Below are 112,491 nucleotides of genomic sequence, written 5' to 3'. Positions count from 1 at the left end.
CTGGTACTAATTACGCAGCTTGGTTCAATAGCGGATTAATCCCATTTGAAGGTATTGAAGCAACGAAGAACTATATGGAATTTGATGTTGATGTATTAGAAACAGAACTATATGGAATTAATAAATATGAGCGTCAATTGATAGAACTAGTTCGAACAATTGATTTTGAGGACGTGCTGGATGCTACGACTGGCTTATTTGATGAAGCTAAGAAGGCGAAAGAAAAATCCCAGACATGCCGTTCTGTTCGCCCAGATCAAAGCGAAGGTTTTCTAGTGAGAGCAAATAGACTGGGGAAGTTAGCAGAATTATTAGGGCTAGCAAACGACGATTATCGTGACCATATTTATCCCGATGAAATGATCTAGTTGACTACAATACAGTCCTGGAGGGGATTAGAAGTGAATGAAGGGAAAATGAAAGAAGAAATGCAGAAGATCAGGACAATACCTGAAACTATTGGAAAGGAGATTTCAAGATTGGAAAGTGAAGTTACAGATTGGGTAAGCGGAAAGGTGAGTATCAAACAAGTGCGTTTGAACAGTGGTTTCACATTGGATGTCGTCTCAGAAGCAACTGGTATCTCAACTAAAAAACTTGAATGGTACGAGGAAAACCCGGGTGATATCGCCTTTGATGAGGCAATAATGTTATGTAAACTCTATGGTGTCACAATCGATGATGTTCAATTTCGAGCCGATTCCGTGCAAGACAAAGGATGCCGAAAGGTATATCCAGCGGCTAGAAGACTTCTATGGGCTACTGAAATAAAAACAAAAATGTCCGGTATCATTTTGTCTATCACTGATGATATCAATTACTCAGATCGTCACATAATAGATGAACTTCTAGATATCCTAGCTGAAATTGAGAATGAGGAAAATATAATCATGCATGAGATATCTTCTGGTCTTAAATTTGTAAAAAGCAAAAATCACCTTAACCTGTCTTTGGCGGGACGTTAAGGCGATCCAATAATCACAGGGGATTCCCTTGGCGACATTATTACATAACATCACAAGAACCGTCAAGGGGGACCCGAAAGGAGAGTCCCTAATGACAACATCAACCCGTATGTCCGAAAATGAACTTATCTCAAAAAAAAATGAAGCGCTTTATGTTACGCTCATTGAGAATTATGGGTTAAGCTTCGTGCTCCCGTTTCTCAAAGTGATTGATTCAGTCAGTTACCTAACCTTGAATGACAAAATAGAAGCTTCCAAAATCTACTTAAGCAATGTGGGCCGGATCGTTGAAAAATATTTTGTTCACTGTAATGGTCAGAACGTTAAAGTTGTTAGCGGATTTAACGATGACATGGGATTTTTTATTGAATTAAAGTGCTGGGAATGTGATGGCTTTGAATTTCACGGCACAAAGAGCCTTGGGCTAAAGGACGGTAAGCCGGTTAACAGGATCAGACAGAATTGGCATCCAGGCTTGAAACGAAAGGTGGTGCCTCATAATGATGAATCGGGATCAATTGCTTAAGTCGCATGGACTTGACATCATGATTCATAATGGTCGGTGTCCTGATTCGGATTACAACGGCAAATACCATCATTTCAAACTGAATTGGAAGCCGTTCATTTCCGATCGGGACGTGATGACAAACTTGATATTTGATGCACTGGATTGTGTTGGTATAGAAGAGCGCAGAGATTTCTTTGTACAGATGGCATGGCGCATCATAGACGGCGGAGATGCCTTGGAACGGCTGCTATCTGCGGCTTTTGGACAGCAAGAAATAGCAAAATGTTAATAAGCGGGTGGTGACATGGAAGGGTGGATCAGCCTTCACCGTAAGCTAATGGAGAGCGACATATGGGAGAAGCCGCCACTTTATATGAAAGTGTGGGTGTATCTCCTGCTCTCTGCTCAGCACAAACAATATAAAGGATTGAAGCCTGGGCAGGTCTTGACTTCAATTCCAGAGATCATAGAAGGGGTCTCGTGGATGGTAGGAGCAAGGCGGGAAAGGCCTACGAAAGACCAAGTTTTTCAGGTCTTAGAATTTTTACGCGGTAAAGCAATGAAATCGAAACGAAGCCCTGACGAAAGCAACGACACTACAGCGATGATCACGACAACGAAAGCAACGCACAAAATGCTTGTAACCATATGTAATTACGGGCTTTATCAGGATAGGAATAAGTACGAGAGCAACGACGAAAGCAACGATGATGCACCTGCGAACCCACCGCGAAAGCAACGAGCACCCGACAATATAAACAATAATGATAATAATGACAATAACACTGATATAAAAACTTCTTCTCGCAAACGCAAAACCCGCGTTTACGAAACGGATGACCGTTATTATCAAATGGCCTTATACCTTTATGGAAAGATTATGCAGCATGCGGCAGCCAATAAGGTTGAACACCTTGTCCGGGATGCTGATATGCAGAAGTGGGCGGATGAATTTAGAAAAATCATAGAGATCAACAAGCGGGATCCTAAAGAGCTTCAAGCAATTATCGATTGGTCTACATCCCATCATTTTTGGAGCAGTAATATTTTGAGTCCTAAAAAGTTGAGAGAAAAGTATCAAGAGCTCGGCATCAAGATGGCATCGGAACGGAAGGGACCGCAAAGCAGTGGAAACCGTCAAGAAAGGAATAAGGAATATCTAAATAAACGCATGGGGGAGATAGACCGTGAACAACAAGGAGCTGTTACATCTCCTTTCGGTAGTCGTCACAGCTTACCCGATAGTTCAAGTTTCTGAGGAAATGGAAACGCTATGGGGCAAGATGCTGGAGGATGTTAGTTATGATCGGGCCGCGCAAAACTTGGCCCAGCATATAAAAAAATCGAGTTACCCACCGGCCATATCCGATATCAGGGGAAACATCTCCCCCTTATCTGTGGAGAATCTACGGATGCAGACACAGGAACGGTTTCGTCTCATGGATAGCTGGGAGAGAAACGCATGCCCGCGGCCAAGGCTAACGGAGGGCAAGCAGCATGATTGATTTCAGCATGGAAGCGGAGCAGGCGGTATTAGGAAGCATACTCCTTGATCAGAGCCAAGAGACTGCGGCTAGAGCAGTAGAGCGATTGGAACCCGAATACTGGTCAGAAGCACACCGCCCTGTGTTTGAAGCGATGTGCGAATTGCAAAGGGAAGGAACCTCAATTGACATCGTGACGTTATCGCATCGACTGGAAGAGCGTGGGATTTCGGGGCCGACTGGTGGCATTGATTACCTGGGGGACTTAGTTGAGCATGTACCATCAGCCGCAAACGCAGGCTATTACATGAATATCATTGAGGTAACCGGATTCAGGCGGAAGGCACTTGATTCACTGAAAGAGCAAAGACGGTTGATAGAAGAAGAGTCGGATCCCCGAAAGGTCGCCGCACTTTTCCAAGCGGCAGCCGATGAATTGGGGAGCAAGGTCCGGTCAGATAAGAAACTAACTCGTATACACGAGGTTATGAGGGACCACGAGGACGAATTAGAGGCACGTAGCCATTCCCAAGGCATAACAGGTGTGCCGACATGCGGAGCGGACTTAAACAAGCTCACAGGTGGCCGTCAGAAGGGGGATTTGATCATCGTAGCGGCTAGGCCGAGCATGGGAAAGACGGCATTCATGTTAAATGGGTCCGTAGCTGCTGCAAATGCTGGGTTTGCTACCGCTATTTTCAGCCTCGAAATGCCAGCAAAGAAGCTTGGTGAACGAATCATAGCCAACATCGGACTTTTAGACAGCACCCTTTTACGTACAGGGGATCTTGGGCCGGATGATTGGCCGAAATACACAGCAGCCCGCTCCAAACTGGACAAGATGCCGATTTACATTGACGACACGGCCGGGATCACAATTCAGGAAATTGCATCTAAGGTCAAGCAATTAAAGAAGATCCATCAAGATTTACATGTTCAGATTGATTATCTACAACTGATCAATTCCGGGAAGAAATTTCAGAGCCGGGAGCAAGAGGTATCTTACATCAGCAAAACGTTGAAGCAGATTGCGAGGGACAATGATTGCCCAATTGAGTGTTTATCTCAGCTTAGCCGCGGGGTGGAGCAGCGCCAAGACAAACGTCCGATGATGTCCGATCTGCGGGAATCCGGGTCCATTGAACAGGACGCTGACGAGATTGATTTCCTATACCGAGACGATTATTACAACGCTGAAACGGAGAAAAAGGACATCGTTGAAATCATCGTAGCCAAAGGGAGAAATACAGGGACTGGATATACTGAAATGATTTATCTAAAGAACTTTAGCCGTTTTTGTGACATCCAACGGATTCATTATTGAATGAGGTGATAGCATGGATGCTTCTTTTTCCCATAGTGAGGATTCGGAAGAAGATGTACGCCTTATAATCAGGTATCACAAAATCTTTCTTAGGCAACTGGACGGGGCTTATAAAGATGGCCAACTTGATGAACTGACATTTCAGAGATTAAAGAGTGTGAAATGCACCGCCCAAACTAAACAAGGAATATATGATCATTTTGACCGGCTCTTTAGGGAGCTGGTCGAACACTACCAAGAACGACTAAGGAAACGAATATATAAAGGCGCTCAAATGCTGGATTCAATGTGTAAGGATCATCCGAAGTACAAACAATACATGGCCTTATATGATCAACTCTGTGAAAATCTTGGGTCATCCCTCAATCTTGATGAGTGAGATTAGATATAGATAAAAGGGCAGAAGGGACAATAGAGGATGGATAATCCACAATCACTGGATATTAATAAATTGCTTGAGACTCTGGATCATATTGGACAAAGCGCCAACAGCATTGAGATGCAAGAGTTAGCTAAGGCCTTAGCATATTCGATTAGAGCAGGTGAATTTAGAGCGAGGGAGTGAATGCATTGGAAGATCTGTTAGAGCTTTACAAAGAGGCAAGAGCGAAGCTAATGAGAGCTAAAGGGCAGCCTATGGATGAAGAAGACACGAAGCTTATTAACAGTATGCTATCCGATGTGCAATTCGTAATCGACTGGATCCAAAAAGGCCATAATCCGGGACCAAGGAGGGGCATACACCGCAGATCAGGCAGACAACGAACAATTACAGTAGATCCGCTACATATGCAGTCATACGCACAGCCTGCTGCCTATGGAAGCCCGACGACCTTATCGGACCATGAACGGTTCCAGATTGATGATGCACTGTCTACACTAAGCGAGAGAGAGAAAAAAGCATATATACTACGGTTTGGATTATGCTTCAGCTTACGTCAGGTAGCCTTAGAGATGGGGATTACGAAAAGCGCGGTGCAGACGATGTTGGAGCGAGCAGAGAAGAAGATAGCAGACAATAAAGCAAACAGCCTATTCCTTGTGGGATAGGCTGTTTTGTTTACAAAGTCCCTAAATCAACGACAACGTTTGTATTAACTTCAACTGCCTTGAAATGTGTGTCATAAATATGTAAAACAAATTTTAATTTTTTAGGCATCTTATACACAGAATTAGTTTCGGCTTCTCTAATTATACTTCCAATGTTATTTCTCATATGTAATTCAAATAATGATAGGTTATTCATATAATAATGCGAATTTCTTGTTGCTTCAGTGCTTGTTCTGGCTGTTGTCAATCCCATTCCAGGGGGCATGTAAACCACGCCAGGCTCAACTTCGATAAAAGCATTGCCGCCATTTTTTCGTATATTGTGTATGTCTTCATTCGTAAGTGAATGAGACAAGCTGTCTATTTTCAAACGCCTCATTATATCTGGCCAATTTCTATGCATGATTTTTAACAGCTCTTGATCTGAAAAAGATTTATGATCAAGAATTTGAATTAGGTAAGCATTTTCTTGATTAAATTTCACGAACAAGACATCTTTTGTTCTGTCAACAAACTTTTTGGAACTGTCTGTGTATTTTTTGCTTAGATGAAGATGATGTATCCCCCAGTCATTTAATAAAAGATCATTATATTTAACATCCTTAATGAGTTTGCTGAGATGTGGATTTATATCAAAACCTCTCTCAATTTTGTTGATAATTTCACGAAGGGCGTACTTATATTTTTTTGGACAATTAAATTCTTTAGAAACATGTACCTTTCGTTTCGTGATATCAACCACTCTTCTTCTCCAATTGAAGTAAATTATACTTACATCACTTGGTGATAGATTCGGATTAATAGTATAGCCATACTCATTCAACAAAGATATTAGGTGATTCTTCCAGTCTTCTTTGAATTTCATTTCAATATCATATAATAAAGGGCTCACTGATTAACCTCTTTCAATTATATTTAAAAAATTTAACCTAACATACGAGAGCTTTTTCACAGTGCTAACTTCCTTTGTTGTTTGTTTGTACTTATTTCAATTGCCTTTTCAATATTTACTCTGTGGACTCCTAACATATTTAGAATGTGGGAATTAAAACTAGAAATGATATAACTAGAAATTAATATTACTAAAATAATTACTGCCATTACTTGAATCATTATAGATTTGTTATCAGGATTTAAAATAGCGAGAAGAGATACCATAATTGCTATAATAGGTAAAAATGTTGGACTGAGTAACTGATTTAATATACCATTTTTTAAAATCATCTCTGCTTTTTGAACTTCTATATGTTTGAAAATTAAGGTATCTTCAGGTAAGTCTAAATAGTAATTAAGTAATTCTTTATTTCTGTTTTTTTTAATAGAAGTCCAATTTTTAAAGTCATTGTCAAAAAAAGATAGTTTTTTCTCTTCTCTCCGTTTACCGAAAAATGCATATAAAGAAACAATGATCATAACACAAATGAGAATCAAAAAGTTAATCATAACAAAACCTTCTTTCAGATAAGTTTGATAGTATATTCATCGGATGACATTAGTTATATTAATAGGTTCGATTCCTGCCAAGGCCCTATAAACGAACGAAGGAACTTCAAAATGAAGCCGATTGAATATGATCCATTAACCGGCAGCCGGAGAAATGTAAAGGATGCGTGTGGGGCCGCCGCTGACTATACAAAATATCTCGACGAGAAGCATCCTGCACTTTTGGAGGATGGCTGTAATGAGGAATTAGCATCCTTAGGGATGCTTATTTTATTTAGAGAGATGAAAAATGGCCGCTGGTAACTCAGCGGTTTATTTGTAATACTTACCACCATTCAATGGATATACATAAAGGTATAATTAGTTGAGAGGTGGTTTTGTGTTTATATCTCCTATGTTACTTGAAACGGCACATAGCCCTTTCAGTCATTCAAACTATATATTTGAACCTAAGATAGACGGTCACAGGCTAATATTTTCACAACAAGGTGGCAAGATCAGATTATATACACGACATGAGACGGATTGTACACGGCAGTATCCCGAACTACTGGATCAATTTGATGATGACATCATACTTGATGGTGAAGTAGCCTGTACGGATCCAGAGACCGGCAGTATTGATTTTGAAATGGTCATGAATCGGTTCCAGGCGAAGAAGTCCGATAAGATACAGAGATTAATCACTACTCAGCCTGTTACATTTGTTGTGTTTGATATTTTGCAGTATAAAGGTAAAGACCTACGAAAGATACCACTTATACAGCGTAAAGAGATTCTGAGCGGTATACAAATGCCAAATAAGCACTTTGGGGTGATACCGTTCGTTGAAGCTGCTGGAGAGGCGTTATTCAGTCAAATGGAAGCACAGGAGCTTGAAGGTATGGTTGGGAAAAAGCAGAACAGCATTTATGAAAGTCGCCGGTCTGCTTCATGGCAGAAGGTAATCAACTGGACCTATGCAGAGGTGTTTATAACCGGATACCGTAAAAACGAGTTCGGATGGCTTACATCAGTCATAACAGAGACTGGAAAGTTAAGGGCTACTGGCATAATCGAACTTGGAGTACCACCAAAGGCCAAGCAAGCCCTATACGGCGTCAGCAAATCCATTGTTATAGGTGAGGATAAGAATTTTGTATACCTAGAACCCAAGATACGAGCAAAGGTAAAAACGCGGAATTGGACCAGGAATGGAATGTTGCGGTCTCCTGCATTTGTAGAATTTAATCTATCATCATAATAAAATTGAGCCTATTCTTTTGGGGATAGGCTTTTCTTTATAACGGTTTAAATTAATATAGTTGGGCAATGATTGGACTGAAATGGTTAAATAGGAGGATATATGAAGAGCGGAAAACTGAACGGGAAAGAAGATACTATTGCCGTAGTTTATAAGTTTGGAAATACCATAGTAAAGATTAACACTACCTATGTTTGCAAAACACCAGAAGAGCGTGAAAAAGTGGACCGTGATATTGCTATGGCTGGCTGGGCTATAATTAATGAAATAATTGCGCGTGGGGAAGATGTTTAGAGTAACGAAATTTGTAGTACGCCAGCCACCTATATGTATACGGGTGAAGGGATATTGAGATAACTATACGGCACGGTCTCGGTATCCCGATTTATTTACAAGACTTACCGCCTCACATAGATCATACCAATAGGTATAATCGACATGTTGCGGTCGCCAGCTTTCGTTGAGTTTGTTGTTTGATTGGTAAATGGAGGAATTTCCCTTTGAATGTCGAAATTTGCATTGGGGGGAGACGCGATTGAGATATAAACATTTGCCACTCGAGGAAACGAGAATGGTAGGAGTACTTGTTGTCGTTTATGTCATAGTATTGGCACTTTGCTTTTTTATACCTGAGAAGTTGTTTGAAACCAACGAAAAACTAGCAAATTCCATATTGGCTCTATTACTTATCTATATTCCATTCACTGTAATGATTATATATGGACTTTACGAATTTTTTATTGAGTGATAATTAATAAAGAATAAAGTACCCACTTGTAATAAATTCTGAGGGGGGGATGCGATTTGAGTATATTAGAGGAACTAAGAGTAAAGTTGGCTAGAGAAAAGTCTTTTCTTGGGGTCTCAACAACGCAACGGAGTGGCACAGATAAGGATTTTGTTGAGTTGTTCGAAAGAGATCTGAAAAGATTAAAGGTTGGAGAAAGAGAAACTGTAATTGCTGAAATGAAGGACGGAAAAGAATACTATATACTACCGACCTATAATGACATAGATGAAATATTTCAGAGTCGCCAATAGGCGGCTTTTTTGTTGTGATTTGATGTGGTTGTAGAAAAGGCCATTAGAAAGGGTTGGTAAATAGTTTGAAAAAACTACTCATTTTCCCTTAAATCGACAAAGATTGTTCATTAAAAAACGTGTTAATTTGTTGAATTTTACCATGTAAGGGTTTAGACTTGTAAAAAAGGAGATGATTAGATGAAAAAAACTATTCTAACTATTTCAGCCGCTCTACTCTTAACTACAGGTGTAGGAGTTGCAAGTGCAGCCCCTATTAAAAGCCCAACTACACCAACTACTACTGCTGATTTTTCGACACAAGCTTCATGGACAGTTACATTAAAAGTAGGGGAAACTTATCAGTTGCCTTATGGTAAGAATTATATGTATTCTGCATTCCCGAGTAACGTTGTTAACGTTTATTTTAAAGTAAGTAGTACAGGCCTCGTAACAGCATTAAAGGCGCCATTTGGTTTAAGACCAGGAGAAGCAGTGGGCGCCGTTGGAGTTTGGGTAAATGGGGGTTCAGACATTGGCGAGTTCCCTATAGTAATAACGGATTGAATTAGGCATTGAATTAATGTCATTAAGTCGCTGATAACTCGGCGGCTTTTTTAAATTGATCATAAAACTAAAAATTTCGAAAATTGTTATCAAGATTATTCATTTCAGATTATGGAGATATTGGGGAAAAGGAGGCGAAATTTATGAACATATGCACAAAAGATCTTAGCCAGGAACTCTCTGAGCGCGAGGGGGTTGAGACGATCTTGATTGAACCATACCAGGAGTTTAAAATCACAGTGGACCAGCAAGAGAAAATATTCACTGGACCGGCTGTGATTTTAATCAATCAAGATTAGAGTTTGCGGTAGGGATATCTGTCTTTGATATAGGTAGCCAAGTAGCTGCCATGGGAAGCCGCAGACATCAGCCCGTTATATTCGCTTTGCGGAACGCCCGAGTAGGCGTATGTGGTTCCACTGTTGAATCTAACATAGAGTGCTGATAAGTTTGCGTCATAAGCAATAGAGTCAATGTTTGATGAGCTAACTGATCGCCAGTTCATGTTAAAGCACCTCCTTTCGAACTACTACTTTCGACATAGAAAGAGGGAAATCCTTCCTATATGTCGAAGTATGCTGTCGAGGGGAGGTGGAATGTATGTTCAGGGTTAAGACATTTGAAAGTACCGATCTTGCAAAACTAGAACAATACGTCAACGATTTCTTAGCTGAATTTGATAGTGGTAATAATGCAAACATCGGGGTATCGTACGTTGCAGTTCCTTTAGCTATCAACACCCATACAGAATACGGCGTGTACTCTGAGGTTAATTATACCGCGATGGTATCTTACACCAATAAAGATTAAATTATCAAAATCAAGCATCCTAACGGGTGCTTTTTTATTTGGTAAGAAAGGAAGGTGGGTGATATGCCATGAGTCTTCCAGAGAAACAAAAAAGATTTGCTGATTATTACGTTGAACTGGGTGACGGTACAGAAGCATATATAAAAGCTGGCTACAAAGTTAAAAGCAGAAACGTCGCGAAAGTAAATGCTAGTAGACTGCTAACAAATGCTAACGTAAAGAAATACATTGATGGTCTGATATCCGAAAAAGACAGTGAGCGCATAGCCAAACAGGATGAAGTGTTGGAATTCCTGACCGATGTCATGCGCGGCCAAGTCAAAGAACAGTTCCCGCTAGGATTGGGGATGGGCGAACAACAACTCGTTAAAAAGGAACTTGATGGCAAAGACCGCATCAAAGCAGCTGAGTTGCTTGGCAAACGATATGCCATGTGGACAGACAAGCAGCAGCTAGATGGTGTTGTAGGTGTTCAGATCGTGGATGATATTGGTGGTGACCCGGATGGAGAAGGTTAGGCTTTCTGATAAGGTTACACCACATTTTCACTCATTCTGGAAAGCATCTAATTCACATAAGTACCTTCGCCATGTATGCAAGGGTGGTCGTGGATCCGGGAAGTCGTCTAATATCGCCCTAAAGATCATCAAAGACATGATGAAATACCCTGTAACTGCCCTGTGTATCCGTAAAGTAGCCCGGACACTGGAAGAATCGGTCTTTGAGCAGCTTAAAGAAGCTATTGAGATTCTTGGGGTATCCCAATATTGGCGCATCATGAAATCGCCGTTGCAGTTGATCTACCTCCCACGAGGAAACAAGATTATATTTCGAGGCGCTGACGATCCGCTTAAGATCAAATCCATCAAAGTTTCTAAGTTCCCTATCGCCATTATGTGGATTGAAGAATTGGCCGAATTCAAAACCGAAGATGAAGTCACGACCATTGAAAACTCTGTATTACGTGCAGAGCTGCCGGATGGTCTTTTTTATGCGTTCTATTACTCTTACAATCCACCGAAGCGTAAACAATCATGGGTTAACAAGAAATACGAATCACAGTTTATACCGCCTAATACGTATATTCATCATTCAACATACCGGGAGAATCCTTATATCTCTAAAGCATTCATTGAAGAGGCTGAGGAAGTAAAGCGGAAGAATGAACAGAAGTTTGAATGGGAATATGAGGGAAAAGCAATTGGTAGTGGTGTTGTTCCGTTTGATAATCTTGAGTTTCGAAGAATTACAGACGATGAAGTTAAATCATTTGATAACATCCGGCAAGGCAATGACTGGGGTTATGGGAATGATCCTTTGGCGTTTGTTAGATGGCATTACGATAAAACACGCCGCATTATTTATGCCCTTGATGAGATATACGGCGTTAAGATATCCAACCGGGAGTTAGCCGGGATAATGAAAGACAAAGGATACCATACACTTTCAACAACATCCGATAGCGCGGAGCCGAAGTCTATTGACGAAATGAAGCAAGAACACGGTGTGAGGATGAAAGGGGCTAAGAAAGGCCCAGGGAGCGTTGAGTACGGTGAAAAGTGGCTTGATGACCTAGAAGCCATTGTTATTGATCCGATTCGAACGCCTAACACTGCCCGGGAGTTTGAAAATATTGATTACCAGACAGACGCAGATGGTAATCCGCGTTCCGAACTGGAAGATAAGGACAACCACACAATCGATGCTACACGTTATGCCTTTGAAGATGACATGAAGAAATCTAGCGTATGGTTCCCAGGAGGGAAGTGAATAAATGAGTGGAACATGGATCGACTTAAATCTAATGAATGATCAGCAAGACGAGATTGAAACAATATTACGTACCGGTGCAATGTCGGCTATGGACTTAGAGCAAATTGTTTATTCTCGTGTCGCACAGTGGAGGACATCTGATGAATACAAGGCAATTATTGATGGGGAGCAGTATTACAAGAATAAACCAGATATCGTAAAGCGTAAACGCCTTGCAGTTGGAGAATCTGGGGCACTTGAACCAGTGAATAATCTTGCCAATAACAAATTGGTTAATGGGTTTACAAGGAAGCTAGTGGACCAGAAGGTAGGTTATTTGCTCTCTAAGCCAATGAGTGTACAGACGGAAAACGAGGATTACCAAGACAGGCTTAACAAGATATTCGACAAGAAGTTCATGCGACAGATTCAAACACTTGGAAAGAACGCAATAAATGGAGGTTTAGCTTGGCTACATCCTTACTATGATGATCAAGGGAATTTGACCTTTATGATCATTCCAACAATACAATGCATTCCGTTCTGGCAGGATACAGCCCATACGGAGTTGTCTGCTATGATCAGGTTTTATCAGGTGGAAGTGTATGAAGGTACCAAACAAGTGCAATACACGAAGTACGAATGGTGGGATGAAAACGGGGTCAGGATGTTCGTTGACTCTGGCAATGGCATCGTCCCTGATGTTGAGGCTGGAGTGGTTAGGCCGCATATCGTTGTTAAGAAGAGTGGTGGATTGGAGCAAGGATACAATTGGGAAAAGGTCCCGTTCATCGCGTTCAAATACAATGACGATGAGTTGCCGCTTCTCAGCCAAATCAAATCATTGGTTGATGATTATGACAAACAAAAATCAGACAACTCCAACAACCTAGAGGACTTGCCTAACAGTATCTACAAGGTTACGAATTATGGAGACGTAGACGGGGCGAGTTTCCGAAAAAACATTGCTCTTTACAGGGTGGTGTTTGTGGGAAGTGACGGGGATGTGGATACCGTAAACATCGAGATTAATACCGAAGCCTACAAAAACCATCAAGAGCAAAACCGCAAGGACATATACGAGTTTGGACGTGGCGTGGATACACAGGCAGATAACTTTGGTAGCGCGTCAGGAGTGGCCCTGAAGTTCTTGTATGCTGATCTCGATATGGACTGCAACATCATTGAGACAGAGTTTCAGGCAGCTTTAGAGCAGTTGATGTGGTTTATTAATACCGATCTTAAGAACAAAAATGAAGGTGATTTCTTTAACGAGGAAGTCACTTTTATTTTTAACCGGGATATCATCATCAACGAGACAGAAGCTATAAAGAACGCAAAGGATAGTGTTGGTATCATATCTAACGAGACCATCCGTAATAACCATCCATGGGTTACTAACTCAAGCGAAGAAGAAAAGCGCCTAAGGGACGAGAAAGAAGAAGAAATGAATGAACTGGACCCATACAAGGATCTCAATCCCGAAGGACAGCAAAAAGAAGGCAAAGAGGATGAGTCCAAATGAAGTCCCAAGAGTATTGGGCTAAACGGTCAGAACAAATAGCCCTAACGCAGCACGCGAAGGCTGACAAGTACGCTGAAAAGCGCTTGAAGGGTGAATATGATCGGGCCACGGCTGCTCTTGAAAAAGAAATCGATTCTTTTTATTCCCGGTTCGCCATTAACAACGACATAACCTACAGCGATGCTCAAAGGCTACTTGACGGTAATGAGTTAAAGGATTTCAAGATGGGCGTTGAAAAGTTTATTGAGTTAGCAAAAGACAATCCTGATGGTCGATGGACCCGCATCCTAAACAACGCATCCTACAAGGTGCGTATTTCGCGTTTACAGGCGCTCAAGATTCAAATGGAGGCTGTGGTTCAAAATCTGAGCATGACCGAAAACAAGGCGTTCTCAGAGCTTCTAAGAGACATCTACTCTGACAACTATTACAGAACCATATTCGAATTGCAGAAGGGGATGGGATTAGGTGCTTCCTTTTCGAAGATTGACCTTAAAACATTGGAAACAGTGCTAAAGCGACCGTGGGAAGGCGCTAACTTCTCACAGCGCATATGGGGAGATAATCAAAAACTCACCCAACAACTTGTAACTGAGTTTAGCCAAGCTCTCATAAGGGGAGAAGGTGCACGAAACTCTGCAAAAATACTTTCTAAGAGGATGGGCGTAGGTTATCGCTCTGCTGTAAGGTTGATCCGAACAGAATCGAGCTTCATCCAAAACGAAGCTTCTTATGAAGGATACAAGCAGAGTGGTGTTGTTAAGAAATACGAAATTCTTGCTACGTTGGACGGGAAAACGAGTAGAACATGTCGGTTCATGGATGGTCAAATATTTACCTTAGCCGAAAAACAAGTCGGCATAACCTGGCCCCCGTTTCATTCAAATTGCCGAACGACTACCGTCCCATATTTTGATGATGAAATTAACCCGGGTGAACGGGTTGCGACTGGTGCAGACGGTAAGACCTACACAATCCCAGGAGATATGAATTATCAGCAATGGTACGACAAATACGTAAATGGTGGTGAGTGAAATGTCGGTAGAAATCAAAATGAACAACGGTGATGAATTCGTTGTGAAAACAAGCTTGGATGAAATAAGAAAAAACTTATTCGATGCCGTGGGAAAACCTATGAAGGTTATGGACCTAGGGGATAAACTTGTTTTTTGCGACAATATTTCTACTATAGAGGAGTTGAGTGGATATGTCAGTCAAAAACTATGAGAAACGTATTCCAGTACAGGCTATCCAGTTTCAGGGGATAGAGTCGACGCACATGCAAGAGGTAATAGACTTTGTGGGCATGCCGGTGTCGGTGGACTTTGCGGCAGGTGGCATACGACTAAGAGTTATTCGGGGTGCATATGACGTGATTGTCGCTTATGTAGGGGATTACATCATCAAAGAAGCTAATGGAAACCTAAAACGGGCCAGTAAGGAAGATTTTGAAGCTGAATATACAGAGGTTGTCTAACTGGGCTGTGAATGAGACTTTCGCAGCCCTTTTATTATGCCCTCTTTAAAGGTTCGTGGGTTAAACGAACGTATTCCTTAGCGTGGAGGGTTACACGCCAAAAAAACTAATAAGGAGCAGATGATATATGAGTTTGAAAGAACTGTTAGGTGAAGAGTTGTTCAACCAAGTCAGTGCAAAGATTGGAGATCAAAAGATTGCGATCGTTTCTGATGGTAATTGGTTCCCTAAATCGAAATTTGACGAGGTTAACGAAGCCCGCAAGCAGGCAGATGCTGCACTTGCCGAGCGTGACAAGCAACTCGGAGACTTAAAGAAGGCCGCAGAAGGGAACGAAGAACTGCAAGCTACAATCAAGACGTTACAAGACGAGAACAAGGCCGCAGCCGAGAAGTACCAACAGGAAGCTCAAGAACTGCAACTCAAAACAGCGCTTAAGCTCAAACTTGGTGGAAAGGTACATGAAACTGCTCTCGAAGATGTATTGAGCCAATTTGACACATCAAGAATCGTCCTGGATGAACACGGCAACATCAAAGAAGGATATGACGGCCAAGAGAAATCCTTGCGAGAGAGCAAGGGTTTTTATTTTGTCCCTGAAGGTCAAGGTGGAGCAACGTTCACAGGGTTCAAGCCGTTTGAAGGTTCTAACCCAGCAGGTGGCGGAAATGACAACAACTTTGGGAAACAGTTGGCTGCAAACAACAAGCAGAACAATGAGAGTTCAGCAAAAGCACAGGAATTGTACTTTAAATAACGGAGGTAGACGAAATGAGTAAATTTGTTCAAACGACATACAGCACACCAAAGCAAATTCTTAAATTTCCGGATCATTATGTTGCTCTTGCGGTAACTGTAGACAATACCGGAGTAACACCGGATGCAAACGGCAAAAAAATTGTACCAGCTGGCACTATATTGGGTGGTGGATTTATTGCAGACGATACAAAAAAAGCTGTTGCTGCTAATGATGCAACATCGGAAGGTGTGTTGTTTAACGACACTGACGTTACGTATGGACCGGCCCCGGGAGCAGCTGTTATTCATGGGTTTATTGACCTGAATAAAATCCCAGCAGCACCGACAACTGATGCAGCAACTGCCCTCAAGCAAATCACATTCATTAAATAAAGGAGCGAATATATAATGCCTACTATTTTTGATCTTATCAATGCAAAAAATATCGCCACATACTACGAGGAAAACGGATCTAACCGTATTCCATACCTCGGTGAGACGCTTTTCCCGGCCCGTAAACAACTAGGACTAGACTTAAGTTGGATTAAAGGATTCAACGGCCTCCCAGTGTCCCTGAAACCATCTGAATTCGATGCTAAAGCGACACTCCGGGACCGTATCGGAATGAATAAAATTGAAACGGAAATGCCATTCTTCCGTGAAGCTATGAGAATCGGCGAGAAAGAGCGTCAAGAGATTCTTCGCCTCATGAGTTCGACCAATTCTCAGTACCTTATGCCGGTCATCAATCGAATCTATGATGATGCAACAAACCTTGTTAATGGCGCTCGCGTAATCTCCGAACGAATGATTATGCAACTTCTGGCTACTGGTAAAATTGAGATCGTGGCAAACCGGATGCCGTATCAGTATGACTACCAGATGCCAACCGGACACCAAGAAACATTGACGGGTACTGCGCAATGGAGCGATCCAGACTCTAATCCTGTAGAAGACATCCACACATGGCAAGACACGGTTGAGGATAACACAGGAGTACGCCCTACACGCGCCGTTTGCACACGTAAGACATGGAACTACTTGCTTCAAAACAAAACTATCCGACTGGACATGAACCCAGCTGGAGGACAGAATATCATCCTCACTGATTCCATGTTGCAGCAATACCTCATGAGCAAGCTTGGTATCACAGTAGCTGTCTATAACAAAAAGTTTGCTCTTGAAGTGGGCGGCGCAGCTCAACTGTTCTATCCGGACGACTACTTTACGTTGATTCCTGACGGTAACCTTGGCAATACGTGGTACGGCACGACTCCAGAAGAAGCCGACCTTATGAGCGGTGGAACTGCTGCCGAGGTGCAGATTGTGGATACCGGCGTTGCGATCACAACAATTAAAGAACCACACCCTGTCAATATTGAAACGATCGTTTCTGAAATTGTGCTTCCGAGTTTCGAGACGATCGATAATATCTTCATAGCGAAGGTTGCAGGGAACTAATAGGGAGGACTTCAGTCCTCTCTTAATTCATTTGGAGGTGTGCTGGAATGTCTGAAGAACAGAAACAAGGGCGAAAAGCCAAGGCGAATAAGTTTACGCTGTTGAAAAACGTCAAGCATAACAACACTCGGCATAGAGCTGGTGAAGAAATAGAATTGAATGAGCAAGAACAAGGTCAATTTCGGAAACTAGGTCTCATTAAAGGTGAGTGATCATTATGGATAAAGTAGTTTTGCAATATTATGACCGAGAACAAGGAAAAGCGATAACAGTTACACCCGAAACTCCGTTGCCCATGGGTGGCGGCACTCCAACTCCGGGAAGCATCACAACGAACATGTTGGCGGATGGGTCCGTGACTGATGAAAAACTTGCCACTCCAAAAATAAACATGCCAGCAAGTGTGATCCCGGCAATGGTTATCGGGACAACCTTGGAGAGCACAGAAATGGGGATCGTAGCTTATTCGCAGGACCCTAAACCTGACTCTTTGGCTATGTATTCTTTTACCGGGACATTAACATCTAATGCGCCCACACAAGCTAACGAAGTCACAACAAAGCAATACGTTGATGGCAAAACTCTCAGCACTATGTCTACGAGCGAGGCTCAAACAGGGACGGCTACAACGGCGAGGGCTATTACCGCTGCTGTCTTGGCTGCAGGTGCTAAATCAGCGTTGTCCAAAAAGACTGAGATTGCTGCATTAACACCAATCGCGGATCCATCGACAGCAACAGCCGAACAGGTTGCCGCCTTACTAAATAGCATTATCGCGGCGTTGAAAGCGTAGGTGATTGGATGACACTCCAGGAGCAAGAGGCCGAAGTCCTCAACATTATCAAAAGTCGCTGGGAAATCATGGACGATACCAAGGACAAATTTATTTATTCTTATATACAAGAGATTGGTCGGCGTATCTTGCATTATTGCCAACGCAAAGACATACCGGAGGATCTTAATTGGGTCTGGGCAAGTATGGTGATGGATGCATTGAAGGTGGAAATGCCTAAGCAATTCGGCGGTGGAGACAGTGCAGCAGGTTTTAACATCAAAATAGGCGACACATCCATTGCACCAGCATCCAGCAGCAAGACAGGGCTAACGTCTACCAGTAAATCTGTCATTGATCAAGTTGTACTTAATTATTTGGTGGACTTGCGACGGTGGCGGAAAATGAGGTGGTAGAGATGGACTTTACTGAATACAGAGAAGCATTGACAGTCTGGTACACCGACCGGACAACTGTATATCGGTACGAAAAAGTGAAGGACCCGGTGACTAAGGAAACGAAGCTTGTGCAGGTTGCTTTTGTTACGGATCAACCATGCCGCATCTCACAAAAATCAATGGCTATCGGTCAAAATAACCAGTCAGACGCTCAGAACGATATCCAGTATGAAACCAAACTGTTCATAGCCCCTGAATTGGAAATTAAACAGGGAGATATGATGGAGGTCACCCGGGGTAAGATAACCGCTGCTGGATGGGAGCCAATTGCCCCTACAAGAAAATACACCGCAGGAGAGCCTTTTATATACCCTACACATCAAGAAATATCCTTACAGCGTAAGGAGTGGGCCTGATGGCTAGACGAGGAAGTTTCGACTATTCTCAATTCAAAAGAATGGCCTTGAACGCTAAAAGAGCATTGGACAGTGGGGTAATTGATAAGTTTGCCGAGGAATTTTTGCTTGAGATGGCCTACAGAGGGTTGCGCAAAATCAAAAAGCGGACACCAGTTGGCGAGAATACTGTGTCTCCAGGTAACCTTCGCCGCAATTGGAAAGTTGGCAGTGTGGTAAAGCAAGGGCATTCCTATGAGATCGAAATATACAACGACACGGCTTATGCGATGTACGTTGAATACGGTCATAGGACAGGCAAAGACCTAACCAAATGGGTTGAAGGAAAATTCATGATGACCATATCCATTAACGAATTAGAAAAGGAATGGCCGAAGTATCTGGAAAAGAAGCAACTTGAATTGTTAAATCAGATATTTAACTAAGGTGGTGTATATGGAACCAGTTACATTTAATACGGTCCGCTATGCTGTGCATGAAGCCTTGGACACCGCCTTTCCGGACATTGAAATAATGGGTGAAGAGATAAAGCAGGGTTTGAAACCACCCTGTTTTTTTGTGCGCTTTTTGGAACCGGAACACACCCAAGAGTTAGGCCGTAGATACATGCGATATCACCCTATGGTTGTCCGGTACTATGACCCAGACCGTTCCAATGCGGAAATGTACGACATGGGGGAGAAGCTGACCAGCGCATTAGATTGGATTACCGTTTCTGGTGGTTTAGTTCGTGGTATCGGGATGCGATTTGAAATCGTGGACGAGGTATTACATTTCTTTGTGGAATATAACTTCCACGTTTGGGAGAAAGCGCCGGTTGAACCGAAAATGCAGGATCTTGATATACAGGAGGGATTAGATGAGTAACAAAAATCCGAAAGAAGATGCTGAGGTAGTGACTAGCTACACCAAAGAGCAGTTTTTACAATCCAAACAGTTCACAGGTATAGACAAGGATATCATTGCCATCAAGCTTGAAGACGGTAAAAAATATTCGGTCACTGAAGTAAAAAAGGTTATCGAAACATTTAAGAACAAGGGAGTGAATTAAAAATGGCCGGTGGAACATGGACAACGCAAAACAAAGACTTACCTGGTGTATATATTAACTTCACTGCTGAAGCAAGGCCATCTGGTACGCTTGGTGATCGTGGAATAGCTGCCTTCCCAGCTCCGTTGCCATGGGGTGCGAACTTAATCACGTTGGAAGCCGAGACGTATATGACAGATTCGCTTAAACAACTAGGGTTTTATTCTACAGACCCAAGAATTCGTCATATCACAGCTGCTATGACACATGCAAGCAAGGTTTTGATCTATCGCCTTGGAGCGAATGGAGCCGCTAAAGCAACGGGTACTATCGGCGGTCTGACAGCTACAGCAAAATATGGCGGTCTACGTGGTGATGACATTCAAATTGTCATTCAATCCAGCATTGATGATCCTGATCAGTACACAGTCCAAACATTGCTTGATGGAGAAATTGTTGATTCCCAAGAAGCCGCTACTGTTGATCAGCTAGTTTCTAATGATTTTGTGAACTTTAAAGGTACAGGAGTGCTTTCTGACACGGCTGGTACACCATTGACTGGAGGAACAGAAGGCACAGGGGGTACAGGAGATTGGACGAAAGCACTCTCTATCTTTGAATCTGAGGAATTCAATGTCCTTGGTATTCCCGTGGATGATGACTCTATTAAGCAACTCGCTGTGGCCTACACAAAGCGTCTCAGAGAGGACGAGGGCAAGAAGTTCGTTACAGTACTCTACAACTACCCACAGGCCGACTATGAAGGTGTGATTAGCCTTAAAAACAGCGTGGTGACGTCCGAAGGGTTGACGGTTGATCCAATCTATCTCTTGTGGGAAATCGCAGCTATGGAGGCAGGGGCAAACATAAATGAGTCTTTGACTTATGGGACGATCCCGAATGCGGTTGATGTATCCCCGAAATACACAAATAGTGAACTGATCAAGGCGATTCAAAACGGTGAATTGGTGCTTACTGCTACGAATGGACAAGTGCAAATCGTCCAAGACATTAACACATTGAAAACACTGTCTGTTAACCGTAGCAGGGCATACAAAAAGAACCGTGTTGTTCGTACGTTGGATGCAATTGCTAATGACATTAAGCGGACATTTGAAACGAACTACATCGGCAAAGTGAACAACGACGCGGATGGAAGAAACCTGATGAAAGCTGAAATCATCTCTTACTTGGATACGCTGCAAGGACTAGGGGCCATTCAAAACTTCGACCCTCAAACAGATATTGAGGTGCTGCCAGGCAATGATGTTGAATCCGTTCTGGTTAACCTTGCCGTTCAAGTGGTCGATAGCGTTGAGAAAATTTATTTAAGTGTCACAGTGAAGTGACGCTGATTGGAGTGGGCCAAATGAGGAGTGACGCTGTTGACTTAACTGGAATGTCGTTTGGTAGATGGGAGGTGGTTTCGTACTACGGCAAAAACAATCACAACCAAAACATGTGGATGTGTATTTGTCGTTGCGGAACAATCAAAGCTATCAGAGGAGCCGGAAAGATAGAATCAAAGTCGTGCGGTTGCCTCCAACGAGAAAAAGCAGCGGACACCTTTCGAAAAGTAAATAAATCACATGGAGACTGCAAAACTAGGCTGCATTCAATCTGGGCTGCTATGAAAAGAAGGTGCAACAACCCCAATACTCCTGAGTTTAAGAATTACGGAGGCAGAGGAGTGAAGGTTTGCTCAGAATGGAATGACTACAGTGGATTCAAAAAATGGGCTGTGTCTTCGGGTTACAGTGATGATCTAACAATAGAACGTATAGATGTAAATGGTGATTATGAACCGTCCAATTGCGAATGGGTAACAATCCAACAACAGCAACAAAACAGACGCAATAACATTAAGGTCGATTATAACGGCGAAACAATGACAATTGCGGAATTATCGCGTAGGACGGGAATTAAGGATAAAACATTGTATTCTCGTTATAAGAAAGGTGCAAGAACTATAAATCAACTTACTCAAGGAGCCCTAGCAGGCTCCTTTTTAGCTTACTAAGGAGGGGTTAGTATATGGCATTCTTTAACGTCAAAGATGCTATCAGCGGTAAAGAAGCGAAAGCTTACGCTACCATTGATGGCAAAGTAGAGGAATTGTTTTACGCGAAGAGTTTGGAAGCAACCATTGAGAAAAACAAAGTGGATGTACCTACGCTCGGACGAACCAATACACCACAACGACCAGCCGGTTGGTCGGGTTCTGGATCGCTGACGACATATTATGTATCGTCTAAATTTCGGCAGCTTATGAGGAATTACATCAAGACAGGTCAGGATTTTTGGTTTGATTTACAAGTTGTGAATGAGCAGCCAGGAAGCGCTGCTGGTCGTCAAACCGTGGTTCTTAAAGATTGTAATATCGACAGTGTAATTGCTGCTCAGTTTGACGCTACCAGCGATGACATGCTTGAAGAAGAAATTCCATTCACATTCGGAGACTATGAACTTCTCGACCAATTTAATCAAATTCAACCAACAAACTAAGGGGGATAATATACTATGAGTACATTGCAAGAGTTTTTGAACAGTAACCCAATTGATAACCTAGAGGAAGAGGTGGTCATTTCTGACCGCTTTAAGGACAAAGACGGAAACCTTATGAAGTTTAAGATCCGTGTCATGACCAGTCGGGAGTTGGGTGAATATCGGAAAAAGGCTATCAAGGTCGGTAAAAAAGGTAAGAACTACGAAGTTGACAGCCAAGTGTTGACTAATTCAATCGTCGTTAACCATACGGTTGTACCGGATTTCCGGGATGCGGAGTCTATCAAAAAAATGGGCGTTATGACACCGGAAGACTACTTGCATCGTGTGCTACTCCCAGGTGAAGTTGATGATCTAGCCTTGAAAATCCAAGAACTATCCGGCTTTAACAAGGATTTTGAAGAACTCGTAGACGAGGCAAAAAACTAATTGAGGAGGGCGATAGTGATGCAAATTATGCTTACTACGCCCTCCATAAACTTAATATGATGCCGTGGGATTTTGTTGAATTGGATGAGAGAAGAAAAGCGACCATAATTGCTATGATTGATGTCCGAGTCACGGCAGAGAAAAAAGAAGCGTCCAAGTTAAACAAGAAACGTCCATCCTAAGTAACCTTGTGTTATACTATGGGAAATAATTCCTGGGTATATAGGGGGATTCAGAGTGGGATTTTTTATAGTTTTGGCGATGATAATCGGATTAATCTTTTCTACAATGGGGTTTATTGTTAATGAAAAATTCGCGCTTGCGATCATCGTTGATGTAGCAATTTTGATTATTGGGTTTGTTATTCTCAACACTCGCTCTAATAAAAAACTCAAAGCAAAGGCGATGGGTGAAGATGGTCTGGACTATGTAAAAACAGAACATATTGAAGGTTTGCCTGTAGCGAAAAACGCAGTGTGTACCGTAGTGAGATACAAGGAAAAAATCCAAATAAATGCGCTGGGTAATACAAAGTTCGACATTCCAATTGACAGGATCAATGCACTTGAGCTAAAGAACGAACAAGAATTCATTGACTTAGATCGAAGTGTTGTTGGAAGAGCTGTTATTGGAACACTTCTCGTTCCCGGATTAGGAACTATTATAGGTGGTTTATCGGGGATGAAAAGCAAAAAAAAGAAACCCGGAAGAAGTTTTTATTTGATCATTAACTATTTGGATAAGGACGGACAACTGAAGGGGATAACACTTCAGAATGATTTCGATTTATCAGGAATCCAAAGATTTGTCCAAAGTTTCCAAAGGGATATTTTTGGAGTTTCTAATGAAGGCGCAATAACATTATAAACTGGATTCAAAGAACGCTTCCTCGATTTTATTGAGGGGCGTTTTTTTGTTTCACTTTTTTAGGTGGTGAGCAATTGGCAACCATAACTTCGAACATGAGAATCATGGATCAAATGACGCCTGTTCTGAAACTGGTGGTATCCTCGCTTAACCAAACAGTATCAGCAATGGGTGATATTGAACGGTCTATGGATAGATCCTTTGATCCAAGATCGATACAGGCCGCAAGGTCAAATGTGCAGCAATTGGAAGCAGCACTAAACCAGATGACAGATGAAATTGATCAGTCAAGAAGAAGACAGGATCGTTTTAATGACTCCTTGAGAGAAGGTAAGAGAGATGCTGGTTCCCTTCTAAGAACAATGATGGGATTTGCGGCGGCTTATGTCGGCATTAGATCTGTCTTCGGCTTACTTTCGAACGGATTCGATATATTTAAGGAATACGAATACTCAATGTCCCGTGTTAAAGCTTTGTCAGGAGCGACAGAAGAGGAGTTTAAACGATTAAGTGATACAGCTAAGGCTCTTGGGGAAGCGACATCATTCTCAGCAGCTCAAGCCGCAGACGGTATGGGCTTTTTGGCGATGGCTGGTTATAAAACCAATGACATTATTGCTGCTATGCCTGGTTTGTTATCGGCCGCTGCAGCTGGGCAGACCGAACTAGGGCAAACCGCGGACATCGTTTCAAATATCTTGTCAGGATTCGGATTACAAGCTTCTGAAACAGCAAGAGTGGCAGACGTACTAACACAAGCATTCACATCATCAAACACAGACCTGGCTATGATAGGTGAGACGATGAAATACGTAGCACCTAACGCTCGAGCAGCAGGACTATCGCTCGAAGAGACAGCTGCCGCCGCAGGTATCCTAGGCAACTCCGGTATTCAGGCATCCATGGCAGGTACATCGCTTCGCGCCTCTATATCCAGGATGTCTGCTCCAGTGGGCAAAGGAAAAAAATTAATGGAATCGTTGGGAATAGAGGTCGTCAAAACAGACGGTACCCTTAAAAACCTGGCTGATATTATTGACGAGGTTAAAAAAGGTACTGATGGATTAGGTGAAGCTCAAAAACTAGCAGCGGTAAAAATGCTTGTCGGCGAAGAAGCTGCATCTGGTTTCTTGACGCTTATGGCAGCTGGTTCAGATACGCTAAGAGAATTTACCGCAGAACTTGAAAACAGCGCAGGTAGAGCTGATGAAATTGCCGGTATAATGCTTGATAATACTCAAGGAAAATTGCTCCTGTTCCAATCGAAGGTTGAAAGTGCATGGATTAACTTCTATGAAAACCTCGGCAATGGCAGCGGCGAAGTGTCACAAGCTTTTGATAATGTACTCAACGGGATGTATGCGGCTTTGGAAGGGATGCTTCCTGTGTTCGAACGTATTATTGTTGCTGCTGGGAATGTTGTCAACTTCTTTACAGAAAATTGGCCTTGGATTGCCCCGATTATTTGGGGTGTTGTATCAGCCCTTGGAGCTGTGGCTCTATACACAAAATTAGCAGCGGTGGCACAGGCAATATATAACGCGGCATTGGCGGCTAACCCATATATATTGGTGGCTATGTTGATCATTGGTGTTGTGGTTGCGTTGATTCGCTTGTGGCAGACAAACGACGCATTCGCAGCCGGATTTATGAGAGCGTGGAACAGCATTCTAAACTTCTTCGATCAAATCCCTATTTTTTTTATGTGGGTGGGTAACGGAATAGCTAGTGCATTTGAGTGGGCAAAGGTAGAGTCGCTTAAAATCGTTGATTCTTTAGCAAACGGAGTTATTGATCGTATTAACTGGTTAATCAACAAGTTGAAAAACATTGTCCCTGGATTAACTTTTGATACGCTCGAACATGTTAATTTCGCTGGATCAGCCGCTATCGAAGCCGAGGCAGCCAAACAAGCAAGAGACGCGAAACTAGCAGGTATGCAGGCAGACGCAGTCGCTAAAGCAGCTGAGCGAGAGGAAAAAGTGCAATCATTCCTCAAGGATCGAGCAGCAGACCGCGCCGCTGATGATGCCGAAAAATCACTTGGCGCAGCTGGGCTGTCTAATTTAGAGGGCTCTGGTATCGGATCAGGAGTTGGTGACATTGGAGAAGGAACAGGCGTAACGAAAGACCTTGACGACTTTTTGAAAAAAGGGAAGCTTAAAAAGGTTGATAAGGTAGGCAAAATTGATAGTAAAGTGGATATCTCCTCGGAGGATTTGAAGCAAATGCGTGAACTCGCTGAGATGAAGAGCGTTCAAAACTTTGTAACTCTAACACCTACAGTTTCAGTCCAAACCGGCGACATCAACAACGGTTATGACGTGGATACCATTGTATCTCGTATCACTGACAATCTCGAAACACAGATCGCATCTTCAGCTAAGGGGGTTTATAGGGCATGAGTAAATACGAAATATGGTTATCATTCAATAACCAGAAGGAAGGATTTCAGATCCCTATAAATCCCGAGTCGATAAGTGTTTCTGATGGCAACAAAGGGAACACCTACGACATTGTATCTGCTGGTGAAATCAATGTTATACAAAATCGATCGTTATCTGAATACAGCTTTGAGGGGATTTTCCCCGGCCAGAAATATCCCTTTACTGTTGCCTCTATCCTTCTGGATCCAAAGGCGTATGTTGAACACATCCTAAAATGGATGGACTCAAAACGACCGATCCGGTTTGTCTATACTAGCCCAACCTTTGAAATCAACACACCAGCAAGCATTGAGTCATTTGAATGGTCAGAGGTTGCTGGTTCACCGGGAGATATTGAGTATTCTATCACGCTTAAGAAGTATGTCTTTTACTCGGCACAAAAAGTAAAGGTGCAGCAGAAAGCCGGGGGATCTGCAAAGGCAACTAAATCAAAAGAGAAACGACCAAACGACAAACAACCCCCTAAGACATACAAGATTGTGTTGGGAGACAGCCTTTGGAAAATCGCAAAGAAAACTCTTGGTGATGGCGACCGATGGCCTGAGATTCAAAAATTGAACAACATGAAGGATTCAGACTTGAAAAAGCTACAAGTCGGGAAAACATTGAAGATTCCACAAGGTGGGAAAGCCAATGCTTGAAGTATTATTGGATAACAGGGAAGGTACTCTGTGGGACCTCTCAAAGATCGTATCTGATATAAGTTGGAAGACTGAGCGAATCGGAAAGCCCGGCAGTCTGGACTTGACCTTTATCAAAGGTGGCATCTACCAAGATAAGAAATTTACAATAAATCCAGGGGATGTTATCAGCGTAAAGTATGATAACATCCCTGTTTTCTTAGGCTATGTTTTTACCATTGACACTGGCAAAGACGAGGCGGTAAAGATCAAAGCTTATGATCAAATCAGGTATTTGCTCAACGTAGATACTTATGTATTAAAAAATATCACCGTACCTGAAATTATCCGTCGTATAGCTAAAGACTTCAAATTGAAAGTCGGCACATTGGCCGAAACGAACTATAAGATACCGAAGCTGATGGAGGACAGCCAGCCATTACTTGATATCATCGACAAGGCCATTACATTGACCTTTAGTAATACGGGCCGTGACTATGTTTTATATGATAATTTCGGGGAATTGACGCTCCAATATGTAAATGAAACGTTAACTGATTTTTGGATAGGCGATCAGAGCTTGATGTATGACTTCTCCTATTCCCGGGATATTGACAGCGATACGTACAACGTTATTAAGCTGTACAAGGACAACAAGAAGTCGGGCAAGAGAGAAATTCACATCGCCAAAGACAGCGTGAACATATCGAAATGGGGTATGTTGCAGCTTTATCAGTCGGTAGATGAAGATATGAACAAGGCCCAAATAAGTAAACTTCTTATGCGGCTTGCCCAGATTAAAAACAGGGAAGGTCGATCCCTAAAAATTGATGCGCTCGGAGACATCCGGGTACGTGCTGGAATCTATCTCAGGGTGCTTATCGATGAACTGGGAATAAATCAACCTTTCTTGATTGATGAATGTACACATAAGTTCTCTGGTGGTGCGCACACAATGAGTTTGAATTTGAGGGTGGTATAATGTTGGATCAAATTAAATTGGCTGCCTTAGCTGCGATAGACGCATCCAATCCGGTATCGGTCATGACGGGAACAGTCACCAATCTTAGTCCGCTAGAAGTAAACGTTGATCAACGGTTTACTATCGACGCGGATTTTTTGATTGTCCCGGAATCGTTGCAACGATATGAAGTTGACCTGAAACACAAGCATGCTTATACAGGTGGCAACACAGAGGATGCATTAGACAAAATTGTAATCCGGAAAGGTCTTGAACTGAATGATATAGTCCTACTGCTACGTGTCCAGGGCGGTCAACAGTTTGTGATCTTGGATAAGGTGGTGGGTGCATGATCCCGACAGGTGGGCAAATCAGTCAGGATATAACGGAAGAACAAGAAACATCACGCACCTGGAAGCTTGATTTCGAAAAGGGCCGTGTTATAGGGATGGTCGATGAACTTGAGGCCGTTAAACAGGCTGTGTTTAAGATCGTGAAGACAGAGCGGTTTCAGTACCTTGTTTATTCGTTCGATTACGGCATGGAAATGCAGAACATGCTTGGTAAAAGTCCTTTATATGTTCAGACAGAGTTGCGCCGCCGTATCCAAGAAGCACTGATACAAGATGACCGTATCCAAAGCATTGAGGGTTTAACCATGGACATCAACGGTGACGAGCTTACAGCCCGTTTTACGGTGGTTACAAACTATGGTTCTTTCGAGTCGGAGGTGAACACTATTGTATGAGAATCAAACGTATGATGAAATCCTTAATCGAATGCTAGACAGAGTCTCTTCTGATGTTGATCGCAGGCCTGGTTCAGTCATCTATGACGCTCTTGCACCGGCTGCAGCTGAACTAACTCAGATGTACATGGAACTGAGAATTGGCAACGATCTATATTTTGCTGATACAGCGACAGGGGATGAATTATCTCGGCGTACCGCTGAATTTGGTGTCAATCGGGAACCTGCAACTAAAGCAATTCGGGAAGGCAAGTTTTACGATAATTCCAATCAGTTAATGGATATCCCGATCGGGAGTCGATTTTCGATAGAGGACCTTGACTATGTGGCCACCTCTAAAATCAGTACCGGAGTATTTAAAATGGAGTGCGAAACTCCCGGAACTATCGGGAACCAGCAGTTTGGGATAATGCTTCCAATAGATTTTATAAACGGACTATCGCGGGCGGTGTTGGAGGGTATTGTTGTTCCCGGTGAGGACGAAGAAACAGACGATGCCCTAAGAGAACGTTATTACCAAGTAGTGAACGAACCAGCATTTGGGGGGAACATTTCGGATTACAAACGAAAAATAAACTCCATAGATGGCGTGGGCGCCACAAAGGTGATACCGGTTTGGCAAGGTGGTGGAACGGTAAAATGTATCATCATCGGAGCAGATTGGAATCCTCCTTCTACTGCTTTGGTTAATCTTGTGCAGACTCAAGTAGACCCAACAGAAAACAGCGGTAAGGGCTATGGCACAGCTCCTATAGGCCACAAAGTAACGATTACAGGGGTAACAGATCTATCTATCAATGTGATGACCACAGTCACCCTAGAAGTTGGTGTAACATCCGGACAAGTTCAGGGACCAATTGAGGATGTCATTAACACCTATCTGTTAAGTTTACGCAAAACATGGGCGACACAAGATCAGATCATTGTAAGGGTAGCACAAATCGAGGCGGCGATATTAACCGTTCCGGGAGTGATCGACATCAATAACACAACCTTAAACGGATCACCGGCTAATATCACGCTAGGAGACGAGGAAATTCCGGCATTAGGGACGGTGGTCGTAAATGTCTAAACGCATCCTACCGTATTTACCAGTGTATTACGGTGAAATCGTTGACTTTGTGGAGTTAGCAAACACTGAAGATATTGAGTTGGATAACATGGATACTGCCATAGAACAATTGTTTGATGATCAGTTTGTCATGACATCAAGCTTACAGGCAATTAAACGCCGGGAAAAGATGCTTGGCATTCAAGCAGATCCCACAAGAGAATCCCTTGAGTTCCGCAAACAACGTATCTTAAACCGGTACCAGACCAAGCCGCCGTTTACTATTCGATGGCTTCAGGAACAACTTGACCGGCTGGTAGGACAGGGAATGACGATTGTATCAGTGGATGTAGAAAACTTCATCTTGTATGTCACCACAAACATTGAAAATGCCAACGTGTTTAAAGAGGTACAACACACGGTTCAGACCGTCAAACCGGCTAACTTAGTCTATCAACAAAACACATCGCTGAATGATGTTATCGGCCTTATAGAGCATATATCCAAACAAGATATCACATGGAACTATAAACTTGATGGTTCTTGGAAACTCGGAGAAAAACCATTCTCTACTTTGGGCCCGGAGGTGAAAATTAAATGATCGAAACTCAGTTTTTACATGATGTTGCGGAGTATGTAGATTCACGGATTGCAAAAGTAGTCCTGAACAACTCATATGAAATAACTAGCTTCCAGGTCAAGGCCGTTACTGATTCGACCGTAGCGCTTAACTATGTTGTCCCGGCAGCAGACATCTCACTTATTACCCAGATTGATTTAAAGGACCAATCAAACAACATTATTTCATCGGATCCAGTTCATGTGCCGGTTCCATCGGATACATTAATGCTCCAAACAATCGAAGTCAAGGAGGTTACTTCATAATGGCTAAAACGAACTGGCAAATGGGCGATACTGTCAAACCAGCAGATATGAATGACATCGGACAAGAAATAAACGATTTGAGAAATGACGTGGATAACATTCACATTCCCCCTGCCTCTTTGACTGAGGCGGGGGTTGTAAAACTTAATAATGCGATTAATAGCACCTCAGATGTAGATGCGGCTACTCCTTCCGCAGTAAAACAGGCTTATGATAAGGCGAACGCAGCGGAGACTAATGCAAAGAGTTATACCGATAATAAACCGTGGCAAAAACGAAAATTGACTGATGAGAGTGGTATTTCGATCAATGTCAGTAATGGGAACGCCAATAATTTAGTCGCTGCAGGGTTTTATGTAGGTGAGAACATCGCAAACGCTCCTGTATCTGGTGCCGGACAATGGTACTACATTAATGTTATTGCAATGGCATCTGGTGTATGGGTGAAACAAGAAGCCATGAACCTATTCACTAATACGTATCAAATGAGAACCGGATCGGATGCTGGGGGAGGCGTGATAAGTTGGGGGCCGTGGACACAGGACCTTTTTACATCTGTCGCTAACGGGAAACAGGCGATCGCTACCGCCATTAGCGGCAAGGGAGTACCAGCATCAGGTAGCGACGAGTTTGCGGTTTTAGCGAGTAAGATATCGCAGATTTCTACGGGAATGAAGTTTGCTAATGGCGGTTTAGGGAACTCATACTACGGAACTATATCAAACTTACCATTCACACCGAAGGCATTGTTTATCGGTGTTTATGCTTCAAAGACGGGTCTTAGTGCCTCCGGCTATGCAGGTGCGATTTTGCAAGGTTCAACCATAGTTTTAAATGGCGGTATATCTGCGTCAGACAGCAACAGTATAGATGTTAAGTTGACTAATTTAAATTTTGGAAGCAATTTTGTTAGTTTTGAACTGACGGATCAATTTGCTCAAGCACGTTCTTATATTGTTTTTGGGGAGTAGAACAATCTTTATGCCTCTCGTTAGTGGAGGGGCTATTTTTATGCTAAGAGAGATGGGGGAAGGGTATGGACAGTGGTGTACAGTCCGAAATGCTGCAAAGAATCACCAGAGTAGAAACGAAGGTGGACAACATGGATGAAAAATTAGATAGAGCGATCAATGCTAATGAGACAGCAGTTGAAGCGTTACACGAGGCAAAATCAGCACATGCAAGATTGGACAAAATTGAAGATACCCAAAAATGGCTCTGGCGTACAATCGCCGGGGCTTTTGTTTTGGCGATAGCTGCTTTTATTATTTCTGGTGGCCTTAAATAAAATTGGAAGGGTGATTGTATATGGAATGGAACATGATTTTTGAATTGATCGATCCGCGGTTACTTATTGTTGTGGCTGCATGTTGGGTTATTGGCGGCGTGCTTAAGAAAACCCCGAAGGTACCGGATTGGAGCATCGTATACATTGTTCTTATCGTTGCAGTGTGGCTGACGATCGGACTGCTCGGGTGGTCCGTTGAATCGCTGATCCAGGGAATACTCACCGGGGCGTTTGCTGTGTACGGGCATCAGGCTGTGAAACAAGCCAAGAAAATAGGTGATACTCAATGAGCCGTAAATTATCGGATGCTGGTATTAGTCTTATCAAGTCTTTTGAGGGCTGTCGATTAGCGGCGTATAAGCCAGTGCCAACAGAAAAATATTGGACGATTGGCTGGGGGCATCACGGGGCTGATGTAAAGCAGGGAATGATCATAACACAAGCACAGGCTGATGCTATGTTAGTTAAGGATCTCGCCAAGTACGAGGCATATGTCAATGACCGAGCATATGTGCCGATAACGGACAAACTGAACCAAAACCAATTTGATGCGCTAGTGTCATTTTGCTACAATTGCGGCCCCGGAAACCTTAAAAAGCTATGCACCGGCCGGACAATAGAACAGATCGCCCAAAACATCACAGCCTATAATAAGGCCGGTGGGAAGGTGTTAGCAGGCCTAGTACGCCGCCGGGAAGCCGAGTTAGCTTTATTTAACAAGGAGAATGCTAAGAAGGAAAGCGCAGTGGAAAAGGTAAGTGTCATTGTGAACGGGAAAAAGATCAAAGATGGCAAGCTGGAGAACGGAGTAACATATGTACCTCTCCGGGCAGTAGGCGAGGCCTTGGGGGCAACAACAGGCTGGGATAATAAGACCAAGACAGCCACGCTCGACACGAAGGTATAAATCACCGTTAATCGGCTATACTCATATTGAGTGATGTATCCCCAAAACACATTCACTCTCCCTCTATATATGTCACGTTGGATATAAGAGCAAAGACCCTACCAGCACTTAGCCGGTAGGGTCTTTTTGCTAAATAAGATTAAATTGTCTTTCTAAATTCAAATGTATACTTGGAATTTGGGTCAAAATCGTTTGGTCCAACAGGCATTACTCTATAATAAACCTTTTCACCAGCCCTAGCAGACCCGCTATGATATTCTTGTAATCCAGATCCGTTTTGGTTTATATATTGGATTGAAATTATGTTGTCAGAATAATCAGTTCTTACGTATTGGAGTTGTAAATCTAAACCAAACGGGGGAGACAACAATACATAATAATTTTGATCAAATGATCCACTTGTATTATCAAAAACATACCAATCTTCGTCAGTTAAACTTTCTAGTGGTACCCAAGATTGATAACCAGTTCCAGTTAAGACTTCGGCTGTTCGCATTGAATCTCCAAAACCGTACTGTGCAAACGCCGAACTTGCTCCCAGGGCCATTAAACAAGCAGTTAATGCGATTGATGCTGATAATTTCTTTAATCTTTTCATATTTCAAGCCTCCCAATTATAAAAGAATATGATATGGATATTAGCGTGTGTGAAATATCAAGATGTAAAAGAATATCAGTTATCGGTTGGCCAACCTTGATTTAACCTTAGCACACACCGAACATCCGAGTATATAGTAATTCTGGATTATATTAGGATAATTTGCATAATGATGGATATCGCAATTTGTTGGTTTGTGGATTTATATGTCGAAGGAAATATAATTTTATAAAAATAACCCCAATCCGCTAAGTGCGGGTTGGGGTCCATTGTGTTTCCCTGCTGCAATAGTATTAATCTTCGAAAAGCTCATTCATTAGCCCTTCGATTTCTATTCTTCGTTTTTTTGTCTCCTCTTTATCGATTGTAAATTGGTTGCCTTCGATTTTAATCACATCCCCAACCTCTGCATCTTTCGGTAGGAGATGCTTTGGATAATCCAGTGTATGACCATCCTCTACCTCAATAACTGCTATATCGCTCTCAAATCGGTCAATTATTCCTTTTATCAAACTAATCACCTCATTGTTTCAAATTTGATTTTTGAACCATCGCTTACAGCGGTGATCGTACCCTGAGTATCAGTCCTGTATACAGTTACCTTAGATTTTTTCAATCGATTAATAATGGCTGACTTTGGATGACCATATTTATTATCTTTACCCGCACTGATCACCGCATAAGTTGGCTTGACAGCATTAAGGAATTCCTGTGATGTTGATGTGTCAGATCCGTGATGTCCTACCTTCAGTACATCGACTTTCAATATTTCGGGGCTCTTCAACATGTCGGCTTCGCTGCGGGCTTCGGCATCCCCTGTGAATAGGAATGAAGTATCTTTATATGTAACCTTTAGAACTGCGCTCCACGCGTTCAGATCCTTGCCGTATTCGCCAACAGGGGCGATAAACTTAGCGTTCACACCATCCAGAGGAATTTCTAACCCCGTTTTCGTAGCCTTTATCTTTAATCCGCGGTTTTTTACTGCAAGCAAGAAATCTTTGTATGTATTTGTTGTGTGGCTCACTCTGGGTGCGTAAACGCTCTTGGTTGGTATTGCATCGATTACCGTGTCCAGGCCCCCGATGTGGTCGGCGTCCGGGTGAGTGGCAATGATTGCATCAAGGCTTTTTACGCCGAGCTGCTTGAGATAATCAACCACATCGTCGCCCTTGTGGTTGTCTCCGCCGTCAATCAATATATGCTGTCCTTTAGGCGTTCTGATTAATGTTGAGTCACCTTGGCCGACATCGAGGTAATAGACTCGCAAATTGCCTGATACCTGATTCTTCGGTAATGATTGATTTGCTGCCGTTGTTGTCGCTATACTTGGGGAGCAGCCAACTAGTACGAATAAAATAAGTGCTAATGTTATGTATAGTTTTTTCATGATACCCTCCTTATGTATACATTTTAGCACATAAAAATAAATACAAAGAACCTACCGGCTAAGTGCTGGCAGGGTCATTTTGCATTAACTCGATTAATCGACTCACATGTACTTTCAACTCTTTGCTCCAGTAGTGAGGTATTTATTTAAACAACTTCTTTATCAGTTTGAAAATATCAAATGTAGTTTTGTTATACACTTTATTATAAGCATATTTTTTGGGGTTTCTGAGCCATCCATAGCCCCGAGGCATCTTTATCCCAGCCCGATGGACTATTTGTCTCTTTATGCTTGTGCGAGCTGCTACACGCTTCTTTAAGCTTGGTTTCCGCATTCCGAATTTCATTATAATCACCCCGGACCATTATATTTACAACGTATCCCAAATGCACACTGTAAGCAAGTGTTATATCGCTTTTGTTCTCACCTCTTCAACACCCTGAACAGTGCGACCACAGACAAGACTAGAGCGGCAATGCTGATAATTAACGTTATTGTTTCCACGTTCATTCCTCCTGGCCTGATTGTATATTTAAACTCGATTATGTTAAGATTGGGAGGAGGGAGCCCTAACTCCCTCCGAGGAACCTATTTTCGTTTGCCGTGCGGGCGACGTTTTTTGGTTCCTTTTTTGTTTTCCTCACGTGTTTTTCTAAGTAAAAGCGTTGCGGTAAGTAGCTGGATGATTGCCGTGAGGAGTGTTACCCAATCTTTCATTCTCTTGTTCACCTCCTTGATTCCATTTTACAGCATTTTAAATGCCTTGTAAACAGTTTTTTTGCATGTTGAAGAAATATTTTAAATGCTGTAAAATGACATAGAAGGGTTGGTGATATGCATGGCTGGAAGACCAACGAAAGCTGATAAAAAGATTAGAGAGGCTATATATTTTGAGCCGGAACTATTAGAGTGGTTGCGAGAACTAGCTGAGTCTAATGACCGGACCGTTAGTGTAGAAGTGAATCGAATGTTGAAAAAGATAAAAGCGGAAGAAGAATGACCTCGCTGGCCCTAAGCTGGTGGGGTTATTTTTTGTTCGCATATTGTTCTATAAAGTGCTTGTGTAACTCATTGGCCTATGATATATTACCATACACATCTTAGACATTACCTAAATATTTACAATAGATTGGGGGATGTTGAATGAAGTTGAGGTTGGTGAAGCAAGGGGATTTCTTGGGTATTAAGTGCGATTTTTATGAAGACAAGATCGGCGAAGTCTATATGACTCGAAAACAGATTGGAGAAGCGTTGCAATATGCAGATCCACAGAAGGCAATCGACAACATTCATGATCGTAATAAGTCTAGACTTGACCAATTTTCAGTACCCCTCAAGTTGAGGGCAACTGACGGTAAAGACTATCTTACAGACCTTTACAAGACAAAGGGAATCTATGAAGTGATTAGATTCAGTCGACAGCCAATTGCTAATGACTTCTATGATTGGGTTTACGATGTTATTGATGCCATCCGAACAGGACGAATTAGCCAAGAAGTCCTTAGAAAGGCGGGTATTGGCATTCGTCACACCCTTACTGACTCCATCCGAGACAACGTTGAAGACAGCCCTAATAAAAAATTCGTATATAAACACTTCACGGATTTGGTTTACAAAGTAACACTCGGTTTCAGCGCTAAGGAGCTCAGAATGCAGCGTGGACTTGGCAAAGAGGATGAACTTCGTGATTATTTAACGGTTGAAGAACTGAAGCTTGTTCAGAAGAAAGAAGAACAAGTACGCACCTTGCTTGAGCTGGGTATGGGATATCATGAAGTGAAAGAAGTGTTCGGTAGAACCAGCAGTAGCCGTGCTCTGCCTCGTAAGCGTCAACGTAAAGCTGTTGAAGAAGCTAATTGATATGATGAGACCCTACTGGCTATGTGCTGGTGGGGTCTTCCTGTTCACGTTTCTTAAGCCACTCAAACAACAAACGAGCTTGTTCAGGTGTATAATACATTTTGAATTGCTGTGGATTTATCCGTATCGCATGATTTAGAAAATCGTTTAATCGTTCTTCCGTAACATAAAAACAGAATTCACCAAATGCATTGTTTGTGGTGAATTGTATCCCCTTCATATCGCCCATTGATTTATATCTCATGAGACGGCCCCTGTGAATTATCCTTGTATTTGCTTATATCTAACCCTAGATATTTACGCATCAATACAGAGGCTTCAGCCGTAATAAACTCCCAGCGCAGTTCCATTTCTGATCTATAACCTCGACACATAAACTTTGCGTGTATTTGAACTATCGAAGCAAAAACAGGCCGCACACGAAATGACATCATGTACAGCCTACAGTATCTTTCTATTCATTTCACTCCTCTATTTCTAAATCCATTTCCAATTGTCCTTCTTGTTCTGGAAAAGCTGCTGAAAAGTTTCTCTTAAACTCATCCCAATTTCTTGATGCTCTCATGATTGCTATAAGTTGTAATAAATGGTCTCTTAGATCCGCCTGACCAATTTCACTTGACAAGTGTTGGAAGTGTGCGCCTTCTCTTCTCCAAGTGGATTTATTTTTTACGGGGTTAAGAGTACGTAGTTCTTCCAATACATTGGCTGGTAACTTTTTGTAAACTAGTTCGTTTGTTAGCCACCCAACAAATTTTGGGCGTTTTACACTTAGTGGACTATATTCCCATCCTCTTAATCTAAATAATTGTTTGTAATATTCATCGGGAAACATTTTTGCCCATTTCAAACGCTCTTCAGACAAATATAGTGCTAAGAATTTTTGCAACTCATCCTTGTCCCTAACTCGTTCATAACCAGTTGCTTCATCGACTAGAGCAATTATACCAACTTTAGCAAAGCCACGAATCAGAATTTCACAAGTCTCTGCTATGTGAAGTTGTTGTTTTTGCAAAGCTCCAGCTTTTCTAGCTGCTAGAACTGCGTCACAAATATCAGTTAATAATTGAGCTTCATAACCATAAGACAAACTCCCTCTTGTAGTTCTGAACTTTATTGGATTAGTGCTCGCAGCGAGTAATTCCTTTGAAATAAAGGGCTCTAGCCCTTTGCCTGTTACAAAAGATAGCAGTCGATCGCCGCCAGCTCTACCTTTACCTCCGCGTTTCATGCCTAAAGATTTAACAAGACCCGTTTGGCTTAATACCCTCCGCCCATCTTCCAAAACGTAACAAGGTATTTCTGCATCACCAATCTTTAATGGATGATCCGGAGAACCGAATCGGGCTTTAATTATTGGTTCTGTTATAACCGCTGTCATAAAACTCACCTAATTGTTTCCTCATCGGTTGAGGTAGTTGCTAATAATATCCTGATAGGTATATTCTACTATATTCGACTCTATCTAAGCAGAGAATTTTTATTTACTGAATTTATAATTCTTCACCCTTCGCTATTTTAAAGGAAGACCAATAATTCTCATTACATGATTTATTTCATTTAACGGTATAGAAATGACCTCGTTTTCTGTATATATTTTCACTCTCTCTGGTTCAACAGAATGTCTAGGTAGTCCAACTGTTATTTTCCCATCTTTAGTACGGACACTTACTTGCTGTTGTTTTTCTATTGCAGTCTTCAGTTCTTTTAGCATGTATTTCTCCTCCTTTAGATTTATCTATTAATTGTTTCGGTCTAACTTCGCGATATAGTAATCCGATAGCATAGGTAAAAGGACCCTGCAGCTTAATTGCATGCAGGGTCCTTTTTTTATTTCAACTCATTTTATTAGTTCCGTCAAGACTGGCGTCCGCAACATCCCCGATTTGTACCAGTTTCTAAATTTAACCCGCCCTCGGATTATCGGATTCAAATAGACAATTTTTTTATCCTCGCCTGTTACAAGGGCTCGACTCTACGGATAAAACTCTTTCTTGGATGCCTGTGTTGCATACTCCACAATTCCGGCGGGACGGAGCCGACCAGACTCATCAGGGACAGCGGCAAGCCATCCGAATTCCTCCTTGCGATACCATGTGATGAATACGTCAGTATACGACCAATTTATGACCTTCTACCAGGCTGGCGATCGGCGGCTTACATATAGACTATTCTTTCGCTTGCCAACATCCCTTCAAGTTTACGACGGTGATCCTTCTTAGCCATGAAACGAGTCATGACTTCCTCAAAGTCTACACCGTCCGGGGGGCCGGTACATGCCACTTCGCGTCCATGAGGATATCGTCGTCAAACGGCGTAAGCAACTCGGGGTATTGCTGAGTACATCCGTTTCGTGACGGGTATAAAGTCGGATCCGGCCATTTGTCTGGGAAAACAGGAGTCGGTTCCCGTCTATTTTAGGCTCAAATATATAGTTTGAATGATTGAATGAAGCTGTAGCAACATCGGATCAATAAACATAAAAACACCTCTGTTTCGATTATATTATCTTTGTACAGTTAAATGAGGTGGTAAATTATGTGCAAAAAAAATTTCGCCTACTAATCAATTCAAATTGAGGGTAGAACAGAATTAAAAATCTGGCAGCTGAAAATGTAAAACTTTGTATTTTAATATCCAGATAAAAATAAAAATGAGATTATATTGATATTTTTGATATATTTGCAAACATATGTTTAGACATAAGTGATAACTTCATATATTTTGAACTGTATAAAGTGATTTGAGAGGGGTTTATCAATGTTAAAAAAGGTAACGGGTTTTATTCTTTCTATCTTTCTTCTAAGTACTGTATTATTTCCTGCGATGACAGAAGCAGCCACAGTAGGCAAAACAATTGACGGCATGCTTGGATTTTCCCCACCTGATGGTACAAAGGCATCTGCGAATGCAAATTATGGGCAAGCGTACTCTGCGGATAAAGCTATTGATAAAGCTCTAGGGACATATTGGAACTCTGGAAGTACTAAAGGACATTTAGAGCTCACTTTTCCCCAGGCTGTAGAATTAAATTTTATTCAAGTTGCTACTAATGTCAGACCTGCATCTGGTCAAACATATACTGTCTATGGATTAGTGAATGGACAATGGATACCTATAAGCCCTCCAACAGTTGCGAGTGCTTCATTCGAAAGTCCAAATATCTTAAATCCTATACCGGTTGACCATGGAAATTATGATGGAATAAAACTTGAAATTACTGCAGCTAACTCTTGGGTAGCAGTAAATGAGATAACTGTTGGTATAAATGAAAAAATCACTCTTGTTGCTGAAGGTAAGGATTCGTCCGTTAGATTAGACTGGAACTCCGTAACGAATGCAGACGAATACAAGATTGAGTATGGAACAGAATCAGGAAAGTACACAAGTAATTTAACAGTGACCAAAGATGTTTACTCTAATTATGTGATTCCAAATTTAATAAACGGAACAACGTACTATTTTCAGGTAAAATCTATTGTTAATGGTGTTGAGACCATCATATCGAATGAAGCTGTTGCAACTCCCAAAAAATCTGAAGAACCAGGTACAGAAAATCCAGGAACCGAGGAACCCACCACACCTGAGGAACCTTCAGGTGAAAGAGCTCTCTTAGTTGTAACCATGGTAAATGGATTGGAAAAGGAATATGATCTATCTATGTCAGAGGTAAATTCCTTCATTGACTGGTATGATAAAAAGGATGCTGGCAACGGTCCATCCAAATATGCAATCAATAAACACAAAAACAATATCGGACCATTCAAGAACCGTATCGATTATGTCATCTTCAATAATATCTTGTTTTTTGAAATTAACGCATATAATTAATTGGATTGAAACAGCTTCTGCTTTCGCAGGAGCTGTTTTTTATTTGGCGTAAATTTACATTGATGAAAGAACGAACGTTCGTATATAATACAAACAAACGTTCCTGTTATTCGAGGTGAGAGCGATTGGGTGTTGGATTGAAGCCAGATGAATCAAAACTAGTGAAGGATTATATCTTGTTACCTCTCTTGCTCGATGTCGTTGAGAATGATCGGGGTATCTTGTCTGCTGCAGCCTTAAAGATGCCCGCGATAACCAACGCCCTCATCGATCGATTGCAAAAGGCAGCTTTAGCGGATTTGGCTCAGGTGCGCAAAAACATGCGTGAGCGCGAATTGAAGGTGTATGAAGATCGGAAGACCCGTCTTGGCGTAGAGATTGAATTTTTGTGTAGAGGATATCACCACAATTTGTCCATGCTTTGGGGGCTGGTTGAATCCGAGATTAAACAGAGGTCTTACACATATTTGGGCTTAGATATTGCTGACAAGGGGAGTGGGGGTTAATTGACAACGCGTAAAAAACTGGAGGGTAACGGGTTATGGGAATCAAGTCGGATGATGTTGCCAGAACATAAGGAGACAATAATCCGCCGGCAGCTAGAAGAGGGGAGGAAAGACCGTCCAACGCTCGATCCGCAGGAAATGGAATTGATTGAACAAGCGTTAGCCGAGTCTTTTCATGAGCACCGTACAATGACTGTAAGAATGTTTGATGAGTATGAAGATGTGGAGTTAACAGGTATTGTCGTACTGATCCACACATTCAGACGAGAGATAAAACTGTCCATGGGTGAAGGTGAATGGCAATGGATTAAGATCGATGAAATTGTTTCTGCGTACTAAAAATAAGAGCCTGCTGGTGCTTTGCCTGCCAGGCTCCCATTGTTTATCTATTGTATTAATCTTCAGTATATTCAACTCAGTGACGATATATAACCATAACAGGGGTGGCATTAGGATTTAGGTGAAAGGACGTGATGATTTTGAAATTTAAACATCTATTCATTCTGGGGTTAATGATCTTGCTCGTCTTATCTGGTTGTAGTCAAGCGAAGAAGTTCGAACCAGATAATTTTTCGAAAGACGACTTGGCTATTATCAAAGAGGATGATTCAAAATTCAAATTAAGTTATGGAATGAGTCGAACTGATGTAGAAAAGTTACTGGGAAATGCTAAAGAAGACAGTATGAACTCCCGAATTTCTAATTATGATTTTGGGGTAAAGGTCATGTACCGCGAGGATTCGGTGGCCGGTATTATGTTAACTGAAGATTCAAAGGAGATTTATCAGACTGCACGGGGGGCCAGTGTAGGGATGACAAAAGAGCAGATAAAAGAGGTTTATGGCTCTAAATATGCTCTAGGTGATCACAATATCGATTACATATACGACTCCAAAAATGACAGGTTTATAGAATCTCCAGGATCAAAAGAAGCAGAGGATTTAGAACAGATATACTCAATGTCCGCCATGGTTGTTGATGGTGAGGTAAATAGCATTTTTTTGATGGACTATAGAATGGGTACACGAATGGATTGACCTGACCCAGCTAATGGAGACTTTATTATTGCCAAAAATTATGTGCACGCACTTCGTATCCATGCCTTCGGAGAGTGGAAATGATCTTCTGTACCGTTTCTGCAAGTGCTCGTATTGATCAAAAATAGATCAAATTATTTTTGCAGAAGTGTAACTGAAGAAAAAGGAACCGCCGTTTTTCGACGGATCCTTTTATTTTTGACTGACATAAATCAGGTGTGCTAGGATGAATCTAGTTAAACAATCAAAAAAAATAACAAAAAAATAACATTCTTTGCGAATAAGAACAAATAAAGATGAAGCTTCTTAATAATAAATGTTCAAGAATGCGCATTATTCATTGGTCTATGAAGACTTATGAAGACAGACGAAACCCTCAAAAAGATGGGCGGCATGATGTAACAAAATGCCCCTAAAGCCTGCCATATCAATGAAAAAGAGACCTCTTGGGGTCTCTTTTCTTGTATAAGGTCACAAATATATATATGTCTTTAAGAGCAGGAAGCTACAGGGGAAGAAGTATCTTAAGATAATTAAATCAAGACAGGGATCCCCGAACGGTACCCAAGTATTAGCTATGTGTCAGTAGGTTCTTTTTTACGTCTAATTGTATTAATCGACTCACATGCTTTATTTCCTCTAATGGTACCCAGACTGGCTAAGTGATGAATTGTATCCCGGTTATTTTTGTCACTGTGAATTTTCGCTTCATAAGGTGTTCCCTTCCGATTATTAAATCTATGTGGTTGGTGCATTAATATCCCATTGTAAATCAATTTGAACGGTAACGGTTATTCCCATAACAGATATGTCTAACCCGAGATACTTAGAATTAGTATAGTTGCTTCTGCTGTAATAAACTCTCAACAAAGTTCCGTATTAGTTTTATAGCTATATCTCAAAACTTGATTATATGTTGTGCTCTTTTGAATTACTCCCTATACCTTATAACCCAGTAAAATCTTACATAATTTAACATTATAAAATTATACAATATGGTATTCTTATATACATAATAGAAACAAACTGAGGTAGGTGAAAGGTTACGTGAGAAAGAGTGAAGAGTTGGAACCATATGAAATAGAATTTTTAAAACTCCTTGCTAAAGGAGTTCGAATTGCGGCTGAAAAGCGAGAGCAGGAAAGGACAGAGGCTAGAAATTTAGATGAGAAAAGTAATCTTAAAGAACACGTAGAAGACAACATAGTTCAGAAACCCAAAAATAACTTGTCTCGTGCAGAATTGCCTAACTATCTGACAGCAAGGAACATTCATCAGTTCACAAATATCAAATTGAGAACTGTCTACGATCTCATGAACAAGAGCCCAGAGCGCGGCGGCATCCCCGATGTATTTAAAATCGGGAAGCCGCTATACGCTCCTCGTGAATCATTCTTGAGTTGGTGGGACGAGACTAAAGAGCGAGGGAGAAAATGAATTCAAGAGAACAATTGCTTAGTCGTATTACATCAGAAATTGAGCTGTATATTGATGAAGAGGTCGAACGAAGAACAAGTGCTTTTTTAATGAGTAAGTGCGATGTTATCCCGTCAATTTTACCTGATGGATTAGATACATTGCCTAATGGACTAGATATGTTAACCGATATTTTAACTGCTGAACATATTTCAAAGTATCTTGGGGTATCAAGGGCAACTATTTACGAATTGTTCAAGGTAAATGTTGAGTATGGAGGGATACCTAACTTCAAAATAGGAAACTCAAGACGTGTTGATAAGAAGGACTTAATTAGATGGATAGAAGATAGAAAGAGGGAACATAAAGATCAGTTCAAGGTTTGATTATTAATAAATCATCGCTGCAATTGCAAAAGGAGGGATGTACTTGGGAGCTATTGAGTTTAACCGCGAGGCTTTGTATGAGGAAGTATGGAATGAGCCAGTAACCACAGTTGCTAAGAAATATGGCATCTCAGGATATAAATTAAGGAAGTATTGCATCCAACTGCAAGTGCCTATACCTCATTCCGGTTACTGGATGCAAATAAAATATGGTAAGAAAGTGGAAAGACCAGCATTGCTAGAATATGAAGGTCCAGATTCCGTTGTGATGGAACCGCCAGATAATTCACAAGAAAAGAATATTAGTGTGTTTCCTGAGAAATTAAGAAATAAAACAGCTTTGGAGTTTGAAGTTTTCTGTTCAGAATTAGTTGTGCCGGAAAAACTACAGAAAGCTCATTCCGTTATAGCGGATACATTAACTTACAAGAAGAAAAGAGATAAAGAAGCTCTAAGTGAATCTATAAGGAAAAATGCAATGTTTCTGAAAACCTCTAAAGAACAGTATCTTAGAGCTATTATTATCCTGGATACATTAATGAAGGCTTCCGAACAGTGGAATGGAGTAATCAAAAGTAATGGGGCTGATGGATTCAAAGTATGCATAGATAAAGATGAGGTGAGCGTAACCATAAAGGAGCGGACCCGAAGAATTGAACATGTAAAAACAGAGCAAGAATTAAAAGCAGAATCTAAAGGGAAGTATTATTGGGCACCAACGTACGATTACCCTTACTCAGGAGAATTAAGAATTACGATGAAATCGACTTTTTCATCTGAAAAAATGTGGAGTGATACCCCTAAGAGAAAGATTGAAAGCAAGGTTGGGGAAATCTTATTATCAATTTTTGTAGCCGCTGAGAATTCAAGAATAAAGAGAGAGGAACGTGAAGTCGAACTTGAAAAACGAAGGTTAACTGAAATTGAACGTATGAATTTTGAAAGTTTAAAAAGAGCAGAGACGGAGAAGTTAGAACAGCTTTATGAGAAGGCTAATGATCATTTTAAAGCTAAGAGAATAATTGAATTTGCTCAAGACCTAATTAGTTTCTCTGAACATTTAACCAACACTCCAGAAGATAAAGAGAAATTAATTTCATATGCAAAATGGGCTTTGGAAAAGGCCAATTGGCTAGATCCGTTAACAATTGATGATGATCCGCTTCTTGGAGATAAACATAGAAGGTGGTTGAATGACATACTAGGGATAAGGAATAAAGAGTGGTGGCAATGAAGTGAAAGAGGAACTAGCCACGAGTTGATATTATAATGGTACAAACTCGACATAACTCCAAAGACAAGCTGATTGCAAATAAAGCCAATGATTTATGCTAAATAGCATAGGTTATCGGCTTTTTTTGCGTCAGTTTTGCGTCAATAGATAAAATCGTCAAGAAAAGAAGTGCAGTGAAAAAGAGAAGAACCCTTGCTACGCAAGGGTTCTCGTTGATGATCTGTAGTGGGCTCGAACCACTGACCCCTACCCTGTCAAGATAGTGCTCTCCCAGCTGAGCTAACAGATCATGAAATATTTAAAAAGGTAATTCATATATTACCAGCAGACCATGTGGCTGTCAATGGTTTTCTCGTTATAAAAAATCACATTCCGGTTCAGACTAAATACAGCATGATTATGCCAATGGAGGAGTGTGAATGGCATGGTAGGTGGGAAATCCCATCATTTTAAACGAGCCAGTCTGGTGCTCTCGTTGCTGGGCGTATCCGTACTAGGGAGCGGTTGTAGTATCCCGGAGAGAACGTCGGTGCAGCTGGACCCGCTCCATGGGCCTGCATCGCCTGTAATGCTAGATGTTTACGGACGTTCGATAGATCAGGACGTATATTCCAAGCAGCGAAGCAGGGAGCTTGAGCCGGTATCCCCGATGGATTCGGTGGATACATTGCGCGATGTCCAACCATAAAGGGGATGCAGTAACGATCTATAACAGATTGGTCATACCCATGTCCTTACTTTTTTGCCCGAATAGCGAGCAGAGCAAACCGCCGGCAGGCAAGCTGGCGATTTGCTGTAAAACGGCCGATGCTATTCCTCATCCCATTTGCGGGAATAACCTTTTTTAATCGCCCAAAAGATAGGGTAGATGATGATGGCTGAGATGATAACAGCCCAAAATATCGTGGTTCCCATGCCCATAAAGGCAAAGCTCCTTTCAAGAAAATGTTAGCTTATACTATACAGGAAAATGATTATTTTGTATAATAGCTCGATCTGCGATATTACAAGGAATTGATTCTACATAAAGAGGTGTTGAAATGGCAGCAGAAATCATAAATGTATCAACCGAAGAGCAGTTGCAGCAGGCGCTGGATATCCGGAAGGATGTTTTCGTGCTTGAACAGAAGGTTCCGATTGACCTGGAGATTGATGATTACGATCGGTTGGACTCCGATGCGCATCATGTCCTGATCAAGTCGGAGGGACAGTACGCTGCGACCGGACGTATCACCTATTACAATAACGATTCCGCCAAAATGCAGCGAATCGCGGTACGTAAGCCATTCCGATCCAAAGGGATAGGGCGTGTGCTGATGATCGCATTGGAAACGCAGGCTCGTGAATTGAAACTGCAGTATTCCGTGCTGGATGCCCAGGTGCAAGCGGAGGCATTTTATCGGAAGCTAGGGTATGAGACGATTTCGGACGAGCCGTTTGATGATGCTGGCATTCCCCACGTTCGTATGAAAAAGGAACTGTAGGATTTTTAACTATAAGATGCTAATGATCCCATCGTTCTAAAAAGCAAAGACCTCGAGTATCGACTCGAGGTCTTTTTTGGCATGAATTAAAAGTTTGGCATATTATCCAGGTTGTTGCTGGGATCGCCATCCGCATTGGAACGAAGATGTTCATCTCCGTCACGTCCACGGAATACGTTCAGGTTTTTGATTTCTTTATTCTTGGTCATCTGTTGTGCTGTCTTGTAGTCCACGACACTACCGTTATCCAGCTTAAGTTCGATGATGTCGCCATCGCCATTTTTACGGACGCCTACGACTTCGTGTTGTGCATTATCCATATAAATCGCCTCCCGGAATTAGTGTTCCCGGGAAACCTCATAAACTATTCATCTATATTAAACTACAATTCGTATACCCGCTGCTGCTCCACAAATTCCATAATTCCGGTCTTGCCAATGAAAGCTTCGACCTCATCACTGTAATGCATGAGATAGGTGCGTTCCTGAATTTCTTCAGGGAGGCTGAGCAGCTCATCCAGTGTCGTATGAACCTCGCCGGGGCCTTGCAGCTGACATTCATGCAGAATCACTTCACAATCCCGCTCATTCACCAGTTGGCTCAGCAGGATCGGATCGAATACCATGTCAGCACTGTAAAATATCCGATCATTCAAATAAAGCGAATAGCTGTCCTTGCCGGGAATATGCTGCGTATGAATCAGCTCTACGGAGATGCCTGATGAAATAGGGGCCTTCACTCCCGGTTTCAGTGGGTGTACGTCAAATACATCATGCAGGGAGGAGATATGTCCCTGTTGATATAATCCGCCTTTGAGTGAATGTTCCCATATTGGTTCCACCAGCGATTCAGCAATGTAAAGCGGGAGTTTGCGGTTGTATTTCATTTTCATCATAAAGGCAAGCTCTTCCAGTCCGCCCACATGGTCGGCATGAATGTGTGTGATAAGCACGGCATCGATATCGTTAAATGTCTTATTCAGCTGATGAAGTGCCATTGGAGCGGTGATGCCGCAGTCAATGAGAAGTGTGAAATTCCCGTCATGCACCAGTGCGTTATTATTATAGTAGTTCTTGGCAAACGCACTGCCGGTACCAAGCATTTGCAATTTCAGTGTCAATGGATGAAACCTCCTGATGATATGATGTGTAGTCCAGTATGCTAATGTATATTTTAACGAATTCCACGTTGATTTACACGGATTATATGATCGAATCGGGGCTGGAATGCAGTATAATTCGTGATAGGCACAAACCTTACAGCATGAGGAAAAAATTTTACCACAAAGTGCAAAATTGTCCGCAACTTGTTTTTTGACATGTAGTATACACATATAACAACAAGATGAGCCAATGGAGGGAAATGATGATATGAAGTGGAAAAAAGTGATGGCATGTATGTTAGTGCTCTCTTTAATGGGTGGCAGCACCCTTTTGTTTGCAGATTCCGTCAATGAGCGAGTCCGTGTCTGGCTGAACGGTCATGAATTGAAGGATGGTGGATATTTAATTGATGGCAAAACCTATGTGCCGGTTCGGGAATTCGACGGGGCTGTGGATTGGAATCCCACGAATGGACAAGTTCAAGTCATCAAGCCGAACGTGCATATTTTTCTGTTTAAAGGAGATACTGTATTCGGCAACGTGAACAAGGGGAAGCTGAAATTCAATGTTTTTAGCCAGGTGGACAGCTTAAACAACGATATACACTCAGTGAAAGTAGCGATTGAGGATCCTTCGGGCAATATCAAGGATATTCAGTCCCAGGAAGTGAAGGATCGCAAGGATAACTTCTGGTTCCGAACCTATGATTTCACGTACGATTTTAAAACGGCGGGCAAATACTCGGTAGGTTTTTATGTAAAAGTCAAACCGGATGACGGATTTGTGAAAGTTGCAGAGAAAGTGATCACCGCACTTAATTGATGGCCCTTTGGCCGCTTGGCAGAAATTGACCTAAAGAAGCTATCCGTGATACGATACGAAAGTATGATAATTTAACCGAAGTGAGGTTTTTTCAATGAGTGAACACAAACATGAACACGGAGATGCTTGCGGCTGCGGTCACGATCATGACCACGACCACGAACATGAAGAGTTTGTGCTGACATTGACGGATGAAGAAGGAAAAGAAGTAGAGATGGTTCTTGTGGAGACATTTGATGTCGGCGAGAAACTTTACGCGCTTTTGCTTGAACGCGAAAATCCGGAAGCGGACGGCGTCATTCTACGTATGGAAGAAGAGAACGAGGAAATGGTTCTTTACAATATTGAGGACGAAGCAGAATGGAATGAAGTAGAGGCGGTTTACAACGAACTGGTCGCTGCTGCAAACCAGGAGTAAGACTCCTAAGCAATAAACCCGGTGCGAACCTCTCGCACCGGGTTTATTGTATTTACAGCTGCCATTTTAGAATATAGGATCCGTTTCCACGATGACTTTAACATTTTGGATACTGCGGTCCTCAGGACCTTTCACCGGAAGGCCTACCTCGACATGATCGATAATGTAATCGATGTTCTCCTGGGAAATCACTTCGCCCGGGAGCAGAATTGGAATCCCTGGCGGGTAGACATAGATGAATTCGGCGATAATGCGTCCTGCCGATTCCTTGAAAGGTACAACCTCTGTATCTCCGTAAAACGCATCGCGAGGGATAAGCGACAACTGCGGAATTTCTGGTGTTTTCACAACCAACTCGTTAATCTCATTCACATGCATGTACTGATTCGAAAGCTCACGGAGCGCTGTCAGCAAAATATCGATGGCCTCCTGATTATCCCCCGGTGTAATGAGGCACAGAATATTGTACATATCACTGAGCTCAACCTCAATATTGTAGTGATCTCGCAGCCAGTTCTCGGTTTCATATCCTGTAATGCCGAGATGGCGTACATGGATCGTCAATTTGGTCGGATCATAGGAGTATGTTGCTTCCCCGCCTAATATTTCTTCACCGAAGCTGTACAAACCTTCGATTTTATTGACTTCCTGACGTGCATATTGCGCCAATTCAATCGTCCTTGCTGCCATTTCTCGTCCATGCAGCGCCAAACTGCGGCGTGAAGTATCAAGCGATGCCAGCAGGATGTAGGAGGTGGAGGTCGTGGTCAGCATACTGATGATCGTCTGTACGCGATAAGGATTGATGTATCCGTTCTTGGTATTCACGTTCAGTACGGAGCTCTGCGTCATCGAGCCGCCGAGTTTGTGCACGCTGGTCGCAGCCATATCGGCCCCGGCTTCCATTGCCGACATCGGAAGATCTTCATGAAAATGGATCAATACCCCGTGCGCCTCATCCACGAGAACGGGTACATTGTAGCTGTGAGCCAAATCCACGATTTCCTTCAGATTAGCGCTTACGCCGAAGTATGTCGGGTTAATGACCAATACGGCTTTGGCGTCAGGGTGACGTTTTAATGCCTTCCGGACCGAGCTGATGGTGATGCCGTGATCGATGCCCACATTGGCATCCTGGGCAGGCGATACGAATACAGGCTTGGCCCCGGTAAAAATGATGGCGGAAAGCACGGATTTGTGGACATTGCGCGGTACGATGATTTTATCGCCAGGCGAACATACTGACATGATCATGGTCATGATCGCTCCGCTTGTACCTTGGACACTGAAGTAGGTGTGATCGGCGCCGAATGCATCGGCGGCCAGCTTTTGGGCTTCCTCGATGACGCCTGTAGGTTGATGTAAATCATCCAGCGGCGCAATATTAATCAAATCTATAGAAAAGGCGTTATCCCCTATAAATTCCCGAAATTCGGCATCGGTGCCGAGGCCCTTCTTATGTCCCGGAATGTGAAATTGCACGGGGTTTTTGGCCGCATGTTCTTTAAGTGCGGTGAAGAGCGGTGTACGACTGTGGTCCATGGACGTTGTCACAACCTTTCCCTATGTTTATTTTCTTATGATTTGTTGATTTCTGTTTTTATATAAACAAAATTGAGTATAGCAAAATAGGGGGGGAATGCAAGGAGAATGAACGGCTTTTTTTTCTTTGCCCAGCAACGCTTCATACTTTAGACATATTAAGGAGGAACAACAAGATCTTCATCGTTCCTTCATTAAAATATCATCCATAAAAAAAACGTCTATCGACGTACTTTCTCAGAAGACAGACCGCGGTTAAAGGAAGTTTTTCTTGCGATTATAGAATTGTTCAGCTTCGCTGAAAATTTATAAATTCTATAATCTTAAAAAAAGAGCTGCACCAGCAGCCCTTTTCATCAACATATCATGCTCATTAAAAAGCCATTTTATAAAGCGGCAGCAGCGACTCAAACGTCCCCTGCACTTTTTGCACCAGCTCGTCCCCTTCAAGCTTGACGGCTTCCTCGCGTGGGATACGTAGTCCGCACATCACCTCTGCCTTTTTCACCTGCTTCAGCTTCTCAATCAGACGCGTGAAATCCTCCTCGCTCATATCCTGATGAGGGGTGCCGGATGGGTTCATGTGATCCATGGACCAGTAGAAATTCTTGGGCAGCGCCTTTGCTGTTTTCTTGAGCTTGGCTTCCAGGTTGTTGGCAAACACGGTCTTATTGGGACTCTCGTAAATAATCGCGAAGATGACAAATAGATGGGTTCCGAACATGCCTACCTCAAAATGAGGCAGTGCTTTGTACCCGCGTTTGCTGGCAGCCCAAGCGACCCAAGTGTCAATGGGAGGATTGACAGTGCGTCTTGCATGCTTGGCGACATGCACAAACATCTCTTCCCCAGCCAAGACGGATACATAGGGGGCGAGCTCAGCCCCTAGCGCCTCCAGCTTGGGTCTTACCCGTTCAATGAGAACCTCCATGCGGGCCTCAAGCCCGGGAACGGAGAATACGTCGAAATCTTGATCTGTAAATCCGGTAACCGTCATTGGATGTGATGGCCTCCCTGTAGTAGATGATATCGTTACTAAACTCGGTTTTTGGATAACTTATTATACCATAAGGCGAATGGACATCACGCATTACCCAGAAAAGCTTCACCGTATGTTCATGTGGGCTAAAAATAGTCAATAATCCAAGTTACCGTTACATAAGATGGAGTATAAGATATAGATAAGACAACATCAAAAGCAGCCATGGGGGAAATCTTCACCGCCGTTTAATGATCGGTAGTAAACCGGAGGAGGGAGTGCCGTGAATAAGAGCGAGGAAGTGGAGTATTGCAACCTGGAGCTCCGGTTTGATCGCCGGCATATCCAGGACCTAATCAAGGAATTGATCCAGGAAGGATATTCGCTTTATTGGAGCGAGAATGATACGCAGTTTGTCATTTCAATCCGAACAGGTCGCAAGCTGGTAAAGCTGCGGTTTCAACGAACAGGAAGCGGTTTTAAACTAGTAGGCGATTATATGATCCGTGATCCCAAACTTGCGGAATGGATGGAGAAATTGATCGAGAATACCCGTGGCCATGCTGTCGTCAAACGTTTCAAGGACCGGCAAATATTGATCGAGAATATTTTGTTCGGTGAGGTCATAAGGCTCGTGGAAATATCCGGTTACCGGCAGCGGGTGCTGTTTCAGAAGGGGACGCCGATGACGGAGCAGGAAATGCTGCGGTTGTTTGAATCGGATGTAGGGGAACAGCGATTGCTGCTGTCCAGACTGGAAACCGACGATGAGCTTGAGAAGCTCCATGCGGCGCTGCAAGAGGGGAACGAAAACAAAATTTTGGCTTGCAAGCAAAGACTTCGTGAGCTTTCCTTGGAGCTGATGAGGCTGGAGTGGTAACTACTTCAATCCGGATACAAGTTTAAAGCACGAACAACACTCCGAAACAGAAGGGGTGTTTTCGCGCGTGTTCTGATTTTGTGACAGGGGTTCACTTGTCAAATGAAAAACGTTAATATAAGATTATTGCAAATCATCTCGGATCGGGATGGGTTGTTTAAAAATATATTGGAGCAAAGGATGGAGAACCAGATGTCAAAACAACAAATCGGTGTGATTGGCCTTGCTGTAATGGGAAAAAACCTGGCCCTGAACATCGAAAGCAAAGGCTTCACCGTTTCTGTATATAACCGCTCTCCGCAAAAAACGGAGGATATGCTGAAGGAAACCGAAGGCAAGCAAGTGAAGGGGACATTCTCGATCGAAGAATTCGTGGATTCCCTTGAGACTCCTCGTAAAATCCTGATCATGGTACAAGCGGGACAAGCTACCGATGCTACGATTGAACAGCTGATTCCACATTTGGATAAAGGCGATATCATCATCGACGGCGGTAACGCTTATTTCCCTGATACACAGCGCCGCAGCAAAGAACTGGCTGAAAAAGGCTTTAACTTTATCGGTGCTGGGGTTTCTGGCGGCGAAGAAGGCGCGTTGAAAGGTCCATCGATCATGCCTGGCGGACAAGAAAGTGCCTACAAGCTGGTTGAGCCTATTTTGACAGCCATTTCCGCTAAAGTTAACGAAGAGCCTTGCTGTACATATATCGGACCAGACGGTGCCGGCCATTATGTAAAAATGGTTCACAACGGTATCGAGTATGGCGATATGCAGCTTATTTGCGAAGCTTACCAATTGCTGAAGGACGTACTTGGCCTTGATGCGAAGGATCTGCACGGAATCTTCACGGAGTGGAACCAAGGCGAACTCGATAGTTACCTGATCGAGATTACGGCTGACATTTTCTCCAAATATGACGAAGAAACCGGCAAGCCGATGGTAGACGTGATTCTGGATACGGCGGGTCAAAAAGGAACAGGTAAATGGACAAGCCAAAGCTCCCTGGATCTGGGTGTGCCGCTGTCCATGATCACCGAATCCGTATTCTCCCGTTTCCTGTCCGCGATGAAAGAAGAGCGTGTGGCAGCAAGCAAAATCCTGAATGGTCCCAAAGCAGCTGCATTTGACGGCGACAAAGCCGAGTTCATTGAAAATGTGCGCAAAGCGCTGTTTGCAAGCAAAATCGTATCCTACGCTCAAGGCTTTGCACAGCTTCGCGTGGCATCCGATGAGTACGGCTGGAACCTGCAATATGGCAACCTCGCTAAAATTTGGCGCGGCGGCTGCATTATCCGTTCCCGTTTCTTGCAGAACATCACGGATGCATATGAGAACAATCCTGAGCTGAAGAACCTGCTGCTGGATCCGTTCTTTACCGATATCATTGAATCCTATCAAGATGCGTGGCGTAAGGTTGTTGCTTCCGCAGTATCCTTGGGCATCCCGGTTCCTGGGTTCTCCAGCGCGCTTGCATACTACGATAGCTATCGCACCGCAAACCTGCCAGCGAACCTGCTGCAGGCTCAGCGTGACTACTTTGGAGCTCACACGTTTAAACGCGTGGACAAAGAAGGAACCTTCCACTATAACTGGATGGATTAATCCTGCTTTTTATGGCAGCATGAATCCCATCCTCCCTGGATGGATTAATCCTGCTTTTATGGCAGCATGAATCCCATCCTCCCTGGATGGATTAATCCTGCTCTTTTACGGGAGTATGAATACCATTCCCCCTGGATGGATCAATTCCACTCCCGGATGTAGGATGAATTCCGTTCGTCGGAGGAGAAGCCGGAGATTCAACCGTGCGGGCTTGAGAAGGGGAGTGCGCCTCCGCCAGCTCAGGGAGTCCGTGCATGGCTTCTAATAGACAGGTACGGATGTCGTGGTTCTTCGTATGGATGTGGTTTCCGCTTCCGAGCAAGAGCAGTGCGGCTTCGCAATAACTGTTGTAATTTTGCAGCAAACGTGGCTTTGAAAGATCCAGCAGTGCAGGATCCTTCAGAGCCACTTTTTTTTGGACAAAATGAAGCACCCAGATGACATCTTCGCGGCATAGCGGGTAGGATGGGTCGAGGATCCGGCGGATCCGCTTGGCAGCGGAAGAGAGGCCGGTTGGACGAAAAGACATAGGATTTCACTCCTTTCTTCTAATCTTGTATTCTTGTAATTAGTATATGACAATAGGGAACCAGATAGACTCGATAAAATTGGAGCTTTACTCGGGGTTACTCGCATAACAGCAACATAACAGTAATTTAGAGAGTTAGGTCCATTGTCGAAAGATTTGGGGCTGTGGTATGATATGAGCAACCTTTACAGTGAAGCAGCAAATGGGGTGTCAAATTGGATAATATAGGTAGAAACATTATTCTGATCGGGATGATGGGCACGGGTAAGTCAACCGTAGGGCGTCTTCTGGCAGAAACGCTCGGCTACACCTTGATCGATCTGGATGCGGAAATTGAGAGGATGGAAGGCAGAACGATTTCCGAGATGTTTGAAGCGGATGGAGAGCCGTATTTTCGTGAGGCTGAATCTGTCGCACTTCGCAGCGTGCTGCAACGGAAAGGCATTGTTGTAGCGTCCGGCGGAGGGGCTGTGCTTCGTTCCGAGAATTGTGACCAGATGAAACGTGGTGGCTGGGTCGTTGCTCTAACAGCCGATGCTGCTAGCATCGTCGAACGGGTACGGGGAGATGCCAATCGGCCGCTGCTTGCGGGTGATGTCGAAGATAGAGTTCGGCGTATCCTGGTTGAACGAAAGGACAAATACCTGTTTGCGGATGTCATAGTGGATACGGTTGGCCGATCTGCAGGGGAAGTGGCGACTGACATTTTAACGCATTACCGCGGCTAAGACGGTCAGCGAACGGCTTTGGAATGGTGTTTTTAAATCAGTCCTTATGGGTGAATCTGGGGACCGCATTCGGATTGGAATAAGCAAAAAAAGGCGGGGATAACGATCATCCCTCACCTTTCACAGCTGCTTTATTCTTCATCGTCATGCCACTGAAGCATGCCGCCTTTCATGTTGATTACATTAGTCAAGCCTTGGTGATTCAAAAATTCGCATACGTGTTGACTGCGTCCGCCGCTCCGGCAGATGAAGACGACCTCTTGATCGCGCGGAATTTCGTCTAGGCGATTCGGGATCTCGCCCATAGGAATATGCTTGGCACCGCTGATCATGCCGGCGGCAACTTCCTCATCCTCTCGGACATCAATCATGTATACATTTTCGCCGTTTTGAAGCCGGCTTCTAAGCTCCGATGTTTCCATTTGCGGGATCGGTTTCATCATATAGACCTCTTTTCTCATAATAAATGATTAAGATCGTAACGATCTGAATTTCCAGTTCACATGAACTATGATAACCAAGCGGTTCTTTCCCTGTCAATTTATACTAAGGGAGATTTCAAGGTTGGTTTATCGTAACATAATATATACAAGGAGAGATACATACGATGGATGTAATCGTCAAGCCTACGCCTATACTAAACGGAGAGATTGGAGCGTTATCCTCCAAGAACTATACAACCCGTTACCTGCTGGTGGCTGCACTAGCGGAAGGAACGAGCACGATCTATTACCCAGCTCATAGCGAGGACAGCGATGCTATGAGACGCTGTATCCGGGACCTTGGAGCCGTGATCGAGGAGGACGAGGAGAAGGCGGTTATTACGGGCTTTGGCAAATCGCCCCGGGATGTGAAGGAACTGAATGTCGGTAATGCCGGTGCCGTATTGCGCTTCCTGATGGGCGTCACGGCATTATCCAAAGAGGTTACTTTCGTCAATACCTATCCGGATTCACTGGGCAAACGGCCTCACGATGATCTCATTGAGACGCTTGGTCAATTGGGTGTGGAAGTGGAGCATAACGAAGGCAAACTGCCGATCACGATTCGTGGCGGTCAGCCTAAGGGCGGAAAGCTCACTGTTTCTGGCGAAGTGAGTTCGCAGTACTTAAGCGCATTGTTGTTCTTAACGCCACTGCTTGCTGAAGACAGCGAGATTACCGTTACCGGAGATTTGAAATCCAAGGTCGTTATCGGTCAGACCCTAGAAGTCCTGGAGCAGGCGGGCATTACCATTCATGCAGCGGACGATTATACATTCTTCCGGGTTCCTGGTGGCCAATCCTATGAAGCGAAGACCTATACGGTTCAAGGTGATTATCCGGGCTCTGCTGCCGTCCTGGCGGCGGCTGCGGTTACGCAGTCGGATGTAACCATCCGCAATCTGTCAGAGGACAGCAAGCAGGGAGAGCGGGCCATTATCGACGTCCTCCGGATAATGGAGGTTCCGCTCACACATGAGAATGGAAATGTCCATGTGCAGGGCAATCGTACCCTGAAGGCGTTGGAATTTGACGGAGATGCAGCGACGGATGCGGTGCTTGCGATGGTAGCGGCAGCTGTGTTTGCGGAAGGGACCTCCCGATTCTACAATGTGGAGAATCTCCGCTATAAGGAATGCGACCGGATTACGGATTATTTGAACGAATTGCGGAAAGCCGGAGCCAACGTTGAGGAACGCCAGGCTGAGATCATCGTTCACGGCCGTCCGGAAGGCGTCGAGGGTGGCGTTGAGATCAATGCCCATTATGATCATCGGGTAATCATGGCCCTGACGGTGGTCGGGCTTCGCGCGAATCAGCCGATCCGGATTAAGGATGCGCATCATGTGGCCAAGTCGTACCCGCAATATTTTGATCACATGAAGGCGCTTGGAGCCAATGTAGAATGGGTAAAATAAAGGAATAGCCAAGCACTCGTCTATTATGAATGGAGAGGTGGTCATGAAGCATGGCATTTGAAAATCCTACGCGCGAAGAAATCGCGGATATTTTGCGTAACGCAGGCAATATCGCTGTTGTCGGTCTGTCTGATCGGCCGGATCGTACATCCCATATGGTTTCTGCTGCGATGCAAAAGCGCGGGTACCGGATTATCCCGGTTAACCCTGGTGCAACCGAAATACTCGGGGAGAAGAGTTATCCATCCCTGAAGGACATTCCAGAGCCGATCCATATTGTCAATGTATTTAGACGCAGTGAATACTGTGCTGATGTGGCACGGGAAGCTGCCGAGATTGGCGCCAAGGTGCTCTGGCTGCAGCAGGGAATTATCAGCGAAGAGGCGGCGGCCATCGCGGAGAAGAGCGGCATGATTGTCATCATGGACCGCTGCATAAAGGTGGAGGATTCCATCGCTTTGGGCGGGCGTTAAGATTTTATTGGTGAATTGGAAGTATGGGCAAGCCTCATGTTGAAGCAGCCATGGCAGACTGGACACGATCCGGCTTGCCGAGGTATTGCTTGTGAGGCTTGCTTTTCTTTGTGGCACTTGCCCTGATTTCTTTTTGACAAAAACAGGCGCAGCGCTTACCATCAAGGATAGAAAGGAGGGCTCGCCTTGAATTGGTTGGGATCATTACAACAGCTGGGCAGAGCAGTTATGCTCCCTACAATGGCGCTTCCAGCGGCAGCTCTCCTGCTTAGCGTGGGGAGTCTGCCATGGTCGGCATGGGGCTTCGGAACCTTGGGCGAGATTGCTCAGGCTGCGGGGCACGGCGTGTTTTATTACATGCCGTATTTATTTGCCATTGGTGTCGCATGGGGGCTCTCGAACCAGGGAGGACCTGCAGGGCTTGCCGCTCTGGCCGGCATGTTCATCTATGATCAGGTTATATCCCGTCTGGGAGACGGGAGTGTACAGCCCTCGACCTTGATTGGTATTATTTTTGGGGTAATGTCCGGTTACGTTTACAACCGGTTCAAACATATTAAGCTTCCTGAAGCGATACAGTTTTTTGGAGGCTCCCGATTTGTACTTTTATTTATGGGATTGTTCTCCACGATATTTGCATGGGTCATGCTGGGGATGGCCCCCATTGTACAGCGCGGATTAGATTATTTTTATGATTTGACCGTACATATGGGGGCGTTCGGATTATTCCTTTACGGAATTTTGTACAGGGTGCTGACGGCATTCGGCCTGCATCACTTGTTGAATAACGTATATTGGTTTCAGCTGGGCTCGTACGAGACGGAAGACGGTACCGTCGTTCAGGGGGATCTGCCCCGATTCTTCGCGGGTGATCCAACAGCAGGCGACTTCATGGCCGGGTTATTCCCGATTATGATGTTTGCTCTGCCGGCGATTGCGTTTGCCATTATTCAAGAAGCACGTGAAGATTTGAAGCCGAAGGTAAAAAAAACGTTTATGCGGTCCGCGCTTGTCTGTTTTTTGACCGGGGTATCGGAGCAGATTGAATTCGCGTTCTTATTTGCGTCTCCTTATCTGTATGTGCTCCACGCCCTGATGGCCGGGTTCGCGATGGTGCTTACCTATGCATTTGATATCCATCACGGGTTTTCGTATTCGGCGGGATTTATCGATTACGTACTCAATTTTCACTTGTCGAAGAACGCCTGGATCATCATACCGATCGGGGCCGTATACGGCATCGTTTACTATTTTCTATTCCGTTGGGCCATTCGTACCTTCGAAATCCCGACACCGGGACGTGAAGAAGGTTCGGCGCTGGAAGGCCGGGCAGGAGACATTCCCTATCAGGCACCGCTTATTCTGGAGGCGCTTGGGGGAAAAGACAACATCGTTCAGGTCCAATCCTGCATGACGCGTCTTCGACTAACCGTATATAATGACCGCCAGATTGATTCGGACGCACTGAAATTGCTCGGTTCAGCCGGTATCATCAAGCTGGGCGGCGGTAACGTTCAGGTGGTGTTCGGGACGTATTCCGAGCTCATCCGCGAAGAGATAAATAAGCTGATGCAGCAGGATTTACCACGCGTTCTGTTCAGCGCGCCCGTACAGGGACGCATGCTTCCGATTGACGAAGTGCCGGATGATATTTTTGCCGCCAAGCTTGTCGGTAACGGCGTGGCGTTCATTCCGGAAAAAGGAGAACTTGTATCTCCGGTATACGGTACCGTGATGCATGTTTATCCGACGATGCATGCCATTGGCATTTCAACGCCGGATGGACTCGAGGTATTAATTCATATCGGGATTGATACCTCTCAACTGAAAGGACCGTTTTCAGCTGTGGTAAGCGAAGGGGATACCGTTGAACCGGGGCAACTGCTGGTCAAGTTCGATCTGGCTTATTTAAAGACACATGCCGCATCACTGGCCACACCCATGGTGATCACGAATCCCGATAAAGTAAGATCTTGGAGCTTTGCTCCATTCAAGTCCGTTAAGAGAGGACAGTCATCTGTCATGTCCGTCGTATTAAATGAGAGTAATGCTGGGGGTAGAGAATCATGATACAAGGCATTGGCGCAGCAACAGGCGTAGCGATTGGTAAGGCTTTCGTACTGCCGCACTGGGAGCTGGACCTTCCAGATTCCGAAATGGATGCTGTCGATTTGGCCAAAGAGTTCGAGCGCTTATATGAAGGCATACGAACCTCCAAGAATGAAATTGAATATATCAAGAACGAATTCAAGGAAATGGTGGGGCACGAGGAGTCGCAGATCTTTGATGCGCATCTGGCCATACTGGAGGATCCCGTGTTCATGAACGAAATTCAAGGGATCATCGAGCGCCAGTACAAGGCTGCCGAGGTGGCGGTTAAAGAGGCGATCGATCATTTCGTATCCATGTTCGATTTGCTGGACGACGAGTATATGAAGGAGCGGGCGCTGGATATTAAGGATGTTGGCAATCGGTTGCTCAAGCATCTTCTCGGTGCTCCGGAAGTCAAACTTCCCGCTGATACGCAGCCTTATATTTTGGTTGCAAAGGAGCTCTCTCCGTCTCAGCTTGTGCACCTTAACCCTTCCCACGTTCTTGGCATTGTGACAATGACGGGTGGCAAGACCTCTCATTCGGCGATTATGGCCCGCGCTCTCGGCATACCGCTCGTATCCGGGATTGAGAACAAGCTGGATCATCCGATCCAGACCGGACAGCATTTAGTTGTGGATGGAGATGAAGGCTTGCTGTATTTGGAGCCTGACACGCTGATCGTGGAGCGCTATGAAGGGATCCGAGAGCAACAACGGAAAAAGAAAGAGCAGCTGCAGCTCCTGGCAACGGTTGATGCGGTTACGAAGGATGGAACATACTTTAATCTGGCCGCGAATATGAACTCCATAAAAGAAATGGAGATTGCGCTCAAGAACGGCGCGCAGGGAGTTGGATTGTTCCGGACGGAATTCTTATATATGGATCGCCACAACTTTCCTTCGGAAGAAGAGCAGTTTGAAGTGTATAAGCTGGTTGCCGAGAACGCAGGTCAGGCTTCGGTCGTGATCCGTACGCTGGACATTGGCGGCGATAAGCAGCTGGATTATTTCGGGCTGCCGGAAGAAGAGAACCCCTTCCTGGGGTATCGGGCCATTCGCATCAGTTTGGATCGCACAGAGCCGTTCCAGACTCAGCTGTCCGCTATTCTGAGAGCCAGCGCTTTTGGTAACGTCAAAATCATGTATCCGATGATATCCTCGGTAGAGGAAGTCAGGCAGGCTAATGCCGTGCTGCGGCGTGCGATGGCCGATTTGGACCAACGGGGCATTGCATACGATCCGAACATTAAGGTTGGCATCATGATTGAGGTGCCGGCAGCAGTCACCATTTCGGATTTGTTGGCAGAGGAAACGGATTTCTTCAGTATCGGGACGAATGATCTGGTTCAGTATGTGCTGGCGGTGGATCGCATGAATGAGCAGATCGCGCATATGTACCATCCGTTTCATCCTGCGGTCTTGCGCATGCTTCGGACGACGGTGGAGGCTGCGCATGAGGCAGGCATACCGGTCAGCGTGTGTGGAGAAATGGCAGGGGACGAGCGGGCGATTCCAATATGGCTGGAGCTTGGCGTTAAGGATCTAAGCATGTCTCCGCAATCCTTGCTTCGCGTGAAGCATCGCATCTTGAATACCAATGCGGTAGAAGCGAAGGGGGAGGCAGCGGATTGCTTCAAATTGCGTACCAGCGACGCTGTCGAAGAGCGTCTCAGCGCCTTTGCCGAACGCAGCAGTTATCTGAACGGAAAGAACGGTACGGACAGCACGGCCTCTTAAAAGGCCTCTAGTAATGAGATAACGTTCCAATTTTTCATGTTTCTTTTTTGAGTGGACAAGCTATATTCACATAAAAAAACAGCTGCCTATCTCACCAGGAGCACTTCTTGGTGAAATGAGCGGCTGTTTTTGTGTGGTGCAGGGAGCTTTAGCCTTGCTGTGCCAGAGCATCGCAAAAGGCTTTACCGTACGGCGGCAGATCCGGAGGACGGCGGGCGGAAATAATATGGCCATCGGTTACGACCGCTTCATCCTTCCAGATTGCACCGGCATTTTCCATATCGTCCCGGATTCCCGGTGTGGAAGTCACCGTAATGCCGTCCAGGATCTTGGCGGAGATGAGCACCCATCCGGCGTGGCAGATCTGTCCGATCGGCTTTTTGTCCGCATTCATCTCTTTAATGAGTTGCAGCACTTTATCATAACGGCGCAGCTTGTCCGGCGCCCAGCCGCCCGGAACGAGAATTCCATCATAATCCTCGCTGTTCAGCTCTTCAAACGAATACTCAGCTTGAGCGGGAACACCATATTTGCCTGTGTAAGTTTTTCCTCTTTCCAATCCGGCGAGATGAACTTCGGCCCCTTCTTCCCGGACTCGGTAAACGGGATACCATAGTTCCAGATCCTCAAATTCTTCGTCTACAAGCGCTATCACTTTTTTTCCAGCCAATCTCATGATCGATTTAGCCCCTTTCCCTGCAGATTTCTTGATATATCCGTAACATCATCGAATATGTCTCTTAAGACTGTACTCATTGTAACAAATCTGGAGGGCAGTTTCATAGGAGAGACCAAGAAACAAACATTTGGAAACATATCTGGTAAATAAAGCATTATCACAAATTAGCAGGATTCTTTGGTATGATAGTCGAATAGAACTAGTTCAGGTGACAAAATTGTGACATAGGGCTGTTGGTATTAGATTACGTGATAGGATTTGGGGTGGGCATTTTGTTCAAAACCTGCAACTGCGGACAATGGATGAAGTTGGAATTAAGGAAGCTGATTCATGAAAGAAAGACTCGAATATGTCATGTTCCTGTTTATGCCTGTCAGGCTTGTATGAAGTATGAGCTTTTACCTTTTATTAAACCGGATTTACTTCGCTATCTCGCATCGATTAGCCATGAAACCGGATCAATACGCGTTTCGTTCGCAGATGTTAATGAGTCTGCATACGTACTTCGAGAAGTGTTCCGTACATACGATGATGATTCGTCGGTAGAATGGCAGGCACGCTGCATGGAAGTTTTTGACGAGCGAATTAATTTGCTGTTGGATCTATTTCGTTATGCCCAGAGCATGGGCGACGGTGACTGGATGAGACAAATTGAGGGGCGTCTTGAGCAATTAAGCACCATCAAATCTCTCATTCCTGAAAATTCGGGCAATTATGCAAGATAATTTTCAGAAAATTTTCGCGGTTGTTGGATTTTTCACGCACTTTTTGTTAGGATAGAGGATAGGAACTTCAATACAATGAAGGGAATGTATATCCTATGGCGACGTTGACGAAAATGATTACTATAGAAGAGTTACGCAACGTGCTTGAATCTTCGGAGCAAAGGCCCTTGCTGTTGTTCAAACATAGTACCAGATGCCCAATTAGTGCCGGAGCTTATCAGGAAGTGCAAGCTTACCTGGAGGACCAGCCGAACGAGCGGATTGACTATGTATGGATCGATGTCATTGCCGACCGTCCGGTGTCGAGTCAGGCTGCGGAAACTCTAAGCATACAGCACGAATCGCCACAAGTTATTCTTGTAAAAGAAGGAGCGCCAGTCTGGCATACATCCCATTCCCATATTACGGCTGAAGCGCTGAAAGCTCAATTGGACGGCATCTAATGCCGTGTCGTTGCACAAAGCAGTAATTTGTCGTATCATAAATTCAATTGGTATTGAACGAATGAAAATCTATTGGCAATGGAGAGAAGGAATTTGACGGTAACCATTTACGATGTTGCGCGCGAAGCAGGCGTTTCCATGGCGACGGTATCACGGGTTGTAAACAATAACCCGAACGTTAAGCCTCAGACCCGGAAAAAAGTATACGAAGCGATTGAACGTTTAGGGTATCGTCCGAATGCGGTAGCCAGAGGTCTGGCCAGCAAGAAGACCACAACCGTCGGCGTTGTGATCCCTGATATTTCGAACTCGATCTTTGCGGAGATTGCCCGTGGTATTGAGGATATTGCTAACATGTACCACTATAATATAATTTTGTGTAATGCCGACAAACGTAAGGAAAAAGAAATCCGCGTTATCAACACCTTGCTTGAGAAGCAAGTGGACGGGCTGTTGTTTATGGGTGGAACGGTGACGGACGAGCATATCCAGGCGTTCCAGACATCGGCTGTGCCGATTGTTCTTTGTGCGACAAGTGATGAGAGAGGTTCTTATCCTTCGGTTGACATTGATCATGAACAAGCTGCGTTTGATGCGGTAAACACACTGATCCGGCACGGGCATCGTGAGATTGCCATGATCAGCGGAACGCTGCAGGATCCGGCTAACGGTTATGCACGTTTCCAAGGCTACAAGAAGGCACTGGAGACAGCTGGCATTGAGTATCAAGAGGACCTGGTGCGGATTGGTAACTATCGCTATGAGTCCGGCGTGGAAGCGATGAAATACTTCCTGGGACTTAAGAAGAAACCGACGGCTATTTTTGCTGCTACCGATGAGATGGCGATTGGCGCTATTCATAGCATTCAGGATGAAGGCTATAAAGTGCCGGATGATTTCTCTATTATCAGCGTTGATAATATCCGGATGGCTTCAATGGTTCGTCCACAGCTGACAACGGTAGCTCAACCGATGTATGATCTGGGAGCTGTAGCTATGCGCTTGCTTACCAAGCTGATGAAGAAGGAGAATGTGGAGAATCCTCGCGTGATTCTGCCGCATGAAACGATTCTTCGGCTTTCGGTTAGTCATGTGAACGAGTAAGACGTGTGAATGAAAGTTGTTTAGGCATCTATTGATTTGAAGAAAGCTCCTGATTTTAAGGGGCTTTTTTCTGGTGGGATTTTTATTTCGTCTTGAATTCAGGAGGGATATCGGTATGACAACACAGGTTATCGGCCTAATCGGGGCCATGGACGAAGAAGTGGAAATGCTGCTCAGTCAATTGGAGAATAAAGAAACAGCAGTCCGTGCAGGGGTTACATATGCTTCAGGAACGATTCATGGCAAGCGAGTCGTTGTATGTAAGAGCGGAGTGGGTAAGGTGAATGCCGCAGTTACCACACAAATCCTGATTGACACCTATGGCGTTTCCAAAATATTGTTTACCGGCGTAGCGGGTGCGCTGCATCCGGAGCTGAACATTGGCGATATCGTCATCTCTTCCTCCTGCATGCAGCACGATATGGACGTGACGCCGTTGGGGTTTGCGCGCGGGGTGATTCCGTATCAGGAAGTGTCTGATTTTCCTGCCGATCCGTCGTTGATCGAGCTGGCAGAGGAAGCGTGCAAAGAGCAGGCGGTGAATCATTACGTCATCGGGAAGGTTCTGTCCGGCGACCAGTTCATTGCCAGCCGAGAAACGGTACAAACGCTCTACGAGGATCTGAACGGGGCTTGCGCGGAAATGGAAGGCTCTGCCGTTGCCCAGGTATGTTATATGAACGGCGTGCCTTATGTGGTGATCCGATCCATGTCGGATAAGGCCGACGGTTCAGCGCATGTCAACTTCCCTGAGTTTACAGTGAAAGCTTCCAAGCGTTCGCACGAAATCGTGAACTACATGCTAGGCAAACTCTAGTAACAAATTTGAGCAAGCGGTCGGTATGCATATCCAGTTATGCGCCCGCAGATAACAAACTCCCCTGTGGTAAATAGTTGGGGAGTTTGTTTTTTTTTGTTTATTTTATTGGGTATCGACTTAATACATAAACCGCTGTCTGAAACGGATACGATCGAATTGTTCTTGTGATGAAAGCGGTACGTGCCGCCCGATTCTGACCATGAGACAGTTGGCAGGATGGGAACAGATTTCCGGATCATCGGTTGCGTACCACTCCATATCCACGATTTTCATTAACCGCTCCATCATTTTGCGGTAATCCCATACGTTAAGGCCGCTTCCTTTAAGATCCCAATGCCAGTAGTACTCGGTCGTAAACACGATGTAACGCTCCATCTGTTCTTCTTCAAATGCAGTCTTGATCATCTGCTGCCCAAGTCCCAGAGAACGGTAGTCTTTTGCTACCTCGATGGCACCAAGTTCAATCAAATCTTCCATATTGCCCTCAGACCAGCGTTCCTGCTCATCCGGGTGATGAAATGTTACATATCCAACGATCATATCTTGGTCTCTCGTGATGATGATTCTGCCTTCGGGCAGGCCTGCAATTTCCACCAATGCCTCATGCTGCTCCGCAGGACGACGAAAAGCCTTGAGATCAGGGTGCATGGTTAGCTCGGATAGTTGCTCGGGAGGTACAGGTCCTTCGATGATCAGGCGGCGGTCTTCAGGGAACAAAACATGAGACAGGTATACCTTGCAGTGTTCCATCCGTTACGCTCCTTTCAATTCCATACCCTACTTATAGCAAAAAAATAAAAAAATGAAAAGCAATGACAGGCAAACAAGAGCTATGATATAATCTTTTCGACATAAAATCTTCACATTTGTGTTGTACTTAACGATATGTTTCCTTGCGAATTCTAAGGGTTAATGACTCGATGACTGCGACAACGTGACGACCCACCGCAATGTGTAAAATGTATGTTCATTCAATCATTTTGTAAGCGCTGTCCACTATGAGGAGACCGATTTGAGAATGAGGAGGATGTTATCATGAATCAAACGCATAGCGAAATATTGCCAAGTGAAGTTTCACATTCCAATATGAAGAGTTACGAGCAGGCACGCTCCGAGTTTTCATGGGACGAAATCGAGAGACATTTTACTTGGTATGAGACGGGCAAAGTAAATATGGCGTATGAAGCTATTGATCGTCATGTAGCTGAGGGGCGAGGGGACAAGGTAGCTCTCCTGTACAGTGACGCCAATCGCGAGGAATCTATTACTTATGCGCAGTTGAAAGAGAAATCCGACAAGTTCGGTAATGTACTCCGCAAATATGGTGTTGGCAAGGGTGATCGGGTATTTATCTTTATGCCGCGCGGCCCTGAGCTCTATGCCGGTTTGCTGGGCATTCTGAAGGTTGGCGCCGTGGTCGGCCCATTGTTCGAGGCGTTTATGGAAACGGCGGTAAAGGACCGTCTGGAGGACAGCGGTGCTGTTGCACTGATTACGACGCCTGCGCTGTTGTCGCGCGTGAAACGCGATGAGCTGCCCGAACTGAAGCATATTTTTGTCGTTGGCGAAGTGGAAGAAGACGATCCGCGTCTAGTAAACTACCACGAGGAAGTCGAAGCCGCATCCAGCGAGCTGGAGATTGAATGGCTTGAGCGGGAAGACGGATTGATCATGCACTATACATCAGGCTCAACCGGGAAACCGAAGGGCGTGTATCATGTGCAGAATGCCATGATTCAGCATTATTATACGGGCAAGGTTGTTTTGGATTTAAGGGAAGATGATATATATTGGTGCACGGCGGACCCGGGTTGGGTAACCGGTACGTCCTATGGTATTTTTGCACCGTGGTTGAATGGGGTTACCAATGTCATTCGCGGAGGCCGTTTTAGTCCGCAGGACTGGTACAGCACGTTGGTGAACAATAAGGTAACGGTATGGTACAGCGCTCCGACCGCCTTCCGGATGTTGATGGGAGCAGGTTCGGATCTCATCGACCAATATGATTTGAGCCATGTACGGCATGTGCTGTCCGTTGGCGAGCCGCTCAACCCCGAGGTGGTGCGTTGGGGACACAAGGCTTACAAGCAGCGTATCCATGATACATGGTGGATGACGGAGACTGGTGGACAACTGATCTGTAACTACCCGGGGATGGCGATCAAGCCAGGATCCATGGGACGACCGCTGCCGGGTATTACAGCTAAGATCTTGGACGATCAGGGGAGAGAAGTGCCTCCGTATACGATGGGTAATTTGGCCATCAAGACACCTTGGCCGTCCATGATGAGAAAAATTTGGAACAACGAGGCGAAGTATGAAGAATACTTCCGAATTCCGGGCTGGTACATTTCAGGTGATTCGGCATATATGGATGAAGAAGGATACTTCTGGTTCCAGGGCAGAATAGACGATGTGATTAATTCGTCCGGTGAACGAATCGGACCGTTCGAAGTTGAGAGCAAGTTGGTTGAGCATCCGGCTGTCGCTGAAGCAGGCGTGATCGGTAAGCCTGATGTAACCCGTGGTGAGATCATTAAGGCCTTTATCTCCTTACGTGAGGGGTATACACCTACTCAGGAGCTCAAGGATGAAATCTACCGTTTCGTAAAGGAAGGACTTTCCGCTCATGCCGCACCTCGTGAAATTGAGTTTAAGGATAAACTTCCGAAGACGCGCTCCGGTAAGATCATGCGCCGCGTATTGAAAGCGTGGGAATTGGATCTTCCGACAGGCGATTTGTCCACGATTGAAGATTAAACCGTGATCAAGAACAGGGCTGACAATGGAGATGGTGACCACCATTTCCGTTGCCAGTCCTTTTTTTCTGATCGCAAGCCGCGGACTGTCCCCTTGGAATATACGTAGAAGTACCTGCTTCACCTAAAAAATAAAGCCAGCCCTTCTAACAGATGATGATCTCTGTAGAGGGGCTGGCTTTTTAGGATGCCAATCTATTTTTTCTCAAAATATACGGCCGGTGAAGCTGAAGATTCACCGATTGGATTTACGGCAGTTATTCTAAAGGTACCGCCGATTGGGTTACCAGAGTAGTAGAACTCCGTGCTCTTACTTGAGCCAAGAAGCTGGAAATTGCCATCACTGTTTGGACTGATGTAGATGTTGTAGACCATTACTTCTTCCTCTGGACCATTGCCGCTCCAGGTGGCCTGGAAGCCCTCAGGGGTAGCCGCAAGGGTCGGCTGGCCTGGTGCAGACGGTACGGTAGTAGCACCTTCATTCCCGAGTTCCAGGTCGTTATTGGGATCTCCCTCCGTGATGCCGTCATCAGGATTATCGATGTCGTCATCCGGATTCGTGTCGTTATCGCCTGGAACTTCGAATCCAGGTGTTGTACCGCCAACAATAGCACTTGGTTCAGATGTTTTGCCGGCTACGTCAACAGCAACAACGTAATAGGAAGTAAACATTCCGTCAGCTCCAAGTCCCGAGAAGACAAGGCTCTCGTCGCCGAGCACGACCTGCCCTTGATGTGTAAACGGACTGCCGTTTACGGACTTAAAGAGCCGGTATCCGACAACATCAGGAGAACCGCTGGCATTAAAGCTGATGGAGCCGCTGCCCATCGAATAATGTACGTTTTTCGGTGGGGTAGGGGCTTTGCCGTCATCTGTTCTAGGGTCGACCTTGCTTGGCATCCCTTTCTTCGCGTCCTGCGGAAGGTAAGATTCCAGCGATCTCTTTTCACCTTTCATGACCTTCAAGGCGTTCTGCAGTTCTATAATCAGCTCATCAAGGGGTTTCTCACGCTTGATTACGATTTGTTCTCTCAACATATCCAAAGGCGTCGCTTCCTGTGGAATATAATTTACACCCCGATAGGTGATGTATTTCGCTTTTGCGATACCGTCATCGCTTTCGGTAGGCACAAACTTCACATTAAACAGATCTGTTACGAATCTGTCCGTTAAGGCCGTCGGCAGCTTGCCGCTGTAAGCGGAAACCGTCTTGGACGTTATGCCTTCAGGCTTCTCGAACGTTTTGGTCGGGAACAGTTCCGGTTTCACGTCCGTCACTTCGTTCATGATTCTGGCCCAAATGGCCTGGGCGTGCTTGCGCTGGTCTCCGACAAGCGTATTTTTTTGTTCTTTATATCCGACCCATACGCCCAGCGTAACGTCAGGCGAGTATCCCATGAACCAGACATCCCCGTAGTTCTGGGTGGACCCGGTTTTACCAACAACCGGAACTTCATTGAATTTCTTGTACGTGTCTCTGACCTTGCTGCCTGTTCCGTTCGTGATGACGGTACGGAGCATATCCGTCATGAGATACGCGGTTTGTTCAGAGAATACCTGCTCCGGTTTTACTTCGTGTTTATAGACAATATTGCCTTTGGAATCCACGATTTTCTCAATCATGAAAGCGTCCGTGAATTTGCCTTGGTTGCCGATGGCACTGTATGCATTGGTGAGTTCTTCCACTGTCACCCCGTAATGCAGTCCCCCCAGTACACCGGTGGAAGCATTATAATCGTCTTCCTCCAAGGTAGTGACACCCAGCTTCTTGGAAAACTCCCAAGCCTTCTCGATGCCGACCGTGTTGTTAAACAACTTGAGCGCCACCGTATTGGTTGAATTGTTCAGTGCCTCTCTTGCTGTCATCAATCCCCTATACCCGCTGTACGAGTTTTTAGGAATATGGAACACTTTGCTGTAGTCCTTTAAGATGATCGGTGAATCGTCCACCACGCTGGCAGGCTGAATCGCCCCCGAATCGAGTGCCGGCAAATAGGCGGCAATAGGTTTCATGGCAGATCCAGGTTGTCGTTTCATTTGCGTAGCGTAGTTCATTTGTTCTGTGTTAAAATCTCTGCCCTCAATCATACCGAGAATGGCGCCGGTTTTGTTGTCGATCATCATCGCGGCGGTTTGCTCCATTCCTTTTTCCGCGCTGTCAGGCACGTAGTTGCTGTCATTCTCTGCGATGGAGCGCATGGTCTTGTATAATGTCCGGTCGATGGTGGTGTAAACACGGTAACCGCCGGTGCTGAGCTGAGCTCGGGATGCATCCATCAGATCGGAGTTCGCTTGCGTGCCTTTTGCGTTCTCTTCGGCTTCCTCGCTCAGCTGCATCAGGATATTCGATGCTTGGCGTTCTACTTCCATCATGAGATAAGGATAAGTCACATAGGCCTTCTGCGTACGAGGAGCAAGCGATTTTTGGATATCGAATGCCTTGGCCTCTTCATACTCGGCTTGCGTTATTTTACCTTCTTCCAGCATGCTTCCCAGCACGCGATGTTGACGGTTTATTGCCCGGTTGAATGATTTCTCGTCAAATTCCCCCTTGCCGTTAAAGGCAGAGTAGGAGGACGGTAGCTGCGGAAGACCTGCCAAATATGCAGCTTGAGCCACATTCAGATCATTCAGATTGTTAATGTTAAATATACCTTTTGCCGCAGCCTTGATCCCGAACAGTTGGTATCCGCTGGAACCGTTGCCGTAAGGAACTTTGTTCAAGTAGGCTGTTAAAATTTGGTCTTTACTCAAAAAGCGTTCCATCCGCATGGCCAGCAGCATTTCTTTGACCTTGCGGTTATCGGTTTTGTCGCGACTTAAAAAAGTGAGCCTGGCCAGCTGTTGCGTCAACGTGCTGCCGCCGGTTTGAACCGACTCGTTCAGCACGCGTTCCTTCACGGCGCGAGCGGTACCTTTTATGTCAACACCATTATGTGTATAAAAACGGTTATCTTCTATGGATACGACGGCATCCTTCACAAGCTGGGGAATATCCTTGAATTCCACAGGTCGTCTGTCTTCTTCGGTTCTAAGCTGCCCAATCGGTGAGCCATCCGCGAAGTAGGCGAAGCCCGTTATAGCATTGTCGTTCACCGTATTCTCGATGAGAGCCCTGGATCTTACCGGCTCATTCTCAACAATAGAGGTTACGTAGCCACCTATGGCTCCTCCGGCGAACAAAACGCCCATCAGACCTACCACAAAGAGCCATCCGATGACGGATCCGAGCACCCGCAGAAAGGACCGTTTACGCGGTTTCTTCTGTGTTTTAGGCTCTTGTTTTTTCTCCTCAACCATGAATGTATACTCCTCCTTTTAACGCACCTATTATAGCATAAATCGAAGGTTTTGAATCATGTGTCCCTACATAGCGTGTCCTTTTTTGAGGAAGATTGACTTTTTCGGGAAGCATATGATACAAATAATGCAAAGTTCATATCGTGAAAAGCTTTGAAGGACCCCAGTAGAAGGCGGAACCTTTCGTTTCCAGAGAGTCGGTGGGTGGTGTAAACCGATAACGAGCCCCTTTGAATTACCGTCCGGAGCTGACCAGGGGAAACAGAGCCGTGCACCTGCTCGGCTGTTACAGTAGTCTGGTTCCGGGATGACAACCCGTTATGGCAATGAAGTGAAAATCCGTTCCTGAGGTAACGGATTTTAATTAGGGTGGTAACGCGAGCGCTCCTACTCGTCCCTTGGGATGAGTAGGAGCTTTTTTGCGTTCAAAATTAGTGGGAGGTGTGCGAAAAGCATGGAGTGGGATGTTTTGTCGAACGTTCAGCAGCAGGAGGTGGAACGTCAGATGGAGGTGATCTCCCGCGGAGCGGTGGAGATCATTCCGGAAGAAGAGATGAGGCAGAAGGTGATGACATCGGTCGTAACCGGCGAGCCGCTGCGTGTGAAGCTGGGAATGGACCCGTCAGCGCCCGATCTTCACGTCGGGCATACCGTCGTGCTGCAGAAGCTGCGTCAGTTTCAGGAACTCGGACATGAAGTACAGCTCATCATCGGGGACTTTACTGGCAGGATCGGAGATCCAACAGGCAAATCCGAAACGCGTAAGCAGTTGTCGGAAGAGGATGTGAGGCGTCATGCAGAGACGTACAAGAAACAAATATACAAAGTATTGGATCCTGAAAAAACGAAGGTGTACTACAACTCCGAGTGGCTTGCGCCGATGACATTTGCTGAAGTGGTCGGCTTATCGGCAAAGGTTACGGTGGCACGGATGCTGGAGCGCGATGACTTTACTAAACGTTACCAGGGCGGACTTCCGATCAGCATCCACGAGTTTTTTTACCCGTTGATGCAGGGTATGGATTCTGTGGCGCTTAAGACCGATGTCGAGCTTGGGGGAACGGACCAGAAGTTTAACCTGCTGATGGGGCGAACCCTGCAAAAGGAGTATGGCACAGAGCCTCAGGTTGCGATCACGATGCCGCTTATCGAAGGACTTGACGGTATACAGAAGATGAGTAAGAGCTTGGGTAATTACATCGGTATCGATGAAGAACCGAATGAGATGTACGGTAAATCTATGTCCGTTCCGGACGAACTCATGCTGAAGTACTTCGGCTTGGCCACGGATATGGCAGGTGAGGAGGTAACCAGACTGGAGAAGGGGCTTCGAGATGGAAGCGTTCATCCCCGGGATGCCAAGATGAGTCTCTCGCACACTCTCGTTCGCATGTATCATGGGAGGGAGGCTGCGGATGCCGCACAGCAGCATTTTGTGACCGTGTTCCAGCAGAAGGCGCTTCCTGAAGACATTGAGGTTTATATTGTACCCGAAGGAGAACTGGATGAAGGAAAGATTACGCTTATCAAACTGTTGACACTGCTCGGTTTTGCCGCTTCCAATGGTGAGGCCAGACGCAGTATCCAGCAGGGGGCCGTAAAATGGAATGGAGAGAAGTGCAGCGAAACCCACGGCGAAATTGTTCCTCAAGACGGGGATGTGGTTCAAGTGGGCAAGCGTAAATTTGCCAGACTGAAGCTTTCTTAAGAAGATTGAATTTGCGGAGGATTCATTTGGATATTAAAAAAACCTGAAGGCCAAGGCCTTCAGGTTTTTTGGGTTCCGAGTTAATCTTAACGGTTGTAGAATTCGACGATTTGTTTCTCATCGATATCTTGGGAAAGTTCGGAACGTTCTGGAAGACGGATGTATTTCCCTTCCATTGCTGCTTCATCAAACTCGAGGTAAGCTGGAAGATGTACGCGGTTAGCCAAAGCTTCCTTGATGGAAGAGAGGCTGCGGCTTCTTTCACGAAGACCGACTACATCGCCAGTGCTTACAGCGTAAGAAGCGATATCGACTTTCTTGCCGTTCACAGTCACGTGACCGTGAGCTACCAATTGACGAGCACCCGCACGGGAGTTGCTGAAGCCAAGACGGTAAACCAGGTTGTCCAGACGGCTCTCAAGCAGGAACATAAAGTTCTCACCAGCGATACCTTTCATGCCAGTTGCTTTGTTAAACAGGGTTTTAAATTGCTTCTCGCCCAAGCCGTACATGTGACGCAGCTTTTGCTTTTCTTGAAGCTGCATACCGTAGTTGCTGATTTTTCTCCGTTGGTTAGGACCATGCTGACCTGGAGGGAAAGGGCGTTTAGCCAATTCTTTACCTGTACCGCTCAGGGAAATTCCCAGACGACGGCTTAATTTAAATTTAGGACCGGTGTAACGTGCCATGTTATATAGACTCCTTTTTAATTAAAGTTTCATTAGGGCTCTATTTGCGCCGTATTTGTTTGCTCTAACCGTAATCTCCGGAAGATCTGCCAGGAAAGTTCAGCCGCTGTCCTGCCAGTAACAAATAACGTGAGGGTGACACAACCCGCCCAAATTCATGGAATGCATTGCATTCTTACTCAACAATAAATATTATATGAAGTAATGATATAAAGTCAAGTTCAACCTGCAACTTACTATAACTTGGTTTTTGTCTAATTTTGTCGATAGGACCATGGACCTAAAAATATTGTGAAAAACGCATAAATTTTAATGCAAAAATGGGTAGAAAAGAGTAAGATGATATTGGATTAAGTAGTCTCATTTATCTAGTTACATATCGTAACATCTTTTGGTGTTTATCATGAACTCCCAATATGTTGAACAGCTGGGTTACCGCTATTAAATGCGGCAGCCAAATGGATCCTTACATTATGAATCGGAACGCCAGTCTTGGATAGGCCTTTTATAATGGTGCAAAGGAGCGCCCAATATGTCAGAAGATCAACGGAAAGTGTATGAAAGCTCTCCCAGTTCTGCAGTTATGTTTAATGATGCTGGGCCAATTCCTGGAAACGAGCCTCGTTTTTGGCTTCAGAGCTTGGATATTACACCTCATGATTTCCCTTATATTCAGCCTCTCCTATCAGACAGCTATCTGGAGTGGCTAAGAGAAAGCGCAGGCACACAGGCGATGAAGAAATTCAGCTGGGCCCTTCTTTCTCATGAGGGAGCTTGGCTGACAGGGGCGTCCGAAATAACGCAATACCTTAGCGCAAATGAAGATGAGACGTTATCGCTTGCTTTAAACTCCAAAGAAGCCGCCCAAGGGATGGGAAAGGGTTCTTTGGAGGGAAGCGTGGTGTGCGCTGTCCCGCTCTTCACTCGTATTCATGGGGATGTATTTGCGGTGATGGTCAGCGTTTCCTCGCATGCGATGGAACCGGAACAGTCGCTTATGCTGACAGAAACTTACGCGTTATTGTTTCGTTCCTGCTTCTATCGGAAGCTGGAATACGTATTTGCCGATGATCTGGAGAAAGTCCACAACCAAGCTGAGCGTGAGGTGCACAGGCGTTCCATCATGTTTCAGTATGTAAAGCGGATGCATGTGCAGATTAATGTGGACAATGTGCTGGTGGAGGCTATTGACAGTGTTCTGGCACTGTATCCCAAGGCCAAAGTTGAATTGTTTATGTCTCAGGACCATGAGAGCGGACATCCGCTAGTGCGTCCTCTGCTGCTTCATCATTGGCAGAGAGCGGTTTATGTCCGCACATTTATGGAGGGTACCCTCACGATTGATGAGCATGAGGAACCCGATTCGATCGTGGAAATCGGGATTCCCATGGGAGGCAAGCAGGGCGTTTATGGCGTGCTCCATGTCGAAGTGGACAAGTCTGAGCTGCCCGACATGGATCTGGAATTGCTCGGGATGATGGCCGATGCTGCGGGCACCGCGTTTGAGAATGCGAAATTGTACGAGCAGTCCAATCTGATGATTCATGAGCTCCGTATGATTAATGAACTGACACAGCGGTTGAACAAAAGCTTGCATTTGGCTGAGATATTTCAATTTGCCAACCATGAGCTGTTAAAGATTCTTGAGGCCGATTACTGCTGCATTTTGATTTATAACGAGGAGCTTGGCGGTCTTGAAGTGGTATCCTGCAACGCCGAATGGCTTGCCAAGGAGGTTTTTGAGAAGGATTATGGTTTGGGCGGCCTAGTCTACCATTCGAAGGAACCCCTCATCCTGTCGGACTATAACGAAGAACGTCCGGCGGAATCCCGGCTAATGGAGAGCACTCATTCCAGCTCGATGATTGCTACTCCGCTTACCGTAAACGGTGAGGTGCGGGGGGTTGTCCTTCTCACCCATGCGAAGCGGCATTATTTTTCGTATGACAGCTATCGGTTGCTTCAAGCCCTGACAAGCCATATTGGTCTGGCTATCGGCAATGCCTTTCTGCATGCGGAAGTAAGAAGAATGGCGAACCGGGATATGCTGACTGAACTGTATGCGAGACATTATCTTGATGAAATGATCCATGAATGTCAGACTCGCGATTTTTGCGGTTCTCTCATTGTTGTGGATATCGATGCATTCAAGCAGGTTAATGATACGTTCGGTCACCAGCGGGGGGACAAAATTCTGAAGCAGGTCAGCAGTATCGTGAAGACAACGATTCGCCACAGCGATATTCCGGCCCGCTGGGGAGGCGAGGAGCTTGCCGTGTATTTGCCGGGACTCGGCATTCAGCAGGCGATGCAGGTCGCCGAACGGATTCGCATAAGGGTATCGGAAGAGACCGACCCGCGCGTAACGGTGTCCTGCGGAATTTCCGAATGGAACTGGACCAATGACAAGATCAGCGTGGAGTCCCTCTTTTATCGAGCGGATATGGCCCTTTACGAAGCGAAGAATGGCGGCCGCAACCGGATTGTCGTAGAGAGGGCCGAGGCTGAAATCGGATTGGATTAAATACCCTGCAGCTATTTAGTGGCTGCAGGGTTTTTTCTGTCATCTGCATAATGTCATGGACCGCGGATAGCCTAAGAGAAAGATCAACGAGAGGCTGATGATTATGAGAATAAGAAGATCACGGAGCGTCATCGGAATGGTTTTGTTTGTCTTTTGCTTAACCGGGTGTGCCTGGCAAGATCAATTGTCTGCCGAAGAGTCGTTTAACCGCGCCCTGTCAGGGCTGTCTGGCGTTGATAATTTCTCTTTTCGGGGAGAAGCGGCGATTCGGAGCGGAGAAAACGGACCGTTTCAGCAAAGTTTGGCATTTGAAGGCAATCTGGAGCATCATACGAATCTGACACTATCCTCAACGAACAAGGGCACAACCATACGCAATGATAAGGTATCTGCCGATTCGGTATATCAAGCGGATGGACTTACCGTGTCCCTGAAGCGCAAGGAAGGCAAATGGAGCACACTCTCATCAGGACATGTCGAGGAAATGTGGATAACCCGCTTGAATCCGCTGGAACTGCTGGAGTATATCGGAAATTCGGAGAAGACGGTGACCCAGGAACTGGGGGCGGCAAGAGGAACCAAGGTGCTGCGCATCGAGCTGTCACCTGAAGCGGCAGCCCATATGGTCTATGGATCGCTGGATGAGCAGATGAAGACGCTGGCGGAGCGGATCGAACGCAAAGGGGATCCGCTGTACAGTGAAGATCCGAAGGTACGCAAACGACTGAAGGCCGTGTGGGAGCGGGACTATAATGAAATGAAGAGCATGCTTAGCAAGGCGGACACGGTTTCGGTCTCTCATGTAACGATTAACAAAAAAAAACAGCTTCCTACCAAACTGACTATGGAACGAACGTTGTTTTTTGTTGACGAACAAGGCAGAACCCGCACGGAAACACTGCTGTCCGATGTTACATTTACTGGTTATTAAAGGGATCGCCATGAAAATTTTTTTAACGATGAACGCTGACTTAGGGCTGTTCGCATGCTACAATAATGAATAAATTTACCGCTGTTCAATTCATAACGTAGGGAACAGTCATCATAAGGAGGATATGACAATGCGTGATCCCAGAATTCAAAAATTGGCTCAAAATCTCGTGAACTATTCGGTAGATATGCAGCCGGGCGAAAATGTGCTCATCGAAATGATTGGATCAGAGCGCGATCTGATGAATGCCATCATTGAGGAGGTTTCGAATCAAGGTGGCCGCCCGTTCGTGCAATTGACAGATCGCACGGTTCAACGTGCCATGCTGAAGAACGCAAATAAGGAGCAGCTTGAGCTGTGGGCTGAGCTGGATCTTGAGCGCATGAAGAAAATGGATTGTTACATCGGTATCCGCGCAGGCGAGAACGTCAACGATATGGCTGACGTGCCCGAGGCAAACATGAAGCTGTATAATGCACTTTATTCGCACCCCGTACATAGCGAAGAGCGCGTCAAGCGTACGAAATGGGTGGTTCTCCGCTATCCGAACGCCAGCATGGCGCAGCTTGCCAACACCAGCACCGAGGCGTTTGAGGATTTCTATTTCGATGTGTGCAATCTAGATTACTCCAAAATGGACCGCGCCCAGGATCCTTTGGCCGAGCTGATGAGAAAGACCGACAAGGTTCGCATCGTGGGACCGGGAACGGATCTCAGCTTCTCGATCAAAAACATCGGTGCGGAGAAATGCTCCGGTCAGAAAAACATTCCGGATGGCGAGGTATACACAGCGCCTGTCCGTGATTCTGTTAACGGAACAATCTCTTACAATACACCGACTCTCTACAATGGCATAACCTTCGAGAATATTAAATTCCGCTTTGAAAACGGAAAAATTGTTGAAGCAACCGGCAGCGACACCAAACGTTTGAACGAGATTTTGGATGCGGATGAAGGTGCAAGATATATCGGCGAATTTGCCATCGGCTTCAACCCATACATTTTGACACCGATGAAAGATATTCTGTTTGATGAGAAAATCGCCGGAAGCCTGCATTTTACGCCAGGTCAAGCATATGATGTAACAGACAACGGCAATCGCTCCTCGATTCACTGGGATCTCGTTTTGATCCAGCGTCCGGAGTACGGCGGCGGGGAAATCTACTTTGATGATCGCTTGATTCGCAAGGATGGTATATTTGTTATTCCAGAACTGGCAGCGTTAAATCCGGAAAATCTTAAATAGATTGGAAAAAATGTTGCATAAGAAAACGGATTCAATGTATCATGAAGGTGCAGTGATGAGCTTTATTCAGATCCTAAAGTTACGGAGGGATTCGTATGTCCAATAACAATCAATCTATCGTAGAAATTTCGCAAACCGCTAGCCAGTTCTCGTCCTCCATCGTTTTGCAGGCCGAGAACAAGTACATTGATGTTAAGAGCATCTTGGGTCTGTTCACAACGCTTGTTAATAGCCAAAGCTATGAACTGCATGTTCATGGACCAGATGCTGATGCAGCTAAAAAAGCAATGATCGACGTATTCACCAAGCATGGTTTGAATGTATCCGTTGTGGCTGAATAACAGTCGCCAAAAACACCCTTCCATAGAATGGAAGGGTGTTTTTTCGTAGAGAAAGGGTCTATTTTGTTCAGGTCCTTGTATTGAGAAACGATTTCGACTAATATTAAAGATAGTAACTGTGCTGTGATTTTGGACATAGGGGGGAAGATCATGACTTCATCTGATTTACAGGAACAGCTGAATTTAAGAGCGATCAGTCTTCTTCATGAAGATGCAGATAAAATCCTAAAGCTTATTGAAGTACAGATGGAGAATCTGGCGACCCGTTATTGCCCTCTCTATGAGGAAGTGCTGGATACCCAAATGTACGGTTTTTCAAAAGAGGTTGATTTCGCGGTGCGGGCCGGGCTTCTTCCGGAAAGTACGGGAAAGCAGCTGATCAGCAAGCTTGAACGCAATCTAGCGGTCCTGTACGAAGCCATGAATCAATCCAAATAGCCTGTACTCGTACAGGCGCATACATAGAGAAACGCATGTCGCACTCAGGCGGCATGCGTTTTTTTCTTGTGGATCACATCGCACACTGTATGGGCTGACCTTTTCTTACATTTAGACGAGGAAGAACGAGACGCCCAGTATGACGTACACGGCGAGCAGCAGCAGGCCCTCATACCAGTTGGAGGCACCGTCTTGCGTAATGGATCTGGCGATGAATACGGCGACACCGATAGCAACCAGCTCCAGCGTGGTAAACACGAGATCCATCGTATCCCCAAGGAAGAAGCTGATGAACACGAGCACGGGAGCAACAAATAGGGCAATCTGCAGGCTGCTGCCGACGGCAATTTCAACGGCGGCACCGATTTTGTTCTTCATGGCGAGCATAATGGCTGCACTGTGCTCGGCTGCGTTACCGATAATTGCTACAAGGAATGCCCCGATAAACAGCTCGCTGAGGCCATACTCGTGGCTGATGGGCTCAAGGACCCCAACAAGCCATTCGCTGACAAACGCTACCATCACCGTAGCGACAACGAGGTACAGAATTGAGCGTTTCTTGGACCAGATGGGACCGTGCTCATGCGGCAGCGCTTCCTGATCGTTATCGTCGCTGACATCCGCCAAATAATTCTTGTGGGTGATCATCGAGAACCCCAGCCATGCGATGTAGGCTATGATAAGAATTCCCGCCACAATGAGGCTGAGCGTCTTGGTCTCACTCTCCGTAATGGAGTGGGTATTCAGAAAGACAGCAGGGATAAACAGGGCGATAATCGCCAGCGTCATCAGGGATCCGTTCAGCCCTGCCAGCGTCACGTTGTATTTTTGGATTTTAAATTTGAGGCCCCCTGCAAACAGGCTGAGTCCGAGGACGAGCAGCAGGTTGCCGATAATGGAGCCGGTGATGCTTGCTTTCACCATATCGTACAAGCCTTCCTTGATCAGCAGGATGGCAATAATCAGCTCCGCCGCGTTACCGAAGGTGGCGTTCAGAAATCCTCCGAGCCGTTGGCCGGCGTAATGCGCGACGCTTTCGGTTGCTTTGCCTAGGAAACCGGCGACAAAAATAACGGAGATGGAAGACAGAATGAATTGGAGCGTGAAGTTCCAATTTGCAAAATGCCCCAGCGCACTAAGCAAAAAAGTGAAGATGAGCAGCGCGGGGTGTAGCCATTTTTTCATAACCGACACCTACCTTATGGTTTATGTATTGATGAGTTCTTGCGAGCGGAAACGACGATTCTCGTATCGCTTTTTACAATATACCCAAATTTTTCGGAGAATTATCCTTCTTTTCAGAAAGGAGCATTTGCTTTTTAGGTCCGTTACCATTTACAATAACGGATAATGAGGTGAAGGAGGAAATGGCATGACGGAACAACTTCAACTGGATAACGGTTTGATTCGAATATCGGATGATGTCGTCTCGAAAATTGCCGGATTAGCTGCCTTGGAAACCCCAGGTATTGCAGCAATGTCCGGTGGATTGTCCGAGGGCTGGGCTAAGCGACTGAGCGGCAAAAATGTGCAAAAGGGTGTTACCGTAGAAGTAGGTCAGCTGGAAGCGGCGATTGACCTGCGGATTATCGTGCTCTATGAGACACCCATTCATGAAGTGTGCCGCATGCTTCAACAGAATGTCCGCGAAGCTGTCGAGAGCATGACAGGACTTCGTGTGGTTGAGGTCAATGTGAAGGTCGAAGGCGTAGCTTTTAAAGACGATGAAATCGACGATATTCAACTTCGAGCCAAATAAGACATACCATAAGGGGATCGTTCCCCGCTGATGATGAAAAAAACCGAGAAAAAAGACTACCCGATTGACCGGTAGTCTTTTTTAATTACGGATTTAACCTGCTCCTCTTTCATCGGACGGTTGCTGTCCCTGGATATGCTAAGCACGATTCCCATGCTCAGCATCATAACCAGCAGCGAGGATCCGCCATAACTGATGAACGGGAGGGTAACGCCCGTAATCGGAATGGTATTGGTAACCCCGCCGATATTGATGAAGGCCTGGATGGCAATTAGTCCCATGATGCCGACGCCGGTCAAGGTTCCGAACGGATCCGAGCAGCGAAGCGACACAATGATTCCTCGCAAGATAAAGTATAAGTAGAGCAGGAGGAATATCGCAGTTCCGATAAAACCGAATTCTTCGCCGATGACCGAAAAGATAAAGTCATTGTAAGGATTCGGCAGGTAATGCAGCTTCTGCACGCTCTCCCCGTAACCGGCTCCAGTGACACCGCCTTGGCCGATGGCGATCAGCGATTGCACCAAATTGTAGCCCGTGTCCGACTCATCGTGGAACGGGTCCATAAAAGCCTCGATCCGGCCCATCTTGTAGTTCTTGGAAGCCTGCTCCTGATCTCCGCTGGAGTTAAAGAGTGCACCGACGCCCAGTGTGAGCACCAGGCCAAGCGCGACAAGCGAGATACATCCTAGGATATGCTTGAGGCTGGCGCCGCCAGCATAGATCAGCAGCCCGCTCGTAGCCACGAGGATGAAGCAGGAGCCTAAATCCGGCTGAAGCATGATAAGTCCCGCTACGACCCCTACAATAATGAGTACGGGGAAGAAACCGCCCTTCCATTGACGGATTCGTTCCCCTTTTTTGGTAATCAGCGCTGCCAGATAGACAATGGTCGCAATTTTAGCCAGTTCGGTCGGCTGGATGCCGAATTTCCCCAGGTTAAACCAGCTGGTGGCTCCGTTGGTTGCGGAACCGATGATCACCACAAGAATCAGCAGCATCAAGGTTAGAAAAAACACCGGTATGAATAGCTGCTTGTATTTCTTATAGTTGATGTTCATGGCAACAAACATAACCAACGTGCCGAGGACGGCAAACGCGACTTGCCGCTTCGTAAAATGCAGCGGATCGTTATTGAATTTTTCATTGAAAACGGCCAAGCTGGAGCTGGAACTGAACACCATGATCAGTCCGAATCCCACTAACAGCAAGGTAAGGATCAGCAGTTGAAAATCAGGCGTCCCTCTCTTCGGCTGAGGTTTGGTCGTATTCATAATGTTCGACCTTACGCTTCCAGAAGAGCTTTGAGCTCTTGAAGCTTCTTGGTAGCCACATTCATAACAGGCTGTGGAGCCATGGATTCATACTCAAGTCCGTGCGGGAACGTGGCTTTACCCAGGTATACCGCTTCGATTTTGAGGATGGCGTCCGGTTTTTCGAGTTTGCCTTCAACAGCGCGGGTATTAATGCGCAGGAAGTATTCAGCCTGATTTTTTTTATCTTCGATTTTCAAGTCATATGTAGCGCGGTAGTATTCCCACTGCCAACGAATGAAGCCAACTTTCTCGGCACATTCATCAAGGTAAGCTAAATCGCTGTGCAATCCGTCCAAGCCTGTATTTTCGAAAATCATGTGGTCGTAACCCCCTTAATAGTCCTTGCAAAGTTCTTTAATATGATAGTATGTTTCAGGAACTTGTGCAAGCCTGTACCGCCCGTCACGCTTCAATTGAGACCTTTTATCCAGATGAGATTTTGATAACGACAGGCATTCTTCTTTTCTGCTAAAATAAAAGAAAGTGAAAACGCTGTGAAATGTACGCTTTCCATCCTGGTGGTTATATATTCATAGGACTTCACTTTAAGCGAAGGGTGGATATGGCCGATGAATCGCGTCGTTTACCGCACGGAGTATTATGTAGTGGAAGAGAACGGGCAGAAGGAAATTGTCGTGATCGACCAGATTCCGGAATCTGCAGCGGTTGTGGCCGTTCATCAAGGGTGTTTGCTCTTGGTATGCCAGCACCGGGAAGCCGTTCATGAGAACACCTGGGAGCTTCCTGGCGGAACGGTGAAACCGGGTGAGGAACGGAAGTTTGCCGTGAAGCGGGAGCTTGAGGAAGAGGCAGGCGTGCTGTGCAAGGACCTGTCCTACATGGGCAGTGCTTATCCGATGGCTTCTCTGGCCAACCGGAACGTTCATTTTTATTTCACCGACGATTTGAAGGTGTCCGGTAGCCAAGAGTCGAATCAAGATGAGGACGAAGATATTAGAGCTATGTGGGTTCCACTCAGGGATGTATATCGCAAGATCAAGGAAGGCCGCCGAATGGATGCCATGGTTGGGCACGGACTGCTGCTGAGCAAGCTTTACGGATTTCTTGCGATCGATTGAGCCGCATATAGCGGGGGAGGATGATGGAACTTGACGAAGGAAGCATTTTGGGAACAATGGTATCCACGGATGGTGGAGTGGCGTCGTCATTTACATATGCACCCGGAACTTTCGTTCCAGGAGAAGGAAACTTCGACATTTATAGCAACCCGGCTGCAGGAGCTTGGTTTGGAGGTCAAGACAGGTGTGGGCGGGCATGGCGTTATAGGCATTCTAAAAGGGGATAAACCTGGCAAGACCGTTGTGCTGCGTTCCGACATGGATGCGCTGCCGATTGAAGACGGCAAAAGCTGCGAGTACAAATCCCGGGTGCAAGGCGTGATGCACGCTTGCGGGCATGATGGACATACCTCCATGCTGCTGGGTGCCGCTGCTTATTACAGCACGTATCCGGAAGAAGTCCGGGGCGAGCTTCGTTTTATGTTCCAGCCGGCGGAGGAAGTCTGTCCCGGCGGTGCGGTAGAGATGATCAAGCATGGAGCGCTTGACGGAGCCGACGTCGTCTATGGTCTCCACTTATGGACGCCGTTTCCAGTAGGGACCGCAGCGAGCGCTCCGGGTCCGCTGATGGCTGCGGCAGATGAGTTTTTCATTGATATTACAGGGCGCGGGGGACATGGCGGTATGCCGCATGTGACAGCCGATGCCCTGGTAGCGGGGGCAGCGCTTGTAATGCAGCTCCAAACTATTGTAAGCCGCACGGTAGATCCACTGCAGCCTGCCGTGGTTACGGTAGGAACGATACAGGCCGGAACGGCGCAAAACGTAATTGCTTCCTCTTGCCGAATCACGGGAACGGTGCGCACCTTTGACGAACCTACCCGGACGTTGATTCGGGAGCGGATCGAGCATATGACCCGGACGGTTTCGGAAACCTATGGCACGAAGGCAGCGGTCCGATATCTCGTCGGTTATCCACCCTTGGTGAATGATGAGACCGAAACCGCGCGGTTCTTCCGCACGGCACCGAAAGTATTCAAAGCGGATCAGGTCAAGGTTTCGCCCAAACTGATGCCAGCAGAGGATTTTGCTTATTACTTGATGGAAATTCCAGGCTGCTTCATTTTTGTTGGAGCCGGTAACCCGGACAAGGGGGCAATCTATCCGCATCATCACCCGATGTTCGACTTTGATGAAGATGCCATGCGTTATGGGGCGAAACTGCTGGTCGAGATGGTGTCGAGTTATCAGAACGGGGACTAGACTTTAAGAAAATCGTAAACATTGCGCATGAACGCTCGTCATTTGGAAATCCTATTGATCATAGGGGAAGTTCAAATCCATGGATATGGATGTGGGCTTCTTTTTTTTGAGAGAACCAAATGTTACAAGGAGGGATTAAGATGCATAACAAGCCATGCATCGTCCAGCGGGATCGGACCATATTGCTTGAGACCGCTCATGTGGAGGCTGAGGCCGCACGCGAACAACTGGCCCAGTATGCGGAATTGATCAAAAGTCCTACGTCTTTTCATACATATCGTCTGTCCCCGTTATCCTTATGGAACGCCGCTGCCGGAGGAATGACGGCTGAGGCGATTTGTTCGAGCCTTCAGTCGCTGTCACGTTGGGATGTGCCGGCAGCCCTGCTGGAAGAGGTTATCCAGCTTGTTGGGCGTTACGGACAGCTGTCGCTGCTTCCGCATCCAACGCTTGATCGTTCATTGCTGCTGCACAGCAATAATGAAGCCCTGATGCAGGAGCTCAGGTCCAAGCGTTCCCTGATGGAAATCGGCGTTCGGTTGATTTCGGCAAACGAGGCAGAGGTGCCCTCCGACCGGCGTGGCCTGTTAAAGCAGGAGTTGACCCGGCTTGGCTATCCTGTGCTGGACCAGGCAGGGTATCTGGACGGGCAATATCTGAACATCCTTTGGCGTGGAGAAACACCGGGAGCGGAGAGAAGTGAGGATTCAAACGGCGGCTCAAACCATCAACGATTCAAACTTCGCGACTATCAGCAGAAGGCTGCCGAATCCTTTAGGGATATCGGCGGAGAAGGTGGGAACGGGGTGCTTGTCCTGCCCTGCGGTGCCGGGAAAACGGTGATTGGCATCGCTGCCATGCGCGATCTGCAGTGCGAGACCCTGATTCTCACCTCCAACACAACGTCTGTAAGGCAGTGGATCGACGAGCTGCTGCAGAAAACCTCGCTGTCATCGGAGGAGATCGGCGAATACTCCGGTCAGCGCAAAGAGGTGAGGCCGGTAACGGTCGCCACCTATCACATCTTGACCCACCGACAAGGCAAGGGGGATGAACAGCAGCATATGAAGCTGTTTAATGAGCGTCGCTGGGGCTTAATCATCTATGACGAGGTTCATCTTCTCCCCGCCCCGGTATTCCGTGCGACGGCCGATATTCAAGCGACCCGCAGGCTTGGACTGACCGCCACCCTGGTTCGCGAGGATGGAAGGGAGCATGACGTGTTCTCGCTGATCGGCCCCAAACGATATGAAATGCCTTGGAAAAGGCTGGAGGAGCAGGGCTGGATTGCTTCGGTGGACTGCACGGAGATTAAGGTGCCGCTGCCGGATGAGATAAGAGAAGCCTGCAAGACGGTAGGCAAAAGGGAGAAGTATCGGCTGGCTGCCGAGAATCCCTCCAAGCTCCGCGTGATTCGGCGGCTCGTGGATCTCCACGAGGATGCACAGACGCTGATCATTGGGCAATACCTGGATCAGCTTCATGCCATTGCCGAGGAGCTGCACGCCCCTCTCATTACAGGGCAGATGACGCAGGATCAGCGTAATGAATGGTATAAGGCTTTCCGGGAAGGAGCCGTCCGTGTACTTGTCGTTTCGAAAGTGGCTAACTTCGCGGTTGACCTGCCCGATGCTTCCGTTGCGATCGAGGTTTCGGGCAGTTACGGCTCACGGCAGGAGGAGGCGCAGCGCCTCGGACGCTTGCTGCGGCCGAAGCAAGGGGAGAATCGGGCTTATTTCTATGCATTGGTGACGGAGGACAGCCGGGAGGAGATGTTTGCGATTCGGCGCCAGCTGTTCCTGATTGAGCAGGGGTATGAATATCACGCGATTCAAGCGGAGCATCCGGCCTCCCTTGACCTCATAGCGATGCGGCATACGCATCGCTTGCAGATTCCTGACGGGAAGGAGGCTTCGTGGAGATGATGGAGCAGCAGGAGGTGACGAAAGCCATAACCTTAGAGCGGCTTCTTCCGAAGGAGCGATCAGTCCTGCATCATATCTGGACCCGCTTTGCCGGGCAGAGCTTTGATGACGACAAGCTTCGCTCGCTGCGCGTTCGGCGCCTGAGCGGCTTGGAAATACAGCTCGCCTTCTTATCCTTGAGGCAGCAGCGATGGGTTCAAGCGGTGAAACAGGGCTGGGGCGAGAGGCTGTATTTCATTCCTTTTGATAAGCTTCAAATTCTCCAGGAGGCCTTTGGCGATCTTGAGGCGGATTTCGTTCCCGCTGCTGCCGTGAAGCTCCAGCAAGAGGGAAGAAGCGGCATAGCAGTTGATATGTTCAATGTTCTCGTATATATGGCCAAGAATCGCTTGGTAGTGACCGCTAAAGGGGTCCTACATAAGAAGTTTATTCAGAAGCTGGGGAGCATCGTGGGATTAACGCACGCCGATGTCGAGGGACTCACTCTACAATATGATCATACTGATGTTTACCCGCCGCATGTTGCGATCGTATTGGATCTACTGTTTTCGTTTGAGCTGGTCGCCCTGGAGCAAAGGGAGCTTAAGCTGAACATGACCGCATTGCGTCATTGGCTCGCACGCTCACGCGAAGCGATGGACCGATGGGTTCTTTTGCGCATGATGGAACGCTATGTTCCAGGTTCGGCCGAGTATCAGCATTTCACATGGCAGATTTGCCACTCATCTCGGATCGGCGGGATGTGGTATTATGCCCAGCACCTGTTAGTAAAGGGCGAGGAACCACGGAACTGGGAGCCTCTTAGGGGAAGGAAGTTGTCCGCGAAGGATGCGGCTTCATGGCTCCGTTTATTGACCGGCTGCGGTTACACCGATCTCGGCATGGATCACGATGGTCAATTCCTGTTCCGGTGGCGAATGGATCCCTGCTCCTTGTTGAGTGGAAGCAGTAAGGATGAAACCGGATCTTCGCGGCTGTTTATTCAGCCGGATTTTGATATATTGATTCCACCTGACGTGCCTTATATGGTCAAGTTTACGGCTGCCCTATGCACGGAGCGCATCTCGGATGACGTAATGACGGTTTATCGTCTGACCAGAGATTCGGTAGCTCAGGCGACCACAGCAGGAATGGGGCCAGAAGCGATCACGGCTTTTTTCACGGAGCATGCAGCGGCAGGAATTCCAGAGAACGTATGCGTGGCCCTATGTCAGTGGGGCAAGGAGCTTGAGCGCGCGGGGAGGAATGAGTCTTTACGCTATGCCGGCGCAGCTCCGAAAGATGAAACGGAAATCGGGGCCTGTGATGAAGGGGATAACCGTTACGCTTTACCGCGTTATCCTGGCTGCCCTTCCAGCGGATTAATTCGCCCTGCGCGCAGTGAGCTTGTTCTTGAGCGGGACGACAGCCTTCCGGATATAGCTTCAATCGTTCCGGATTTGAACCGGATTCCCATTATGTGGACACGGGATTGGCGCTCTTATCACGGTTCAACGGCCAAGCAAATGATGGAGCAGGCGCTTGAATTGTCAGCCAAATTAGAGATTGCGGTTGATGGCAGCCGGATGGAGTTTATTCCATTTCAGCTCGAGCGGCAGCCATGGAAAATTTCGGGGGCTTTATACGATCCGGATTCCGAAATGACGGGCACTGTGGTGCAGTTAGGCGAAGGGGAATGGAAGGAAATGCGGCTTGTTATTCCGTAAAAGCGTTTGAATTCCCCCTTCTTAAGATACGAGCGTTATGCTATGATGAAAGAGTCCACGAACAAAACGTTGGGCCAAACTATTAGAAAAGCGGGATGAGTTCATGAGCGTATCGGAAATAAACACGGTCGATATGGCCGAGGTGCTCACCTATGCCTATGAAATAGGCGACATGATTAATGCTTCCGTCGAAGTGGCGGATTATCTATATTGGAAGCAGGCAGTTGAGGGTGATCCCATGATTCAGGCTTTGATCAGAAAGCTTGATTCCAAGAAAGAGCTGTTTGAAGAGACTCAGCGGTTCGGTCACTTTCACCCGAATTACCATTCGGCCAAGGATGAAGTAGCCGCAGTGGAAGCGGAGCTTGAGGCTTACGAGCCTGTAGCCCGGTTTAAGCAGGCGGAGAAGAATCTGGACGATCTGCTGCATTCGATGTCGGAGAAGATTGCTTTTTCGGTTTCGGAAAGCATCAAGGTACCTGGCAACGACCCTCTTCCCAAGAAGGGGTGCGGCAGCGGCGGAGCTTGTTCGTGCGGATAATAGGCATAGACTAGAGATAGAGACGAAAGTGAGGCGAGGAGCTTAGGATGTTGGCTGAACGGACCGGTTTTATTATATGGGTCAGCGATGTGAAGGCAGCAAGAAATTTGGAGAAATACGGCAGCGTGCACTATATATCACGCCGCATGCATTATGTTGTCATGTACGTCAATGCTGACCGCGCCGAGGAAACAATGAAGAACATCCGGAGATTGTCCTACGTTCGTAAGATCGAGCGCTCCTTCCGGAATGAGATTAAGACGGAGTACAGCAGCAAAGGGCCGGATAAAGCGAAGTTTTACGGTCCTTAGCACATGATGTGCCTGATCGCGAATCTAATGTTAACGATAAGTTAGCGAAAAGAGCGTAAAGCGGCCCCCGCGGGGGCCGCTTTTTTTAAGATATTGGAAGGTATAAAATTGGAGCATGGGACTTCCTGATATCGTAAGGGGAATCCGCTTTTTTATAAAGTTTATTATGGTTTGATGACGATAGATTGGCATAAATCGGAATCTTGTTTGATAAAATAGTATAAGTAAGGTACAATTTACACTTTAATCAAGCCATCATTCCAGGCGACGTCAGCGCCTAACGCACAGGATACAACTAGAGATATTTCTAAATTTTCGGTGATTGTTCACAAGAAGCGAGGTTTCAATCTTGTGAATGCCAGTGGAATGATGTAATATGTTGGGTATATATACATAGATACAAAGACCCATTTGGTGGAGAGTGATATTCCATGCGCGACAAAGGGACTGAGCGGTGGAGCACCTATGAGCCGTTTTATATTACGTTAAATGATAAAAAGGTAGCCGACATCGTCATTACCAATCATGCGAAGAGCCGTTATACGGACCGGGTTCAGGGTAACGACACCTCCCATGAGGAAATCGGGACTTGGATGTGGGAGTGCCTGAAGCAGGACCGGATCGTGCCGTATTACCGCAACGAACAGGATGTCTATCTGATTGACGACGACCTGGTAGTTGTGGCGGAGTTTTCGGAGCTGGAGCATGAACGTGATTTGATTGGCAACCCGCTGCATCGGATGATTATTGTAACTTTTTTGGGACGTATGTCAGAAACCATTGAGCTTCGAGACCTGAAGTCGTATTACTCATGGCTTCGCCATTCACGTCGTATGACACTGATTAAGAATAGCCGGAAACGTAAATAAAGAAATAGAGTTATCATATGGCATGCGAGCGTAAGCGCGGATGTCTTTTTTGTATGCACCGCTCTGATCCGTTACAATGATAAAAACAAAGAGAGGCAGCGAGAGGGGAACCGATGCTATGAACTTTCATCAGCTCCATATTTTTTACACGGTAGCAGAGCGTGGGAGTTTTTCCGCTGCTGCCCAGGCGCTTCATATGAGCCAGCCCGCTGTGACGATGCAGGTACAATCGCTGGAGGAATATTTTGGGACAAAGCTCCTCATTCGTTCCACCAAGCGCATGGAATTGTCCGAGGCCGGGAGGACGCTGCTTCCTTTTGCCCGCAAGAGCCTGGAGCTGTCGCAGGAGACGGACGCAGCGATGGCGGCATTCTCGAATAAGCTTCAAGGAAGGCTCCAACTGGGGGCTAGCCTGACCATCGGAGAGTACGTGCTGCCCCGATTGCTGGGACCCTTCGGCCGGGAGTATCCCGATATATCCATCATGCTTAAAGTGATAAACACCACGCAGATTCTCGAGGAAATCGCGAGCCATCAATTGAATTTTGGACTGATTGAAGCACCTGTCGAGCATCCGGATATGGTCCTGGATTCGGTCATGGAGGATGAATTGAAACTGATCGTTCCTTCCGGTCATCCTTTAGCGGCAAGAGAAGATGCGATATATTTGGAGGATGTGCTGAAGTATCCGTTTGTGCTTCGCGAGAAGGGGTCTGGCACCCGGAAGGTGATGGAGGATGTGCTGCTTATGCGGGGGTACGATCCCGAAAGCATCCGGACGGTGATGGAGCTTGGGAGTACGGGAGCGGTGAAATCAGCGGTAGAGGAAGGGCTCGGCATTACGATGCTGTCGACCTCAACGGTCAAGCATGAAACCGCGCTCGGGTTAGTCAAAATGATTGATATTGCGGATGCCTCATTTAAGCGGAACTTTTATTCGATTCAGTTGCGGTCAGCACTGCTGCCGATGTCGGCGATGACGTTTTTGGCTTATTTAAAGGAAGAACGCCAGCGAAACCAGCGATAAATTACACCCGCGCATACAACGAAAGGGGATTGAATATCATGGATACATCGATGGATCGGACGGGCTGCGACCTCCATTCCCACACCCAGGCTTCGGACGGGATGAACACACCTTCGGAGAACGTGCAGCTTGCCTTCGAGCGGGGACTTGGGGCGCTAGCTATAACGGATCATGACACCGTAGCTGGTGTCGAGGAGGCGCTGCAAGCCGGAGAACGGCTGAACATGGTCGTGGTCCCTGGCGTAGAAATCAGCACCATGGCAGGCGGGACGGATATTCACGTCCTGGGCTATTACATCGATTACCGGGACCCCGTATTTCTGGAGCGGCTGGCAGAGCTCCGTCGCACGAGGGAGAAGCGTAATGAGAAGATCATGACCAAGCTGAGAGAACTTGGCATCGAGCTTACGATGGAGGAAGTGATTGCCGGCTTGGGACGGCCGCTGGAACCCGATGAGAGCATCGGCCGCCCGCATATTGCGGATGCGCTGGTTCTTAAGGGTCATGCCCTCGATCTAAGGGATGCTTTCGACCGTTATCTCGCACAGGACGCAGCTGCTTATGTGCCGCAGCCGCGGATTCATCCCAAGGAAGCCTGCGAATGGATACGGGAAGCCGGGGGCGTGCCGGTGCTTGCACATCCTGGACTCTACGGCGGTGACGCACTGGTGAGAGCGGTCATTGAAGAGGCTGCATTCAAGGGGATTGAAGTCTATCATTCGGACCATGGGGCGGCGGAGGAGAAACGCTACTTGGCCATGGCCGAGGAATACGGCTTGATTGTGACCGCCGGATCGGATTACCATGGTGAGAGGCAGGGCCAGGTATTCCATGGGGATATCGGAAGCCGCCAGGTATCTATCCAGGTGTTGGACCAGCTTCAACAGGAGCAGGCAAGGGGCTGAGAATCGACAATACTGTCCGTTTCCAGCGGATTAAGTTTGTGCGGCTCCGGCGGATTCGTATAGGAGAATCCTGGCATGACAATAAGAAAAAACGGGTACTCCGGCTGGTCATACGACCTTTCGAGGTACCCGTTTTTTGGTATTAAACTAATATATCGGTGTCTTCGTGCATCTTAATTGCGATTGTTTTTTACCGAATTGGGCATCGCCTTGATCCGCTGCTCGTCCGGCGTGACGAACAGCGTTTTCTGATTGTCATAAATGACAAATCCGGGCTTGGCTCCATTCGGCTTGCGTACATGGCGAATGAGTGTATAGTCGACGGGCACGCTGCTGGATTCTTTCGCCTGACTGTAATAAGCAGCCAGTTGTGCCGCTTCCTGCAGCGTTGCATCCCCGTACTCGCTGCTGCGGATGACCACGTGGGAGCCCGGGATATCCTTGGTGTGCAGCCATGTATCGTTTGAGGAAGCGAGACGGTTGGTAACGTACTCGTTTTGAAGGTTGTTTTTGCCTACATAAAGCTCGATGCCTTCGGATGAAGTATAGACATGCAGCGTCGGCTTATCGTTTTTCTTCTTTTTTTTCGCTTTACGATTGCGGTCTCTTAAGTATCCCTGCTGGATCAGCTCGTCCCGGATTTCATCGATGTCGCTCAAGGAAGCATGTGACAGCTGCTGCAGAAGATTCTCGATATAGTTAATCTCTTCGCGGGTTTTGATTAACTGTTCGTCGATGACCGCGAGGCTGTTCTTGTACTTGTTATATTTTTTGAAATAGCGCTGTGCATTGTCCGATGGAGTCAGGAGCGGATCCAGCGGGATGGTGACGGTCGCCTGCTCTTCATCATAGAAGTTAACCAGCTGGGCTTCACGGTCGCCCTTCTGAATCTGGTGGAGCGAGGCGAAGAGAAGCTCGCCAAAGATACGATACCGGTCGGCATCCCCAGCTTCTTCCAAGTCCTTATTCAGATTATCCAGCTTCTTGATGTTCTTCGTCCGTTCATTCTGCAGGAATCGGAGGAGGTCGCTTACCTTCTGCTTAACCGTATCCCGCTGCGCTTTGTCTCCGTAATAATCCTCCATGCATCGACTGACCGACTCGTAGGTTGTGGTTTTGTCCACCAGCAAGGTCAGCGGAATGACGGAGAACACGGATTTCCCCTTGGCATTGACGCCTGTAACGGGCGTATATTGATGGTTACGGACTTGTTCCATGATCTCATCAAAAACGCTCCATAGGCTGCCGCAATCTTTTTCCCCTTCAACCCCGCCAGCACTGCTTCCCCCTGCGCGATGGGCAATTTCCTGGGCCGCGAGCGGACTGAGGCCGCTAAACGCGCCGACCAACCATGGAACGGCCTGCTCCTCGTTCATCAGACAAGATTCCCGGAAGGCTTCCTGCAAGGTTTCGAGCGGATTCAGCTTGTGCTGCTCCGGCGGATTCGTATAGGAGAATCCCGGCATGACCACGCGATAGCTGCTGATGGCGGGTGTCACATGGTTGATGCCGTCCAAAATGGTGTCACTTGCGGGATCGAGTAGAATGATGTTGCTGTGTCTGCCCATCAGTTCGACGATGATTTTCTTGGAGGAGATATCCCCCAGTTCGTCGCGCTGCCGGATCGTAATATGAATAATTCGTTCCATGCCGACTTGCTGGATGTCCTCGATAATGCCGCTCTCGCAGTGCTTGCGCAAAATCATGCAAAACATAGGAGCTTCGGCCGGATTCAGAAAGGTTTCCTGCGTCAGATGCACCCTGGGATACGTGGGGTTAGCGGATAGCAGCAGCTTGGCGTTCCCCTGCTGGGTGCGTATATGAAACACGATGTCCCGATCGTTCGGTTGATATATTTTATTGATCCGTGCGCCCCGGCATGATTGAAGCTCATGCACGATCGCACGCGTGACAATGCCGTCTAATGCCATCCTTCATTCTCCTATCTGTCTGTTACCCTTCCTATCGTACTTCTCTATGATGCCATATTTCCCTCAAAAACTTAAGGCCCCTTCTGTGATAATTCAGGACCTGTCCGAATACATTTACGTAGAAAGGGTGGAAAAGCTGTCATCCGCCGGAGGAAAACAACCGGGAGGGAAAGGAAGCATGGAACAAAAGCAATGGCATCAGATGGATACGGATGAATTGCAGCAAGCGCTGCATATGCATCCGGAGCAGGGCCTCACGGAAGAGGAAACCGGGGAGAGACGAAAAAAAAGCGGCTATAATGAGCTCTCCGAGGGCGTTAAAATTTCTCCATTTGTTCTATTTCTGAATCAATTTAAGGATTTCATGACGTTGGTGCTCCTTGGAGCCACCCTGGTATCGGGTCTGCTGGGCGAGTATCTGGATGCCGTAACGATTGTGGCCATCATCCTGATCAACGGGATCCTTGGTTTCGTTCAGGAATTCAAGGCGGAACGATCGCTTCGGGCTTTGAAGCAGCTGTCCGCGCCCATGTCAAGGGTCGTTCGGGACGGTAAGGTGGTACAGGTTGCGGCCAGAGAACTCGTCCCTGGCGATGTCGTGCTCGTCGAGAGCGGAGACCGCATACCGGCCGATGTTCGCTGGCTTGAGATCAACAGCTGCAGCGTCGAGGAATCGGCCTTGACCGGCGAGTCCCTGCCGGTGAACAAACATGCCGATCCGATCCGCGATGCGGATGTTCCGCTGGGTGACCGGAAGAACATCGGGTTCATGGGCACGATGGTGGTCCGCGGTACGGCGAAGGGTGTTGTCATCCGAACCGGAATGGATACGGAGATGGGCAAAATCGCCGATTTGATCCAGAACACGGAATCCCAGGAGACGCCGCTGCAGCATCGACTGGAGCAGCTGGGCAAAATCCTGATCGCCGTTTCACTGGGGCTTACGATTCTGGTCGTCGTCGCAGGCATTCTGCATGGACAGCCTGCCGCAGGGATGTTCCTTGCAGGAGTCAGCCTTGCGGTTGCGGCCATCCCGGAAGGGCTTCCGGCCATCGTCACGATTGCGCTCGCCCTCGGCGTGCAGCGCATGATTAAGCGCAAAGCGATTGTACGCAAGCTGCCATCCGTGGAAACGCTGGGCTGTGCATCCGTAATCTGTTCGGACAAAACCGGGACGCTCACGCAGAATAAAATGACCGTAACCCAAGTTTGGCTGGGAGGACGCTCATTGGAAGTGACCGGGCACGGTTATGACCCAACCGGTCAGATCCTTCATAGAGGCCAACCGGTCGAGCTGCGGTCCGACCAAGGACTGCGCAGATTACTGCAAATCAGCGGTCTGTGCAACAATGCCGAAATCTATGAGAACGTGCAGGAAGAAACGCGGAACAAGCGCAAGAGCAAGGAAGAACCGACAGCTGCTGCCTGGGAATTAAAAGGGGACCCGACCGAAGGAGCGCTGTTGACGCTATCGTCCAAAATGGGATTGACAAAGGGAAGCCTGAACTCCATCTACCAGCGAGACAAAGAGTTTCCGTTTGATTCGGAGCGAAAGCTGATGTCCGTCATTGTCAGCCATCAAGGCGGACGCTTGCTCTGCACGAAAGGCGCGCCGGATGTCCTGCTGGATGCATGCACTTATATCATGTGGGAAGGAAACATTGTTCCGCTTACCGCTACACTCCGTCAGAAGGTGCTTGCCGCCAATGAAGGCATGGCTTCCGATGCGCTGCGCGTGCTTGGTTTGGCTTATCGGGATTTGCGTTCCTATGACAAGCCGGAAACGGAGAAAGAGGCCGAGAGCCAGCTTATCTTTGTGGGACTTACCGGGATGATCGATCCGCCGCGCCGTGAAGTGCGCGATGCGATTGCGAAATGCCGCCGCGCGGGCATCAAGACCGTCATGATCACGGGCGACCACCGGACGACGGCGGAAGCGATCGCCGCCCAGCTCGGCATCCTGCCAAGGAACGGCCAGTCGTTATCGGGCCAGGAGTTATCCCGGTTGGATGACAAAGAGCTGGACGCGAGGGTGGATCAGACCTTTGTTTACGCCCGCGTATCCCCTGAGCATAAGCTCCGCATCGTAAAGTCGCTGCAACGTAAGGGGCATGTGGTTGCCATGACGGGGGACGGCGTGAACGATGCTCCGGCCATCAAAGCGGCGGATATCGGAATTTCCATGGGGATTACCGGTACAGACGTAACGAAGGAAGCGTCCTCGCTGGTGCTCAGCGATGATAATTTCTCCACGATTGTTTCAGCGATTGAGGAGGGGCGCAGCATCTATGAAAATATTCGCAAATTTATCCGCTATTTGCTGGCTTCCAATGTCGGCGAAATTCTGACGATGTTTTTCGCGATGATGATGGGTCTGCCGCTTCCGCTCGTTCCGATCCAGATTCTGTGGGTCAACCTCGTGACCGACGGACTGCCGGCTATGGCGCTTGGGGTGGATCAGCCGGAGAAGGATCTGATGGAGCACAAGCCGCGCGGAGCCAAGGAAAATATTTTTGCCAGACGACTTGGTTGGAAAATCATCAGCCGCGGCATATTGATCGGCCTGTGTACACTGGGCGCATTTTGGATTACGCTGCGCATCGCGCCGAATGATCCGGGCCAGTTGGCCAAGGCACAGTCCGTTGCTTTTGCGACGCTCGTCATGGCGCAGTTGATCCATGTGTTTGACTGCCGCAGCTCGCGTTCGATTTTCCACCGCAATCCGCTGCAGAACAAAGCCTTGGTTCTGGCTGTGCTGTCCTCGGTATTGCTCATGCTCGGCGTTATGTACATCGAGGCGTTTCAGCCGATCTTCAAGACGGTTCCACTTGGCTTGAAAGAGTGGGCATTGACACTCGTGGCCGCCGGCATTCCTACCTTCCTGATGGGGGCGGGAAGCGTGTGGGGAGGCAGACGGAACCGCAAACATAACCGCCGCAGCATGATGACGAAGAGTGCAAATATTTCGGCGTAAAATGAATGGTTAGCCCATCCCTTCTGCGATAAGCTATGCACAATCGTAGCAATTGCAGAGGAGATGGGTTTTATGATGGAATTTACGAAAATGCACGGGCTTGGCAACGACTTCGTTGTCGTATACGGTGAACAGGAACTTCCTTCCGATGCTTCCGAACGGGCTGTGAAGCTGTGCCATCGCTTTTTCGGCATCGGTGCAGACGGACTTGTATATATTTTGCCTTCCACGAAGGCAGACTTTATGATGCGGATCATGAACTCAGACGGTTCCGAAGCGGAACAGTGCGGTAATGCCATCCGTTGTGTCGCGAAGTATGTATATGATCACGGCCATATTGACCGAAAGGAGATTACCATTGAAACCATCGGTGCCGGGGTACAGCAAGTACGCCTAACGGTGCAGGATGGTCAAGTGAGCAGCGTTCGGGTAGATATGGGTGAACCGGTCCTGAATGGACTGAGCGTGCCCACGACGATCGATCTCCATCCGGTGGTGAATCATCCCATTGAAGTGGACGGCCAGGAGTTCCGCTTCACCGCGGTGTCCATGGGCAATCCGCACTGCGTCATTTATGTGGACGATGCCGCTAACTTCGATCTCGGTGTATGGGGACCGAAGCTTGAGGTGCATCCGCTGTTTCCAAGAAAGATTAACGTGGAGTTTGCGACGGTGAATTCACGGGGCCAAGTGGACATGCGGGTATGGGAGCGTGGTGCAGGACCGACCTTGGCCTGCGGCACCGGCGCCTGCGCAACATTGGTATCCTCGGTGTTGAACAGTTTGACAGACCGCAGCGCGACGATCTCTCTTAAAGGCGGGGACTTGTTTATCGAGTGGGATGAGTCCGACAATCATGTGTACATGACAGGTCCGGCCGAGGTCGTGTACGTAGGCACGCTTGCCTTGTAAAGCATTCGCCAGCCGTTACAAACCTGCCCGCAAAAGTGAAAAAACAGTATGATCTAAAGTTTGTCCATTAGGGGTGGACACGTTAGGGAGGCCTTCTGAAGGCCTCCCTTTTGTCTCTTTATCTTTTGAGAGGTTTTATGATACATTAGTTGAAAATAAACGTCGGGTGGAGGAGAAACGCGATGAAACCGAATCTTCGGCAGGCATGGGAGAATCAGGTACTGGTCGGTGACGGCGCGATGGGTACTTATTTATATCAAAAAGGATTTCCTGTAGGCATATCATATGAAGAACTGAATTTAACCTCCCCGGAGGTCATCGGGAACGTTCATCGCCAGTATGTTGAGGCTGGTGCCCAAGTCATTGAGACGAACACGTTCTCTGCCAATTACGACAAACTGTCCAAATACGGTTTGGAGGCGAAGGTAGGAGAGATTAACCGCGCAGGCGTGAGAATTGCGCGTGAAGCTGCCGGCGATCACGGATATGTAGTGGGTGCGGTAGGCTCTATTCGTGCAGGCAAAAGAAGCAACATTTCCACGAGCGAGCTCAAGCGTTACTTCGAAGAGCAGCTGTCGGTACTTATATCGGAAGGCGTAGACGGCATTCTGCTCGAAACGTTTTATGACGTGGACGAAATGCAATTGGCTTTGGCGCAGGCTCGGATGCTAAGCGACCTGCCGGTAATCTGCCAGTTTGCGGTAGAGGATATTGCCCGCACGCTGGACGGCTTCACGATGCCGGATGCTTACCGCATCCTGAGTCAAGAAGGCGCGGACGTGATCGGCTTTAACTGCCGGACGGGTCCAAACGGCATCATGCGCGCGCTGGAAACCCTGAATGGCATCATGAATCTTCCGGCTTCGGTCTATCCTAATGCGGGGATCGCCGATTATGTGGATGGGGAATACCGGTATGGTGCGAGTCCCGAGTATTTCGGCAAGACGGCCTTGGAGTTTGCGAAACGCGGTGCCCGGATTGTCGGCGGCTGCTGCGGAACGACACCGGAGCATATCGCGGAAATATCATCGGCGTTGTCCGATTACGTACCTTCGCCGCTTCCTGCCGTCGATGAGGCTGAAGTCAACCGGATCGTGATTCACGAGACAGCCCAAGAGCAATTTTACGAGCGCATCGGGGAGCCGACGATTGTCGATATCGTGAAGGAACGTCATACCGTTATCGTCGAGCTGGACCCTCCAAGGGATCTGGATATCACCAAGTTCATGAAGGGTGCGGAAGCTTTGAAAAAAGCGGGAGCCGATGCGCTGACCCTTGCAGATAACTCGCTGGCCGTAACCCGTATGAGCAACATGGCGCTGGGCCATCTAGTACAAGCACGCACGGGACTGCGGCCGTTGATCCACATCGCTTGCCGTGACCGAAACCTGATCGGCACGCAGTCGCACATGATGGGTTTTGATGCGCTTGGCATCGACCATGTACTTGCGGTGACGGGTGATCCGGCACGCTTCGGGGATTTGCCGGATTCCAGCTCGGTGTACGACATGACCTCATTTGAAATCATCCGCATGATCAAACAGCTGAACGACGGCATTGCTTTTTCCGGAAAGCCGCTCAAGCAGAAGGCCAAATTCGTTGTCGGCGCAGCGTTCAATCCCAATGTAAGGCATCTGGACAAAGCGGTTGCCCGCTTGGAGAAGAAGATTGCGTCGGGTGCGGATTATGTGATGACACAGCCTGTGTACGATCCCGAGTTAATGGTTAGGCTGAGGGAAGCTACGGCACATCTGGATATTCCGATCTTTATCGGCATTATGCCGCTGGCAAGCGGACGGAACGCGGAATACCTGCATAATGAGGTGCCAGGCATTCAACTGTCGGACGAAGTCCGCAGCCGCATGGCCGGGCTTGAAGGCGAAGCGGGCCGGGCGATGGGTGTCAAGATCGGCAAGGAGCTGCTGGATGTTGCAACAGAGCATTTTAACGGCATATACTTGATGACGCCGTTTATGTTCTATGAAATGAGCGTACAATTAATGGAGTATGTCTGGGAGAAATCGGGCCGCCGATTGACCCCCTTGTTTCATTAATAATTATCAATTACAATAGTGTAATGGATGTGATTCCGATGTCATTGAGCATGACCGGATATGGGCAATCCGTTGTCGATTTTCAAGGTTACAGTATCTCTTTCGAAGTGAAGTCAGTCAATCATCGATATTGTGAAATCGTCTTTCGTATGCCCCGTGAGTGGGCGTGCTTCGAGGATTCACTTCGACGGGCGGTACAGAGCCGAATTGGACGCGGGCGGATTGATGTTTATATTAACAAGGAAAACAACGGCGAGTCCCAGGGTGCCGTGCTGAACCACGCCATGGTTCAGGCGTATTTACAGGCAGCCGAGGATTTGAAGTCATATGGAATCAAGGGAGATCTGGCGGTGCGGGATATTTTGTCGCTGCCAGATGTTCTTGTTAGTCCGAGCGGACTTCCCCTGGATGAAGCGCAGCAGAAGTTATGGAATGATGCGCTTCTTCAAGGTCTTGAACAAGCGCTGGAGGGTCTGATTCAGATGCGCAGCAGGGAAGGTTCTTTTCTCGTGAAGGATATCGGGCAGAGGCTTGACCGATTGCAGCTGCTTCACCGAGAGATGACCGAGCTTGCTCCTGAAGTTCCGGAAGAGTACCGGAAGCGTCTGCGGCAGCGCATAGAATCTCTTGATGACGGGTCGCTTGCTGTTGATGAACATATATTCGGAATGGAAGTTGCCCTGTTTGCTGAACGTTCCAATGTGGACGAGGAGTTGATTCGACTTCACAGTCATTTGGAACAATGCAGAGAGCTGCTTCATCAGAAAAGCCCTGTAGGCCGTAAACTGGATTTTCTGATTCAAGAAATGAACAGAGAAGTCAATACGATTGGATCGAAAGCCAATCATCTGACTCTGGTAAACCGTGTTGTCGAAATGAAAGCGGAACTGGAGAAGATTCGTGAACAAGCCGCTAATGTGGAATGACCGCAGCTTCATCGGCAAGTAAGAGTCAAATGTATAGGGGGAGCAACCGCACTATGGCAATCAAACTTATTAATATTGGCTTCGGAAACATCGTATCGGCCAATCGGATCATCTCAATCGTGAGTCCTGAATCGGCTCCGATCAAGAGGATCATTCAAGAAGCACGGGACCGTCATATGCTGATTGATGCTACATATGGCCGAAGGACACGGGCTGTTATCATTACGGATAGTGACCACGTGATTTTATCGGCTGTGCAGCCAGAAACGGTGGCTCACCGTCTGTCCAGCAAAGATGACGACAACGACGAATAAGATGAGGAGTACTATGTCTAGAGGATTATTGATTGTATTGTCCGGTCCTTCCGGGGTGGGAAAGGGAACCGTCTGTACGGCACTTCGCAGCCGGGTTCCGGAGCTGGTGTATTCGGTGTCGGCTACGACACGTTCGCCGCGGCTCGGTGAGGTACATGGTGTGAACTATTTTTTCAATAGTCGGGAACAATTCATGGATATGATTGAGAACGACCAGCTTCTCGAATATGCGGAATACGTCGGGAACTATTATGGAACCCCGCGTGATTTTGTGGAAGAAACTTTAGCCTCCGGCAAGGATATTATACTGGAGATCGAAGTGCAAGGTGCACTGAAGGTCAAGGAGAAGTTTCAGGAAGGTATCTTTGTGTTTCTGATGCCGCCGTCGCTGGATGAACTGAAAGATCGGATCCAGGGCCGGGGAACAGAGAGTCAAGCTACCATCGACCACCGTATGTCCGTAGCGGTTGACGAAATCAATTTACTGCAGCATTATGATTATGCGGTAGTGAACGATGAAATTGATCTCGCTTGTGAGAGAATACAATCTATCATTATTGCCGAACATTGTAAGGTGAGAAAGTAACCTGTCTTTTCATAGACGGCGTTAACTTTCAAGTAAAAGAAGAAGAGGTGCTTCGACCGTGTTATATCCATCCATTGATGAAATGATGAATAAAGTAGACAGTAAATATTCTCTTGTGGTTGCGGCTTCCCGCCGTGCACGCCAATTGCGTGAAGGCGGAGTCAGCGAGTTGAAGAATCCGAAATCCCATAAGTTTGTCGGTGTCGCTCTGGAAGAAATCTATGGCGATTACGTGAAAATCGAGCGGGGACAGGACTAAGACCTTTTTTCAATATTTGAATATCATGCGTTAGCGCGCGAAAATGTGACAACCGAAAGGTTGTTATTTTTTTGAGAAGATATGAGAATGTAGCCTTTACACTATGGAAAGCGGGGGATTGTCATGTTGAACGGAAAAGTCATTGTGCTTGGCGTTACAGGTGGCATTGCCGCGTATAAAGCAGCGACTTTATGCAGCAGGCTTGTCCAGAGGGGAGCGGATGTGCATGTCATTATGACGGAATCCGCAAAGCAGTTCATTCCGGAATTGACGCTTCAAACGCTGACTAAAAACCCGGTTTATAGCGATACCTTTGATGAACGGGACCCATCGGTCGTCTCGCATATCCATTTGGCTGATCTGGCTGATCTGGTATTGATCGCTCCGGCCACAGCCAATGTCATCGGCAAGATGGCCCATGGCCTGGCGGATGACATGCTGACCACAACGCTGCTCGCGACCACGGCTCCTGTCATGATCTCGCCGGCAATGAATGTGCATATGTACACACACCCGGCCGTCATGGCGAATATGGAGACGCTGGTCTCCCGCGGGGTATCCATGATCGAACCCGGAGAAGGGCTTCTGGCTTGCGGATATGTCGGAAAGGGACGGATGGAAGAGCCCGATACGATTGTTGACGTGGTTGAACGGTTTTTCCGAGGTCGTGCCGCACAACCTGTGGCGTTGAATGAGGAAATGGCGAGCAGCTCCACAGGCATATTGCATGGTAAAAAGGTAGTTGTCACGGCCGGCGGCACGATCGAACGCATTGATCCGGTCCGGTATATAACGAATGATTCTTCCGGGAAAATGGGGTTTGCGATCGCAAAAGCGGCCAAGCAGCTGGGGGCGGATGTTCACCTCATTGCCGCTCATACCGATGAAGCTCCGCCAGAGGGAATCAAGACGGAAAAGGTGGAATCGGCTCAAGATATGTACGAAGCGGTGCAACGCGTGTTCGATCATAGCGACATCGTGGTCAAGGCAGCAGCGGTTGCCGATTATCGCCCTGCTGAGGTAGCGACATCAAAGATCAAAAAGCGCGGGGAGACAATGACGCTGGATCTTGTCAAGACAACCGACATTCTGGAGAGCCTGGGACGCCAAAAAACCACCCAGTTCTTAATCGGATTTGCCGCTGAGACCGATACGGTGGAGCAGTTTGCCAGAGAAAAGCTGAAACGCAAAAATTGCGATCTGATCGTTGCTAACGATGTTACACAGGAAGGAGCAGGCTTCCGCACGGATACGAACAGCGTCCATATCTTTGATGCAGAAGGGCTGGTCCTGCAGCTTCCCGTGATGTCCAAGGAGGAAGTGGCCCAGAGGCTGCTAACGCTGGCGGCTGATCGGTTGTCCGGGAGGTCATCCTGATGGAAATGGCACGCGTGATTGTGGACGTGCCGTCCAAGGATACGGACCGGCCTTTTGATTATTTGATTCCTGAGGAACTTCGGCCCTGGGTCGAGGTAGGCAGCCGGGTCGGCGTGCCGTTCGGGCACCGTACGCTTCAGGGGTTCGTGGTCTCTCTGCATCCCCGGCCCGAGATGGATACGGCCAAAATGAAGCCGATTCAGGAAGTGCTCGATGTGATGCCGCCGCTTTCGCCCGAACTGATTGAGCTTGGAGAATGGATGAAGGAGCGTTATGCATGCCGCTATATATCGGTTCTGCAGTCGATGCTGCCAACGGCGCTGAAAGGGAAGGCTGAGCGGTACATTTCCATTGGCGATTCAGACACGTCCCTGACGGATGAAACCGACGGATTATTTGCGCTCCTGCCCGAAAGTGAGTCGGAGCAGGAGATCATCCGCTTTGTCAGTCAAAGAGGCGAGGTTTCGCTCCAGCAGTTAACGCGGGCATTTCCGGATGGGGCTGCTACCATCAAAGCATTGATCGGCCGAGGACGGCTGAGTGAATATCAGCAAATCAAGGACAAACTGCAGAAAAAGACGGTGAAGGCGGTAGAGCTTGCCGTAGCGAGCGAGGAAGCGCATCTAGCGCTTGCTTCATTTCCGGCCAAGGCCCAGCGCCAGAAGGAAGTGCTCCAGTATATATTGGAAATGGAAGCATTTCTGCCGATATCGCAGAAGGATCTGCTGCAGACGCTGGGCGTCACCGCAGGCACCGTGAAGGCGCTGGCGGACAAAGGGCTGATTACCCTTGAGGATATCGAAGTGTTCCGCGACCCCTATCGGGGGCGGCATTTTACGCCTAGCACCCCCTTGGCGCTCACACACGAGCAGCAAGCAGTGTACCGCAGCATCGTGCACAAGCTGGATGAACGCAAACATGGCGTGTTTCTTCTCCACGGGGTAACAGGCAGCGGCAAGACCGAAATCTACCTGCAGACGATTCAGCGATGCCTCGAACAGGAGCGTCAGGCGATTGTGCTGGTGCCTGAGATATCGCTGACACCCCAAATGGTGGAACGGTTCAAAGCCCGTTTTGGCGACCGCGTGGCTGTCATGCACAGCCGGCTTTCAGATGGGGAGCGCTATGATGAATGGCGGAAAATAAGGGAAGGTCGGGCGTCCGTTGTCGTGGGCGCACGATCGGCAGTATTTGCGCCGTTTGACCGTCTGGGCTTGATCATTATGGATGAAGAACATGAAGGTTCATATAAGCAGGAAGAGACGCCGAAGTACCATGCCAGGGATGTTGCGATTCACCGTGCCCAGCTGACCGGTGCAGCCGTCATTCTGGGTTCGGCAACGCCTTCGCTGGAGAGTTACCATGCGGCGAGATCGCAAGCTCAAGATGATTTTGCGCCCCATCTGCTGGAGATGCCGAGCCGTGCGCTGGGCAACAAGCTGCCTGAGGTCCAGGTTGTGGATATGCGAGAGGAGCTGCGAGAAGGAAATCGCTCGATGTTTAGCCGCTCCCTGCATGCCGCGATTTCGGCCAGGCTGGAACGCAGGGAACAGACGGTGCTGCTGCTGAATCGGCGGGGCTACTCCACGTTTGTCATGTGCCGGAGCTGCGGATATGTGGCAGGCTGTCCCGAATGCGATATTTCGCTGACATACCATCAGAAATCGAATAATTTGCGCTGTCACTATTGCGGTTATGCCGCACAGGCGCCGGAGGTTTGCCCGGATTGCGGAAGTGAACATATCCGCTATTTCGGTACGGGAACGCAACGTGTCGAGGAAGAATTGGCCAAGCTGTTTCCCGGCATTCGCGTCATTCGGATGGATGTTGATACCACGACCGAGAAGGGCTCCCATGAGAAGTTGCTGAAGCAGTTTCGGGATAAAAAAGGGGACGTGCTGCTAGGCACCCAGATGGTTGCCAAAGGCCTGGATTTCCCCGATGTCACCTTGGTCGGTGTCATTACAGCCGATTCGGCGCTGAACCTGCCCGATTTCCGGGCGGCTGAGAAGACGTTTCAACTGCTCACACAGGTTGCCGGAAGAGCAGGGCGCCATCATCTGCCGGGTGAAGTGGTTATCCAATCCTATACGCCCGAGCATTATTCGATTATCCATGCAAGCAGCCATGATTATTTATCCTTTGTCAAGGACGAGCTGAAGCACCGCAAAGCGCTCCATTACCCGCCGTATTGCAGGCTGATCCTGGTGACGCTGTCGCATGAACAGCTGCCGCTGCTGGTAAGAATGGCGGAGAATTTTGCCGCGACGATCAAAAGCGAATCCGACCGCCGGGGATGGTTTGGAAGCCTGGACCGATTCGATGCGAGCGCGCTCGATATATTGGGTCCGGTAGCCTCTCCCATTCCGCGGTTGAAAAATAGATACAGATTTCAATGTATGATAAAATGGCGGGGAACGATGGATGCTGTCTCGCTGGTGCGTTCGGTTGCCGAGAAGCTTCAAGATTCGGCGCGGGACAACAAGCTCCAGATCAGTATTGACGTAGATCCGCAAATGTTAATGTAATACAGCATATAATGATGAAAAGCACAAGGATGGTGTCATAGACATGGCGATTCGTATTATCGTTAAAGAACCGGATGAGGTTCTTCATAAAAAGGCAAAGGAAGTTACCAAAATTACGCCGAACGTTCAAAAGCTCCTGGACGATATGGCCGATACCATGTACGATGCGGAAGGCGTTGGATTGGCTGCGCCGCAGGTCGGAATTCTGAAGCGTCTGATCGTGATCGATGCCGGTGACGAGCACGGATTGATCAAGATGATCAATCCGGAGATCGTGGAGAGTGAAGGCGAGCAATTCGGACCGGAGGGCTGCTTGAGCATTCCCGGATGGAACGGGGATGTGCGCCGTGCGGAGAAAGTGACGGTTAAGGGGCTTGATCGTGAAGGCAAAGAGCTTATCATTACGGGTACCGGGCTGCTTGCAAGAGCGTTTCAACATGAAATCGATCATCTGAACGGGGTGCTGTTTACGGAAATCGCTGATCGGGTGTATGAGTATGTTCCTGAACAGCCGAGAAAAGAGCTGGAGAATCGATGAATATCGTATTTATGGGCACCCCGGCCTTTGCAGTACCCAGCCTGGAAATGTTGATTGCCGAAGGTTATTCCATAGCTGCCGTCGTTACGCAGCCTGACCGTCCGCAAGGGCGTAAAAAAGTGCTGACCCCAACGCCAGTTAAGGAAGCCGCTCTTCGTCACGGCATCCCGGTTCTGCAGCCTCAGCGCCTGCGGAATCCGGAAGCCGTGGCTGAGCTGGCGCAATATAAGCCTGATTTGATCGTCACGGCCGCCTATGGTCAAATCCTGCCAAGATCGGTGCTGGATATGCCGTCACTGGGCTGTCTTAATGTTCACGGCTCGCTGCTCCCCGCTTATCGGGGAGGAGCACCGATTCAGCGCAGCATCATCAACGGAGAATCCGTAACTGGCATCACCCTGATGTATATGGCGGAGGGGCTCGACACGGGTGACATGATTGCCAAGGCCGAAGTTCCCATTGAAGATGACGATACGGCCGGAACCATGTTCGAAAAATTGAGCCAAGCCGGTGCGGAACTGCTGCTGCGGGAGCTGCCGCGGCTCGTAAAGGGCAAGGTGGATGCGGAGTCCCAGGATGAGACGAAGGCAACGTATGCTCCGAATCTGACCCGGGATGATGAAAAAATCGACTGGAGCCGCACTTCCCGCGAAATTTACAATCAAATTCGCGGTCTGGTTCCTTACTCCGGTGGATTTACGCTGTGGAACGGGGATGTATTTAAAGTATGGACAGCGGCTAAGCCGGACAGCGCTCAGACCCCATCTAGCGATGTACAGCCCGGAACCGTGCTTGAGCTTCATGAGAAGGGGATTGTCGTGAAAACTGGCGACGGCACGCTGACACTGTTAACAGTTCAACCCAGCGGCAAGAAGGCGATGGATGCAGCGCAATTCGTGCGCGGGACGAGCTTGACAGTCGGGACGGTGTTGACGTGAGCGGGAACCGCAGCCCGAAGGGGCGCCAGGACTCCCCGAGAGAGCTGGCGATGAATGTATTAACACAGGTTGAGCAGGAGGGGGCGTACAGCAATCTTCTGCTCAACACCGCCCTGCAGAAGTCCTCGCTTGCGAAGAGCGACGCGGGACTGGCCACAGAGCTGATCTATGGCACGATCTCGCGGCTGAACACGCTCGATTATTTTTTGGACAAGTTTGTCAATAAAGGGGTACGGAAGCTTCAGCCGTGGGTTAGGGCACTGCTTCGCATCAGTCTGTATCAGGTCGTATATCTGGATCGGATTCCGGATCACGCGGTTGTCAGCGAGGCCGTTAATCTGGCGAAGCGCCGCGGGCATCAAGGGATTTCTGGTATGGTGAACGGGGTGCTTCGGAATATTTTGCGTCAGAAGGAAAGCTTGGCGATTCCTGAGAATATGCCGGCGGCCCAGCGCATTTCTCTGCTGCATTCCCATCCGCAGTGGCTGGTGGAGCGCTGGATATCCCAGTACGGGATCGAGACGGCAGAGGCAATCTGTGCCGCGAACAATGAACCGCCGGCTGTCAGCGTCAGGGTGAACACCACGATGGTCAGCCGGGAGGACATGCTGGCATTAATGAGCAGCCACGGCCTTGATGCCACCCCGTCGTCGCTTAGCCCCTATGGGATTGTCGTAAAAGGAGCTGGCAACATGGCCTTGACCGATTGGTATCGGGACGGGATGATCTCGATCCAGGATGAAAGCTCCATGCTGGTCGCCGAGGCTGTCAAGCCAGAGGCGGGAATGCGGGTGCTGGATTGCTGCGCAGCCCCGGGCGGGAAAAGTGCCCACATGGGCGAGCTGATGAAGGATGAAGGCAGCATTGTTGCCAACGACATCCATGCCCATAAAGGCAAGTTGATATCGGATCAGGCCAGCCGTTTGGGACTGGACAGCATTTCGATCGTGACTGGGGACGCGCTGGATTTGGTTGACCGCTTCGAGCCTGCGTCTTTTGACCGAATTTTGCTGGATGCTCCGTGCTCGGGCCTTGGCGTAATCCGTCGCAAGCCTGATCTGAAGTGGGGCAAGTCACAGGAGGACATCGATGAAATTGCGGCGCTGCAGCTAAGGCTGCTGGAGTCGGTCTCCACCTTGCTTCGTCCCGGAGGACTCTTGGTGTACAGCACGTGTACGATTGAGCCGCTGGAGAATGAAGGCGTTGTATCTGCTTTTCTGGAAGGCCATTCCGAGTTTGACATCGCGGAAGATGGTCTTGGAGCCTTAAGCCGGCTGGAAGAGAAATCGCTTCAGCGTGGAGGCGGGATTCAAATTCTGCCCCAGCATTATCATAGTGACGGCTTTTACATTGCAAGACTCGGCAGACGCCCCTCTTAGGGTGTCCGCCGCCATGACTATAGTCGTATCCCGCCAATGCCGGCGGGTTTTCCTCTTTTACCGTCTCTTTTATTTATGTTAGAATAGGAAGAATGAAAAAAGAGATGCATATGAATGTAATAGGGAGAGTTCGGAAGAATGTTGACTGGACTTCCTCTAAATTAGACAGGTGTGGTGAGAATGAAACCTTTTATATATGATTATTCACTGGAAGAGCTTCAAGCATGGGCTCAAGAGAATGGGGAGCCGGCGTTTCGCGGAACCCAGATTTATGACTGGCTGTACGTAAAGCGAGTGAACGATTTTGCAGAAATGACGAATCTGTCCAAGGAGCTTCGGACGAAGCTGGAGCAGGAGTTCAGTTTTGTTACCCTGACGGAAATCACCAAGCTGGAGTCAAAGGACGGAACGGTCAAGTTTCTGTTCGGTCTGCATGATGACCATGCGATCGAGACCGTCATCATGCGGCACAATTACGGCAACAGCATCTGCGTTACAACCCAGGTAGGCTGCCGTATCGGATGTACGTTCTGTGCATCCACACTGGGTGGCTTGAAGCGGAATCTGACCTCCGGCGAGATTGTTGCCCAGGTGGTTCAGGCGCAGAAGATTCTCGATAAAACGGGAGAACGTGTCGGCAGCATTGTAATCATGGGCTCAGGCGAACCGTTTGAGAACTATGAAGCAACCATGAAGTTTCTGCGCACGATGATCCATGAAAAAGGATTGAATATCGGCCAGCGCCACATTACCGTTTCGACGAGTGGCATTGTGCCTAACATCTATAAATTCACGGAAGAGGATACCCAGATTAATCTGGCCATCTCCATCCATGCACCGAACGATAAGCTGCGCTCCAAGCTAATGCCTGTTAACCGCCGGTTCCCGTTTGATGACGTGATTGAGTCGCTTCGTTATTACCAAGCCAAAACCGGACGGCGCATTACGTTTGAATACGCCTTGATCGGCGGCGTAAATGATCAGGTTGAGCATGCCGAAGAGCTTGCGGACGTCATTAAGGATATGAACTGCTTCGTCAATCTGATTCCGGTTAACCATGTGCCGGAACGGAAATATGTTCGCACATCGCGTAACGATATTTTCAAATTTCAACGTGCGCTAGCAGACAAGGGGGTCAATGTGACCATCCGTCGTGAACAAGGCCATGATATCGCTGCCGCTTGCGGTCAGCTGCGGGCCAAGCATATGGAGTTGGGGTGAGAAGATTTGATCAAGACGGTTCATGTAAGCCATGTGGGACGCGTTCGTCCTGTTAATGAAGATTCGGTATTTGTTAGCACACTGGAGCATGGCTATACCTTGGGTGTGGTTGCTGACGGTATGGGAGGTCACCTTGCGGGTGACACCGCCAGCAGGCTTGCGGTAGATACCGTAGCCGAGGATTTGTCCTCTTTGGAGCAGGACATGTCCATGGAAAGTATTCGGGCTGCGCTTGGTGATGCCATATTGCATGCCAATGCCGTTATCTATCGTGAAGCCTCGGCTGATGAGCGGCTTCACAATATGGGCACGACGATTGTAGCGGTGCTGCTGCGAGGTTCCGAAGGTTATATCGGACATATCGGGGATAGCAGGGCTTACAAAGTCGTTCCCGGACAAGTGATTCGACTCACAGATGATCACACATTGGTCAATGAGCTTTTTAAGAGTGGTCAGATTACGGAAGATCAACTGGAAACCCATCCCCGGAAAAATGTACTAAGCCGGGCACTTGGAACGGATGTGGATGTGACGGTTGAGCTAACACCGGTTACGATCGGAGAAGGCGAAGTGCTGCTGCTCTGCAGCGACGGGCTCAGCAACCGGGTCAGCCGCGAGCTGATCGGACAGATTTCCGGTTCACTTGACCTTCCTCTGGAAGAAAGAGCGGATCGCCTGCTTCAACTGGCACTTCTTGCTGGCGGTGAGGACAACATCACGGTCGCAATGTTTGAACATCAAGAAGAAGTTGTCGGGCAACGTATAAAGGGGTGGGATTCATGATCGGACATGAATTGGCTGGTCGTTATAAAATTATAGAACGCATCGGTGGCGGTGGCATGGCGCTGGTCTACAAGGCTCAGGATATTTTGCTGAACCGGAATGTAGCGATCAAAGTGCTGCGCCAGCAGTTTGTGCACGACGAGGAATTTATTCGCCGTTTCCGGCGTGAGGCACAATCAGCGGCTTCGTTGTCGCATTCCAACGTGGTCAGCATCTATGATGTGGGTCAAGAGGAAGAAGTGCATTACATCGTCATGGAATATATCGAAGGTCAGAATTTGAATGAAATTATAAAAGAACGGGCACCGCTGCAGGTGGAAGAAGCTGTGCGGATTGCTACCCAGATCTGCGATGCACTGGGGCACGCTCATCATAACCAGATCATTCACCGGGATATTAAACCGCATAACATTCTGATTGGCCGGAATGGGAGGGTCAAAGTAACCGACTTTGGCATTGCCAGGGCGGTCACGTCGACAACCATTACGCAGACAGGCTCTGTTGTGGGCTCTGTGCATTATTTTTCGCCGGAGCACGCCAAGGGCGTCGTTACTGGCGAGAAATCGGATTTATACTCGCTTGGTATTGTGTTATATCAAATGCTCACGGCCCGTCTTCCATTTCTGGGCGAGAGCCCGATTAGCGTTGCGCTGAAGCATCTCCAGGAGGAATTTGATGAGCCTAGAGAAGTGAATCCGCTCATTCCTCAAAGCGTGGAGAACATCATCCTGAAGTCCATGCGCAAAAACCCGGAGGAGCGTTACCAGTCTGCGGAAGAGATGATGGACGATCTCGAGACGTGCTTGATGCCGATGCGACTTAACGAACCGAAGATGGAGTTCGAGGACGATGCCGATTCTACCCTGGTCATGCCGGCGCTCAAAACGATGCAGCGCAGCAGTCAGCATCATCATGACCAAGACGACGACTCGGATGACGAGGAGTTTGCGGAAAAGCCGACCGGCAAACCGAAGAAAAAATGGGTCAAGCCGACCATCATCATTGGTTCGGTGCTCCTGTTCCTCGGCATCATGGTAGGTGTCGTCATGTATGTGAACAACATGCTGGAGGTACCTGAGGTTAAGGTGCCCCCAGTTGTAGGCATGACGGAAGAGGAAGCGATCCGCGAGCTTGAGGCCCAAGGTTTGACGGTGGATGAGGAAGTGATCCGGAAATATAAACCGGATGTCGATGCAGGCATTGTGTTTGCCCAGGACAAGGAACCAGAAACCATGCTAAAGAAGGGTTCACCGGTTCAATTGTCGGTAGGAGATGCGAAGCCGCTTAAACAAATGCCGGATCTCTCGGGTAAGACGTTTGATGAGGCAGTTGAGATCCTGAACAATATGGGCATTAAGAAAACCGCTATTAAGCAGTCCTCTGAGAACAATGATAATGTACCTGTCGGTCAGATCTATGATCAGAGTCCTTCCGCGACCACCGAAATTGATCCTGAACAGGTGGAGGTCCGGGTCACGATCAGTAAAGGTAAGTTAACGGTCAATATGCCGAGCGTGATTGGAATGGATAAAGACAAAGCGGTCGCTACCATCGAATCCTTCGGCCTTAAGGTTGGAGCGATAAAGGAGAAATCCAGCTTTGAAGTGAAGAAGGGCGAAGTAATGGAGCAATGGCCTTATGAGCCTAATGTGCCGGTACCGCCTAACTCCGTAATCACGCTGTTCGTCAGCTCAGGCTATCCTGCGGATGCACTGGAATACAATTACAGTGTACCGGTCTCACCAAGCATGGAGGGACAAGAAAGCAAAATTCGGGTCGTTTTCACCGATGCGCTGGGAGAAAACCAGGAAGCTGTGAACAAGGTTATTACAACCTCGGAAATGGTACCTGTTAAGCTGCTGCTGGCTCCTGACAAGCATGCAACGGTCATGATCTTCCGTGACGGTCGCCAAGTGGATACGTACAGCGTAAGTTACAGCGATGTCAAGAATGGCACCGTGCCGCAGCCGACCTTTGAACAACCGCCTGTCGAGCCTGATGTGCCGGTGGACACCAATCCGGATGAAGGGAATGCCGGGGACGGATCGAGTGAGGAAGATGATTCTGCTTACCATTGGGATAACGGGAACAATGGAAACGGCAAGGGCAAAGGTAAAGATAAAGATAAAGATAACGATTAGAAACAAGTTGTGAGCACACTAAATTTCAACAAGAAAGGTGAGG

General features: G+C 46.9%; 130 protein-coding genes, 1 tRNA gene and 1 other annotated feature (1 of these 132 cut by a window edge). Of the genes, 105 read left to right on the top strand and 26 right to left on the bottom strand.

What is annotated here, in order from left to right:
- The 9 genes from ABEW73_RS13300 to ABEW73_RS13260 form a co-directional block, all read left to right on the top strand.
- Window positions 1-368, top strand: partial view of a hypothetical protein gene (locus ABEW73_RS13300; protein WP_430171126.1) — the 3' portion only. It extends 286 nt beyond the left edge of the window; the window shows 368 of its 654 coding nt (coding positions 287-654); the start codon falls outside the window, past its left edge; its stop codon occupies window positions 366-368.
- 33 nt (window positions 369-401) lie between these two features.
- On the top strand, window positions 402-965 hold the full coding sequence (locus tag ABEW73_RS13295) for a helix-turn-helix domain-containing protein (protein WP_430171124.1): 564 nt from the start codon (window positions 402-404) through the stop codon (window positions 963-965).
- Window positions 966-1,056: 91 nt separating this feature from the next.
- Complete coding sequence (locus ABEW73_RS13290; protein ID WP_430171122.1) at window positions 1,057-1,491, top strand: hypothetical protein; 435 nt, start codon at window positions 1,057-1,059, stop codon at window positions 1,489-1,491.
- Window positions 1,466-1,762: a hypothetical protein gene (locus ABEW73_RS13285; protein WP_430171120.1), complete on the top strand. Its 297-nt coding sequence runs from the start codon at window positions 1,466-1,468 to the stop codon at window positions 1,760-1,762. Before ABEW73_RS13290 ends, ABEW73_RS13285 begins: the two co-directional genes overlap by 26 nt.
- A gap of 15 nt (window positions 1,763-1,777) precedes the next feature.
- Window positions 1,778-2,731 (top strand): hypothetical protein, encoded by a 954-nt coding sequence (locus ABEW73_RS13280; RefSeq protein ID WP_430171118.1) that lies wholly within the window; start codon window positions 1,778-1,780, stop codon window positions 2,729-2,731.
- On the top strand, window positions 2,661-2,978 hold the full coding sequence (locus ABEW73_RS13275) for a replicative helicase loader/inhibitor (RefSeq protein WP_430171116.1): 318 nt from the start codon (window positions 2,661-2,663) through the stop codon (window positions 2,976-2,978). Before ABEW73_RS13280 ends, ABEW73_RS13275 begins: the two co-directional genes overlap by 71 nt.
- Entirely contained in the window at window positions 2,971-4,281 is a 1,311-nt protein-coding gene (gene dnaB, locus ABEW73_RS13270) for a replicative DNA helicase (protein ID WP_430171115.1), read from the top strand. The genes ABEW73_RS13275 and dnaB overlap by 8 nt, the downstream gene beginning before the upstream one ends.
- A 418-nt stretch (window positions 4,282-4,699) precedes the next feature.
- Window positions 4,700-4,846, top strand: a complete 147-nt coding sequence (locus ABEW73_RS13265; protein WP_430171113.1) for a hypothetical protein — start codon at window positions 4,700-4,702, stop codon at window positions 4,844-4,846.
- Window positions 4,847-4,851: 5 nt separating this feature from the next.
- A complete protein-coding gene (locus tag ABEW73_RS13260) occupies window positions 4,852-5,331 on the top strand; it encodes a sigma factor-like helix-turn-helix DNA-binding protein (RefSeq protein ID WP_430171111.1) in 480 nt (159 codons plus the stop codon).
- A 10-nt stretch (window positions 5,332-5,341) separates the two neighbouring features.
- Here ABEW73_RS13260 and ABEW73_RS13255 read toward each other — a convergent pair whose 3' ends face one another.
- Together ABEW73_RS13255 and ABEW73_RS13250 are read right to left on the bottom strand one after the other, a co-directional pair.
- Window positions 5,342-6,223 carry a hypothetical protein gene (locus tag ABEW73_RS13255; protein WP_430171109.1) on the bottom strand — a complete coding sequence of 294 codons (882 nt, stop codon included), beginning with the start codon at window positions 6,221-6,223 and terminating at the stop codon, window positions 5,342-5,344.
- A 56-nt stretch (window positions 6,224-6,279) separates the two neighbouring features.
- Entirely contained in the window at window positions 6,280-6,774 is a 495-nt protein-coding gene (locus ABEW73_RS13250) for a hypothetical protein (RefSeq protein WP_430171107.1), read from the bottom strand.
- A gap of 111 nt (window positions 6,775-6,885) precedes the next feature.
- Here ABEW73_RS13250 and ABEW73_RS13245 point away from each other — a divergent pair, with 111 nt between their 5' ends.
- The 6 genes from ABEW73_RS13245 (at window position 6,886) to ABEW73_RS13220 (ending at window position 9,903) form a co-directional block, all read left to right on the top strand.
- A complete protein-coding gene (locus tag ABEW73_RS13245; protein ID WP_430171105.1) occupies window positions 6,886-7,077 on the top strand; it encodes a hypothetical protein in 192 nt (63 codons plus the stop codon).
- Between the two features lie 76 nt (window positions 7,078-7,153).
- Window positions 7,154-8,017, top strand: coding sequence for an ATP-dependent DNA ligase (locus ABEW73_RS13240; protein ID WP_430171103.1), 864 nt, complete (start codon window positions 7,154-7,156; stop codon window positions 8,015-8,017).
- A gap of 102 nt (window positions 8,018-8,119) precedes the next feature.
- Entirely contained in the window at window positions 8,120-8,311 is a 192-nt protein-coding gene (locus ABEW73_RS13235) for a hypothetical protein (protein WP_430171101.1), read from the top strand.
- 510 nt (window positions 8,312-8,821) lie between these two features.
- On the top strand, window positions 8,822-9,058 hold the full coding sequence (locus tag ABEW73_RS13230; protein ID WP_430171100.1) for a hypothetical protein: 237 nt from the start codon (window positions 8,822-8,824) through the stop codon (window positions 9,056-9,058).
- A 180-nt stretch (window positions 9,059-9,238) separates the two neighbouring features.
- Window positions 9,239-9,604, top strand: a complete 366-nt coding sequence (locus ABEW73_RS13225) for a hypothetical protein (protein WP_430171098.1) — start codon at window positions 9,239-9,241, stop codon at window positions 9,602-9,604.
- A 143-nt stretch (window positions 9,605-9,747) separates the two neighbouring features.
- A complete protein-coding gene (locus tag ABEW73_RS13220) occupies window positions 9,748-9,903 on the top strand; it encodes a BC1881 family protein (RefSeq protein WP_430171096.1) in 156 nt (51 codons plus the stop codon).
- Here the strand turns inward: ABEW73_RS13220 and ABEW73_RS13215 are convergent.
- Window positions 9,900-10,109, bottom strand: coding sequence for a KTSC domain-containing protein (locus ABEW73_RS13215; protein ID WP_430171094.1), 210 nt, complete (start codon window positions 10,107-10,109; stop codon window positions 9,900-9,902). The genes ABEW73_RS13220 and ABEW73_RS13215 overlap by 4 nt on opposite strands.
- Window positions 10,110-10,204: 95 nt before the next feature.
- Between ABEW73_RS13215 and ABEW73_RS13210 the strand changes: the two genes are divergently transcribed.
- From ABEW73_RS13210 to ABEW73_RS13045, 34 genes are all read left to right on the top strand, one after another.
- Complete coding sequence (locus ABEW73_RS13210; protein ID WP_430171092.1) at window positions 10,205-10,414, top strand: sporulation protein Cse60; 210 nt, start codon at window positions 10,205-10,207, stop codon at window positions 10,412-10,414.
- Window positions 10,415-10,482: 68 nt separating this feature from the next.
- On the top strand, window positions 10,483-10,932 hold the full coding sequence (locus ABEW73_RS13205) for a terminase small subunit (RefSeq protein WP_430171090.1): 450 nt from the start codon (window positions 10,483-10,485) through the stop codon (window positions 10,930-10,932).
- On the top strand, window positions 10,919-12,184 hold the full coding sequence (locus ABEW73_RS13200) for a PBSX family phage terminase large subunit (protein WP_430171088.1): 1,266 nt from the start codon (window positions 10,919-10,921) through the stop codon (window positions 12,182-12,184). Before ABEW73_RS13205 ends, ABEW73_RS13200 begins: the two co-directional genes overlap by 14 nt.
- 4 nt (window positions 12,185-12,188) lie before the next feature.
- On the top strand, window positions 12,189-13,691 hold the full coding sequence (locus ABEW73_RS13195) for a phage portal protein (RefSeq protein WP_430171086.1): 1,503 nt from the start codon (window positions 12,189-12,191) through the stop codon (window positions 13,689-13,691).
- Complete coding sequence (locus ABEW73_RS13190; RefSeq protein ID WP_430171084.1) at window positions 13,688-14,725, top strand: minor capsid protein; 1,038 nt, start codon at window positions 13,688-13,690, stop codon at window positions 14,723-14,725. The genes ABEW73_RS13195 and ABEW73_RS13190 overlap by 4 nt, the downstream gene beginning before the upstream one ends.
- A gap of 1 nt (window position 14,726) precedes the next feature.
- On the top strand, window positions 14,727-14,918 hold the full coding sequence (locus tag ABEW73_RS13185) for a hypothetical protein (RefSeq protein WP_430171082.1): 192 nt from the start codon (window positions 14,727-14,729) through the stop codon (window positions 14,916-14,918).
- Entirely contained in the window at window positions 14,899-15,168 is a 270-nt protein-coding gene (locus ABEW73_RS13180) for a hypothetical protein (RefSeq protein ID WP_430171080.1), read from the top strand. Before ABEW73_RS13185 ends, ABEW73_RS13180 begins: the two co-directional genes overlap by 20 nt.
- A gap of 127 nt (window positions 15,169-15,295) precedes the next feature.
- A complete protein-coding gene (locus tag ABEW73_RS13175) occupies window positions 15,296-15,925 on the top strand; it encodes a phage scaffolding protein (RefSeq protein ID WP_430171078.1) in 630 nt (209 codons plus the stop codon).
- Between the two features lie 14 nt (window positions 15,926-15,939).
- Window positions 15,940-16,299, top strand: coding sequence for a hypothetical protein (locus tag ABEW73_RS13170; protein WP_430171076.1), 360 nt, complete (start codon window positions 15,940-15,942; stop codon window positions 16,297-16,299).
- A 15-nt stretch (window positions 16,300-16,314) separates the two neighbouring features.
- Window positions 16,315-17,367, top strand: a complete 1,053-nt coding sequence (locus ABEW73_RS13165) for a major capsid protein (protein WP_430171074.1) — start codon at window positions 16,315-16,317, stop codon at window positions 17,365-17,367.
- 47 nt (window positions 17,368-17,414) lie between these two features.
- Complete coding sequence (locus ABEW73_RS13160) at window positions 17,415-17,579, top strand: hypothetical protein (RefSeq protein WP_430171072.1); 165 nt, start codon at window positions 17,415-17,417, stop codon at window positions 17,577-17,579.
- A gap of 5 nt (window positions 17,580-17,584) precedes the next feature.
- The gene (locus ABEW73_RS13155; RefSeq protein WP_430171070.1) at window positions 17,585-18,160 is read left to right on the top strand and encodes a hypothetical protein; all 576 of its coding nucleotides are present in this window, start codon (window positions 17,585-17,587) and stop codon (window positions 18,158-18,160) included.
- A gap of 8 nt (window positions 18,161-18,168) precedes the next feature.
- Window positions 18,169-18,555, top strand: coding sequence for a DNA-packaging protein (locus ABEW73_RS13150; RefSeq protein WP_430171068.1), 387 nt, complete (start codon window positions 18,169-18,171; stop codon window positions 18,553-18,555).
- On the top strand, window positions 18,534-18,953 hold the full coding sequence (locus ABEW73_RS13145; RefSeq protein WP_430171067.1) for an ABC transporter ATP-binding protein: 420 nt from the start codon (window positions 18,534-18,536) through the stop codon (window positions 18,951-18,953). The genes ABEW73_RS13150 and ABEW73_RS13145 overlap by 22 nt, the downstream gene beginning before the upstream one ends.
- Window positions 18,953-19,378 carry an HK97 gp10 family phage protein gene (locus ABEW73_RS13140; RefSeq protein WP_430171065.1) on the top strand — a complete coding sequence of 142 codons (426 nt, stop codon included), beginning with the start codon at window positions 18,953-18,955 and terminating at the stop codon, window positions 19,376-19,378. The genes ABEW73_RS13145 and ABEW73_RS13140 overlap by 1 nt, the downstream gene beginning before the upstream one ends.
- 10 nt (window positions 19,379-19,388) lie before the next feature.
- Window positions 19,389-19,820, top strand: coding sequence for a phage tail terminator family protein (locus ABEW73_RS13135; protein WP_430171063.1), 432 nt, complete (start codon window positions 19,389-19,391; stop codon window positions 19,818-19,820).
- Window positions 19,813-20,004: a hypothetical protein gene (locus tag ABEW73_RS13130; RefSeq protein ID WP_430171061.1), complete on the top strand. Its 192-nt coding sequence runs from the start codon at window positions 19,813-19,815 to the stop codon at window positions 20,002-20,004. Before ABEW73_RS13135 ends, ABEW73_RS13130 begins: the two co-directional genes overlap by 8 nt.
- Window positions 20,005-20,006: 2 nt before the next feature.
- Window positions 20,007-21,332 carry a phage tail sheath family protein gene (locus tag ABEW73_RS13125; protein ID WP_430171059.1) on the top strand — a complete coding sequence of 442 codons (1,326 nt, stop codon included), beginning with the start codon at window positions 20,007-20,009 and terminating at the stop codon, window positions 21,330-21,332.
- A gap of 20 nt (window positions 21,333-21,352) precedes the next feature.
- On the top strand, window positions 21,353-22,003 hold the full coding sequence (locus ABEW73_RS13120; RefSeq protein ID WP_430171057.1) for a hypothetical protein: 651 nt from the start codon (window positions 21,353-21,355) through the stop codon (window positions 22,001-22,003).
- A 14-nt stretch (window positions 22,004-22,017) separates the two neighbouring features.
- A complete protein-coding gene (locus ABEW73_RS13115; protein WP_430171055.1) occupies window positions 22,018-22,488 on the top strand; it encodes a phage tail tube protein in 471 nt (156 codons plus the stop codon).
- Between the two features lie 15 nt (window positions 22,489-22,503).
- Window positions 22,504-22,917 carry a phage tail assembly chaperone gene (locus ABEW73_RS13110; protein ID WP_430171053.1) on the top strand — a complete coding sequence of 138 codons (414 nt, stop codon included), beginning with the start codon at window positions 22,504-22,506 and terminating at the stop codon, window positions 22,915-22,917.
- Window positions 22,918-23,154: 237 nt separating this feature from the next.
- Complete coding sequence (locus ABEW73_RS13105; RefSeq protein ID WP_430171051.1) at window positions 23,155-23,784, top strand: hypothetical protein; 630 nt, start codon at window positions 23,155-23,157, stop codon at window positions 23,782-23,784.
- 74 nt (window positions 23,785-23,858) lie between these two features.
- Entirely contained in the window at window positions 23,859-26,189 is a 2,331-nt protein-coding gene (locus ABEW73_RS13100) for a phage tail tape measure protein (protein WP_430171049.1), read from the top strand.
- The gene (locus tag ABEW73_RS13095; RefSeq protein WP_430171047.1) at window positions 26,186-26,872 is read left to right on the top strand and encodes a LysM peptidoglycan-binding domain-containing protein; all 687 of its coding nucleotides are present in this window, start codon (window positions 26,186-26,188) and stop codon (window positions 26,870-26,872) included. Before ABEW73_RS13100 ends, ABEW73_RS13095 begins: the two co-directional genes overlap by 4 nt.
- Window positions 26,865-27,833 carry an XkdQ/YqbQ family protein gene (locus tag ABEW73_RS13090; RefSeq protein WP_430171045.1) on the top strand — a complete coding sequence of 323 codons (969 nt, stop codon included), beginning with the start codon at window positions 26,865-26,867 and terminating at the stop codon, window positions 27,831-27,833. The genes ABEW73_RS13095 and ABEW73_RS13090 overlap by 8 nt, the downstream gene beginning before the upstream one ends.
- Window positions 27,833-28,165 carry a DUF2577 domain-containing protein gene (locus ABEW73_RS13085; RefSeq protein WP_430171043.1) on the top strand — a complete coding sequence of 111 codons (333 nt, stop codon included), beginning with the start codon at window positions 27,833-27,835 and terminating at the stop codon, window positions 28,163-28,165. Before ABEW73_RS13090 ends, ABEW73_RS13085 begins: the two co-directional genes overlap by 1 nt.
- Window positions 28,162-28,560, top strand: a complete 399-nt coding sequence (locus ABEW73_RS13080; RefSeq protein WP_430171041.1) for a DUF2634 domain-containing protein — start codon at window positions 28,162-28,164, stop codon at window positions 28,558-28,560. The genes ABEW73_RS13085 and ABEW73_RS13080 overlap by 4 nt, the downstream gene beginning before the upstream one ends.
- Window positions 28,553-29,632, top strand: a complete 1,080-nt coding sequence (locus tag ABEW73_RS13075; protein WP_430171039.1) for a baseplate J/gp47 family protein — start codon at window positions 28,553-28,555, stop codon at window positions 29,630-29,632. The genes ABEW73_RS13080 and ABEW73_RS13075 overlap by 8 nt, the downstream gene beginning before the upstream one ends.
- Window positions 29,625-30,212 (top strand): putative phage tail protein, encoded by a 588-nt coding sequence (locus ABEW73_RS13070; protein ID WP_430171037.1) that lies wholly within the window; start codon window positions 29,625-29,627, stop codon window positions 30,210-30,212. Before ABEW73_RS13075 ends, ABEW73_RS13070 begins: the two co-directional genes overlap by 8 nt.
- Window positions 30,209-30,496 carry a ketopantoate hydroxymethyltransferase gene (locus tag ABEW73_RS13065; protein ID WP_430171035.1) on the top strand — a complete coding sequence of 96 codons (288 nt, stop codon included), beginning with the start codon at window positions 30,209-30,211 and terminating at the stop codon, window positions 30,494-30,496. The genes ABEW73_RS13070 and ABEW73_RS13065 overlap by 4 nt, the downstream gene beginning before the upstream one ends.
- Window positions 30,496-31,467 carry a pyocin knob domain-containing protein gene (locus tag ABEW73_RS13060; RefSeq protein ID WP_430171033.1) on the top strand — a complete coding sequence of 324 codons (972 nt, stop codon included), beginning with the start codon at window positions 30,496-30,498 and terminating at the stop codon, window positions 31,465-31,467. The genes ABEW73_RS13065 and ABEW73_RS13060 overlap by 1 nt, the downstream gene beginning before the upstream one ends.
- Before the next feature lie 65 nt (window positions 31,468-31,532).
- On the top strand, window positions 31,533-31,784 hold the full coding sequence (locus ABEW73_RS13055) for a hemolysin XhlA family protein (RefSeq protein ID WP_430171031.1): 252 nt from the start codon (window positions 31,533-31,535) through the stop codon (window positions 31,782-31,784).
- 20 nt (window positions 31,785-31,804) lie between these two features.
- The gene (locus ABEW73_RS13050) at window positions 31,805-32,074 is read left to right on the top strand and encodes a phage holin family protein (protein ID WP_430171029.1); all 270 of its coding nucleotides are present in this window, start codon (window positions 31,805-31,807) and stop codon (window positions 32,072-32,074) included.
- Complete coding sequence (locus tag ABEW73_RS13045) at window positions 32,071-32,691, top strand: glycoside hydrolase family protein (RefSeq protein WP_430171027.1); 621 nt, start codon at window positions 32,071-32,073, stop codon at window positions 32,689-32,691. The genes ABEW73_RS13050 and ABEW73_RS13045 overlap by 4 nt, the downstream gene beginning before the upstream one ends.
- Window positions 32,692-32,830: 139 nt before the next feature.
- Here ABEW73_RS13045 and ABEW73_RS13040 read toward each other — a convergent pair whose 3' ends face one another.
- The 5 genes from ABEW73_RS13040 to ABEW73_RS13020 all read right to left on the bottom strand — a co-directional run bounded on the left by ABEW73_RS13040 (window position 32,831) and on the right by ABEW73_RS13020 (window position 35,396).
- Entirely contained in the window at window positions 32,831-33,289 is a 459-nt protein-coding gene (locus ABEW73_RS13040) for a hypothetical protein (protein WP_430171025.1), read from the bottom strand.
- Window positions 33,290-33,582: 293 nt separating this feature from the next.
- Complete coding sequence (locus ABEW73_RS13035) at window positions 33,583-33,810, bottom strand: DUF3006 domain-containing protein (protein WP_430171023.1); 228 nt, start codon at window positions 33,808-33,810, stop codon at window positions 33,583-33,585.
- Complete coding sequence (locus ABEW73_RS13030; protein ID WP_430171021.1) at window positions 33,807-34,679, bottom strand: ComEC/Rec2 family competence protein; 873 nt, start codon at window positions 34,677-34,679, stop codon at window positions 33,807-33,809. Before ABEW73_RS13030 ends, ABEW73_RS13035 begins: the two co-directional genes overlap by 4 nt.
- A gap of 142 nt (window positions 34,680-34,821) precedes the next feature.
- Complete coding sequence (locus ABEW73_RS13025) at window positions 34,822-35,025, bottom strand: hypothetical protein (RefSeq protein ID WP_430171019.1); 204 nt, start codon at window positions 35,023-35,025, stop codon at window positions 34,822-34,824.
- Between the two features lie 242 nt (window positions 35,026-35,267).
- On the bottom strand, window positions 35,268-35,396 hold the full coding sequence (locus ABEW73_RS13020) for a hypothetical protein (RefSeq protein ID WP_430171017.1): 129 nt from the start codon (window positions 35,394-35,396) through the stop codon (window positions 35,268-35,270).
- A 121-nt stretch (window positions 35,397-35,517) separates the two neighbouring features.
- On the opposite strand from ABEW73_RS13020, the gene ABEW73_RS13015 reads away from it, so the two are divergent.
- Both ABEW73_RS13015 and ABEW73_RS13010 read left to right on the top strand, forming a co-directional pair.
- On the top strand, window positions 35,518-35,679 hold the full coding sequence (locus ABEW73_RS13015; RefSeq protein WP_430206387.1) for a hypothetical protein: 162 nt from the start codon (window positions 35,518-35,520) through the stop codon (window positions 35,677-35,679).
- A 143-nt stretch (window positions 35,680-35,822) separates the two neighbouring features.
- Window positions 35,823-36,539, top strand: a complete 717-nt coding sequence (locus ABEW73_RS13010) for a BRO family protein (RefSeq protein WP_430171015.1) — start codon at window positions 35,823-35,825, stop codon at window positions 36,537-36,539.
- Between the two features lie 19 nt (window positions 36,540-36,558).
- On the opposite strand, the gene ABEW73_RS13005 is transcribed toward ABEW73_RS13010, so the two are convergent.
- The 3 genes from ABEW73_RS13005 to ABEW73_RS12995 form a co-directional block, all read right to left on the bottom strand.
- Window positions 36,559-36,783, bottom strand: coding sequence for a hypothetical protein (locus ABEW73_RS13005; RefSeq protein WP_430171013.1), 225 nt, complete (start codon window positions 36,781-36,783; stop codon window positions 36,559-36,561).
- A gap of 219 nt (window positions 36,784-37,002) precedes the next feature.
- A complete protein-coding gene (locus ABEW73_RS13000; RefSeq protein ID WP_430171262.1) occupies window positions 37,003-37,920 on the bottom strand; it encodes a P63C domain-containing protein in 918 nt (305 codons plus the stop codon).
- Between the two features lie 132 nt (window positions 37,921-38,052).
- Entirely contained in the window at window positions 38,053-38,253 is a 201-nt protein-coding gene (locus ABEW73_RS12995) for a hypothetical protein (protein WP_430171011.1), read from the bottom strand.
- Between the two features lie 1,046 nt (window positions 38,254-39,299).
- Here ABEW73_RS12995 and ABEW73_RS12990 point away from each other — a divergent pair.
- From ABEW73_RS12990 to ABEW73_RS12960, 7 genes are all read left to right on the top strand, one after another.
- Window positions 39,300-40,370 carry a fibronectin type III domain-containing protein gene (locus ABEW73_RS12990; protein ID WP_430171009.1) on the top strand — a complete coding sequence of 357 codons (1,071 nt, stop codon included), beginning with the start codon at window positions 39,300-39,302 and terminating at the stop codon, window positions 40,368-40,370.
- Between the two features lie 125 nt (window positions 40,371-40,495).
- A complete protein-coding gene (locus ABEW73_RS12985; RefSeq protein ID WP_430171007.1) occupies window positions 40,496-40,876 on the top strand; it encodes a hypothetical protein in 381 nt (126 codons plus the stop codon).
- Window positions 40,877-41,215 carry a YolD-like family protein gene (locus ABEW73_RS12980; protein ID WP_430171005.1) on the top strand — a complete coding sequence of 113 codons (339 nt, stop codon included), beginning with the start codon at window positions 40,877-40,879 and terminating at the stop codon, window positions 41,213-41,215. It begins immediately after the preceding gene.
- 131 nt (window positions 41,216-41,346) lie between these two features.
- The gene (locus tag ABEW73_RS12975; protein ID WP_430171003.1) at window positions 41,347-41,913 is read left to right on the top strand and encodes a hypothetical protein; all 567 of its coding nucleotides are present in this window, start codon (window positions 41,347-41,349) and stop codon (window positions 41,911-41,913) included.
- 1,047 nt (window positions 41,914-42,960) lie between these two features.
- Window positions 42,961-43,350, top strand: a complete 390-nt coding sequence (locus ABEW73_RS12970; protein ID WP_430171000.1) for a hypothetical protein — start codon at window positions 42,961-42,963, stop codon at window positions 43,348-43,350.
- The gene (locus tag ABEW73_RS12965) at window positions 43,347-43,715 is read left to right on the top strand and encodes a helix-turn-helix domain-containing protein (RefSeq protein WP_430170998.1); all 369 of its coding nucleotides are present in this window, start codon (window positions 43,347-43,349) and stop codon (window positions 43,713-43,715) included. The genes ABEW73_RS12970 and ABEW73_RS12965 overlap by 4 nt, the downstream gene beginning before the upstream one ends.
- A gap of 43 nt (window positions 43,716-43,758) precedes the next feature.
- Complete coding sequence (locus ABEW73_RS12960; RefSeq protein WP_430170996.1) at window positions 43,759-44,949, top strand: hypothetical protein; 1,191 nt, start codon at window positions 43,759-43,761, stop codon at window positions 44,947-44,949.
- A gap of 216 nt (window positions 44,950-45,165) precedes the next feature.
- Here the strand turns inward: ABEW73_RS12960 and ABEW73_RS12955 are convergent.
- Window positions 45,166-45,238: transfer RNA gene (locus ABEW73_RS12955), tRNA-Val, on the bottom strand.
- A 135-nt stretch (window positions 45,239-45,373) separates the two neighbouring features.
- Between ABEW73_RS12955 and ABEW73_RS12950 the strand changes: the two genes are divergently transcribed.
- Window positions 45,374-45,637, top strand: coding sequence for a hypothetical protein (locus ABEW73_RS12950; RefSeq protein ID WP_430170994.1), 264 nt, complete (start codon window positions 45,374-45,376; stop codon window positions 45,635-45,637).
- Between the two features lie 352 nt (window positions 45,638-45,989).
- Window positions 45,990-46,433: a GNAT family N-acetyltransferase gene (locus ABEW73_RS12945; RefSeq protein WP_430170992.1), complete on the top strand. Its 444-nt coding sequence runs from the start codon at window positions 45,990-45,992 to the stop codon at window positions 46,431-46,433.
- 86 nt (window positions 46,434-46,519) lie between these two features.
- Here the strand turns inward: ABEW73_RS12945 and ABEW73_RS12940 are convergent, their stop codons facing one another.
- Both ABEW73_RS12940 and ABEW73_RS12935 read right to left on the bottom strand, forming a co-directional pair.
- Window positions 46,520-46,753: a DUF3892 domain-containing protein gene (locus ABEW73_RS12940; RefSeq protein WP_430170990.1), complete on the bottom strand. Its 234-nt coding sequence runs from the start codon at window positions 46,751-46,753 to the stop codon at window positions 46,520-46,522.
- A 62-nt stretch (window positions 46,754-46,815) separates the two neighbouring features.
- A complete protein-coding gene (locus ABEW73_RS12935; RefSeq protein WP_430170988.1) occupies window positions 46,816-47,553 on the bottom strand; it encodes an MBL fold metallo-hydrolase in 738 nt (245 codons plus the stop codon).
- Window positions 47,554-47,803: 250 nt separating this feature from the next.
- Here ABEW73_RS12935 and ABEW73_RS12930 point away from each other — a divergent pair, with 250 nt between their 5' ends.
- A complete protein-coding gene (locus ABEW73_RS12930) occupies window positions 47,804-48,358 on the top strand; it encodes a copper amine oxidase (RefSeq protein ID WP_430170986.1) in 555 nt (184 codons plus the stop codon).
- 94 nt (window positions 48,359-48,452) lie between these two features.
- On the top strand, window positions 48,453-48,776 hold the full coding sequence (locus ABEW73_RS12925; RefSeq protein WP_430170984.1) for a DUF1292 domain-containing protein: 324 nt from the start codon (window positions 48,453-48,455) through the stop codon (window positions 48,774-48,776).
- Between the two features lie 66 nt (window positions 48,777-48,842).
- Here the strand turns inward: ABEW73_RS12925 and ABEW73_RS12920 are convergent, their stop codons facing one another.
- Window positions 48,843-50,318, bottom strand: a complete 1,476-nt coding sequence (locus ABEW73_RS12920) for an aminotransferase class I/II-fold pyridoxal phosphate-dependent enzyme (protein ID WP_076320694.1) — start codon at window positions 50,316-50,318, stop codon at window positions 48,843-48,845.
- A 373-nt stretch (window positions 50,319-50,691) separates the two neighbouring features.
- Window positions 50,692-51,315, bottom strand: coding sequence for a DUF1054 domain-containing protein (locus ABEW73_RS12915; protein ID WP_430170982.1), 624 nt, complete (start codon window positions 51,313-51,315; stop codon window positions 50,692-50,694).
- Window positions 51,316-51,580: 265 nt separating this feature from the next.
- On the opposite strand from ABEW73_RS12915, the gene ABEW73_RS12910 reads away from it, so the two are divergent.
- Window positions 51,581-52,177, top strand: a complete 597-nt coding sequence (locus tag ABEW73_RS12910) for a hypothetical protein (protein WP_430170980.1) — start codon at window positions 51,581-51,583, stop codon at window positions 52,175-52,177.
- A 192-nt stretch (window positions 52,178-52,369) separates the two neighbouring features.
- A complete protein-coding gene (gene gndA, locus ABEW73_RS12905) occupies window positions 52,370-53,779 on the top strand; it encodes an NADP-dependent phosphogluconate dehydrogenase (RefSeq protein ID WP_181469719.1) in 1,410 nt (469 codons plus the stop codon).
- Window positions 53,780-53,870: 91 nt separating this feature from the next.
- Here the strand turns inward: gndA and ABEW73_RS12900 are convergent, their stop codons facing one another.
- Window positions 53,871-54,308, bottom strand: a complete 438-nt coding sequence (locus tag ABEW73_RS12900) for a hypothetical protein (RefSeq protein WP_430170978.1) — start codon at window positions 54,306-54,308, stop codon at window positions 53,871-53,873.
- Between the two features lie 215 nt (window positions 54,309-54,523).
- On the opposite strand from ABEW73_RS12900, the gene ABEW73_RS12895 reads away from it, so the two are divergent.
- Window positions 54,524-55,036, top strand: coding sequence for a shikimate kinase (locus ABEW73_RS12895; RefSeq protein ID WP_430170976.1), 513 nt, complete (start codon window positions 54,524-54,526; stop codon window positions 55,034-55,036).
- 131 nt (window positions 55,037-55,167) lie between these two features.
- On the opposite strand, the gene ABEW73_RS12890 is transcribed toward ABEW73_RS12895, so the two are convergent.
- Window positions 55,168-55,476, bottom strand: a complete 309-nt coding sequence (locus ABEW73_RS12890) for a rhodanese-like domain-containing protein (protein WP_174819205.1) — start codon at window positions 55,474-55,476, stop codon at window positions 55,168-55,170.
- A gap of 167 nt (window positions 55,477-55,643) precedes the next feature.
- Here ABEW73_RS12890 and aroA point away from each other — a divergent pair, with 167 nt between their 5' ends.
- From aroA to ptsP, 4 genes are all read left to right on the top strand, one after another.
- The gene (gene aroA, locus ABEW73_RS12885) at window positions 55,644-56,936 is read left to right on the top strand and encodes a 3-phosphoshikimate 1-carboxyvinyltransferase (protein WP_430170974.1); all 1,293 of its coding nucleotides are present in this window, start codon (window positions 55,644-55,646) and stop codon (window positions 56,934-56,936) included.
- 50 nt (window positions 56,937-56,986) lie between these two features.
- Window positions 56,987-57,409 (top strand): CoA-binding protein, encoded by a 423-nt coding sequence (locus ABEW73_RS12880; RefSeq protein ID WP_430170972.1) that lies wholly within the window; start codon window positions 56,987-56,989, stop codon window positions 57,407-57,409.
- 186 nt (window positions 57,410-57,595) lie between these two features.
- The gene (locus ABEW73_RS12875; RefSeq protein ID WP_215164037.1) at window positions 57,596-59,479 is read left to right on the top strand and encodes a glucose PTS transporter subunit IIA; all 1,884 of its coding nucleotides are present in this window, start codon (window positions 57,596-57,598) and stop codon (window positions 59,477-59,479) included.
- Complete coding sequence (gene ptsP / locus ABEW73_RS12870) at window positions 59,476-61,239, top strand: phosphoenolpyruvate--protein phosphotransferase (protein ID WP_430170970.1); 1,764 nt, start codon at window positions 59,476-59,478, stop codon at window positions 61,237-61,239. Before ABEW73_RS12875 ends, ptsP begins: the two co-directional genes overlap by 4 nt.
- Window positions 61,240-61,387: 148 nt before the next feature.
- Here ptsP and ABEW73_RS12865 read toward each other — a convergent pair whose 3' ends face one another.
- The gene (locus ABEW73_RS12865) at window positions 61,388-61,915 is read right to left on the bottom strand and encodes a type 1 glutamine amidotransferase domain-containing protein (protein WP_430170968.1); all 528 of its coding nucleotides are present in this window, start codon (window positions 61,913-61,915) and stop codon (window positions 61,388-61,390) included.
- Between the two features lie 305 nt (window positions 61,916-62,220).
- Between ABEW73_RS12865 and ABEW73_RS12860 the strand changes: the two genes are divergently transcribed.
- The 4 genes from ABEW73_RS12860 (at window position 62,221) to ABEW73_RS12845 (ending at window position 65,007) form a co-directional block, all read left to right on the top strand.
- Window positions 62,221-62,643 carry a hypothetical protein gene (locus ABEW73_RS12860; protein ID WP_430170966.1) on the top strand — a complete coding sequence of 141 codons (423 nt, stop codon included), beginning with the start codon at window positions 62,221-62,223 and terminating at the stop codon, window positions 62,641-62,643.
- 95 nt (window positions 62,644-62,738) lie between these two features.
- Window positions 62,739-63,086, top strand: coding sequence for a bacillithiol system redox-active protein YtxJ (gene ytxJ, locus ABEW73_RS12855; protein ID WP_430170964.1), 348 nt, complete (start codon window positions 62,739-62,741; stop codon window positions 63,084-63,086).
- A 93-nt stretch (window positions 63,087-63,179) separates the two neighbouring features.
- Window positions 63,180-64,190, top strand: coding sequence for a catabolite control protein A (ccpA, locus tag ABEW73_RS12850; protein ID WP_071223674.1), 1,011 nt, complete (start codon window positions 63,180-63,182; stop codon window positions 64,188-64,190).
- A 115-nt stretch (window positions 64,191-64,305) separates the two neighbouring features.
- Entirely contained in the window at window positions 64,306-65,007 is a 702-nt protein-coding gene (locus ABEW73_RS12845; protein WP_430170962.1) for a 5'-methylthioadenosine/adenosylhomocysteine nucleosidase, read from the top strand.
- A gap of 120 nt (window positions 65,008-65,127) precedes the next feature.
- Here ABEW73_RS12845 and ABEW73_RS12840 read toward each other — a convergent pair whose 3' ends face one another.
- A complete protein-coding gene (locus ABEW73_RS12840; protein ID WP_076320706.1) occupies window positions 65,128-65,760 on the bottom strand; it encodes a GNAT family N-acetyltransferase in 633 nt (210 codons plus the stop codon).
- A 285-nt stretch (window positions 65,761-66,045) separates the two neighbouring features.
- On the opposite strand from ABEW73_RS12840, the gene acsA reads away from it, so the two are divergent.
- On the top strand, window positions 66,046-67,770 hold the full coding sequence (acsA, locus tag ABEW73_RS12835; RefSeq protein ID WP_430170960.1) for an acetate--CoA ligase: 1,725 nt from the start codon (window positions 66,046-66,048) through the stop codon (window positions 67,768-67,770).
- Window positions 67,771-67,964: 194 nt separating this feature from the next.
- On the opposite strand, the gene ABEW73_RS12830 is transcribed toward acsA, so the two are convergent.
- Complete coding sequence (locus ABEW73_RS12830) at window positions 67,965-71,069, bottom strand: transglycosylase domain-containing protein (protein WP_430170958.1); 3,105 nt, start codon at window positions 71,067-71,069, stop codon at window positions 67,965-67,967.
- Window positions 71,070-71,213: 144 nt separating this feature from the next.
- Window positions 71,214-71,471: a binding site (T-box leader), on the top strand.
- Window positions 71,472-71,523: 52 nt separating this feature from the next.
- Between ABEW73_RS12830 and tyrS the strand changes: the two genes are divergently transcribed.
- Window positions 71,524-72,777 carry a tyrosine--tRNA ligase gene (gene tyrS / locus ABEW73_RS12825; RefSeq protein ID WP_430170956.1) on the top strand — a complete coding sequence of 418 codons (1,254 nt, stop codon included), beginning with the start codon at window positions 71,524-71,526 and terminating at the stop codon, window positions 72,775-72,777.
- A gap of 86 nt (window positions 72,778-72,863) precedes the next feature.
- Here tyrS and rpsD read toward each other — a convergent pair whose 3' ends face one another.
- The gene (gene rpsD / locus ABEW73_RS12820) at window positions 72,864-73,466 is read right to left on the bottom strand and encodes a 30S ribosomal protein S4 (RefSeq protein WP_430170954.1); all 603 of its coding nucleotides are present in this window, start codon (window positions 73,464-73,466) and stop codon (window positions 72,864-72,866) included.
- A 532-nt stretch (window positions 73,467-73,998) separates the two neighbouring features.
- Between rpsD and ABEW73_RS12815 the strand changes: the two genes are divergently transcribed.
- The 5 genes from ABEW73_RS12815 to ABEW73_RS12795 all read left to right on the top strand — a co-directional run bounded on the left by ABEW73_RS12815 (window position 73,999) and on the right by ABEW73_RS12795 (window position 78,946).
- Window positions 73,999-75,990 (top strand): sensor domain-containing diguanylate cyclase, encoded by a 1,992-nt coding sequence (locus ABEW73_RS12815; RefSeq protein WP_430170952.1) that lies wholly within the window; start codon window positions 73,999-74,001, stop codon window positions 75,988-75,990.
- Window positions 75,991-76,093: 103 nt separating this feature from the next.
- On the top strand, window positions 76,094-76,921 hold the full coding sequence (locus tag ABEW73_RS12810) for a hypothetical protein (protein WP_430170950.1): 828 nt from the start codon (window positions 76,094-76,096) through the stop codon (window positions 76,919-76,921).
- A 130-nt stretch (window positions 76,922-77,051) separates the two neighbouring features.
- Window positions 77,052-78,167: an aminopeptidase gene (locus ABEW73_RS12805; RefSeq protein ID WP_430170948.1), complete on the top strand. Its 1,116-nt coding sequence runs from the start codon at window positions 77,052-77,054 to the stop codon at window positions 78,165-78,167.
- Between the two features lie 95 nt (window positions 78,168-78,262).
- Window positions 78,263-78,508 (top strand): HPr family phosphocarrier protein, encoded by a 246-nt coding sequence (locus ABEW73_RS12800; protein ID WP_071223684.1) that lies wholly within the window; start codon window positions 78,263-78,265, stop codon window positions 78,506-78,508.
- Window positions 78,509-78,658: 150 nt separating this feature from the next.
- Entirely contained in the window at window positions 78,659-78,946 is a 288-nt protein-coding gene (locus tag ABEW73_RS12795; protein ID WP_430170946.1) for a YlaN family protein, read from the top strand.
- Window positions 78,947-79,057: 111 nt separating this feature from the next.
- On the opposite strand, the gene cax is transcribed toward ABEW73_RS12795, so the two are convergent.
- Window positions 79,058-80,131 carry a calcium/proton exchanger gene (gene cax / locus ABEW73_RS12790; RefSeq protein WP_430170944.1) on the bottom strand — a complete coding sequence of 358 codons (1,074 nt, stop codon included), beginning with the start codon at window positions 80,129-80,131 and terminating at the stop codon, window positions 79,058-79,060.
- Between the two features lie 187 nt (window positions 80,132-80,318).
- On the opposite strand from cax, the gene ABEW73_RS12785 reads away from it, so the two are divergent.
- Window positions 80,319-80,705, top strand: a complete 387-nt coding sequence (locus ABEW73_RS12785; protein ID WP_009589611.1) for an Asp23/Gls24 family envelope stress response protein — start codon at window positions 80,319-80,321, stop codon at window positions 80,703-80,705.
- Between the two features lie 56 nt (window positions 80,706-80,761).
- On the opposite strand, the gene ftsW is transcribed toward ABEW73_RS12785, so the two are convergent.
- A complete protein-coding gene (gene ftsW / locus ABEW73_RS12780; RefSeq protein ID WP_430170942.1) occupies window positions 80,762-81,979 on the bottom strand; it encodes a putative lipid II flippase FtsW in 1,218 nt (405 codons plus the stop codon).
- 11 nt (window positions 81,980-81,990) lie between these two features.
- Window positions 81,991-82,338, bottom strand: coding sequence for a YugN family protein (locus tag ABEW73_RS12775; RefSeq protein ID WP_100536087.1), 348 nt, complete (start codon window positions 82,336-82,338; stop codon window positions 81,991-81,993).
- A 252-nt stretch (window positions 82,339-82,590) separates the two neighbouring features.
- Here ABEW73_RS12775 and ABEW73_RS12770 point away from each other — a divergent pair, with 252 nt between their 5' ends.
- The 9 genes from ABEW73_RS12770 to ABEW73_RS12730 all read left to right on the top strand — a co-directional run bounded on the left by ABEW73_RS12770 (window position 82,591) and on the right by ABEW73_RS12730 (window position 91,587).
- Window positions 82,591-83,100, top strand: coding sequence for an NUDIX hydrolase (locus ABEW73_RS12770; protein ID WP_430170940.1), 510 nt, complete (start codon window positions 82,591-82,593; stop codon window positions 83,098-83,100).
- A gap of 30 nt (window positions 83,101-83,130) precedes the next feature.
- Complete coding sequence (locus ABEW73_RS12765; RefSeq protein ID WP_430170939.1) at window positions 83,131-84,303, top strand: M20 family metallopeptidase; 1,173 nt, start codon at window positions 83,131-83,133, stop codon at window positions 84,301-84,303.
- A gap of 140 nt (window positions 84,304-84,443) precedes the next feature.
- Window positions 84,444-86,228, top strand: a complete 1,785-nt coding sequence (locus ABEW73_RS12760; protein WP_430170937.1) for a DNA repair helicase XPB — start codon at window positions 84,444-84,446, stop codon at window positions 86,226-86,228.
- Entirely contained in the window at window positions 86,225-87,934 is a 1,710-nt protein-coding gene (locus tag ABEW73_RS12755; RefSeq protein WP_430170935.1) for a helicase-associated domain-containing protein, read from the top strand. Before ABEW73_RS12760 ends, ABEW73_RS12755 begins: the two co-directional genes overlap by 4 nt.
- Window positions 87,935-88,037: 103 nt before the next feature.
- A complete protein-coding gene (locus ABEW73_RS12750; RefSeq protein WP_430170933.1) occupies window positions 88,038-88,475 on the top strand; it encodes a YlbF family regulator in 438 nt (145 codons plus the stop codon).
- A 47-nt stretch (window positions 88,476-88,522) separates the two neighbouring features.
- Window positions 88,523-88,786, top strand: a complete 264-nt coding sequence (locus ABEW73_RS12745; RefSeq protein ID WP_076320721.1) for a YlbG family protein — start codon at window positions 88,523-88,525, stop codon at window positions 88,784-88,786.
- Between the two features lie 431 nt (window positions 88,787-89,217).
- Window positions 89,218-89,655, top strand: a complete 438-nt coding sequence (locus ABEW73_RS12740) for a hypothetical protein (RefSeq protein WP_071223691.1) — start codon at window positions 89,218-89,220, stop codon at window positions 89,653-89,655.
- 118 nt (window positions 89,656-89,773) lie between these two features.
- Window positions 89,774-90,682 carry a selenium metabolism-associated LysR family transcriptional regulator gene (locus ABEW73_RS12735; RefSeq protein ID WP_430170931.1) on the top strand — a complete coding sequence of 303 codons (909 nt, stop codon included), beginning with the start codon at window positions 89,774-89,776 and terminating at the stop codon, window positions 90,680-90,682.
- 38 nt (window positions 90,683-90,720) lie between these two features.
- A complete protein-coding gene (locus ABEW73_RS12730) occupies window positions 90,721-91,587 on the top strand; it encodes a PHP domain-containing protein (RefSeq protein WP_430170929.1) in 867 nt (288 codons plus the stop codon).
- Between the two features lie 173 nt (window positions 91,588-91,760).
- On the opposite strand, the gene ABEW73_RS12725 is transcribed toward ABEW73_RS12730, so the two are convergent.
- The gene (locus ABEW73_RS12725) at window positions 91,761-93,518 is read right to left on the bottom strand and encodes an Rqc2 family fibronectin-binding protein (protein WP_430170927.1); all 1,758 of its coding nucleotides are present in this window, start codon (window positions 93,516-93,518) and stop codon (window positions 91,761-91,763) included.
- A gap of 178 nt (window positions 93,519-93,696) precedes the next feature.
- Between ABEW73_RS12725 and ABEW73_RS12720 the strand changes: the two genes are divergently transcribed.
- The 15 genes from ABEW73_RS12720 (at window position 93,697) to pknB (ending at window position 112,448) form a co-directional block, all read left to right on the top strand.
- Window positions 93,697-96,492, top strand: a complete 2,796-nt coding sequence (locus tag ABEW73_RS12720; protein ID WP_430170925.1) for a calcium-translocating P-type ATPase, SERCA-type — start codon at window positions 93,697-93,699, stop codon at window positions 96,490-96,492.
- Window positions 96,493-96,567: 75 nt separating this feature from the next.
- Window positions 96,568-97,404: a diaminopimelate epimerase gene (gene dapF, locus ABEW73_RS12715; protein ID WP_430171260.1), complete on the top strand. Its 837-nt coding sequence runs from the start codon at window positions 96,568-96,570 to the stop codon at window positions 97,402-97,404.
- Between the two features lie 182 nt (window positions 97,405-97,586).
- Entirely contained in the window at window positions 97,587-99,458 is a 1,872-nt protein-coding gene (locus tag ABEW73_RS12710) for a bifunctional homocysteine S-methyltransferase/methylenetetrahydrofolate reductase (protein ID WP_430170923.1), read from the top strand.
- 38 nt (window positions 99,459-99,496) lie between these two features.
- Entirely contained in the window at window positions 99,497-100,384 is an 888-nt protein-coding gene (locus ABEW73_RS12705) for a YicC/YloC family endoribonuclease (protein ID WP_430170921.1), read from the top strand.
- A 53-nt stretch (window positions 100,385-100,437) separates the two neighbouring features.
- A complete protein-coding gene (gene remA / locus ABEW73_RS12700; protein WP_006209218.1) occupies window positions 100,438-100,698 on the top strand; it encodes an extracellular matrix/biofilm regulator RemA in 261 nt (86 codons plus the stop codon).
- A gap of 13 nt (window positions 100,699-100,711) precedes the next feature.
- A complete protein-coding gene (gene gmk, locus ABEW73_RS12695) occupies window positions 100,712-101,284 on the top strand; it encodes a guanylate kinase (RefSeq protein ID WP_430170919.1) in 573 nt (190 codons plus the stop codon).
- A gap of 58 nt (window positions 101,285-101,342) precedes the next feature.
- On the top strand, window positions 101,343-101,543 hold the full coding sequence (rpoZ, locus tag ABEW73_RS12690; protein WP_076320729.1) for a DNA-directed RNA polymerase subunit omega: 201 nt from the start codon (window positions 101,343-101,345) through the stop codon (window positions 101,541-101,543).
- Between the two features lie 123 nt (window positions 101,544-101,666).
- Window positions 101,667-102,920: a bifunctional phosphopantothenoylcysteine decarboxylase/phosphopantothenate--cysteine ligase CoaBC gene (gene coaBC, locus ABEW73_RS12685; protein WP_430170917.1), complete on the top strand. Its 1,254-nt coding sequence runs from the start codon at window positions 101,667-101,669 to the stop codon at window positions 102,918-102,920.
- Window positions 102,920-105,448, top strand: coding sequence for a primosomal protein N' (priA, locus tag ABEW73_RS12680; protein ID WP_430170915.1), 2,529 nt, complete (start codon window positions 102,920-102,922; stop codon window positions 105,446-105,448). Before coaBC ends, priA begins: the two co-directional genes overlap by 1 nt.
- A 43-nt stretch (window positions 105,449-105,491) precedes the next feature.
- On the top strand, window positions 105,492-105,986 hold the full coding sequence (gene def / locus ABEW73_RS12675) for a peptide deformylase (RefSeq protein WP_076320731.1): 495 nt from the start codon (window positions 105,492-105,494) through the stop codon (window positions 105,984-105,986).
- Complete coding sequence (gene fmt / locus ABEW73_RS12670) at window positions 105,983-106,924, top strand: methionyl-tRNA formyltransferase (RefSeq protein ID WP_430170913.1); 942 nt, start codon at window positions 105,983-105,985, stop codon at window positions 106,922-106,924. The genes def and fmt overlap by 4 nt, the downstream gene beginning before the upstream one ends.
- On the top strand, window positions 106,921-108,303 hold the full coding sequence (gene rsmB / locus ABEW73_RS12665; RefSeq protein ID WP_430170911.1) for a 16S rRNA (cytosine(967)-C(5))-methyltransferase RsmB: 1,383 nt from the start codon (window positions 106,921-106,923) through the stop codon (window positions 108,301-108,303). Before fmt ends, rsmB begins: the two co-directional genes overlap by 4 nt.
- 180 nt (window positions 108,304-108,483) lie before the next feature.
- Window positions 108,484-109,524: a 23S rRNA (adenine(2503)-C(2))-methyltransferase RlmN gene (gene rlmN, locus ABEW73_RS12660; protein WP_076320734.1), complete on the top strand. Its 1,041-nt coding sequence runs from the start codon at window positions 108,484-108,486 to the stop codon at window positions 109,522-109,524.
- Window positions 109,525-109,530: 6 nt separating this feature from the next.
- The gene (locus ABEW73_RS12655) at window positions 109,531-110,307 is read left to right on the top strand and encodes a Stp1/IreP family PP2C-type Ser/Thr phosphatase (RefSeq protein WP_076320735.1); all 777 of its coding nucleotides are present in this window, start codon (window positions 109,531-109,533) and stop codon (window positions 110,305-110,307) included.
- The gene (pknB, locus tag ABEW73_RS12650) at window positions 110,304-112,448 is read left to right on the top strand and encodes a Stk1 family PASTA domain-containing Ser/Thr kinase (protein WP_430170909.1); all 2,145 of its coding nucleotides are present in this window, start codon (window positions 110,304-110,306) and stop codon (window positions 112,446-112,448) included. Before ABEW73_RS12655 ends, pknB begins: the two co-directional genes overlap by 4 nt.
- The last annotated feature ends 43 nt before the right edge of the window (window positions 112,449-112,491 follow it).

Origin of the sequence: Paenibacillus lautus (genome assembly GCF_050482385.1) — a bacterium.
GTDB lineage: Bacteria > Bacillota > Bacilli > Paenibacillales > Paenibacillaceae > Paenibacillus_AQ > Paenibacillus_AQ lautus_B.
Note: the sequence above shows the minus strand (reverse complement) of the source record. Positions and strands in the feature narration are given on the sequence as shown.

What these genes read in the sequence shown, in the direction of transcription:
- ABEW73_RS12925 (WP_430170984.1), top strand. Translation starts at nt 48,453, where the DNA reads ATGAGTGAACACAAACATGAACACGGAGATGCTTGCGGCTGCGGTCAC.
- ABEW73_RS13070 (WP_430171037.1), top strand. Translation starts at nt 29,625, where the DNA reads ATGTCTAAACGCATCCTACCGTATTTACCAGTGTATTACGGTGAAATC.
- ABEW73_RS12795 (WP_430170946.1), top strand. Translation starts at nt 78,659, where the DNA reads ATGACTTCATCTGATTTACAGGAACAGCTGAATTTAAGAGCGATCAGT.
- gmk (WP_430170919.1), top strand. Translation starts at nt 100,712, where the DNA reads ATGTCTAGAGGATTATTGATTGTATTGTCCGGTCCTTCCGGGGTGGGA.
- ABEW73_RS13280 (WP_430171118.1), top strand. Translation starts at nt 1,778, where the DNA reads ATGGAAGGGTGGATCAGCCTTCACCGTAAGCTAATGGAGAGCGACATA.
- ABEW73_RS12900 (WP_430170978.1), bottom strand. Translation starts at nt 54,308, where the DNA reads ATGTCTTTTCGTCCAACCGGCCTCTCTTCCGCTGCCAAGCGGATCCGC.
- ABEW73_RS12745 (WP_076320721.1), top strand. Translation starts at nt 88,523, where the DNA reads ATGTTGGCTGAACGGACCGGTTTTATTATATGGGTCAGCGATGTGAAG.
- ABEW73_RS13220 (WP_430171096.1), top strand. Translation starts at nt 9,748, where the DNA reads ATGAACATATGCACAAAAGATCTTAGCCAGGAACTCTCTGAGCGCGAG.
- ABEW73_RS12785 (WP_009589611.1), top strand. Translation starts at nt 80,319, where the DNA reads ATGACGGAACAACTTCAACTGGATAACGGTTTGATTCGAATATCGGAT.
- ABEW73_RS13150 (WP_430171068.1), top strand. Translation starts at nt 18,169, where the DNA reads ATGACACTCCAGGAGCAAGAGGCCGAAGTCCTCAACATTATCAAAAGT.
- pknB (WP_430170909.1), top strand. Translation starts at nt 110,304, where the DNA reads ATGATCGGACATGAATTGGCTGGTCGTTATAAAATTATAGAACGCATC.
- def (WP_076320731.1), top strand. Translation starts at nt 105,492, where the DNA reads ATGGCGATTCGTATTATCGTTAAAGAACCGGATGAGGTTCTTCATAAA.
- ftsW (WP_430170942.1), bottom strand. Translation starts at nt 81,979, where the DNA reads ATGAATACGACCAAACCTCAGCCGAAGAGAGGGACGCCTGATTTTCAA.
- ABEW73_RS13125 (WP_430171059.1), top strand. Translation starts at nt 20,007, where the DNA reads ATGGCCGGTGGAACATGGACAACGCAAAACAAAGACTTACCTGGTGTA.
- gndA (WP_181469719.1), top strand. Translation starts at nt 52,370, where the DNA reads ATGTCAAAACAACAAATCGGTGTGATTGGCCTTGCTGTAATGGGAAAA.
- ABEW73_RS13250 (WP_430171107.1), bottom strand. Translation starts at nt 6,774, where the DNA reads ATGATTAACTTTTTGATTCTCATTTGTGTTATGATCATTGTTTCTTTA.
- ABEW73_RS13135 (WP_430171063.1), top strand. Translation starts at nt 19,389, where the DNA reads ATGGAACCAGTTACATTTAATACGGTCCGCTATGCTGTGCATGAAGCC.
- ABEW73_RS13095 (WP_430171047.1), top strand. Translation starts at nt 26,186, where the DNA reads ATGAGTAAATACGAAATATGGTTATCATTCAATAACCAGAAGGAAGGA.
- ABEW73_RS13200 (WP_430171088.1), top strand. Translation starts at nt 10,919, where the DNA reads ATGGAGAAGGTTAGGCTTTCTGATAAGGTTACACCACATTTTCACTCA.
- ABEW73_RS13040 (WP_430171025.1), bottom strand. Translation starts at nt 33,289, where the DNA reads ATGAAAAGATTAAAGAAATTATCAGCATCAATCGCATTAACTGCTTGT.
- ABEW73_RS13235 (WP_430171101.1), top strand. Translation starts at nt 8,120, where the DNA reads ATGAAGAGCGGAAAACTGAACGGGAAAGAAGATACTATTGCCGTAGTT.
- ABEW73_RS12735 (WP_430170931.1), top strand. Translation starts at nt 89,774, where the DNA reads ATGAACTTTCATCAGCTCCATATTTTTTACACGGTAGCAGAGCGTGGG.
- dnaB (WP_430171115.1), top strand. Translation starts at nt 2,971, where the DNA reads ATGATTGATTTCAGCATGGAAGCGGAGCAGGCGGTATTAGGAAGCATA.
- ABEW73_RS13085 (WP_430171043.1), top strand. Translation starts at nt 27,833, where the DNA reads ATGTTGGATCAAATTAAATTGGCTGCCTTAGCTGCGATAGACGCATCC.
- ABEW73_RS13140 (WP_430171065.1), top strand. Translation starts at nt 18,953, where the DNA reads ATGGCTAGACGAGGAAGTTTCGACTATTCTCAATTCAAAAGAATGGCC.
- ABEW73_RS13175 (WP_430171078.1), top strand. Translation starts at nt 15,296, where the DNA reads ATGAGTTTGAAAGAACTGTTAGGTGAAGAGTTGTTCAACCAAGTCAGT.
- ABEW73_RS12800 (WP_071223684.1), top strand. Translation starts at nt 78,263, where the DNA reads ATGTCCAATAACAATCAATCTATCGTAGAAATTTCGCAAACCGCTAGC.
- ABEW73_RS12815 (WP_430170952.1), top strand. Translation starts at nt 73,999, where the DNA reads ATGTCAGAAGATCAACGGAAAGTGTATGAAAGCTCTCCCAGTTCTGCA.
- cax (WP_430170944.1), bottom strand. Translation starts at nt 80,131, where the DNA reads ATGAAAAAATGGCTACACCCCGCGCTGCTCATCTTCACTTTTTTGCTT.
- ABEW73_RS12830 (WP_430170958.1), bottom strand. Translation starts at nt 71,069, where the DNA reads ATGGTTGAGGAGAAAAAACAAGAGCCTAAAACACAGAAGAAACCGCGT.
- ABEW73_RS13170 (WP_430171076.1), top strand. Translation starts at nt 15,940, where the DNA reads ATGAGTAAATTTGTTCAAACGACATACAGCACACCAAAGCAAATTCTT.
- ABEW73_RS13110 (WP_430171053.1), top strand. Translation starts at nt 22,504, where the DNA reads ATGAGTACATTGCAAGAGTTTTTGAACAGTAACCCAATTGATAACCTA.
- ABEW73_RS12810 (WP_430170950.1), top strand. Translation starts at nt 76,094, where the DNA reads ATGAGAATAAGAAGATCACGGAGCGTCATCGGAATGGTTTTGTTTGTC.
- ABEW73_RS12770 (WP_430170940.1), top strand. Translation starts at nt 82,591, where the DNA reads ATGAATCGCGTCGTTTACCGCACGGAGTATTATGTAGTGGAAGAGAAC.
- ABEW73_RS12965 (WP_430170998.1), top strand. Translation starts at nt 43,347, where the DNA reads ATGAATTCAAGAGAACAATTGCTTAGTCGTATTACATCAGAAATTGAG.
- acsA (WP_430170960.1), top strand. Translation starts at nt 66,046, where the DNA reads ATGAATCAAACGCATAGCGAAATATTGCCAAGTGAAGTTTCACATTCC.
- dapF (WP_430171260.1), top strand. Translation starts at nt 96,568, where the DNA reads ATGGAATTTACGAAAATGCACGGGCTTGGCAACGACTTCGTTGTCGTA.
- ABEW73_RS13120 (WP_430171057.1), top strand. Translation starts at nt 21,353, where the DNA reads ATGAGGAGTGACGCTGTTGACTTAACTGGAATGTCGTTTGGTAGATGG.
- rlmN (WP_076320734.1), top strand. Translation starts at nt 108,484, where the DNA reads ATGAAACCTTTTATATATGATTATTCACTGGAAGAGCTTCAAGCATGG.
- ABEW73_RS13285 (WP_430171120.1), top strand. Translation starts at nt 1,466, where the DNA reads ATGATGAATCGGGATCAATTGCTTAAGTCGCATGGACTTGACATCATG.
- fmt (WP_430170913.1), top strand. Translation starts at nt 105,983, where the DNA reads ATGAATATCGTATTTATGGGCACCCCGGCCTTTGCAGTACCCAGCCTG.
- ABEW73_RS12890 (WP_174819205.1), bottom strand. Translation starts at nt 55,476, where the DNA reads ATGAAACCGATCCCGCAAATGGAAACATCGGAGCTTAGAAGCCGGCTT.
- ABEW73_RS12725 (WP_430170927.1), bottom strand. Translation starts at nt 93,518, where the DNA reads ATGGCATTAGACGGCATTGTCACGCGTGCGATCGTGCATGAGCTTCAA.
- ABEW73_RS13010 (WP_430171015.1), top strand. Translation starts at nt 35,823, where the DNA reads ATGAAGTTGAGGTTGGTGAAGCAAGGGGATTTCTTGGGTATTAAGTGC.
- ABEW73_RS13050 (WP_430171029.1), top strand. Translation starts at nt 31,805, where the DNA reads ATGGAATGGAACATGATTTTTGAATTGATCGATCCGCGGTTACTTATT.
- ABEW73_RS13160 (WP_430171072.1), top strand. Translation starts at nt 17,415, where the DNA reads ATGTCTGAAGAACAGAAACAAGGGCGAAAAGCCAAGGCGAATAAGTTT.
- ABEW73_RS12755 (WP_430170935.1), top strand. Translation starts at nt 86,225, where the DNA reads ATGATGGAGCAGCAGGAGGTGACGAAAGCCATAACCTTAGAGCGGCTT.
- ABEW73_RS12705 (WP_430170921.1), top strand. Translation starts at nt 99,497, where the DNA reads ATGTCATTGAGCATGACCGGATATGGGCAATCCGTTGTCGATTTTCAA.
- ABEW73_RS13080 (WP_430171041.1), top strand. Translation starts at nt 28,162, where the DNA reads ATGATCCCGACAGGTGGGCAAATCAGTCAGGATATAACGGAAGAACAA.
- ABEW73_RS13020 (WP_430171017.1), bottom strand. Translation starts at nt 35,396, where the DNA reads ATGAAAGATTGGGTAACACTCCTCACGGCAATCATCCAGCTACTTACC.
- ABEW73_RS13290 (WP_430171122.1), top strand. Translation starts at nt 1,057, where the DNA reads ATGACAACATCAACCCGTATGTCCGAAAATGAACTTATCTCAAAAAAA.
- ABEW73_RS13215 (WP_430171094.1), bottom strand. Translation starts at nt 10,109, where the DNA reads ATGAACTGGCGATCAGTTAGCTCATCAAACATTGACTCTATTGCTTAT.
- ABEW73_RS13000 (WP_430171262.1), bottom strand. Translation starts at nt 37,920, where the DNA reads ATGACAGCGGTTATAACAGAACCAATAATTAAAGCCCGATTCGGTTCT.
- ytxJ (WP_430170964.1), top strand. Translation starts at nt 62,739, where the DNA reads ATGGCGACGTTGACGAAAATGATTACTATAGAAGAGTTACGCAACGTG.
- ABEW73_RS12930 (WP_430170986.1), top strand. Translation starts at nt 47,804, where the DNA reads ATGAAGTGGAAAAAAGTGATGGCATGTATGTTAGTGCTCTCTTTAATG.
- ABEW73_RS12945 (WP_430170992.1), top strand. Translation starts at nt 45,990, where the DNA reads ATGGCAGCAGAAATCATAAATGTATCAACCGAAGAGCAGTTGCAGCAG.
- ABEW73_RS12730 (WP_430170929.1), top strand. Translation starts at nt 90,721, where the DNA reads ATGGATACATCGATGGATCGGACGGGCTGCGACCTCCATTCCCACACC.
- ABEW73_RS12915 (WP_430170982.1), bottom strand. Translation starts at nt 51,315, where the DNA reads ATGACGGTTACCGGATTTACAGATCAAGATTTCGACGTATTCTCCGTT.
- ABEW73_RS13065 (WP_430171035.1), top strand. Translation starts at nt 30,209, where the DNA reads ATGATCGAAACTCAGTTTTTACATGATGTTGCGGAGTATGTAGATTCA.
- ABEW73_RS12710 (WP_430170923.1), top strand. Translation starts at nt 97,587, where the DNA reads ATGAAACCGAATCTTCGGCAGGCATGGGAGAATCAGGTACTGGTCGGT.
- ABEW73_RS12920 (WP_076320694.1), bottom strand. Translation starts at nt 50,318, where the DNA reads ATGGACCACAGTCGTACACCGCTCTTCACCGCACTTAAAGAACATGCG.
- coaBC (WP_430170917.1), top strand. Translation starts at nt 101,667, where the DNA reads ATGTTGAACGGAAAAGTCATTGTGCTTGGCGTTACAGGTGGCATTGCC.
- ABEW73_RS12995 (WP_430171011.1), bottom strand. Translation starts at nt 38,253, where the DNA reads ATGCTAAAAGAACTGAAGACTGCAATAGAAAAACAACAGCAAGTAAGT.
- ABEW73_RS13060 (WP_430171033.1), top strand. Translation starts at nt 30,496, where the DNA reads ATGGCTAAAACGAACTGGCAAATGGGCGATACTGTCAAACCAGCAGAT.
- ABEW73_RS13030 (WP_430171021.1), bottom strand. Translation starts at nt 34,679, where the DNA reads ATGAAAAAACTATACATAACATTAGCACTTATTTTATTCGTACTAGTT.
- ABEW73_RS12860 (WP_430170966.1), top strand. Translation starts at nt 62,221, where the DNA reads ATGAAGTTGGAATTAAGGAAGCTGATTCATGAAAGAAAGACTCGAATA.
- ABEW73_RS13155 (WP_430171070.1), top strand. Translation starts at nt 17,585, where the DNA reads ATGGATAAAGTAGTTTTGCAATATTATGACCGAGAACAAGGAAAAGCG.
- ABEW73_RS12845 (WP_430170962.1), top strand. Translation starts at nt 64,306, where the DNA reads ATGACAACACAGGTTATCGGCCTAATCGGGGCCATGGACGAAGAAGTG.
- ABEW73_RS13265 (WP_430171113.1), top strand. Translation starts at nt 4,700, where the DNA reads ATGGATAATCCACAATCACTGGATATTAATAAATTGCTTGAGACTCTG.
- ABEW73_RS13055 (WP_430171031.1), top strand. Translation starts at nt 31,533, where the DNA reads ATGGACAGTGGTGTACAGTCCGAAATGCTGCAAAGAATCACCAGAGTA.
- ABEW73_RS13195 (WP_430171086.1), top strand. Translation starts at nt 12,189, where the DNA reads ATGAGTGGAACATGGATCGACTTAAATCTAATGAATGATCAGCAAGAC.
- ABEW73_RS12940 (WP_430170990.1), bottom strand. Translation starts at nt 46,753, where the DNA reads ATGGATAATGCACAACACGAAGTCGTAGGCGTCCGTAAAAATGGCGAT.
- ABEW73_RS12805 (WP_430170948.1), top strand. Translation starts at nt 77,052, where the DNA reads ATGCGTGATCCCAGAATTCAAAAATTGGCTCAAAATCTCGTGAACTAT.
- priA (WP_430170915.1), top strand. Translation starts at nt 102,920, where the DNA reads ATGGAAATGGCACGCGTGATTGTGGACGTGCCGTCCAAGGATACGGAC.
- ABEW73_RS13025 (WP_430171019.1), bottom strand. Translation starts at nt 35,025, where the DNA reads ATGAAATTCGGAATGCGGAAACCAAGCTTAAAGAAGCGTGTAGCAGCT.
- ABEW73_RS13115 (WP_430171055.1), top strand. Translation starts at nt 22,018, where the DNA reads ATGGCATTCTTTAACGTCAAAGATGCTATCAGCGGTAAAGAAGCGAAA.
- ABEW73_RS12865 (WP_430170968.1), bottom strand. Translation starts at nt 61,915, where the DNA reads ATGAGATTGGCTGGAAAAAAAGTGATAGCGCTTGTAGACGAAGAATTT.
- ABEW73_RS12990 (WP_430171009.1), top strand. Translation starts at nt 39,300, where the DNA reads ATGTTAAAAAAGGTAACGGGTTTTATTCTTTCTATCTTTCTTCTAAGT.
- ABEW73_RS13205 (WP_430171090.1), top strand. Translation starts at nt 10,483, where the DNA reads ATGAGTCTTCCAGAGAAACAAAAAAGATTTGCTGATTATTACGTTGAA.
- ptsP (WP_430170970.1), top strand. Translation starts at nt 59,476, where the DNA reads ATGATACAAGGCATTGGCGCAGCAACAGGCGTAGCGATTGGTAAGGCT.
- ABEW73_RS12760 (WP_430170937.1), top strand. Translation starts at nt 84,444, where the DNA reads ATGCATAACAAGCCATGCATCGTCCAGCGGGATCGGACCATATTGCTT.
- ABEW73_RS13225 (WP_430171098.1), top strand. Translation starts at nt 9,239, where the DNA reads ATGAAAAAAACTATTCTAACTATTTCAGCCGCTCTACTCTTAACTACA.
- ABEW73_RS13090 (WP_430171045.1), top strand. Translation starts at nt 26,865, where the DNA reads ATGCTTGAAGTATTATTGGATAACAGGGAAGGTACTCTGTGGGACCTC.
- ABEW73_RS13005 (WP_430171013.1), bottom strand. Translation starts at nt 36,783, where the DNA reads ATGAGATATAAATCAATGGGCGATATGAAGGGGATACAATTCACCACA.
- ABEW73_RS13210 (WP_430171092.1), top strand. Translation starts at nt 10,205, where the DNA reads ATGTTCAGGGTTAAGACATTTGAAAGTACCGATCTTGCAAAACTAGAA.
- ABEW73_RS13180 (WP_430171080.1), top strand. Translation starts at nt 14,899, where the DNA reads ATGTCAGTCAAAAACTATGAGAAACGTATTCCAGTACAGGCTATCCAG.
- ABEW73_RS12880 (WP_430170972.1), top strand. Translation starts at nt 56,987, where the DNA reads ATGGCATTTGAAAATCCTACGCGCGAAGAAATCGCGGATATTTTGCGT.
- ABEW73_RS13245 (WP_430171105.1), top strand. Translation starts at nt 6,886, where the DNA reads ATGAAGCCGATTGAATATGATCCATTAACCGGCAGCCGGAGAAATGTA.
- ABEW73_RS12775 (WP_100536087.1), bottom strand. Translation starts at nt 82,338, where the DNA reads ATGATTTTCGAAAATACAGGCTTGGACGGATTGCACAGCGATTTAGCT.
- ABEW73_RS13165 (WP_430171074.1), top strand. Translation starts at nt 16,315, where the DNA reads ATGCCTACTATTTTTGATCTTATCAATGCAAAAAATATCGCCACATAC.
- ABEW73_RS12840 (WP_076320706.1), bottom strand. Translation starts at nt 65,760, where the DNA reads ATGGAACACTGCAAGGTATACCTGTCTCATGTTTTGTTCCCTGAAGAC.
- ABEW73_RS13185 (WP_430171082.1), top strand. Translation starts at nt 14,727, where the DNA reads ATGTCGGTAGAAATCAAAATGAACAACGGTGATGAATTCGTTGTGAAA.
- aroA (WP_430170974.1), top strand. Translation starts at nt 55,644, where the DNA reads ATGGATGTAATCGTCAAGCCTACGCCTATACTAAACGGAGAGATTGGA.
- ABEW73_RS12750 (WP_430170933.1), top strand. Translation starts at nt 88,038, where the DNA reads ATGAGCGTATCGGAAATAAACACGGTCGATATGGCCGAGGTGCTCACC.
- remA (WP_006209218.1), top strand. Translation starts at nt 100,438, where the DNA reads ATGGCAATCAAACTTATTAATATTGGCTTCGGAAACATCGTATCGGCC.
- ABEW73_RS13190 (WP_430171084.1), top strand. Translation starts at nt 13,688, where the DNA reads ATGAAGTCCCAAGAGTATTGGGCTAAACGGTCAGAACAAATAGCCCTA.
- ABEW73_RS12740 (WP_071223691.1), top strand. Translation starts at nt 89,218, where the DNA reads ATGCGCGACAAAGGGACTGAGCGGTGGAGCACCTATGAGCCGTTTTAT.
- ABEW73_RS12720 (WP_430170925.1), top strand. Translation starts at nt 93,697, where the DNA reads ATGGAACAAAAGCAATGGCATCAGATGGATACGGATGAATTGCAGCAA.
- ABEW73_RS13045 (WP_430171027.1), top strand. Translation starts at nt 32,071, where the DNA reads ATGAGCCGTAAATTATCGGATGCTGGTATTAGTCTTATCAAGTCTTTT.
- ABEW73_RS13130 (WP_430171061.1), top strand. Translation starts at nt 19,813, where the DNA reads ATGAGTAACAAAAATCCGAAAGAAGATGCTGAGGTAGTGACTAGCTAC.
- ABEW73_RS13015 (WP_430206387.1), top strand. Translation starts at nt 35,518, where the DNA reads ATGGCTGGAAGACCAACGAAAGCTGATAAAAAGATTAGAGAGGCTATA.
- ABEW73_RS12950 (WP_430170994.1), top strand. Translation starts at nt 45,374, where the DNA reads ATGGTAGGTGGGAAATCCCATCATTTTAAACGAGCCAGTCTGGTGCTC.
- rpsD (WP_430170954.1), bottom strand. Translation starts at nt 73,466, where the DNA reads ATGGCACGTTACACCGGTCCTAAATTTAAATTAAGCCGTCGTCTGGGA.
- tyrS (WP_430170956.1), top strand. Translation starts at nt 71,524, where the DNA reads ATGGAGTGGGATGTTTTGTCGAACGTTCAGCAGCAGGAGGTGGAACGT.